Origin of the sequence: Clostridium sp. (genome assembly GCF_036660475.1) — a bacterium.
Lineage (GTDB): Bacteria > Bacillota > Clostridia > Clostridiales > Clostridiaceae > Clostridium_J.
Genome location: NZ_JAVXAO010000004.1, coordinates 1 through 115,343 on the forward strand (window position 1 = coordinate 1; position 115,343 = coordinate 115,343).

The following is a 115,343-nucleotide window of genomic DNA, read 5'->3' on the forward strand; positions in this document are numbered from 1 at the left end:
TAAGTGTTGCTTAACCCCTTTTTTTATTGTGTCCTTGACAAGGGGTCCATTTTACTTTATTTCATACCTTTTTATGTGCTATGCAATGGAAGTTATGAATTGTGAATTATGAATTATAAAAGTTGAATAATTAATTTTAAATTTTGAATTCTCAATTTAACTTATCTACTATACTTGAAAACTCTTTGACTACAGTTCCTAAAGATTTTAAATCTTCCGGTGATAGGGTAGATATCTTCTCTTGTAACAAACTCTTAGCTAAATGTTTTTTTAGTTCAAATAATTCTTGAGCTTTATATGTAACTTCTACTCGAAGTACTCTTCTGTCATTAGGATCTTCATATCTAATAACATAGCCTTCTTCAATGAGTTTATCAATTATAGGAGTCATGTTTGGTTTCGAAATTGATAAATCTTTAGCTATTTGAGAAACAGACGATGAACCTGCATGAGATAAATAAAAGATAACTTTAACATGAGAGGGTGGGATGGGTAAACTTTTAATAAACTCCTCAGGTTTAATCATTTTTTTATGAAATTGTATGATTAGGGTAAATAAATCATCAGATATTTTAGTTAGATTTCCATTATCCATTTTGACCTCCTGATTTTAAATTTTAAATTATAAATTATGAATTATGAATTATGAATTGAAAATTACAAATTGTTGATGAAACTACTTTGGAATTTCTTTATAGTATTTGATTTAAAACTCGATAGTATTTTATATTGATTTTTAATTTTACATTTTACATTTTAAATTCCTTGACTTATAATGGTTATAAATTTATAATCATTATATAATGATAATTAATATATTAATAAAACTAATATAAATTCATAAATTATTCTTATAATGCTATTATAATTAATTAAGAGAAGAATTGCAAATATAATGAAAAATTGCACATACTATTATTAGTTATAATTAGGATTTGTATAATGAAAATTATTATTGGAGTTATTTTTAGAACTACAAATTTTTTTATTAAAGGGAGTGAGAGAAAATGTTTAAGTTAATCAAATACTTAAAAAAGTCAATAGTGCCGATTATAATAATAATTGGACTTTTAGTTATTCAGGCGGTCTGTGATCTTTCGTTACCAGATTACACATCTAGAATAGTAAATGTAGGTATTCAACAGGGGGGTGTTGAAATTGTAGCACCAGAGGTAATTAGAGAAAGTCAGCTTGAAAATCTAGAACTATTTATCAGTGATGAAGATAAACTTAAGATTAGAAGTAATTATACATTACTTTCTGAGGAGAGTCTTAGTGGAGAAGAGTTTGATAAAAATGTGAAAAAATATCCAGCTCTTAAAACTGAAAATATTTATAAGCTGACGGCTAAGAAAAAGGATAAAGAAATTATATCAGAACTAAATGATATATTTAGTAGACCAATGATAATAGTAGAATCTTTTGAAGCAACTAGTGAATCAGCAAAAACAATGAGAAAGGCAATGGTGGCACAGTTTCCACCTAATATGGGGATAACTGAAGACACAAATCTTTTAGAAGTTTTTGCAAAAATGACAAAGGAGCAACTACAGACTATTACGGATAAATTTCAAGAAAGCTTCGAAAACTTACCGAACACTATGATAAATCAAGCTGCAGTGTCATATGTAAGAGGAGAGTATAAAGAAATTGGTATAAATACAGATAAAATGCAGGGTAGATATATTCTAGCTGCAGGTGGAACTATGGTGCTTATAGCCCTTGTAAGTATGGCAGCAACCGTTATGGTAGGGTATTTAGGAGCAAGGGTTGCAGCATCCCTTGGAAGAAACCTTAGAAATCAGGTATTTACAAAGGTTATTGGATTTTCAAATACAGAACTTGATAAATTTTCAACAGCATCTTTAATAACTCGTAGCACAAATGATATACAACAAATTCAAATGCTAATGGTAATGCTACTTAGGGTAGTATTCTATGCACCAATACTAGGAATTGGTGGAGTTATAAAGGTTCTAAATACAGAGACATCAATGGCCTGGATTATAGGACTTGCCGTTGTAATTATTTTAAGTATTGTAATTTCATTATTTTCAATAGTAATTCCAAAGTTTAAAATGGTTCAAAAACTTGTAGATAAAGTGAATCTAGTAACACGTGAAATACTTACTGGAATGATGGTAATTCGTGCTTTTGGAACAGAAAAACATGAAGAAAAAAGGTTTGATAAAGCTAATAAAGATTTAACTAAAACTAATCTTTTTGTAAATCGTACTATGTCATTAATGATGCCAACTATGATGTTGGTAATGAATGGAATTACCATATTAATAGTATGGCGAGGAGCACATAGCATTGATGCAGGAACTATGCAAGTTGGAGATATGATGGCATTCATACAATATGCTATGCAAATTATAATGTCATTCTTAATGATTTCAATGGTATCTATAATGCTTCCTAGAGCAGCAGTGTCAGCAGCTCGTATAGATGAAGTTCTAAATACAGAATTTATGGTTAAAGATCCAAAGGAGCCTATGAAATTTAAGGAAAGCAAAAAAGGTGTACTTCAGTTTAAAAATGTTGCGTTTAGGTATCCTAATGCAGAGGAAGATGTGCTTAGCAATATTACATTTACTGCAAGGCCAGGAGAGACAACAGCATTTATTGGAAGTACAGGAAGTGGAAAATCTACGTTAATTAATTTAATTCCAAGGTTTTATGATGTAACTCAAGGTGAAATCATATTTGACGGAGTAAATATAAAAGATGTAAGTCAACATGATCTTAGAGGGAAAATAGGATATGTGCCACAAAAGGGAGTATTATTCTCAGGAACAATTGGGACCAACTTAAAGTATGGAAAAACTGATCTTTCACCGGAAGAGATGGAAAGAGCGTCAGAGATTGCGCAGGCTAAGGAATTTATATCTTCAAGTGTGGAAGGATTTAATACATCTATATCACAAGGGGGAACAAATGTATCAGGAGGACAAAAACAAAGACTTTCTATTGCAAGAGCAATAGCTAAGGATCCTGAGCTTTATATTTTTGATGATAGTTTCTCGGCTCTAGATTTTAAAACAGATGCCACACTTCGTAAGGCTTTAAAACGTGAAATATTAGATAGTACAGTTATAATTGTAGCTCAAAGAATAAGTACAATTTTACATGCAGAACAAATTATTGTTCTTGAAGAGGGGAAGATTGCGGGCAGTGGAACTCACAATGAGCTAATGAAAAATTGCGAGGTATATAAACAAATAGCTCTATCACAACTTTCAAAGGAGGAGTTAGCTCATGAATAAAGAAGATAAAATGAAAAAAGGGTCTGGAAGAGGTCCTATGGGCGGTGGACACTCTATGATGGGTGGTGGAGAAAAGGCTAAGAATTTTAAGGGGACGATGAAGAAACTCGGTAATTATTTAAAACCATTTACCTTTAAAATAATAATTGTAGTTGTATTTGCAATTGGAAGTGCAGCATTCTCCATAGTTGGACCTAAGATTTTAGGTAAAGTAACTACAAATATATTTGAAGGACTAGTTAGTAAAATTACGGGTGAAGGCGCAGGTATAGATTTTACTTATATCAGTGAAATTTTGATATTCCTTTTAGTTTTATATGGAATTAGTGCTATATTCTCAGTTGTACAAGGATTTATAATGTCGGGGGTTTCACAAAAGGTTTCTTATAATCTTAGAAAAGAAATTTCAGAAAAAATTAATCGTATGCCACTTAAGTACTTTGATAGCAAAACTCATGGGGAAGTATTATCTAGGGTAACTAATGATGTAGATACTGTAAGTCAAAACTTAAACCAAAGTATGACACAAGTTATTACTGCAATTACAACCTTAATTGGGGTACTTATAATGATGATATCCATAAGTTTATACATGACCTTGGCTGCATTATTAATATTGCCAATATCAGGACTTATGATATCTATAGTTGTGAAAAAATCCCAAAAATATTTTAAGTCTCAACAAGAATATTTAGGTAATGTTAACGGTGAAGTTGAGGAGATTTATGGTGGTCATAATATAGTAAAGGCATTTAATGGAGAAGCTGATGCTATAGCGAAGTTTAATAATTTAAATGATAAACTATATGATTCTGCTTGGAGATCACAATTTTTATCAGGTATGATGATGCCGATTATGACATTCATAGGAAACTTAGGTTATGTTATGGTATCAATACTAGGAGGCTGGCTTGCTATTAAAGGGAAAATTCAGGTTGGAGATATTCAATCATTTATCCAATATGTAAGATCATTCTCTCAACCAATTGCACAAACAGCTCAGGTTGCAAATCTAATGCAATCAACTGCAGCGGCTGCAGAGAGGGTGTTTGAATTCTTAGCAGAGGCAGAAGAAGTACAGTTTGCTGAAAATCCTGTAAATATAAAAAGAGATTTCATCCAATCAGAAGATCCAGCTGTTAGAGCAGCAATAAGTGAAGATGGTGAAGAAATTCAAGGCGAAGTTTCTTTTGAAAATGTTCACTTTGGGTATAGTGAAGACAAAATCATTATAAATGACTTTACAGCAAATGTTAAACCAGGACAAAAGGTTGCCATAGTTGGACCAACTGGAGCAGGGAAGACAACAATGGTTAAGCTTTTAATGAGATTCTATGATATAAATAGTGGAGAAATTTTAATTGATGGTCATAATGTAGAAGACTTTAATCGTGAAGATCTTCGTAGTATTTTTGGCATGGTACTTCAAGATACCTGGTTATTTAATGGTTCAATTAAAGAAAATATAAGATATGCTAAACTAGGTGCTACAGATGAAGAAGTTATTAATGCAGCAAAGGCAGCCCATGTAGATCATTTTGTTAAAACTCTTCCAGATGGATATAACATGGTTCTTAATGAGGAAGCTAACAACGTATCAGCAGGTCAAAAGCAATTATTGACTATAGCGCGTGCAATTCTTGCAGATCCGAAGATTCTAATTCTAGATGAGGCTACTAGCTCAGTTGATACTCGTACAGAGGTATTGATTCAAAAGGCTATGGAAAACCTTATGAAGGGCAGAACTAGCTTTGTAATAGCTCATAGATTATCTACAATAAGAGATGCTGATTTAATTCTTGTAATGAAGGATGGAGATATTGTAGAACAAGGAAACCATATAGAATTATTAAAAGCTAATGGATTCTATGCTTCACTATATAACAGTCAGTTTGAAAATCAAGAAGTGGGCTAGGTATGAATTATGAATTATGAATTATGAATTAAAGATTTTAAATTTAGAATTTAAAGTTAAGTATAAAATCCTTACGGATTTTCAAATGTAAGATGTATCGATTTAGTTAGACACTATATATTAAATATCAAAATTCATAATGTGAAAGATGAGTGATTAATCGCTCATCTTTTTTCATCTTAAATCCATATAAAGTGAATTTAATTTTAATATATTTAATAGGGGGAGAGTTTTATAAAGATAATTCATAGTTATGAATACTAACATTGAAAAATCTAATTGTAAATTCATTCATATATATATATAATTCCCAAAAGATGATATTATTAAATTAATACATATACATAAGTAACTTTTAAAATAGGTAACGGGTATTAAGGGGGACACCATGGAAGCTAAAAAAGTATTAGAGATAGCTCTTTCAGCAGGGGAGCTGCTTATAAGTAGTGGATCTGAATCTTACAGAGTAGAGGAAACTATTGAAAGGATATGTGGGGCATATAATTATAAATGTGAGTGTATCACCACGGCAAAGGGGATTTTTATATCAATACTAGGTGAGGAACAGGAACGGGTAACGTCTTTAAAAAAGATTAGAACAAAGAGAGTTGATTTATACATTATTGAGATGGTAAATGGATTTTCAAGGAATCTTCAAGATGAAATTCTTACATATGAACAGGCTACAAAAAGGTTAACAGAAATAAGAGAAGTGCCAGAGTTTAAGTTGCCACTTAGAGTATTTGCTGGAGGAATGACATCATTTATATATTCACTATTCTTTAATGGAACAATTTATGATGCAATAATATCAGCGATTATAGGAATGATAATTTACTATATGGTGGACAAGGTATCGAATATAGGATTTTTTCAGTTTTTTGTATTTTTCTTTTCAGGATTCGTAATAGGAAGTGTAAGTTTAGTATTTGACAGAATTATACATGTTGTGAGTAAGGATAATATTATTTTAGGTGCTATAATGGTACTGCTACCTGGAGTTGCACTTACAAATGGAATTAAGGATGTTATTTATGGAGATTTTACTTCAGGCATTGCTAAGTTTGGGGAAGCAATGTTAATTATAACCGCTATTGGGGCAGGAATTGGGACAGCGTTAGCGTTAGGAATAGGAGCTTAAATATATGATGAAACAAATTATATTAGCATTCTTTGGAAGTATATTCCCGGCAATTTTATTTAATATAGATAGAAAAAAGTTATTTTGGGCGGGGATATCAGGAGCACTTGGATGGGGAATATATCTTATTGTATTTAGATATGGAGAAAGCCCAATTATGGCAAGTTTTCTAGGGGCATTTGCTGTTGGAATGTATAGTGAGGTTATGTCGAGACGACTTAAGACTCCAAATATGCAATTTTCAATACCAGGAATATTTCCATTAGTACCAGGAGTAATGGCATATAATACAATAATTAATATAGTAGATCAAGATTATCAATTAGCATCATCAACTTCAATTATGACTATAATTATAGGTGGAGCAATTGCTTTTGGGATAATGTTATCATCTACAACATTTAAATTCTTTGTGAGACTTCATAGGGAAGTTAAAACTAGGAAAAAAGTTATAAAGTGATTCGTATATCCAAGTGGAGTTTTTACAAGCCTAAATATAAAAAAGCATCTTTTTAACCATATAATCCTTTTGTAGTAGATAGTTTTAACAATAAAAACTTTTTATTACAATGGTGAGCATATGTAAGTAGAGATGCTTTTTTTATAAAATTATTTTAACAGAGCAGCTACTTGGTCATATTGAACCTTAGTAATTACATTGGCTTTTAGCAATGCATCTAACAATCCAATATCTGTAGTAGGAATTGATTCAGGGTCTGAAGTTTGCAATTTGTTATAATAAGTATGTACTTTTTCGATATCGGCTGTAGAAAAAACTTTCTTCTCTACAAGACTCATCATAGCACTTACAAGTTTAGCATAACCTTTATGACATTTAGGATCTTTGCATATTGTTTCAGCCTCATTCATAGTAGGTGCATTAAAGCTATCAGGGGTTTTTGCAAAGGCAGTAATAGAAACCATACTAAGACCTATAATTGCAGTTAAAATTCCACATATTATTTTACTTTTCATTAAATATCCTCCTTTAGAGTAAGTAGAGTAAGGTCCCATTAATATAAATTTTCTTTGTGAATTATTCTAAGTATTTTAAAAGATTTTGGGACCCTAAATTACACCTAATAGTATTAGCAATATAACGATAATATATTTATGTAATTTGAAAATAGTATATAGGTTGAGAATATGGTAGATATATTGAGAATATGATAGCTATATTAAAAATATAGAATATGATCATTGGAAATAAGATTTAATTAAAAGTACTAGATAGAAAGATTCCTTTATATTTCCACATGTAGTTTTAGAATTTTTCGTAAAGATATAATACTTTTTAAGATTCAAAAAACAAAACTATAATATAACTAGTCTATAGTATAGAGAAAATAAAATTAGGATTTGGTAGGAATTTCAAAATAAAATTCGCTACCATTTCCAATTGTACTTTCAGCATTATAATTAAAGCCATGTGCTTTTAAAATCTCTGAGCAAATAGGTAGCCCAAGACCCATTCCACCACTATCTTTGCCTTTATAATACCTAGTCCATACATCAGTTAGATGTTCTTTGGATATGCCTTCACCATAGTCTATAACTGAAATTTTAATACTAGAATTCGTTGAAATAGCTTTTAGGATTATATCGGTATCAGGAGTACTGTGAGATATTGAATTTGTAAGGAAGTTATAAAGAACTCTACTTATTTCCTCGGGATCAAAAGTTACAATCACAGCATTAATGGAGTCGTCAATCATTAGGTGAAAATTTTCGTGGATATTCTTATGACCTAGGGTAAATCTGTTCCATATATCATTTAAATATTCATCAAGAGGCACTGATTGTAGATTTAGATTTTTTTTACCTTCACGATATTTTGATACTTCAAGGATACCTAGAACTAAAGCATTTAGTCTATCAACTTCAGTAATAATATCATTACTATATTCTTTTGCATCGTTTTCAGTTACTAAGCCATCTTTAATAGCTTCACTATACCCCCTGATGATGGCAAGGGGAGTTTTAAAATCATGACTTACATTAGCTATAAATTCCTTTTGAAGAGTATTTTTATGATTAAGTTCCTCACTCATGGCTTTTAAACTTTGCGAGAGGTCTTGAATTTCATCCTTAGTATTTACATCTAAGTCTACATTGAAGTTTTCATTAGAAATTTCAAGGGCAGCTTTTTTTAGTTTAAGTATAGGGGTAGTAAATCTCTTTCCAAGAAATAATCCTATTAGTATTGAAAATATAAGTGAAACTAAAAAAACTATACATAGGATTAGATTAATGTATTTAATATACTGTGAGGTATCGTCATAGCTTTTAAATGCAATTATGTCCCCAATATCAGTAGAGCTTTTGAAGGATATAAATTTTTCACCAACGTGATTTTCAAATATGTCATTGGTATTCGTATCAATGATTTTTTTTGAAATTCCATACATTTTTCCACAAATGTTTTGAATATTACCATCTTTAACAAGGACAGCACTAATATTATCCAAATTATAGTTTTGATAATTAACAGTAGAGTTACCATCACTTATAAGCTCGTAGATTTTATTGGTAGCAATCTCAAGCTCGTTATATTGAATGTTAATATAGATTTTTGAAAGAAAAAAACTTATTATAATTGATGAAATAATAACTACGATTGCAGTAACTAAAACAAAGTAGGAAATGAGTTTTTTTGTGATTTTATCCATAATCTACTCCAATTTATAGCCTACGCCCCACACAGTTTTTAAGTGGGTGTTGAAGTAGGATATTTTTTCTCTTAAATTTTTCACATGGGTATCAACAGTACGACCATCACCCTCAAAGTTTATGTCCCAAACATTTTGTAGAAGTTGAAGTCTAGTAAATACAATGTTTGGGTTATTTGAAAAGTGAAACACTAAATCAAACTCTTTAGGGGTAAGAGGAATTTCTATATTATCCTCAATGACAGTTCTTCGCTTTTCTTCTATAATCATATTATCTAGAATAAGAGGTTTATTGTCGTTAAGGGATTTTATTCTTAATTTAACTCTAAGGACTAGCTCCTTCATACTAATTGGCTTAACCATATAGTCCTCTGCTCCAAGTTCAAGGCCAAAAATTCTATCATCTTCTTCACCTCTAGCAGTAGTTAGAATCACAGGGGTATTAGTTTCTTTTTTTATTTTTCTAAGGAGTGACCAACCATCTTTTTTGGGCATCATCACATCTAGTATAATGAGATCAAAATCTTGGTATAAAGCATCTTCACCTTCTTCACCATCAAAGGCAAGAGTTATGTCATAACCCTCTTTTTCTAGGTATAGCTTCATAACTTGACTAAGCTTTTTTTCATCTTCAACTATTAAAATACGTTTATTCATATATAATATTCACTCCAAACACTGAGATAAATTTTTATTTTAGGATATGGTTTAATAGAATGTTAAAATTGGACTTTAATGTTGTCCCGGAATTATCTCATCATAATACCATTTGAAAGAGTCTGAAAGGGGTTAGATTATATAATATAATGAAGTCCTTATTAATACTGATTTAAAACATAGCCTTATGTTAATTATATAAAAATATAAAGCTACTTACCATAGTAAATAGCTTTACAAGGATATTATTATTTACATCCCTTATTACTTTTATGGCCCATACCTTTTCCAAGCCCTTCACCGTTGCCATTGCCAGGAGTAGCACAGTTTTCGCTACCAGGTGTAACGCATTTACCTTTGCCGATTTTAAAACCATTGCAATCACCCGATTTTTCACCATTGCCACTACCAGGGTTAACACAGTTATCAATTTTTTCACCTATGGTTGATTTAAGTTCTTCACCTTTTTCAGCAGTTATACGTCCATCTTTAATTAAATTATCAATTTTCTCAAATTTTGCAGCTTTCATATTTGCTTTAAGCTCTTCAGTTGAAAGATTTGTGGAAACGGAAGTTTCATTAGTTGGTGGAACTGAAGTAGCACCATCAGCTGCAGATGCAATCATTGAAGTACCGATAGCCAAAGAAGCAACAAGTGTAAGGGCAAGTAAAGTTTTTTTCATAAATAAACACCATCCTCTTAATATATTATATTTTAATATTAAGGGATAATTATAATGAGTTAATGGGGAATTTGTGATGAATCTGTGAAAATAGGAGAAGGGACTGTCTCAAGAATATTGATTTATGTTTAAGTCAGCTTTCAAAATGACTTGATAACATATTCAAGTTGAGATAGTCCCTTAGGCAAATTTACTTTACATTATGAATAAGATTTTAAGTGGAAAAGATACTAATACTTTTAAGAGATGACGATTACTTCTTAAACATACGAAGTAGAGGATGTAAATAAAATATTACATCCTCTATCCTTAAATTAAAATATTTTTCACAGAAACTTTATTTTTACCAGAATTTTTACAATTATAGAGTTCATAATCAGCCATATCTATCATGTTACGGGTAGATGCAAAAGCTTCAACTGTACCATATGATCCACCAACACTAATAGTAACATTGGGGCCATCTAGATCAGAGCTATATTTTATATTAAGATTAAAAATACTTTCTCTGATTAGCTCACCAAGATCAGTTGCTTCGGTATAAGTTAAACCTTTAGCTATGTAAACAAATTCCTCACCACCATATCTACCGCAAAAATCATCATGAGTATTTTGTATATCATTAATACATTTTGCAACGGTTTCAAGGCAAGAGTCTCCTTTTAAATGTCCCCAAAAATCATTATATATTTTAAAATTATCAATATCAATCATAAAAAATACAAGATAATCGTTGCTATTACTTGATGAATCCCAAATACTGTTTAGATGGGAATTGATGGCATATCTATTTGGAATGTTAGTGAGAGAATCCTTTAAAGCTTTATATTTAAGATTTATATTTTCTTTTTCTATGTATTCTAATTTTTTATTTTGAGATAAAATCTCTAGTTCAAGACGTCTATTTAGGTGCTTGATATGATCGATTTTTTCAACGTCTACAGTAGATTCACATTGTATTTTCAAAATTTCAAGTTTATTTGCAATTATAGAGGAAGATATATTAACTTGAATTTCATGGTATTTTTTATGATAGTAAAGGGAATTTTTGTAGTCAGAAATTTTTTCAAAATGATTTGAAAGTAAAAGATATACTTTACTAAGTTTGGGTTTAATATTTAAATCGATAGCAAGATTAATAGCTTTATCAAAATATTTAAGGGCACATTCAGTATTAATATTTAAATTTAAACTTCCCATACCTATAAGTAAATCTATAGAGTAATACTTGTTTTCAACACTTTTCAAGTGATTTAGAGCATTAGTATAATAATACATTGCTTTAGTGTAATTATTAAGCTTACTGTAGTAATCTCCTAATATAGTTTCTACCTCACCTATAAGAACAACATCATTTAAACTGATTGATATGTCATAACTAAGTTGTAATTTAATCAATGCATTAGCATGATCAGAAGCATTTAATAAAACTTGTCCAACATTAAGTAAAATAGCTGATACCGCATTAGGGTAATAGTAGCTTTCAGAAATTGTTAGCCCTTGGTTATAGTACTCTAGAGCTTTAGAATATTGGGATGTAGTTCTATATATTTCTCCAATGTTGTTAAGAACACAAATGTATATATAGCTAAAGTTTTCTAATGAACATAAATCTAAGCATTTTAGATAGTAGAATAGAGAATCTTCATATAAATTGACATGAAAATATGCAGAACCAAGAAGGTTTAAAGAACTAATAATACCAGATTTTTCATCTAAATCTTGAAAAATATCAAGGGCCTTATGGGCGCAGCTTATCCAATCAGTTATATTTGAAATAGATCTATGAGTGAGTGCAATATTAATAAGACAATATCCTTCTTCAGATTTTAAATTGTTTTTTAGCGATAAGTTATAAGCCTTTTCTAAAATTGCATAAGCTTTATTAGGAGTATTGTATATAAAAGGCTTTGCATCACTAATAAGTCTTGATATTTCTAATGCAATATTACTATTATTCATTGTATAACCTACCTTTACTAAAATATATTATAAGTGCATTATAATAATGCAATAAATAGACGATATAATATTATATCATATTGTGTAATTTTATAACATATTATAAAATATATTGTTTTATGGATATATATGATTTTACTTAGTTTAAGTAGGAAATAATGAGTGTAAAATTAAATATTTTCAAAGGCAGCAGCGAAATAAATTGTATTTGAATATAATTTATTCAGAAAGATTTTTAAGTCTTTCTAAATCTAAAATTTTAAATTCTTTATGTGAAGTATCAATTATGCCTAATTTTCTAAGGTCATTAAGAACTCTAGTAACTGTAACTCTAGAGCAGCCAATAAGATTAGCTATGACTTCATGGGTTAGTGGGATGATTATTTCACCTATATTTTTAGTGTTAGAGTCAGTGGATTCAATACTTTGTATAGCCATTCTGCTAAGGGCTGAGCAAATTTGGGTTTGAGGTGAATGTTTTAGTAAGTCGCCCATTTGAAATAAAGATATTTGATATTTCCTTAAAATGCTCTGAAAGAAATAGCTATAGCACATAGAGTTAGAAGCCATATATTCTTCAAGAACATCGTTATCAATGAAGGAAATTGTTGTATCCTCAAGAGGAACAGGAGTTATATCTATATGCGGATAAAATAAGCTTTCTTCTCCATAGATTTCTCCAGGAAGTAGAAAAAATAAAATTTTCTCAAGTCCACTTTTAGTATAGATACAAATTTTCAATTTACCCTTAACTACAATAGAAAGTTTTGAATTAGAGTAATAATCTACTTGATCATTTTTTTTATAGTGTTTTAACAAGCCTTGGGAAGCCAGTTCCCTTAGGAAAAATGTTCTCATTTTTTCTTGAGGAGTATAGTTAAAGTATTCTTCGTACATAAATTAAACCATCCTTTACAACTATGTTTTTTATAATATATAGTATATGGTGCGCTAACTGATTAAAAATAAACAGATTTTAATTAAAAATATAAGTTCTAAATGTATATAATTAAAAATCTTTAAGTTGTAAGCATAACATATTTATAGTAAAAATAGCTAAATACTTATTCTAATACTACCGTTTTAGTAATAGAATAAGTATTCATATGAGTAAGTATTATTAGTTTTTACAAGTGGACATATTTTCATATCAACAACGATCTTCAGTATCATTGGATTTGTTTTCAGTATCTTGAATAGCGCAACTAGAAGAAAGGGTTAAAAGATTTGCGCCTATAAGTGTAAAAATATTACCTATTAAATCTATTTGGTCACAAGATTTATCTTTTGAAATATAAATTGAAATAATTGTTGCAACTAAAACTAATTGACTAGAATCTAAACCATAAGGCATAAAATCACCTAAATATTACTATGATATTATACTATGAGATTTTATATTGAGTGTTACATAGCAAGAAAATATATAAATTTTAATTAATTATGTGCAATTTAGAATCTAGAATTTAAAATTAGTATAAAATCCTTAATGGAGTTCTAAAAAGTCAAATGTTTAAATTTAATTAAAACATATATATATAAAATCACAGCACTAGAACTATAAATTTTGTCTAGACTGTGATTTTTTCAAATTTAAAATTTAAGTTAGCATATAGTACCGCCAACAGTTTTAATGTCTACATCATTTTCAACAATTGCTTCAATACAAAGTTCAAGAGATTTTGAAATGTCTTGAAGATTCATATAAGGTGTGTTTGGTTTTGCAATTATTTGATTTGGAACATATGGAACATGGATAAATCCACCCTTCATACCAGGGTACTTCTTATCTGCAAGGTATAAAAGTCCATACATTATGTGGTTGCATACGAAGGTTCCAGCAGTGTTTGAAACAGCGCCAGGAAGTCCATTGTCAACCATATTTTTAACCATAGCTTTTATAGGAAGAGTAGTAAAGTATGCATTCTCACCATCTTCTTTAATTTTTATGTCAATAGGTTGATTTCCTTCATTATCCTTAATTCTAGCATCATCTACGTTTATGGCCACTCTTTCAGGCATAACAGCAAATCTACCACCAGCTTGTCCAACACAGATGACTGCTGAAGGTCTATGCTCTTCGATAAACTTTTCTAATGCATCGACAGACTTGTTAAATACAGTAGGGATTTCTACTTTTATAACATCTGCACCAGCGATTGTATCTGGAAGTAATTTAACTGCCTCTAAGGCAGGATTCAATTTTTCTCCACCAAATGGGTCAAAACCAGTTATTAGAACTTTCATATATTTCTTTAATGAAGGCGGAATACCTTCATTAAAGTTCACCTCCTTTTATTTTGTAATATTTTAATATAAGGTATTTAAAAGTACTCTTACATACATATCTAAAAGTTAAATTAACAATCGAAGCTGCAAATAAGAGTACTAAGTTTTAATAATTATTTATTATTAAAGTTGTATAGTTTGAAATTTATCTAACACATAAAATATAGGTGCAATATCTAATTTAAATGCGAAATATTAATTTCAAAATGTATATGAAATTTTACATTGTCTAGAAAGCTAGGAAGTACATAAGTCCAATATGGATTACTAGTAATATCATAGCTATCGGGAATTGTCTTTTAATAATTGCATTCTTATCATCTATTTCTAGAAGAGCAGCAGGCATTATGTTAAAATTAGCTCCCATTGGTGACATTAAAGTTCCACAGTAACCAGCAGTTAAAGCTAAGGCTCCAGCGATTGCAGGGTTAGCTCCATGAACAAATACAAAAGGTACGCCTATACCAGCAGTTATAACTGCGAAAGCAGCATATGCATTGCCCATTATCATTGTAAATACAGCCATACCTAAACAGTATGCAGTTACTCCAATAAATATATTACCATCTGGTATAAAGCTTGATATCATACCAGCGATAACAGGTCCAACTCCAGCAGCCGTGAATAGAGCTCCAAGTGCAGTAAGAAGTTGAGGTAGTATACTTACAGGTCCAACTGAGTCAACCATTCTAGCGCCATCTTCTACAATAAATTTAGGATGAGCTTTTACTATAATTAATGTTGATACAATAGCCACAAGAGCAGCAATACCTATAGCAGCAGTACCACTAATTTCAGTGAACTGAGTAACTCCTAAAGCTACAATAGCAATTACTAGAGGTGGTAAGAATACTTTATTCTTAAGCTTTTCAGCCTGAGTTTTAGCAAATTCTGAATCCAGAGGTTTTGATGGCAACATTTTAACTTGCTTGGAAACCGTTAAACATCCAAGTATTATGATTAAAATACCAACAAGATCAGGTCTTATATATTTACCAGCTGCAAATACAATACCTAGTATAGACCAGAATAGAGTTGTTCCTATTCTTGCTTTATGCTCTTTATTTAAAGCAGTATAAACTGCAAGGGAAATCATTAGGAATCCAACTAGTGCATAAAATATTTCAAGTAAAAAATTTGATAATGCTTTTATATCCATAAATGAATCCTCCTTTACTTATCTTTCTTAGAATATTTTTTTATTAGAGATTTATCTAGCATATAGTTTTGTACAAGTACCATTAAGAATATTATTATAGCCACAGGTATTGAAGCTTTAGCTACATCAATTCCTTCTACTATATATCCTTGTTCTTGTAGAGTACTAGCAATTAGAAGTACACCAGAACTAGCTAGAAATAAGTTTTGTCCAAAGAAATTTCCGAAGTTTTCCATGGCAGCGGCAGAAGCTTTAATTTTGTCTTCATCTTTTTTATCAATTTGTCCAAAATTACTTGTAGCAGCACCCTGTGCCATAGGATTTACTAAAGGTCTAACAAATTGAGGATGTCCACTCATTCTAATTGAAAGAGCAGCAGCAAGTTGTCTTATAACTGCATAAAGACTAAGAAGTTTTCCAACTGAAAGAGATTTAGCATTGCCTATAAGGGTTGCGGCTCTTTCTTTAAGTCCATATCTTTCACACATACCTATTACTGGTAAAGTTAATATGAATAATGTAATAGCTCTTTGAGCTACAAATGTTGTACCTAGAGTAGTTAATATTTCACTAATGCTTAGATTAGCAACAAGTCCTGTTAAAACTCCTGCAGTTAATACTACAGCAATAGTATCTAATTTTAGTGAAAAACCTATAATAACAATTACAATACCGATTAATTTAATCATCTTAAACCATCCTTCCATCAAAGTATACTTTTGTCCTTTAAATTCTATACTGAATGTGAAATTAAATCTGTATACGTAGATACAGACAAAACAAGTTTAACAAATCAAGGTAATGGAACTATGAATTTAGTATGGTGGTGATAAAGTAGATGTTTAGGGGCGTTAAACTATGTTCCATACAAATTAATTTGGACTAAAAGAAAAATGAAAAAAAACTATTGAAAAAAATAAGAAAAGTGAGAAAAATGTAATACTATTGTCATTCGATAATTACTTCAATATTTGTAACAACAAAGAAATAAAGACTATGTAAAAAAAGTTATTAATCTAAGGTTAAAAATAGAATTTAGCTTATAATTTTATGATAAAAGCACATACTTCTCTATATAGAGACTCGTATATAAAGTGAAGATTAGTGTGTAGGGATATTAATTCCTATATACACCTAGATGGAGGATGGTATGATGAAAAAGTGTGGAGTTAGATTAGCTTGTGCTATGTTAATACCTATAATGGGATTTGGTTTTTCAGGATGTAGAAGTAAAGGGGTAAGTGAAGAGGTAGCTAATGTATCAAGTGGCCTTATAGAAGAGAATCCTATAAATGGAGAGAAGGGAGATACTTCTAATAAAAAAGAAATACCAAATCATCCAATAAAATATCCATCAGAATCAGGTACTGAACTTTCATTTGAAGCAAGCTATGTTAGAACGGGAAAATATAGCATTGAAAAGAAATATCCCATTATAACAATCTGTAAAACCTTACAGGACTTAGAATCACATGGGTTAAAGGTTTCGGAATTACAGTTACGTAGTGAGCCAACATCTATGTTAAGTAGTATTCAAAGTGATGTAAAAAAACATGATGAAGAGTTTTTCAAGAGAAAATCTTTGATTGCTATTACTATTAGTGAAACTAGTGGATCAATTAGAGATAAAGTTGAGAAAGTTGTGAAAGATGGAAATAAAATTTACGTTTATATCGGAAGAAAGGTTCCGGAAATTGGAACTATGGATATGACAGAGTGGACTATTTATGTTGAATTAGATGCAGATGCTGTAAAGGGTGAAGAAGAAGTATACTTAATATTTCGTGATATATAAGGCTGTAGTAAATAACGGATTTGACATGGATTTATGAAGCAAATATTAAGCATGATCACCATAGATTAGAGATGGTTAAATTATTAGATTAAATATGATTGAAAAATTATAGTTATTAAAAAAAAGCTACGTTAAGTAGTTTTTTTGTTGTGTTAAAGAAATAAGTTAACTATAAAGTGGGAAAAAGGTATATAATATAGGATAGTGCAAAATTAAAATGGATTCCAGTTCACTAAGTCGGTGAAAAAATATAGGAATCCTATGTTTGAAAGACACAAAATAGTATTAGGAGACATGAAATTATGGGTTTTGATATGACATTAGGTGAAATTAGAGATGTATGTGGAAGTGTAATATACAATAGAGCTATGGATATGTACCTTAGAAATAAGGTTACAAATATAAAGATAAATGAAGACACAATAAATACACTATCTGTTACAGGTGTAGTTCAGTCTGCATATGATGTAAATAATTACAAGGTGGATTTGCTTATTAACAACAAAAATTACAAATTATATCCCAATTGTACCTGTCAAGGATTTCAGCAGTATCATATGTGTAAACATCTTGGAGCAGTTCTTATAAAATTGAATAAAGAAGGGGTAAAGGGCAGGGGTATAAATGTTCCTAAATCTAGTGAAGAGGAACTGTTAGAAGCTTGTAAAAGCAGCTTTGAGAATGAGGGGAAAAATTCTGAAAGAGAATTATTGAACATGGATTTGGCGCTAATTGTTGGAGTAGAACATTATGGGCAGAAGACAAAGAGTTTTCATTTGGAGATTAAGGTTGGAACTAGTAGATTATACGTGGTGAAGAATATTAGGGAATTTATAGAATGCATTTATAAAGGTGGAGGAACCATAAGTTTTGGTAAGGAGCTTCAGTATACAAATAATAGATATAAATTTAGGGAAGAGGATAAAGAAATCCTAGAAATCGTAAAGGAAGTCTATGATTTAAATCTAGAAGTTATGAATAGAACATATACAAGTAGGTCTGTATTTTTTAGTGGGAAGAGAGTTTTTCTTACCGAAGGGCAGTTAAAAAAGCTTTTCAATATAAAAAATGGTAAAACTATTAATCTAGATTATACTGGAGAAGTGGTCAAAAATGTGACAATTTCAAAGGGTAATATGCCAATGAGTTTTTATATGTTTATGAATGGAGAGAATCTTAGTATAGACATGAATGGAGATACACCAAAAGGTGTATGTGAGGAAGTAGGGCTTTATTACCTAAATAATGTGTTATACCTTTTATCTGAAAAACAGAGAGAAGATTTTAATCCTTTATACAAAGCTTTTTCAAAGGGTCAAGAGAGCACTATATCATTTAGAAAGCAAAGCATTAGTGATGTAGCGAATTTTTTATTGCCAAAGCTAAAAAATCTAACACCAATTGTCATGAAGGATGAAAAAATTAAGGAAATTATAAAAGAAGAAACCCTTGAAACAGCATTCTACCTAGATAAAGATAATAATAGAACCATCTGTGATGTGAAATTTAATTATGGGGATGAAAGCTTCTATTATTTTAAGTCGAAGGAATCTGCAGAAAGTAAATCTACTGAGAATACTAAGTCACTTTTAGATGGAAATTCAACAGATAAAAAAGAAATTCAAATAGGTGATAAGGATAATAATATAATCATTAGAGATTTGCCTAGGGAAAGAGAGATTATATCAAGTATAACAAACCTTGGATTTAAAGGAAGTGATAAGAATTTCTATATAGAAGATGAGGATGATTTAGTTGAATTCTTAACCTATGGGGTAGAGGAATTAACGAAATTAGGGGAAGTATATTACTCAGATAGCTTTAAGGATATAAAGGTTTTAAGTGCAAAGATATTTAAATCAGGAATTAAATTAAATGATATGGACCTTCTAGAGTTCAACTTTAATATAGAGGGAGTTTCAAAGGATGAGCTAAAGGATACTTTAAATTCCATCAAACAAAGAAGAAAATATCATAAACTTAAAAATGGTTCAATAATCCCACTAAAGGGAAGTGCAATTAATGATATTCAATCAATAATCGAGAACTTTGATATATCAACTACAAAACTAGCAAATGGAGATGTGGTCTTACCAAAGTATGCAGCCTTATATATAGATGACAAGATTAATAATGGAAATCTTGGGTTTATGTCAAGAAATAAAAGCTTTAAAAGTCTTATAGATACTATAAAAGATATAAATAGTAATGAATATATAGTTCCAACGGAAATGGAAAAGGTGCTAAGATCCTATCAAGAGACTGGATATAAGTGGTTCAAAACCCAAGCAGCTTGCGGGTTTGGAGGAATACTAGGGGATGAGATGGGACTTGGAAAAACCCTTCAAGCAATAACCTATATAACTTCAGAAAAGGAAGAAGGTAGACTTAAGGACAAAGCTCTTATAATATGTCCAACGTCACTTGTATATAACTGGGTTATGGAGTTTGAAAAATTCTCTAAGGATTTAAAAGTAGTGGCAATAAGTGGGACTAAAGGTGAGCGAGAAGCTCTCATGGAAAGTGTTGATGACTATGATGTAATAGTAACATCTTATGCTTTAATAAGAAGAGATATAGAATACTATGAAAAGAAAAACTTTGATATTTGTATAATTGATGAAGCTCAATACATTAAGAATCCAACTTCAATAAATGCACAATCTGTAAAAGAACTTAAATGTAAGGTTAAATTTGCAATGACGGGAACGCCTATAGAAAACTCACTGACAGAGTTATGGTCTATATTTGACTTTGTAATGCCAGGATATTTAAAAACTCATGGCAAGTTTAATAAAACCTTTGAGGTACCAATTGTGAAGGATAAAAATCAGGATGCTCTTAAAGAGCTTTTAAAGCTTATAAGACCATTTATATTAAGACGGTTTAAAAAAGATGTAGCCCTTGAATTACCACCAAAGATTGAACATAAAATAATCGTGGACATGACGAAGGAGCAGAAAAAACTTTACTACTCCTATGTAGATTCTTATAAAGAGGAAATGAGAAAAGAAATTAAAGAGAATGGATTTAATAAGAGTAGGATGAAAATTCTATCTTTAATTACAAGGTTGAGACAAATTTGTTGCGATCCAGCTTCATTTATAGAAAACTATGAGGGTGACAGTGGGAAATATATAGCTCTATATGATATTTTAGAGGAATCACTAGAAAATAATCATAAGGTGCTGTTATTCTCTCAATTTACAACAATCCTTGGAAGTATTAGAGAAAAATTAAAGAAAAAAGGTATAAACACTATGTATTTAGATGGATCAGTTCCATCTAAAGATAGAATGAATTTAGTAAATGAATTTAATAGTGGAGAACCAGCAGTATTTCTAATTTCTTTAAAAGCAGGAGGAACAGGATTAAATCTAACCTCCGCAGACATGGTAATTCACTTTGATCCATGGTGGAATCCAGCTGTTGAAGAGCAAGCTGTAGATAGAGCACATAGAATTGGACAGAAGAATACAGTGGAAGTAATTAAGCTTATAGCAAAGGGAACTATAGAAGAAAAAATATATAATATTCAGGAAAAGAAAAAAGAAATTATAGAGCAAGTCTTAGATGGAGAAGAACATACAGATTTAACGCTATCCTCAATGAATGAGAAGGAACTAGAAGATTTGTTTAACTAAAATAATCACTATGAAAAGTGTTAAAAGTAGACTTATATTATTGCCGCAAAGCCAGAAATGGATTTGCGGCAATAATGCTTTGGGGGATTAAAAATTAAAAATTAAAAATTAAAAATTAAAAATTAAAAATTTAAAGTTAGAAATTAGTAATAATTTAATGTTAAAATATACATAGATACATATATTATAGGGTGATTTATTCATGGAGGGGGAAAAAATATGAAACCAACAATAGGGATTTTTACAAGTATATTTACTATAAGCAGCGGGGATTTTGCAGGAGTAGATAGAGTATATGTGAATTTTGACTATGTAAATGCAGTAAAGGAAGCTGGTGGTACACCATTACTAATTCCGCCAACAGTTGATGATGAAGATATTGATAGATTTAGTGAAGTTTGTGATGGATTCATACTATCAGGTGGAGTAGACATAAATCCGATTTTTTATAATGAGGAACCACATATAAAATTAGGTGTTGTTAATAATGAATTAGATAACTATCAAATAAAGCTAACGAAGAAATTAATAGATATGGATAAACCTATATTAGGTATATGCAGAGGGCTACAACTTTTAAATGTAGTTTTAGGTGGTACCTTATATCAAGATTTACCATCTCAAGATAAGGATGCAATAAAGCATGCACAAGATGGAAAAAGATATGATTATTGTCATAGCGTAAAAATTGATAAGAATTCTAAGCTTTATAAATTGATTGGTGAAAATGTCCTTGTTAATAGTTATCATCATCAATCTATAAAGACAATAGGAAAAGGGTTAAGGGTTGTAGCTAATTCCGCAGATAATGGAGTTGAAGCTGTAGAAATGGAAGGTAAGAGATTTGTAGTGGGTACACAATGGCATCCAGAGATGATGCTAGTAGGTAGCAAAGAGATGCTTCCAATATTTAAGGCATTAGTGGAAGTAAGTAAGTAAGTAAGTAAGTAATCGAAGACTAGGTAAGAATAAATTTAATTAAAGGCTATGTTTTAAATCAGACTTGATAATGACTTCATAGTATCTAGGATAACACCTTCAGACTCTAATTTACCAGAGGTTCTGGTAATGGTGTGAACTTTGATAATATTGATGTCCAAATTCAACAGTCTAATAAAACATAGCCATCTATATTTTATAGGAATATAAAATATAGAACTTAGGATGTGAAAGCGGGGATAAGAGACCTAAGAGATTTTAAAAGGATAAAACATAGCCTAACGTATATTAAATTGTTAGGGAGTCGAAATATATAATTGAAGAGTTGTAAAATAAGGTGTATAATTAAGTAAAGTTAATAAAAAAGAGATTATCTAATGTCTAATCCCTGTAACGCTCATATATTTTGTGGTGATGTTAGAGTTGACACGACCATAGATAAATTCTTCTAATATTCAATTGGAGTGGGGAATTCCTCTTACGTAGACTCTGTGTGGATATAAGGATTACTTAGTGAGCAAGGTTGATGATATTAACCTTGTATTATTATGAATAAGGCATCTTTAAAAAATAAACAAGTCAGTATGTAGGACTATTTTGAGTTATACTGCGTCAGCAGACCCGTAGATGGTCTACCATCTGTAGAATCTGCTTACTTGTCTAACTAAAAGTATTATTCACATCTTTGACTTGTCATTTATTTTAAGATGCCCAAATAATTTAAATTGGAAAGGGGAAACAACATGGCAAGACAAAATCAATTAGGAGAAGAGAAAATAACCAAATTATTGATTAAATTTTCAATACCAGCAATTATAGGAATGCTAGTTAATGCTTTTTATAATATTATAGATAGAATGTTCATAGGGCATATACCTGAAGTAGGAAAGTTAGCTATAACAGGTATTGGAGTAGCTATGCCAATATCAACAATTATACTAGGATTTGGTATGCTTATTGGAATAGGTACAGCAACAACTATATCTATAAAACTGGGACAGCAAAAGAAGGATGAAGCTGAGAAAATTTTGGGAAATGCATTTACGCTAATAATAATCATAAGTGTGGCTATAACAGTTATAGGCTTAATTTGGGGTAAAGATATATTAAGCTTATTTGGAGCGAGTGAAAGTACTATTGGATATGCAGAAGATTACATGCAAATCATATTTATTGGTACCATATTTAACATGCTAAGCTTTGGACTTACTCATACAATAAGAGCTAGTGGAAGCCCTAACATTGCAATGGCATCAATGCTTATAGGAGCTATAGTAAATATAATATTAGATCCAATATTTATATTCACCCTTGGAATGGGAGTTAGAGGTGGAGCCATTGCCACAGTAATTGCTCAAATTTGTTCAGCAATTTGGGGTGTTAGTTTCTTCTTAAGAGGAAATGCAAATTTAAAGGTAAAATTCAAAAACTTTAAACTGAAAAAGGAATATATATTAAGCATATTTGCCATTGGTATATCTCCATTTAGTATGCAAATTGCGGCAAGTTTAGTTCAAGTTATATCAAATAATTCATTGAGCATATATGGTGGAGACTTAGCAATAGGCGCAATGACTATAGTTAATAGTATAGCAATGATATTCTTAATGCCGATATTTGGGCTTAATCAGGGTATGCAACCAATTGTTGGATATAACTATGGAGCAAAGAAATTTCATAGGGTTAAAGAAGCAATTAGATATCCGCAGATTGCAGCTACAATAATTGCTCTCGTAGGATTCTTAGTTATAGAGTTAATACCGGGTATTTTGATACAAGCATTTAACTCAGATCCACAGTTGTTAGAAATCACAAAACATGGAATGAGGGTATATCTTTGCATGATTATGGTTGTAGGACCACAGGTAATAAGAAGTAATTACTTCTCATGTATAGGTAAAGCTAAAAAATCTATGTTCCTAAGTTTATTAAGACAGGTATTATTACTAATACCATGTATTATAATTTTACCAAGAATACCACTTCCAGGAGGCGGTATACTTGGACTTACAGGCGTGTGGATGGCAGGACCAGTTAGTGATGGTCTATCATTTATAATAACAAGCCTAATGTTTAAGGGTGAAATGAAAAAATTAGATAAGGCTATGCTTGAAATGGACAATGAAGTAGAAACTGCGGTGTAGTTTGTAAGTGGCAACATATGTAGATAATATACAAGAATAAGAATAAGAATAAGAATAAGAATAAGAATAAGAATAAGAAGACCCACAGCTAAAATGAAGCTGTGGGTTTTTCTGCTATCTAACACTATCTAACACAATGACAAGAGGAGTGTTAGATAGACACTAAATTATAATTTTATCTATTGAAAAAACACAACTATAGTTTCACATATCTTATAGAGCTACCTGAACCAATAGATTTTAATAAGTCTTTATCTACCATAGACTTCAGCATTCTACCAGCCATTGTTTGACCAAGATTAAAAAGTTTTTCGAGTTCTTTTCTAGAAATGCTTTGATGAGAAGTTAAGTGCTCCATTATATTTTCTTCATAGTTTTCACTACCAATTAAATCAGAACTAAAGTTGAAATTTGGTAGTGAAATAACAAAGGCATTATCAGACACTTTTAATTCGGGTTCTCTTAGGAAGTCTTTGTAAGCATTCATAATTTTAGAAATACCTGTTCCATAAGCTTCAATTAACCTTAATCGGTAGAAGATAGCAGCAAGTTTTTCATTCCTAGCTTGGGATATACCAAGCAAAATATCATTTATAGAGATGCCTTTTACAAGACCTCCAATTGAAATAAATTCAATTCTATCAACATATATATTTATAAGAGTACTGCCACTAAAAGAATATTCTCTGTGAACAACTGAGTTTAGTAATGCTTCACGAAGGGTTTCACTTGAATAGTCTCTAGTATCCATACGTTGAAGTCCTAAAAATTCAGCCTTTATTTTATTAAATATATCTATATATTCATATACATCATTTAATTGCTTAAGTAAGGAACCGGAAAATTCTCGTCTATCTTTAAACTTACTTTTATCAATACCGTCAAATACGGCTACTTTAATAGTATGGGAACATTGATCTGAAAGTAGTAAACCTAAATTTGTATATAAATTATCTTCATTAATTATACCTAAGGTCTTCATTTGGGTATCACTTAGATCTATACTTCTATTTTTAAATTCATTCAAAGTAGAGCAAAAGCTTAAATCCTGATTCATAGAACGAAGATTTTCAAATTTATCACCATCAGTCTCTTTAATCATTTGTCTGATTGCATTTTCAGATGCTGGAACTGATGATGAACCTTGGCGTACATAGACACCAGAAGGTTTTAATCCCTTTTCACCGATATAATAAGGTCTATCAGTACCACGTTCGATTAAAATTACTATTATATTTTTATCTTCAATGTTTTTAAATTCATAGTTTATAAACATGGTTATATCTGGTTTGATTGAATCACGAACCATACTTGATATTTGTAAAGAAACTTTATCTATATTATCAATGCCAACAACATCGCCATTATCATCTACACCAATATAAATCCTTCCTCCGGAGCTATTAGCGAAGGCTATAATTTCTTTTTTTAAGTCAGCAGTAAATTCACGCTTTAATTCTAGTGATTGACTTTCCGTAAGTTTCATGAGGTAACCTCCTTAAATGTTTAATAATATTCTAACACTCTCTAACACACGTGACAAGAGGAGTGTTAGAGGAAGTGTTAGACAATAATCCCATGTATTCTACAGGAATAAGTTTTAATTATCACCTTTAGACATTTTTTCAGATATTACATCTAAGATTTTATCTAAATCAGCTTTACCATAATATTGAACATACATTACTTTGTTGCCACGAGCTACAAAAATTGTGTGATGTGCTTCATTGGAATAGTTATTATTTTCTTCATTTACAAGGAGATAGTCAAAGTTAGGATTATTCATCTCAGTGAAAAAGTCTCTGTAACTATATTCTTTAACTAAATCTGAAAGTAAGTTATCTGCCATTGAAGGAAAGGTTAATTTATAAAACTTAGTTGAAAGAGTTAAATCACAACCATTTTTAGTTGAGTGTTCGCTACTATTATATTCGCTAGCAAAGATGTTTGTGGTAAGTGTATAATTATTTGCCTCTTTTATTGTAGAGTAAGTAGTACCAGTTCTGATTAAATTTGTAGTGTCTTCTATTTCACAGAGTGTTACTACTGGTAAGCCAACTAATTCATTAGTAATATTGTGTTTTCTACCTGTATATAGCTGTGAAAAGAGATAGAGCAACATAATAGAAAATAGAAAGATAGAAAGTCGTTGGAATATATAAGAATTATCCTTCCAAGGCATCTTATGGTTAATTGGTTCACCCTCGGATATAGATTTTATAAGTCGGTTAATAGAAGAAGTATTTTGGATTAGGACACCACCTACATAAAAACATTCAAGAATAAGAATTAGACACATGTGAAATTGTGCACTGACTAGAGTTAGATACAGTGGTTTATCCAGAATGAATAATAATAAGCACATAAGTAAAATATATACCACTAGAAATACAGCAAAAAATGAAGAAGATGTAATTAAATCCCCTTTTAAATCTTTCAAAGTGCGGATTTGAGCAATAGGATCACAGGGTAATTCAGATCCATTTAAGTCCTCGGGTGAGGAAAATATCTGAAATTTATGATTTCTAGTAATTCCACTAGAGGAATTATAGCTATTGACATAAGTCCATCCATTATCTTCGCAAAGTTTAATTTTATCCTCAGCTACATGATTTTCTTTATAGGAAATATCAATCCTATATTTCATGTTTTTAGGTTCATCCTTTTCAAACTTAGTAAAGAATTTACCTACACTGACAATGTGTAACCCTTCCTTTGACATATCAGAAAACCAACTTTCATATTTGCCAATTTGCCAACAATTGTTCGGGCTTAACTTATAAACAAATTTACTCATCATTAGCACCTACCTTTTAAATTAATCTTCTAGCATAGACATTTTTTCTGATAATACATCCAAAACTTTTTCAATATCAACATCACCGAAGTAGTTAATAAAGACAACACATTTGCCTTTGGCAGCAAATATTTTATAGCCGTAGTCATGGTTAGCAACCTTTAAAATATCGAAATCATCATTAGAAGTATCAATAATATCTTCTGCGGATAATGGTTTAAAGTTAGTGGCACCTTCTAAATAAAGATACTCTTTTTCAGAAACGGTAAGGCTAGAAATTTCTTGTTTTACTAGGTCATTAAGTAGATTATCTGCCATGAAAGAAAATCTTACTTTATAAACTTTGGTATTGAGGAGTGAATCAGAACTAAGAGTATTACTTAGTGAATCATTAGTAAAGATTCTGAATTTCTCATAGGTTCTATAAGTAACGGGTGAAAACATTGTGGTAGAATAGTTACAAGAACTGCCTAGGTCATACTTCATTGTGTAGTCTTCAATTTCACTTAATCTGATAATTGGCAAAATCTCATTAGCTTCATCTATGGATAATTCTAAGGTTGTAGAGTTTGAAGTAAGGTAACTTAAAACTATTATAAGTGATATATGGATAGTAATGATTAATAGAGATATTAACTTATAAGGTTTCCAGTTAGCATTATGATTAATAGGAATTCCTTCTTTAAGGGATTTTTTAAGACTAAGAATAGATAAAAAACCCACAATTGACTTAATAAGAAAATATAATTCAGCTATTGAAACAAATAAGGTTAAATAATTCGTGAAATTCATAAGTGAAAGGTAAGGATAATTACTTATGATAAAAGGTAAAAACACTAGTACAAAGAAAAGAACAACCCATAATAAAGCTAGAAGTGCATTGAAAAGCAATTGTTTATTTAGATATTTAAGTGTATAGGATTGCTCCACAGGGTCAGTGTGTATCTCATGAGCATTTAACTCTTCAGGTGAAGAGAACACATAAAATTTGTTGGGAATGAGGGTGTTGTTTCCATCATAGCAAGTAACATATTCCCAGCCATATTCTCTATAGAAACATATCTGTTCTCCTGAAATATCATCATTATTCATAGCAACTTCAATTCTATATTTCATTTTCTTAGGTCCATGCTTTTCAAACTTTGCAGAGTAATATCCTACGCTTTGAAGGTGAAGACCTTTAGCAGCCATATCAGTAAACCAGCTTTCGGTCTCGCCAATTCTCCAGAAATCACAAGGGTTTAGTTTCGTTACAAGTTTTTTCATATTAACAAACTCTCCTTTAAATTATTCTTCTATTATAGCTAGTTTTTCAGGGAGCAATTTTATAAGAGTCTCAGCAGGTAATTCACCAACATATTCAAGGTAAATAACAGCTTTTCCACTACGAGCAAATATACTGCAACCAGTTTTGCTTTCTTGCAAAAATATTTCGTCAACACCGTTCAGCGTTAACTCAGAAAAGTTTGTGCCAAAGCCGTATTCTCTCTTTAAGTCTGTAAGTAAGCCCATGGCAATAAAGTCAAAGGAGGGTTTGTAAACTTGACTAGTTATACTTGGTTCATAGGTTTTACGTTTAGTATTAGCCCATACTTTGGAGGTAGATTCTGCACGTTCATAGGTATCATATTTTATAGGACATAGTGGGTTCCAAGTATAGGTATATTGCTTGTTATGATTAATACCATCTGAAATATTAGCAGAAGAGTATTTAAGAGAAGCATCTTCAGGTTCTGTTTCACTTAGCAGTATTATTGGCAAAGTGTTAGTTTTATCTGGAAGAGTAGATGTCTTAGTTGAACAAATTTCTGGTATTATACAAAGAAGTGGTGATATATATATAGCGATTATCAAGATATAATATATTCGGGAGGAAATACTATGGTTTTTCCAATTTGCCTTATGGTCTATAGGCTTACCGTCATTAAGGAATCGTTTAAATTTATGAGTAGATATATTACTTTGGATTGACTTTAACGCATAGGATATTATGCAAACAGCCAATAAAGGCCCAGAAAAAGAGATGTTATTAATTAAAGTTAGATAGGGTGTTGCATCTCTTAACAAGCACAAAACTGGTATAATAAAAATTGATATAATGACTATTGATAATACCATATTACTCATAGTAAGTTTGCGATAAAGGGCTTCTAAGGCATAGCTTTGCTCTGCTGGATCAGTATGAATTTCAGTTGCATTTCGCTCTGTAGGAGATGAAAATATATGAAAACAACTATTTTTAGTTACATAATCCCAGCCAGATTCCCTATAAAGTTGACGTTGGTCCATGGAAATTTCACCTTTATCTGTGGCAATTTCAATCCTATATTCTATATCTAAAGGTTCACCTTTTTCAAATTTAGTAAACCAAGTACCTATAGAATTAAGATGGAAACCCTTCTTTGACATATCAGAATACCAGCTTTCATGTTCACCTATTCTCCAGAAATCATCAGGTTTTAGTTTCTTTACAAACTTTTTCATATTAATCACCTCTCTTTCAAATTATTTTCTAACAAAGCTAATTTTTCGGGGATAAGTTTTATTATAGTTTCAGGGTCACTTTCACCAACATATTCAAGATAAATCACAGCTTTTCCACTACGAGTTAGTATATTGTAGCCCTCTTTAGTTTCTTGAAAAAGCAGTTTGTCAATTCCTTCATAAGTAATTTCTTGAAGCTTTGAACCTGAAAAATATTTGTTCTTTAAGTCTGTGAATAAACCATTAGTAATAAAATCAAAGGAAGCCCTGTAAACCTGACTATTTATACGTACATCATTTACATTCATTTTATTATCCAGAGTTTCAGAGAATGATCTTGCACTTTCATAGGTATTATAATTTATAGGACATATTGGATGCCAGGTATTAGTGTAGTGCTTATTGTGATTAATACCATTTGAATAATTAGCAGAAGGGTATACAAAGGTGGCGCCTTCAGGTTCTGTTTCCATTAAGCGTACTATGGGTAATGCACTAGTTATGTCTGGAAGAGAAAATGCCTTAGTTGAAAAACCCGGCAGAAATATAGAAAAACAAATTGATGTATACATATAAATTACAAAAACGTAAGATATACGAGCGGAAAATCTATGCTTTTTCCAATTTGATTTATGATTAATGGGCGTACCTTGGCTAAGAGATTTTCTAAGTTTATGAATAGATATATTACTTTGGATTGAAATTACTATATAGACTATTATAGAAATAGCAATTAGAGGTTCAACAATAGATGGATTATTAATTAAAGTTAGATATGGTGTGTAATCTTTTAGTAAATAAAAATATAGTATAATAAAAGCAGATATAAAGCCTATTGATGATATTATAGTATCCATGGCAAGTTTTCTACTAAAGGTTTTTAAGGCATAGCTTTGCTCTACTGGATCAGTATGAATTTCAGTGGCATTTTGACCTTTAGGAGCTGAAAATATATGAAAGGAACCATTGGTAGTTACATAATTCCAACCAGATTCTTTATAAAGTTGATATTGCTCTCTAGAAATCTCTCCTTTATCTGTTGAAATTTCAATTCTGTATTCCAGATCTAAAGGTTCATCTTTTTTAAACTTAGTAACCCATTTGCCTATGGAATAAAGATGTAGTCCTTTCTTTGACATATCGGAATACCAACTTTCATGTTCACCGATTCTCCACCAATCACCACGGTTTAGTTTTTTTACAAGATTCATCATATTAAATGCCACCCTTTAAAATATTTCCATCTTCAACTAAAGATAGAAGGCGATTATATTCTTGTATCAGAGCATTTTTGCCATCCTCTGTGATTTTATAGGTTTTTCTTCTGCTATCATCATCAAGTAAAATTATAAGTTCATCCTTTTGCATGCGAGAAAGAACGCCATAAAGGGTACCAGGCCCCATGTTAACTCGACCTTTGGATACTTCTGAAATTGTATTCATAAGACCGTAACCATGGTTTGGATTCATAATGGCAAGAAGCACATAATACATTGCTTCTGTCATAGGTCCGCCACTATAAGGCATTTAAAAACCTCCTTTTATTTATTTGTTAGATTATATTTTAAATACTTAGAGATTCATATTAATATGAATTCTTAATATAACCAATTACTAATATACTATTATGTTATGCGATATTATGTGACACGATATATCGTATAACATAAGAATAACATATATAGGAATATATGTAAATAAAATTTAATGCTTTTTATGATTTTATATATTGTTGAAATTGGACTTCAATATTGTCAAGGCATAACACTATTTGGGGTATTACAAAGGATTTAGTGAAGATAATATAAAATCCTAATTTATGAATAGTAATCTAAAAATTATTAAGAAGAAAAGTTATAATTTTCCTTTCATAAGGGGTAAGGTTTTGAAAAAAAGCTTCGATAATAATATGACTTAAAGATTATCAGGGGGGATATTATGAACTCAGAAATTATACAGATTAAAACAAATAAACGATTTATGAAGCTTATGTGGGTATTATTAATTGTATACATAGCGGGGTTATTATCAATGGTCAAGAGTGGAACTATTGATATGATACCAGCTATTGTTACTATTTCAATTATGGTAGTTTCAATTATCATAGCAACAATTTTTCATAAAAAACATGAGAGTAGTATTTTTATACGACGTATATGTGCTACGCCTTTTTCAATTGCTTATTGCATAGTATTATTTTCTTCAACTACAATTGTTTCGCCTTTCATTGTATGTCCATTATTAGTCATTTCTAGTTCTTACCTAGATTTGAAGTTTCAAAGAAGAATATCAATAGGGGCATTAATTATGATTGCTATTTGGGGAGCAACAATTATGAATAGAGATAATTTCAGTGTGGTGGCTATGACACTAGTTGTAATTTTAGTAGTTATATACACATTATATGAAGTTACTAAATTCTCAGAGAGCCTTAGGAAAGGCGCAGATGAAGAGTCAGAGAAGGTAAAAATGGCAAGTATTGAGAGAGAAGAAACTTTCATTGAAATAAAAAGAGCCGTTGAACTATTAAACAATAATACTAAGTCATTAGGAGATTGTATTAATTCTATTGAAACTAGTTCAAATACAATACACATGGCTATTAATGAAATTTCTAGTGGGTGTGAATCGACTACTGAAAATGTTGAGAATCAGCGAAAATCTACAAGTTCAATACAAAATCAAATTAACGAAACAGCTTCATTGTCAAAGGATATTGAAGGATATTCAGTAGAAAGTAAAGAAATATTTAATAGTGCATTAGAAACTATTACAATACTGGGTAAAAAATCTAATGAAGTTAATGAGAAAAATAATTCTTTAACCACTGTTTTTGAAGGATTGAAGTCTAAATCAGAAGAAGTGCTAGGAATTATATCTATGATTTCGGCTATTTCAGAGAAAACTAACCTATTATCTTTAAATGCGGCTATTGAGGCTGCAAGAGCAGGTGAAGCAGGGAGAGGATTTTCAGTTGTGGCATCTGAAGTAAGGAATTTGGCAGAGCAAAGTAAGGAATCTACAACAAGCATCAGTAACATTCTAGTTCAACTAAATAAGGAAGTAGACTTTGTATTTAATGAAATAACTGCATTATCAAAGACTAATACCGAAACAGTAGAACTTATAGGAACCACAGAAGGTAAGATAAACAAATTATCATCAACATTAGGTAGCCTAAATGAAAATATAAAGGTGATAAGTAATAAGATTAATATGACATTGGAATCCAATGAGGAAATCAGTGAATCTATCAGTAATCTATCTGCAGTTTCTGAGGAAACATTAGCAAATTCAGAGGAAACCTATGCAACAATAGAAAATTACTTAGGTGAAACTAAGAATGCAAAGAAATTCATAGATGAATTATCGGTGTTGACAAAGGATTTAAATTCATTAATACAAGAATAAGTTTTAATATAAAACAAGTGGTTAGCCTAAATTTGGGCTAACCACTTGTTTTCGTTAAGGAAGCTATTTTTCAATCATAGAAAGTTTTTTACAAGCCTCAGCTATAACTTTTTCAGCGTCAGCCTGTCCGTAATACTCAAGACGAATAATACCTTTTCCACGGCGTGCAAAAACAGTACAGCCATTTTTAACTTTATGAACCATCAGAAGGTCAAAATCTTTGTGATCCAAAACCTCGTAGTCTATTTCATAACCTTTAACTTTGTTATAACTATCTACTAATTCATCCATTAATTTATCTACGCCAAGAGAAAACCGTAATTTGTAAACATCGCTATTTAAGCTAGGTTTATATGGAGAATTAGTATTTGGCAGGTATTCACCAGGAATAGAGCCGCTTTCATGGGTTTTGTACATCTCGGGAGCAAAGAGAGTCTCTGAATAGTTATAGTAATTTTGCCAGTCAACTTCACTAGGCAGGGCATATGTTTCTTTAATATAATTTGGATTATGCTCTATGTCGATTAGTCTAACTATTGGCAGATTAGGAGTTGAAGCTGTTAGAGTAATAGGGTTATCCCTAGTTGGATTGGAAAAGGAGATATAAAGGAGACCTAAGGATAAAATTAGAAAGGCACCTTTACTTATTAAAGAACAGAAATAACTTAATTTCCAATTAGTGTGGTGGTTTATGGGGGTACCTTGTAGCAGGGATTTTCGAAGTCTACCCATTGAAATAGTCTGACCTATTATACCAAGAGTTGCATATATGATAATAAATATTGACAATAGATTTGTACCTGATATAGTTAAAGGATTTGTGAGAAAGTCTTTGATGAAAAATGATGGAATTGCTATGCAGCCTAATAATATTATACCTAGGCTTCTTATGATTTCAAGAAACAATTTCTTATGGAGAGGCTTCAGCATAGTTGCATGAACATCTGTAAGGAGATGTGATTCAGAGGTGTTAAACTCATAGGGAGAGGAAAACACATAAAACTTATCAAAGTTAGTAACTTCAGACCATCCACAATGTTTATAGGTTTCCCGTTGATCAATAGATAATTCATTTTTATTAAAGGCAACTTCCATTCTATAGGATGTTGTCATTGGTTCACCTTTCTTAAACTTAACAAAATTTGTGCCAAGCTTTTCAAGATGAAGTCCTTTTGATGCCATATCACCTAGCCAACTTTCCATTACCCCTATTTTAAAATAGTTTCCTGGTTTTAATCGATAAGTAGTTTTAAACATAGAGCACCTACCTTTAAAATGTATTGTATACATATTATTACATAGAATTGAAGGTAAAGATATATATATAAATAAGTTCGAATGACTAAATATATGATTTAGTTTTTCGAACTTATTCAAATGGTGTGGTGCTCAGATAATATTGAAGTCTAATTTCAATAATCTATTAAAACATAACATTAAGTTTTCTAATGATTAATTTGCTTAATTTCCAGTAATCACCTTAAATCCTATTGGATAAACTATATTTATGGAGCCACTGCCAGAGCCACTCATGGAGCCCATATGCTCTTTAAATAATCCTTTGTCCTCAAATATATGAAATTGGGACATAAATCCATAGGCATTTAGAAATAGAACCTTTTGGTTTTCGTTGTAGGAGTAGTTAATATATAGCTTATTTCCTTCAAGGCTAGCAGTTACAACAGGGTTTTTATAATCATTAAGATTCACCCAATTTTTTTTATTACTTGGAATGCTATAATTTATATAAAGATGATTATTAACAACTTCATTTGATGCAAATCTCATATCTTCAATTGGAAGGGAGTCATTGTTAGACTTATGAGTATTTATAACTTCGATAGTGTCACCTGGCTTAAGGGTAGATAAATCAACCTTTATGGCACCAAAATCTTCAACACCAGCAAAATCATGAAAAAAGTTAGATTCATCTGAAACTTTATTTTCACTTTCTTCAGTAATGGTGACACGAGAATCATATTTATAAGCTGGTGTAAGCACTGAAAAACTAATAAAAACTATAAATAATAGCGATGCTGTAATTACTGTTAGAGTGGTTGAAGATTTAGTCTTTGTTCTATAGTAAACAGTGTTATTATTTACTATCCAGGAAAGACCCAGCGTGAAAACTAGTAGTACAATAGACTTTAGAATAAATAGTAAAAGTGAAGATTCAGCCGTTAAGAATTTAGAGAGTTCTACTACATACATAAATATTAATCCATTTTTAATAAAGCCTAATAGGAAAATACCAATAGCCGTAATTTTGAAGTATAAGTTCAACTTTCTGTCTAGGGCTCCTAGTAATATGATGATGGCAATAAAAAGTGAACCATAGAGAAGATTAACTATAAAGCCTGATATTAAAAAAACTAGATTTATAGGATAGGCAAAGTGGACATTAGGGTTAAAGGTGCCAATGATAGAAAATAAACCATATTGAAATAGATATAAACAAAGGGATAATACTAATAGTTTCAATAGGTAGCTATAGTTAAACATAACATAGGATAAAAATCTTGTTTTATTATCCTGAGGGAACATTTCATGCTGAGAGTTAAAAGTTTTATACCAAAATAATGATCCCAAGGTTATACTTATTAAAACTATCCATGAAAGTTGAGAATAGGTTTGAAATAATGAGGCTGTCACATTATTTGAGAAGGTAAAAACCTCTATAAGTCCATTTATCATATCCGCACAAAATAGAAATAATAGAATCCCACAAGCTACTAATAAGGATTTATTATGCTCCTTTGAATGAATTTTATATAAACCAAGGGCATTGCTTAATTGTCGTTTGTCCATAATGAATCTAAACCTCCTTCATAATTGTTGCCAGTAAGATACACATAAAGTTCCTCAGGTCTAATTCTTGAAATCTTTAAATTATTTGCTTTAGCCTCAGCTTCCGTGGACGCAGTAATGGCGTCTTCAATTATTCCAAAGGCTGAAAAGTCACTTGAATTTTCATGTAACACATTTTTATCCTTGAAAAACTCTTTAAGGTCAGTTGAATTTCCATCTACTCTGTAGGCGCTTTCCTTTATAGAATCCATATCCTTATATAAAACTAAAGCTCCATTATTAATTATTAAAAGTTCAGATAGTAGGTTTTCTAGTTCGGAAAGAATATGGCTAGAGATAATTATAGTTCTTGGGTGTTCTAGGTAATCTCGAAGAAGAATGTCATAAACAGACTTACGAACCTTAACATCCATTCCAAGTATTGGCTCATCAAACATAGTTAATGGGGCCCTAGTTGAAATGCCACAGATAAAGTTAAATAAGCTCTTCATACCTTGAGAAAGGCTATCATATTTAGATTTAGGATTAAATCCAAAATGGTTTAATAGCTTTGAACCAAATTGAAAATCAAAGGTGAGATACATGATTTTATAGTACTCCATAATTTTTAATAAGGATAAATTTCTATCGTGGGGCATATTAGGATAGCAATAGACAATGTTCTCTAAAACATTTAAATTATCCATGGGAGCTCCACCTAGAACTGTTAATTCACCCTGAGTTTTCTCAAGGAGTCCTGCACATAGCTTCATGAAAGTAGTTTTACCAGAGCCATTGCTACCGATTAAACCTATAAGTTCATTTGAATTAAGTTTCACTGAAATACCACTTAAAGCAATTTTAGATTTATAACTTTTTGTAAGGTTATTAGCTTCAATACAATAATCCATATTATTTTCCCTCCTCATAGAATTTTGTTATAGTTTTTAATACATAGTCCTGGGATAAATCTAATTTTTTAGCTGCAATTACTAATTCTTCTGCTAACTTCCCAAAAACTTCATCTCTTCGTCTGTCCATAATTTTTTTCTTTGAATCAGCAGCCACCGTCATTGCTTGGCCACGTTGTTTTTCAAGAATTCCTCTTCCAACAAGGAGATTAATCCCCTTAGCCGCAGTAGCCGGGTTAACGGTAAGTTCCTTAGAAATCACCACTTGAGAGTAACAGTTACCCCCTTCAGGCAGTGTTCCACTTAAAATATCATCCTCGATAGCATCTGCTATTTGTATATATATTGGACTTAGGCTATTTGCATCTATTTTCAAGGGTAAGCCTCCTTTGCAAGCTATACCACATTAGTTATGTAATGTGGTGTTGTACTCTCAGTATATGATGACTGGATAAAGATGTCAATATATTTCGGGGAATATATAAATATATTTATTGTTATGTGGTTATTGTATATAATGTTTTTAATAAGTCCTAAGGCATTAGAAGGGTTGATGTTTTATATGAATAAAGAAAGACTTATAAGAATAATAGAGGACTTGAAAGAATGTAGTAGTGATATAAATGAGTCAGTATTCTTCACATCTTTGACTTATTATTTGTTTTCAGATGTCTAAAAACAAATAAAGTAGCTATCAAAATAAAATTTTGATAGCTACTTTTTAATCGAATTCAATTATTTATTCCACATAACCTGGTTAATTTCTTTTAAGGTTTTAGTAAAATTTCTACCAGTTACGCAGTTTTCAATTTGATATTCCATAGGTAATTTATTTACATTAAACATTTTTTTGAAGGTACGGGAAATGCTTATTTTCTTCTCATCAACTTTTTCTTCAGGTATAGACATAGGTTTTTGATTCACAAGCAAAGCCTTCCTAGTTTTTTCAGGATGGCTATCCCAAAAGATTTTATATTCTGGATTTAATTTATATGCACCTTCATGAATTTCCTTAATTAAAGTGAATTTCACATAAATATTATTTAAAGTATTTTCTAAGGTTGCTTTTATTTCCTCTACGGATTGTTGTTTTTTTGCCATTTAGAAATCCCCTCCCCTAAAACGATTTGATTTTCATTTAATCAAGGGATCTTCAAAAAATAAACAAGTCAGTATGTTCTACTATTTTGTGTTATCTGATATCTAGTCGCTGTAACCCCATACTTTTCAAGTTGGGCTAACACCGACACAATCCTAGATAAGTTCTTCTAACACTTAGCAGTCGGAGTTTAATATTAATTTTTAGGAAAGCGATTGCAAAGTGTAAGAATCACTTGATACTACGTCAGCAGAACTCTTAGATGGATCTACCATCTGCGGAACCTGATTCTTTGTCTAACTAAAAATATTCTTCACATCTTTGACTTGTTATTTGTTTTCAGATACCTAAATATATTATATAAAGAATATTATAAAAACGCAAACTTTTATAGATATAATTTTTCATTTAGCTTGGTGTTATAGGATAAATTTTTGATTTGATTAAACTTTTGTAAGATTATATATGAAATTCAAGTGAAATTACATGTAGAATTCACAAGTAAATAATTATTTTGTAGAAATATAACCTTTGACTTTGAAGTGTGGTAATTTTATAATTAAAGTGAAGATATGAATGATTATATTCATAAAAATGAAACTATGATGAGTTTGGTGAATTGTTATTTATAAATTGAAAATTATAAATTATAAAATGTAAATTGCAGATAAAATTCTTGTAGAATTTTTCAATTTAACTTTCATGGTGGGAATTCTTCATTTTGAATTTTTAATTCTAAATTGAAAGAGTTTTATCACCTAATTTTACATTTTAAATTTTAAATTTAAAAAGGCTGGTGATATTTTGAATTTACCAAAAGTTTTAAATATTCAAAAGTATTCTATCCATGACGGAGATGGGATAAGAACTACAATATTTTTTAAGGGATGTTTGCTTTCTTGTCTGTGGTGTCATAACCCTGAGAGTCAAAATTACAGTGAAGAGTTAATGTATAATGAGGAAAAATGTGCTGGATGTCTAGCGTGCGCAGAAATTTGTCCACAAAGAGCTATTGAAAAGGATGGACAACATGTATGTACTAATAGAGGGAAATGTGATTTGTGCAAAACTTGTATTGATCATTGTGTGAATAATGCTCGTGAAATTGTAGGTAAAGAATATACAGTAGCAGAGCTTGTTAAGGAAGCTGAAAAAGATAAGATGTTTTATGAGGAGTCTTATGGTGGTATTACTTTATCAGGTGGGGAAATTATGACCCAGAACATGGATTACATAGAGGAATTATTAAAAAAACTAAAAAGAAAAGGCTACAATGTTGCAATAGATACTTGTGGATATGCACCCTATGAAAATTATGAGAGAATAATGAAATATGTAGATGTATTTTTATATGATATAAAGCTTATGGATACTATTATTCATGAGAAATTTATGGGTAAGGGAAATGAATTAATACTTAGTAATCTTAAAAGACTAAGTGATGCAGGTGCAAATATAAATATAAGGATACCTACAATAGAAGGGGTTAATGCAGATAAGGATTCAATGGAGGAAATCATAACTTTCTTAAAGGATAATATAATTGTTAAGAAGGTGAATTTGCTTCCGTATCATAATACTGGTAGAAGTAAATATGACAGACTTCAAAGAGAGTATAAAGGATATGAACTTTCTACACCTAGTGAGGAAAGAATGAAAGAGATAAAAGAAAGCTTTGAAAAGCAAGGCTTTATAAATGTGAAAATTGGGGGATAGGGGTAAATTAGAAATTAGAAATTAAGAATTATAGATTAGAAATTAAAAATTAAAAATTGGAGAAGGATTAAATTTTACATCTTAAATTTTAAATTTTACAATTTTAATTTTGAATTGAAAGGAGTTTTTGGATTATGGAAAGAGGAATGAATGAGAGAATCAAGAGGTTAAGAGCAGAGAGCGTGAATGCAACTCCACATATCTATATGGAGAGGGCTACCTTAATGACAGATGCCTATGAGAAATATGATGGAAGTGTTTCTATACCAGAGATGAGAGCTTTGGCTTTTAAATATTTTATGGAGAATAAAACTCTTTGTATTAATGAAGGGGAGCTTATTGTAGGAGAAAAAGGGGATAGTCCTCAAGCTGCTCCGACTTTCCCAGAGTTGTGCTGTCATACACTTGATGATATGAATGTTATGAATGAGAGAGAGCTTATTGGATTTAAGGTGGATGAAGAAGGCTTCAAAATCCAAGAGGAAAGAATTATTCCTTATTGGGAAAAGCGGTCTGTTAGAAATAAGATTATAAATGCAATGACTCCGGAGTGGAAGATATGCTATGAAACTGGTATATTTACTGAGTTTATGGAGCAAAGAGGACCTGGACATACTGTTGGTTCAGAGTATATTTATAAAAAAGGTTTCTTAGATTATAAGGTTGAAATTAAAGAAGCTATAGATAAATTAGATTTTTTAAAGGACCCAGAAGCGTTAGCAAAGAAAGAGCAATTAACTGCTATGGATATCAGCTGTGATGCTATCATGATTTTAGGAGAAAGATATGCAAAATATGCAAGGGAACTTGCGGAGAAGGAAACTGACTCATCAAGAAAAGGAGAGTTGCTTCAAATTGCAGAAAACTGTGAAGTAGTACCTGCTCATGCTCCTAAAACTTATTGGCAAGCTATTCAAATGTACTGGTTTGTTCATCTTGGAGTAACTACAGAGTTAAATCCATGGGATGCATATAGCCCAGGAAGACTTGATCAGCATTTAAATCCTTTTTATGAAAGAGACTCAGAGGCAGGTATATTGAATGAAGATAGTGCTAAGGAACTTTTAGAATGTCTATGGATAAAATTTAATAACCAGCCAGCACCTCCAAAGGTTGGAATTACACTAAAAGAAAGTAGTACTTATACGGATTTTGCAAATATAAATACTGGTGGTATTACTGCAGAAGGTCATGATGGAGTTAATGAAGTAAGTTATTTAATTCTTGATTGTATGGATGAAATGAAGTTATTACAACCAAGTTCTAACGTGCAGATAAGTAAGAAAACACCAAGAAGATTCTTAAAAAGAGCCTGTGAAATATCAAGAGAAGGTTGGGGGCAACCGGCTTTTTATAATACAGAAGCAATTGTACAAGAGTTACTTAATGCAGGCAAGACAATTCAAGATGCTAGACGTGGAGGAACCAGTGGTTGCGTTGAAACTGGAGCCTTTGGAAATGAAGCATATATTTTAACAGGATACTTTAATCTTCCTAAAATATTAGAATTAACATTATTTAATGGCTATGATAAAGTAAGTGGCAAGCAACTTGGATTAAAGCTTGGAAATGCAGAGAGTTTTAAAAATTACGAAGAATTATTTGAGGCTTTTAAAAAGCAAGTAGAGTACTTCTTAGATATTAAGGTTCAAGGTAGCAATGTAATTGAGAGGATTTATGCTCAGTACATGCCAGCACCATTCTTGTCAATTATAACGAATGACTGTATAAGCCGTGGTAAGGATTATAATGCAGGGGGTGCCCGATACAATACAAATTACATCCAAGGAGTTGGAATAGGGACAATAACAGATTCCCTTGCAGCTATTAAATATAATGTTTATGATGAAAAGAAATTTACAATGGAGAAGTTAGTAGAAGCTTTAGAAAATAATTTCCAAGGAAATGAAATCATAGCAAACATGGTGAGAAATAAAACACCTAAGTATGGCAATGATGATGATTATGCAGATGAAATTATGCAGGACGTATTTAATCTTTATAATGAAGCGGTAACTGGTAGACCAAACATGAAGGGTGGTTGCTATAGAATTAATATGCTACCTACAACTTGTCATGTATACTTTGGAGAAGTGATGATTGCAAGTCCAAACGGTCGTCTTGCCCATAAGCCTGTATCAGAAGGAATTTCTCCAGAGAAGGGTGCAGACACTAATGGTCCTACAGCAGTTATAAAATCTGCATCAAAAATGGATCATTTAAGAACTGGGGGAACTCTTTTAAATCAAAAATTTACACCAAGTGTAGTAGCGGGAGAAGATGGTCTCGACCATATGGCCAACCTAGTTAGAACTTACTTTAACATGGATGGTCACCATATTCAGTTTAATGTAATTGATAAGAGCACACTTATAAAAGCACAAGAAAATCCAGAAGACTACAAGGATTTAATAGTAAGGGTTGCAGGATATAGCGATCACTTTAGGAATCTAAGTAAAGAACTTCAGGACGAAATCATAAACAGAACAGAGCAAAACTTTAATTAGAGAAGGAGATAACTAATATGAAGATGAAATTAGGATTTATAGGTTGTGGAAATATGGCTAAGGCTATGATTGGGGGAATTATAGGATCTGGTATTATTCCAGCAGAAGAGATTATTGCTTCAGATGCATATGCTGTAGGTCTTCAAAACACTAAAGGTGAATTGGGAATCAATATTACTTCGGATAATAGTGAAGTTGCTGTAGTTAGTCAGGTTGTAGTTTTAGCTGTGAAGCCTCAATACTATGGTGACGTTATTAAAGAAATAACTGATGCAATTAAACCAGATACAATCATAGTGACTATTGCTCCAGGACAGAGTCTTGAAAAGTTGCAAGGTCAGTTTGGTAAGGTAGTAAAAATAGTGAGAACTATGCCTAACACACCTGCTTTAGTTGGGGAAGGTATTACAGGAGTTTGTAAAAATGATTTAGTTACTGAGAAAGAGTTAAATTATGTGTGTAAAATTTTAAGTGGATTCGGTAAGGTTGAGGTTGTGGCCGAGAACTTGATGGATACTGTAGTTGGGGTAAGTGGAAGTTCACCTGCTTATGTATTTATGTTTATTGAAGCTATGGCAGATGCAGCTGTAATGGATGGAATGCCAAGGGATAAGGCTTATAAATTTGCAGCGCAAGCTGTACTTGGTTCTGCAAAAATGGTTCTTGAAACAGGAAAACACCCAGGCGAATTAAAGGATATGGTTTGCTCACCAGGTGGAACAACTATAGAGGCTGTAAGAGTTCTAGAAGAAAAAGGTTTCCGTAGCAGTGTAATGGAAGCAATGAAGGCTTGCGTAAGAAAAGCAAAAGGGATGTAATAACATCCAAGTATAAAATTTGAAATGTAAAATTTTAAATTAAGGACAAAGTGGTTGATAGATTTTTAAATAATGAAATGTATAGATTTGGTTATAAAATATATAATATGAAAGAGAAGAGGAATTTAAAATGGAATTTACAAAGGTTAAGATAGTTAAAAAGGCGAATGTGTACTTTGATGGAAGAGTAACTAGTAGAACAGTTTACTTTGAAGATGGAGAGAGAAAGACTTTAGGATTTATGCTTGCTGGAGATTATGAATTTAGCACTGGAGCTGAGGAATTAATGGAAGTCCTTGGTGGAGAGATGGATATAATGCAAAAAGGTGAGGATAAATATACAACTTATAAGGAAGGCGAAAGCTTTATAGTACCAGCTAACTCAAGCTTTAAAATAACAGTAAACACAATAGCAGACTACTGCTGCTCATATAAGTAACACTCCAAATTTTACATTTGGCTAAGTGTTACTTACTCCACCGAATGTATATGAGGCGGAGTTTCCTTAAAATTGATATATTCATATTTAGCTAGCTATATCCCCACAGGTAAACTGAAGTAGCTCGTTAGATATTAACTATAAAAATTGTATAGTTAATTAAAGCACCCAGAAGTAAGATATGGGTGCTTTTACTATTTAAAAATTGTGGAATTAAAGAAAATGACTATTTCAAAAATTGATATTTTGAAATAGCCATTTTCTATTTGTAGGGGATATAGGAAAATACTATAGATATAAGTATATTTATACAAAAAATGAATATTAAATGAAATTTACCATAGAAATTGATATGATAATTCAGGAATGATCATTGGGAGGAGGTATAAAAATGTATAATTTTGATGAATTTGTAGAAAGAAAGAATACTCACTCCTTAAAATACGATGGCATAAAGGATAGGTTTTCTATTGATGCTGAGAATCTTCTACCACTTTGGGTTGCAGATATGGATTTCAAGACTCCAGAGCCGATTAGAAGCGCATTGAAGGATAAGATTGATGAAGGAATATTGGGTTATAGTGGCGGGTATGAAGATGTCTATGAGTCAATAATTAGTTGGTATGAAAGAAGACATGATTTAACTTTGAAAAGAGAGTGGATTGAATTTAGTGGCACAGTAGTTAGTTCATTGGCAAGAATCATAAAAACATTTACAAATGAAGGGGACAAAATCATAGTTCAGCCACCTGTGTTTTCAAACTTCTATGATTTAATTAAGATGAATAATAGACAGGTTATTGAAAATCCATTGATACTTAAAGATGGAAAATACACTATGGATTTAGAGGGGCTTAAGAATATTATTGATGGAAAAGTGAAGATGATAATATTATGCAATCCACATAATCCAGTTGGAAGAGCTTGGACAAAGAATGAATTAGGGGAGTTAACAAAGATATTAGTTGATAATAATATCCTAATAGTATCAGATGAAGCTCATTGTGAACTTGTACATAAAGAATATAATCATAATTTTATTCTTCAGCAGCAGGAGAATGTTATAGAAAATTCTATAACTTGTATAGCTAGCCATAAAACTTTCAACATAGCAGGCTTGGAGATATCGAATGTAATTATACCTAATGAATCTTTAAGAAAAAGATATAAACAAGTGCTATTAAGTGAAGGTATTAATAAACCAAATTTATTAGGGTTAACGGCATTGAAGGCTGGATTTGATCATTGTGAGATATGGTTAGATGAGATGTTAGATTATGTGGAGAGTAACTTTTTATATATGGAGGAGTTTTTCAGAGAATATATTCCGTGTATAAAAACAATTAAATCAGAAGCTATGTTTTTAGCTTGGCTTGATTTTAGAGAATTTAACTTAACACCAAAGGAATTAGAAAAGCTATTGATTAATGAAGGAAAAGTCTTGGTTAATCAGGGATATGCCTTTGGGCAGGGTGGAGAAGGATTTATAAGAATAAATCTAGCTTGCCCTAAATCAACGTTGAAGGATGCTTTAGAGCGGATTCAAAAAGCTGTATTATCATTGTAATAGTATAAGTGAATTTAAAAAATACAAATGATATTACACTAAGACAATATTGAAGCCTAATATGAATAATTAATTAAATGTAATCAATTGATTAACTAAACATAGTTGAGTAATTAACTAAAGGGTAGCAAAGCAATTAATAGAAAATAGCAAAACAATTAATAGAAGATAGCAAAACAATTAATAGAAGATAGCAAAACAATTAATAAAGAATTAATACGAGGGGGATTTGAAATGAAAATTAACAGTAAAAAGATAATATCAATAATAGCTACATTAACAATAGGTTTAACTATTTTTAGTGGATGCGGTAACAAGGCGGCTGGAGATAAAGCGGCTGATAATGGTTCAAAGGATGCAAAGAAAACTCTTATAGTAGGGGTTTCTACAGAGTATTATCCATGGTGCTTTAAAGAAAATGATCAATCAAAGGGTTTCGAGATTGATGTTTGGAATGAAATAGGGAAAAGGGCTGGTTATGAGATAGAGTATCAAACAGCAAAATTCAGTGGACTTGTAGGAATGCTTGATGCAGGTAAAATAGATACAGTGGCACACCAAATGTCTACTACAGAGGAAAGAAAAGCTAAATATGATTTTAGTGATACATATGCTTATAGCAAATATAAATTTGTTGTGCCAAGTGACAACGCTAGTACAAAGATAGAAGATTTCAAGGGAAAAAAAGTTGGTTGTGTACTAGGTGGTAATGGAGAGAAAACTCTTAAAGACTTAAATGAGAAGTATAACTTAGGATTAGATATAGTAACCTTTGATGGAGTTCCTATGGAAAAGGATGTAGAGATAGGAAGAATAGATGCAGCATGGCTTTCAGAAGTAAAAGCAAAAACAACTATTGAGCAGGGAAAATTAAACTTAAAGATTGCAGATATTGATACTGGTGTTTATGAAATAAACCAATATCCATTTAGAAAAGAAGAAGCAAGTAAAGAAATTATTGAAACTGTAAATAAAACTATAAAAGAAATGCATGCAGATGGAACTTTCACAAAAATATCAAACCAATGGTTCCAGTTAGATACTACTAAAGAAACTAATTAGGTGGTGTCCATGCCTATATTTGATTTTCAGTTTGTTATAAATTTAATACCATTAATGCTTAAGTATTTAAAGGTAACACTTACATTATCCTTAGTATCCCTAGTGTTTGCATTACTAATAGGAATGGTAATAGCCTTAATTGTAGATGCAAAGGTACCAGTGCTAAAGCAGATGTCTAGTGTTTATGTATCCTTTTTTAGAGGAACACCACTGGTTGCACAGATGTTTTTTATATACTTTGGATTAATACAGATTATACCTGGATTAAAGGGTTTGGATGCCATGACATCAGCTATAATTGTACTAAGTCTTAATGCTTCGGCATACTGCTCAGAAAGCTTAAGGGCAGCCCTAGCAGCTGTGGATAAAGGTCAAAGGGAAGCGGCTTATGCAATTGGTATGACTTATACCCAGGCAATGGTAAGGGTGATTTTACCTCAGGCTATAAAAATTGCAATTCCAACTTTGGTTAACACTTTTGCAGATATAGTAAAGGGTTCATCATTAGCATTTACTATAGGGGTAACAGAAATCATGGCAACAGCGCAATCAGAAGCAGCAGCGAAGTATAAATTTTTAGAGGCATTTACCTGTGTAATTCTTATTTATTGGATGATTAGTATTGTTATAGGATTTATACAAGGAAAACTTGAAAAAGCCTTTAATAAAGAATAAGGCATCTTCTTTGATTTATTATTTATTTTCAGATGCCTAATGAGGAGTAAAACATGTTAGAGTTAAATAATTTAACGAAGAGTTTTGGAGACAATTTAGTATTAAAGAGTATAGACCTAAAGGTAAAAAAGGGTGAGGTTATAGCAATAGTTGGACCATCGGGTACAGGAAAATCAACATTGTTAAGATGTATTAATTTCTTAGAGCGAGCTGATAGTGGAACGCTTAAGTTTGGAAATTTGAAAGTTGATTTGTGCCTTGCACATAAAAGACATATATTAGAGGTTAGAAGAAGAACTGCCATGGTTTTTCAAAGCTATAATTTATTTAAAAATAAAACGGTTTTAGAAAATGTCATGGAACCACTTACCACGGTAAAGAAAATGAATAAAGAAAAAGCTAGAGAAATAGCAAGTGAGCATCTTAAAATGGTAGGGTTAGAGGAAAAAGCTAATGAGTATTCTTCAAAATTATCTGGAGGACAACAGCAAAGAGTGGCAATAGCAAGAGCTTTGGCTGCAGATCCAGAGATAATATTAATGGATGAACCAACCTCTGCTTTAGACCCTGAACTTATAGGTGAGGTTTTAGAAGTAATCAAAGGTTTAGCAAAAGCTCATATGACTATGCTTATAGTAACCCATGAAATGAAATTCGCAAGGGAAGTAGCGGATAGGATAATATTTATGGAGGATGGAAACATAGTTGAAGATGGACATCCAGATGAATTATTCAGCGAAAAAAGTGACACACGATTAAAAAGATTTGCAGGTAAAATAAGTAGTTAAAAAAGAAAACAGCTCAAAATAAAAAAATATATTCTAATTAACGTTATAGAATTCATGGTTAAAATCTTTAATAGATTTTAGTCATGAATTTTTTATGTTGAACCATAACTTTATAATTTTATATGCTGAATCATAAAATTAAAATCATAAAATTTTAATTTTAAATTTTGAATTATGAATGTTAAATTCTAAGTTTAAAATCTTAAGTGTTAAATTTAGAAATATGAATTTTAATTTAAAATATTCAACTAATTCTGACAATAATAGATATGATTTCATGTATGAAAATGTTATAATATAGAGGAATTAGTAAAAATAAGGGGTGGTTACAGCGTGGAAGAAACGTGTGTCATGGAGAAAAAAGCTTTAAGAAAAAAAATCTATTCAATGATAATACCTATAACCGTGGAGAGTATGCTTCAAATGACAGCAGGCTTTGTTTCGGCGGCCTTTATTGGAAGATTAGATGCTATGGCGATTTCAGCCTTGGGGATTAGTACAAGGATTACACAGATTATATGGTCTCTATTTAAGGGGATAACTACAGGGGGCACAGTCCTCGTGGCTCAGGCTTATGGAGCGAATAATGAAAAAAAGGTTCGTGATACTATTATGCAGACCTTGATTTCTTGCGTTTTACTTGTAATTATTCTAGCTGGTTTTATGCAGATCAATGGGAAAGTGTTTTTGAAGGTTTTTAATCCTTCCGTAGATTTGATTTCTCAGGCGGAGAGTTATTTGAAAATTGTGGCATTTGGACTTCCTTTTGTTGTAATTATGCTGGTGGTGGCGGGTTCTCTTCAAGGAATGGGTAATGGAAAAACCCCTATGAAGATTGCGGCGGTAATGAATGGAGCAAATATATTAATAAGTCCTGTATTAATATTCGGAAAGTTTGGACTTCCGGCTATGGGTATTCAGGGTGCAGCTTTAGGTCTCGTAATAGCTCAATTCATAGGAGCATCATTAGGAATATATACACTGTTTAATAAAAATGGAATTCTATATAAGTGTAGAAATAAGAATTCCTTTAAACTAGATAAAAGTATCATAACAAAGGTATATAAAGTTGGATTCCCATCCTCTTTAGAATCTATGTTTTGGCAATTTGCATCAATAATATTAACTACATTGATTTTAGCTTTTGGTGAGATTGCTATGGCATCATATCAGCTTGGACTTCAGGCAGAATCTATATCATATATGCCAGCGGTAGGCTTCAGTGTTGCAGCTACAGCGTTTACAGGCCAAGCCTTAGGAGCTAGAAACAAAGATCTAGGTAAGGCATACTTAAAAGAAATTTTAAAGGGGTCAACAATAATAACAATTATATCCTCAGCTTTATTACTTTTTGTACCTAACCTTATAATGATGCTACTCACAGATAATGTAGATATTATAAATCTAGGATCAAAATATCTAATATTAATGGGATTAGTTCAGATTCCACAGAATATTTCAGCTTGTATAAATGGATCATTAAGAGGTGCAGGTTTTACAAAGGTACCAATGTACTGTGCGGGTATAGGAATATGGGTTATAAGAATACCATTAGCACTTATATTTACCAAGGTACTACACTTAGGCGTTATAGCAATTTGGGTAGCGATGTGCGTAGACTTAGTTGTAAGATTAATGGTCAGTGTTATATTCTATAAGAAATATAAAATCTTTTCAGAAAATAGCAAAGTAGAAGTTTGTTAGAAATTTCAAATTTAAAAGGTACTATCTCTATTGGTTTATGTTGCAAACTGGTGTTTAAACATAAGCCCATAATTAAGAGATAGTACCTTTTAGTTTTACTGTTATTGATATCGTGGATTCTTAACACTTGAGTAAGTAATAAAATCAACTTTAATATGTTAGAATTACTCTACTATTTTTAAAATAGTATCTGCAAATTTGCGTCTTGGCATTGATACTTCCTCGTCGTAGTATCCAATGGGTATAACGGCAACAATTTCCTCGGTATGAGATACCCTTGTAATTGCAGATACTTTTTCTTCGTCAAAGAGACCAAGGATAACACTGCCAAGGCCAAGCTCATTAGCTTTTAAGGAGAAAACCATATTAGATAAGCCACAGTCATACATCTGCCAACCAGTGCCCTTAGGTGAATCAAAGCTACCCTCACGAGTATAACCAGATCTATTTTTAACTACACTTGTAACAATAACCACAGGAGCATTGGCTACAATGTCACGATTAAAAGATGGCATTGCAAGTGAAATTTCCTTTATCTTATCAGGGTTTTTAATCGCATAATATCTAGTTACCTGAGAATTTTTCCAGGATGGTGCATAAGCCGCAGTGTTTACAAGGTCTGTTATAACCTCATTGCTAACTTCTTTTGAATTGAATTTACGAATACTTCTTCTTGTTTCTACACAATTTTGAAATTCCATATATGTACCTCACTTAATCTTAAATTTTAGAGTTGTTTTAAATCAATACTGATAAGTAACTATGATTAAAGTAGACAATAATCTGTGGTTACTTATGCTTAAATTTATATCTTTTTAAATTTGTTAGTAAAATAATATATTACGTAAGACAATATTATTGGAACAAATAAAGATATAAAACTCACTGTAATACCATTATTAGTATTAAACACAATGAATTTTAGTTCTGCAATATTCAAAGTGTATCCAATGATATTATATGTTAAAAATATAATTATAAAAGTAATTAATGTGAATTTTTCCATGTGTTTCATTTAAATCATCCCTTTCAAGTCATTGTGTGATGAATAACAAATACGTCTATGTACGATATATGTTCCATTATACAGAATATACAACTTATTCGTCCAGTAGATAATAACTCTATAAACTGTGAATTATGAATTATGAATTATGAATTATAAATTATAAATTATAAATTGTGAATTGTGAATTTAAAATTGTGAATTGTGAATTAAAAATTATAAATTCATAATTATAAATTTTAAATTTTAAATTTAAACCTACTATGGTATAATGAACTGAATAAAATTTATTGTAAAACTTATCGTTGGAATTAAAATGTAGGTTAATTTTGTATTGGAATTAAAGAATAGCTAAATTGTTCGTATCTTTAAACTTTTAATTAAGGAGAGATTGTATATGAAAGAATTTAGTATTAACACAAAGATCTATTTTGGAGAAGGTTCTTTAAATAGGCTAAGTGAAATAAAAAGTAAAAGAGTATTAGTTGTATGCGACAAATTCATGGAAACTTCTGGTATGGCTGGGAAGGTTATAGAAAAGCTGGTTGATTGTCAGACAGCGATATATAGCGATGTAGTTCCTGACCCTTCTGTGGAAGTTATTGCAGCTGGTATTCAAATTTTAGAAGCTTGTAATGCAGAGGTTGTATTAGCTCTTGGTGGAGGTTCATCTATTGATGCAGCTAAAGCTATAATAGAGTATTATAAGAAATTGCAAGGTGAAGCGTCTAAAATAGAAGATTTTTATGCTATTCCAACTACGAGTGGTACAGGCTCTGAGGTAACTGAATATGCCGTAATAACAAATAAGCAAGAGGGGTTAAAATATGCTTTAGCAGATAAATCGCTTCTTCCTAATGTGGCAATATTAGATCCAGAGTTAGTTGTTTCTGTACCGAAGGCTATAACAGCAGATACTGGAATGGATGTAATTACACATGCTATAGAGGCTTATGTTGCAAAGGGAGCAACTGATTTTTCAGATGCTTTAGCAGAAAAAGCTGTTACTTTAGCATTTAGATTCTTACCTGAGGCTTATGCTGATGGAAATAACCTAGTAGCAAGAGAAAAACTTCATAATGCATCTTGTCTTGCTGGAATGGCATTTAATGCGGCAGGACTTGGAATTACTCATAGCTTAGCTCATGCTGTAGGTGGAAAATTGCATATATCCCATGGGAGAAGTAATGCAATAATCCTTCCACATGTAGTAGAATATAATGCAAGTTTAAATAGTGGTAGTTATACTAAAGAGTATGAAATAGCGGCTAAAAAATATCAAAGATTAGCAAAAATATTAAAATTACATGCACCTAATGTAAATATTGGGGTAAATAATTTAATTAAAAGTATTGTTGAACTTCAGAAGAAACTTATGATTCCTACTACATTTAAGGAACAAGGTACAGACCTTAATTTAGCTTGCCAAGTTAAAGAAGAAATAATAAATGCAGCTCTTAAGGATATTTGCACCAAAGCAAACCCTAAAGATGTAGCAAGTGAAGACTTGTCTAAGATCCTAGACAAGGTTATAGGAATATAACAATATATATAGCCACCCAGTAATGGGTGGTTTTATTCATTGACAAAAAAATAACCTATGTGTAGTATTATAAAGTTGAGGAGTGTTTTGTTGTATCCTCGATTAATTTGCCAAACTAAGGGGGAATTTTGAATATGGAAAATGAATTATACTCTATAGGAAAAGTTGAGGAAATATGCAAAATAACTAAGAAAGCATTGAGATACTATGACAAAATGGGGATATTATCTCCAGATAAAATAGCTGATGACAGTGGCTATAGATACTATAGTAAAAATAATTTATTATCTGTACCCATGATAAAATATTATAAGCAAAGTGGCTTTAAACTTGAGGAGATGAAGAATTTTCTTGATGGGGCGTCTTATTCTATGTTTGAAAAGAACTTTAGAAATAAAATTGATGAGTTAAAAAAAATGGAGAGAGAAGTTAATTTGAAGCTAAAATCTATAGAAGATTGGTATGATCTTATAGTTGAAGCGGATATGGTTATAGAAAATAATGCCTGTGATGTGGCTGCAAAATATATAGATAAATGTTCCATGACTTTTTTAGATCAGGAATTTAATTATGATTATATGGATTCTATAATAAATATAGAGTTTACTAATTATATAGAAAGTATAGAAAATGCAATAACAGGTCCTGTAATAATAAAATTTTCATCCTTTGAAGATAAAATGAATGCGTGTTGTAAAAAAATGAGGATAATGCAGGAAACAATTTTAAAGTGTGACGAAGACAAGCTTGTTGAATTTGGGGGCTATATGGTAGCATCCTGTTATCATATAGGAGCTCATGAAACTATTGATGAAACCTATAAAAAAATAAAGGATTGGGCAGATGGACGTAGCTATATCTGTGATGAAGAGTCTTATGAAAGATATGTTACAGATTACTGGACGACTAAGAATACTGATAAATTTGTAACAGAGATAATGATTAAAATTAACAGGAAAAAATAATTTAGACGAGTGAATATAAATAACAAGTCAAGATGTGAATAATATTTTGTGTTAAACAAGGAACAGATTTTGCAGGATAACACAAAATAATGGAACATATTGACTTATTTTTTTTGAGGATGGCTTAATGAATAGATTAAACTGTTGCCCATAGGGTAAGGTATAAATAGAAAATAAAAACTCAGATTATTAAGATGTTGTAACATTATTACAAAAAAAACATATTTAAAATTTTAAGGAAAATAAATTTTTGTTGGTTGTTTTGAAAAGGAAATTAAAAATTTTTAGAAAAATCATGATTTTATAAGGGTTTACACTATATGAAATTGTTTGTAAATTTTGAAATGATGCTATAATTATAAAATTTACAATGTTTCATAAGATTTGTAGGTAAATGTATTGACTTTCCCCCAAGGGGAAAGGCCTATAATTAAATTAAGACGAAAATACCTATAAAGATAAAATAATGAAAAGTTATTCTAAGATTTCACAACGAACAAAATATTTATACAATGATAAGTTTTATTTAATTAAGTTTTATTATGTTATGTTAAACGTTTAAATGAAAGGGGTTTTATTTTTTATGAAAGAAATGGCAGGAGCTTCTTTAACTGCAGTTGCAGCTAAAGAAAAATTATCCTCTAATTTCCTTAAAAAAGGTATTTCAATTGCTCTATTCTCGGGTCTTATGTATGGATTTTATTCAGCATTTTTAACACTAGGTATGACAAAAGGTGTTTGGGGTGATTGGTTTGGCATTAACACAGCCGGATTATCAGCTCTAGTAATTACATATTTACTTGGTGCACTTGGTAGCGCTGTAAACGATACGTGTAGTGCAGTATGGGCCATAGGATATGCAATAGTTAAAGGCAAAATAGGAGATTTCTTCAGATGTCTTAAAACGAAACCAGGTGCAGTAATGATTTTAGCTGCTCTTATTGGAGGTCCTATTTCAAGCACAGCTTATGTTGTAGCTCTTCAAATGGCTGGTTCAATTGTTATACCGATTACGGCGCTTTGTCCTGCCATAGGTGCGATACTAGGAAGAATTTTATTTAAGCAAAAACTAAACAAGCGTATGATGGGCGGTATTGGTATTTGTGTCCTATCGAGTTTCATGATTGGTAGTACAAGCATTGGTGGAGATGCACCAGAAGGTATGTTCCTTGGTCTTTGTATTGCTTTAATTGCGGCTCTTGGATGGGGATTTGAAGGCTGTGTAGCTGGATATGGTACATCTATGATTGACTCAGAGATTGGTATTACAATTCGTCAAGTAACATCAGGACTTTCAAACTTAATAATCTTAGTACCTGTTTTTGGTATGATTTTTGGGGATGGAGTAGGATTCTCAACTAGTTTAGTTGTTGAAGCATTTACAAGTGGTCCCGCAATGATTTGGTTTGCATTAAGTGGACTTTGTGCCTTTGTTTCATACATGTGCTGGTATAACGGAAACAGTATGTGTGGTGCAGCACTTGGTATGGCTTGTAACGGTACGTTCTCATTTTGGGGTCCATTCTGTTGCTGGATAGTTCTTGGAGTATTTGGTGGCATGGAAGGATGGTCATTACCTCCAATCGTTTGGATTTCAGCTGTATTAATGATGTTTGGTATCTTAGTTATAGCTATGAATCCATTGGATTTATTTAGAAAGAAGGAGGTAGAACAGAATGAAGCCGCTTAATTATGCAATTTTAAAATATTTTACAACTGTTGAGGAAGCTTGTGCAGATGATGTAATAAAAGCTTTAGAAGGCCAATATGGTAGCTTTAAAGCTCTAAAAAAGAAGGCTGTAATTACAGCTTTAATGACAGCAGAAGCAAATGGGCTCCTTGAAGAAACACGATTTGAACTAGATAAAAATGGTGAGTTAAAGGTTTATTACCATGCACACGAAGATGGTGCAGCTACGATTAACAAATATATTAGAGATTAAGGCATTTTCAAAAGGTAAATGAATCAGTAAGCTGGATTATTTTCACTTATTATTTATTTTCACAGGCCTAATACATATTTAAATCTTAGATTACTTTAGTTAATGAGGCTTATTTCTGACAACTTATGATTATCAGAAATAAGCCATAACTTATGGATTAATTTTCATTTATTTTTCTATGACATTTATTTAACAGAAGAAGGGAGTTTTATTTTATGAAAGAAGTATCAGGAACAGTTAATTTGAAAGCAGCTGCGGCTAAAGAAAAATTAGCAAGTAATTTTTTTAAGAGGGGTGTGTCACTAGCCCTATTCTCAGGAATTTCTTATGGATTGTACACAGCGTTATTAACAATGGGTATGACAAAAGGTGTTTGGGGTGATTGGTATGGTGCTAATACAGCGGGGTTATCAACTTTCGTTATAGTATACTTACTTGCTGCCCTAGGTAATGCAATAAATGATACATGTAGTGCGGGATGGGCACTAATGAATGCAGTAGCAAAAGGTAAATTTAAAGACTTTGTAAGATGTATTAATACAAAGCCAGGAAAAATAATGATATTGGCAGCGCTTGTAGGGGGACCTATTGCAGGTACAGCTTATGTTATTGCAATTCAAATGGCTGGACCAATAGTTGTTCCAATTTCAGCTCTTTGTCCTGCTATAGCTGCAATTTTAGGAAAAATACTTTATAAGCAAGAATTAAACAAACGTATGGCTGGTGGTATTGCAATTTGTGTATTCGCAAGCTTTTTAATAGGTAGTACAGGTTTTGGAGGAGATGCTTCAGGAACTTTAGTACTAGGAATATGTATAGCTATAATAGCTGCTCTTGCATGGGGATTTGAAGGCTGTGTTGCAGGATATGGTACAGCTATGATCGATCCAGAAATCGGTATATGTATCCGTCAGGTAACTTCAGGTATTGCAAACTTATTTATTATAGTTCCAGTTATGGGAATGATGGCTGGTGGCCTTAACATTTCTGTTGATCTTGTAGTAAAAGCATTCACAAGTGGTCCAGCTATGATCTGGTTTGTTGTAAGTGGACTTTTAACATTCATAACATTCATGAGTTGGTATGCTGGTAACAGTATGTGTGGAGCTGGACTTGGTACAGCTTGCAATGGTACTTATTCATTCTTTGGACCATTATTCTGCTTCTTATTACTTGGAGTATTTGGTGGTATAGAAGGATGGTCATTACATCCGATTGCTTGGGTTGGTGCTGTAATAATGATGGTTGGTATATTAACAATAGCTATGAACCCATTAGATTTATTCAAGAAAAAGAATAAGGAGGTTCAAATCAATGAAGCCGCTTAATTATGCAATTTTAAAACACTTTACAAAGGTTAACGAAGCCTGTGCTGATGATGTAATAGAAGCTTTAAAAGGACAGTATGGTAGCTTTAAGGCACTAAAAAAGAAAGCTGTTATTACAGCTTTAATGACAGCAGAAGCAAATGGACTTATTGAAGAAACAAGATTTGAATTAGATAAAGCTGGTGAACTAAATGTTTACTATCATGCACACGAAGAAGGTGCAGCAACAATCAATAAGTATATTGCTAATTAGGAATTGAGAATTAAAAAATAAAAGTTAAAAGTTAAAAATTAAGGAATTAAGAAATGAAAATATTTCTTAATTCCTATCCACAATTTATAATTTATAATTCAAAATTCACAATTTAAACATTCCCCATAGGGTAATGCTTAAATAGTCTTTAAATAAAAAAAATTTCAATAATATAGTTGAAAGCAAGTAGAAATTTACAGGAATTCCATTGTAAACATGGGGTTAGACTACTGTTAGCCCATTGTGTGTAAGGATTTCATAGGTTTCTAAATATATAAACTTTGTAACAATAATTTGAAAATTTTTGTTATAAAAAATATATTGACTTTCCCCAATAGGGAAGGGGCTATAATTGGGTTATAGAAGAAAAGCATCAATGATGGACAGAAGATAACATAATCAAAATACAATTATAGATAAATTATTTACATAGTTAAGAAAAGAAGTTAAGAGCGATAAAAGGGAGGAGGAAATATTAATGAGATATTATGGTGATGAGGCTTTAGGACTTGTAGAAACAGTAGGATTAGTTCCAGCACTTGAAGCGGCAGATAAAATGCTTAAGGCGGCAAATGTGGAATTAGTTTCATATGAAAACGTTGGTTCAACGCTTGTTACAATTATGGTTAAGGGTGATGTAGGAGCAGTTAGAGCAGCGGTTGAAGCGGGGGCTGAAGCAGCAGCGGCAGCGGGTACGTTAACAGCGCATAATGTTATGCCAAGACCTATTAGAGAAGTTGGAGATATTGTTTCAGTACACGATATTGATTCATAAGATATTGATTCATAACATATAGAAAGGAAATGATGTACATATGGCAAGATATGAAGCTTTAGGATTAGTAGAAACCTTTGGTTTAGTTTTCGCACTGGAGGCAGCAGACGCTATGTGCAAATCAGCAGACGTTGAACTTTTAGGATACGCAAACGTTGCTTCTGGTTATATTTCGGTAATAGTTCGTGGAGACGTTGGAGCTTGTAAAACAGCAGTAGAAACAGGTTCAAAAGCAGTTCAAGATATGGAAGGCGGCAATCTTTATAGTTCAATAGTTATTGCAAGACCTCACCAAGATCTTGAAAAAATAATTCAACGTTATTCAATAAAAAACCTTATATAAGAATCTTTAAGAAGTAAATAAGTCAGCATATTTGACTTAGTATTTATTTAAGGTAATTAATAAGAAAATATAGTATTAACCTTTCGAAAGAAAAGGAGAGAGAAAAATGAATATAATTGATAACGATTTACTCTCCATGCAAGAAGCTCGAATTCTTGTTGAAAATGCTCGTGAAGCACAAAAGAAATTAGCAACATTTCCACAAGAAAAGCTTGATGAGATAGTAGAACGCATGACAGAAGAGATTGAAAAGCATGTTACTGAACTTGCAAAATTGTCTAGTGATGAAACAGAGTATGGAAAGTGGGAAGATAAAAGTATAAAAAACCGCTTTGTATGTTCTTATCTAAAAACTAGACTTAAAGGGATGAATTGTGTGGGTACTATCAATGAAGATAGACAGAACAGAACTGTAGATGTAGGGGTACCAATGGGGGTTATCGTTGCATTCGTTCCATCAACCAGTCCAGTTTCAACCACGATTTACAAAGCTTTAATTGCAATAAAATCAGGAAATGCCATAATATTTTCACCTCATCCAAGGGCAAAGAAAACTATCAGTAAAACACTTGATATTTTAATTCGAGCTGCAGAGGGGTATGGACTTCCCGAGGGTGCCCTTGCATATTTGCACACGGTAACACCTAGTGGTTCATCAGAGTTGATGAAACATAGTGACACATCATTGATAATGAACACAGGAGTTCCAGAAATGATGAAAGCAGCCTATAAATCTAGAAAACCTATAATTTATGGTGGTACAGGCAATGGGCCAGCCTTCATTGAACGTACTGCTGATATAAAGCAGGCGGTAAAGGATATTATAGATAGTAAAAACTTTGATTATGGAGTTGTTTCAGCGGCAGAGCAGTCAATTGTTGTAGACAGTTGCATTGCATCTGAAGTAAAACAAGAGATTGAAAAAAATGGTGGATACTTCATGACTGAAGAACAGGCTGAAAGGCTTGGTTCACTTTTTTATAAAAGTGATGGAAGTTTTGAAGCAGAAATCATTGGTAAATCTCCACAAACTTTAGCTAAGAGAGCAGGCTTTAATGTTCCACAGAGCGTAAGGGTTTTGATTTCTCAGCAAAAATATGTTTCACAAAGTAATCCTTATTCAAAGGAAAAACTTAGTCCAGTATTAGCCTTCTATATAGAAGATGACTGGATGCATGCATGTGAAAAATGCATTGAGTTATTACTTAGTGAGAGACATGGACATACACTTATTATACATTCAAATGATGAAGATGTAATTCGTCAGTTTGCCTTAAAGAAACCAGTTGGTAGAGTGCTTGTTAACACACCAGGTGTGTTTGGAAGTATGGGAGCTACAACTAACTTATTTCCTTCAATGACTTTAGGAAGTGGATCAGCGGGACAAGGGATGACTTCAGATAATGTTTCACCTATGAACCTGATATATGTTCGTAAAGTTGGTTATGGAGTACGTAAGACTGAAGATATCTTTAAGACGGAAAAGGCTGAGGAGATTTCATCAGTGAATGCTATGGAAAGCCCAAAAGTTAATGATATGGATAATGTAGAATTTCTACAGGGAATCTTAAAAAAGCTTATTGAAAATATAAACAAATAAATAGTCAGACTGAGAGTCTGAAATTAAAATAAAGAATGTGAGGTATTATTTTGGATATTCGTGAATTATCAAATAAATTTATGGAAGCAACTCAAAACATGTCTGATGAAGAACGTGAAGCTATAATGAAAATGTTTGAGAGTGTTTCAAAGGAAGTAATAAAAGAAGAGGCAGTTTCAAGCAATGAAAATAATGGGGGTCAGATTCCAGATGGAATTACACCTCGTTTAGTAAAGTTAAAAGAGAGCTATTTAAAGCATGTACCATCAATTACAACACACCGTGCTAGAGCAATAACAGAAATAGCTAAGCAAAACCCAGGTGTACCTAAGTCAATATTACGTGGAAAATGTTTCAAGCATTGCTGTGAAACTGCACCATTAGTAATTCAAGACAATGAGCTTATCGTTGGTGCTCCAAATGGTGCTCCTCGTGCAGGTGCTTTCTCTCCTGATATAGCATGGAGATGGATGGTTGATGAAATAGATACTATCGGTACACGTGCACAAGACCCATTCTATATCTCAGAAGAAGATAAGAAATTCATGAGAGAAGAATTGTTCCCATTCTGGAAGGGTAAATCAGTTGACGAGTACTGTGAAGACCAGTATCGTGAAGCAGGTGTTTGGGAGCTTTCTGGAGAATCTTTCGTTTCTGACTGTTCTTACCATGCTATAAATGGTGGAGGAGATTCAAACCCAGGATATGACGTAATCTTAATGAAGAAAGGTATGATTGACGTTAAGAGAGAAGCAGAGGAAAAATTAACTCACCTTAGCTACGAGAGACCAGAAGATATAGAAAAAATATACTTCTATAAATCATTAATTGATACTGCTGAAGGTGTTATGATTTACGCTAAGCGTCTTTCTAACTATGCTGCAGAACTTGCTGCAAAGGAAACAAACCCTAAGCGTAAAGCAGAATTAGAGAAAATATCTGAAGTAAATGCTAGAGTACCAGCTAATAAACCAAGCACATACTGGGAAGCTATACAATCAGTTTGGACTATAGAGTCTCTTCTAGTAGTTGAAGAAAATCAAACTGGTATGTCTATAGGACGTGTTGACCAATATATGTACCCATTCTACAAGGCTGATATTGAAGCTGGAAGAATGAATGATTATGAAGCATTTGAATTATCAGGATGTATGTTAGTTAAAATGTCAGAAATGATGTGGATAACAAGTGAAGGCGGATCTAAGTTCTTTGCTGGTTACCAACCATTCGTTAACATGTGCCTAGGTGGAGTTACAAGATCAGGTAGAGATGCTACAAATGAATTAACTTATCTATTAATGGATACAGTTAGACACGTTAAAATATACCAGCCAACAATATCATGCCGTATTCATAAAAGCTCACCTCAAAAGTACCTTAGAAAAATAGTTGACGTTATTCGTGCAGGAATGGGATTCCCAGCTTGTCACTTTGATGATGTTCACATAAAAATGATGTTAGCTAAAGGTGTTTCTTTAGAGGATGCAAGAGATTACTGCTTAATGGGATGCGTTGAGCCTCAAAAGTCAGGAAGATTATATCAATGGACTTCTACAGGATACACTCAATGGCCAATATGTATAGAGCTTGCACTTAACAATGGTGCTCCACTTTGGTATGGTAAGCAAGTATGTCCTAATCCAGGAGATATAAGCAATTTCAAGACTTATGAAGAATTTGAAGATGCTGTTAAAGAGCAGATAAAATATATTACTAAATGGACAAGTGTTGCTACAGTAATTTCACAACGTGTTCATAGAGAACTTGCACCAAAACCACTTATGTCTATGATGTATGAAGGATGTATGGAAGATGGAAAAGGTGTTGAAGCCGGCGGAGCTATGTATAACTTCGGACCAGGAGTAGTATGGAGTGGTCTTGCAACTTATACAGATTCTATGGCAGCTATTAAGAAATTAGTATTTGAAGATAAGAAATATACATTACAAGAAATGAATGAAGCATTAAAAGCAGACTTCGTTGGATTTGAAAAGCTTAGAAAAGACTGTTTAGATGCACCTAAGTATGGTAACGATGATGATTATGCAGATTACATTGCTGCAGAGTTAATTGACTTTACTGAATTAGAACACCGTAAATATAAAACATTATACTCAGTACTTAGTCATGGTACGTTATCAATTTCTAATAACACACCATTTGGACAAATTACTGGTGCAACAGCGAACGGAAGAAGAGCATGGATGCCATTATCAGATGGTATAAGCCCAACTCAAGGAGCTGACTTTAAAGGACCTACAGCTATAATAAAAACTATATCAAAAATGTCTTGTGAAAGCATGAACATCGGTATGGTTCACAACTTCAAGCTTATGTCTGGTCTGCTTGATACAAGAGAAGGCGAGGAAGGTATTATTACATTGCTACGTAGTGCATGTGCTCTTCAACTTGGAGAAGTTCAGTTTAACTACTTAGACAATAATACTTTAATAGAAGCACAAAAACACCCAGAAGAGTATAGAGACTTAATCGTTCGTGTTGCTGGATACAGTGCATACTTCGTTGAATTATGCAAAGATGTTCAAGATGAAATCATCAGCAGAACTATGCTAACACACTTCTAAATTTAAAATTGAGAATTAAGAATTAAGAATTTAAAATTCAAAGATGTGTTTTAAATCAGTGTTGATAAGGACTTAATATTATCTTCGCTAAACCGTTTCGGAACCTTGATTTACTAGGGGCTCTGGTAATGCCAAAATCTAAAATACAACAACTCGCATAAGCTCAAACAAGTTGTATTTCTTAACGATTTAGTCCTTCCCATAGCCTAAGTAAATTCAAGAACCCTGCAAATGGTGTTACGCTCAGATAATATTGAAGTCCAATTTCAACAATCTATTAAAACATAAACAAAAGATAAAGAATATATAAAGTCAAGGAAATAGGACTGGAGAATTAAGAATATGAGTAATATGAATTTAGGTATAATTGAACGAAAAGCAACGATTTTTAATATACAGAAATATAATATGTATGATGGACCAGGAGTGAGAACTTTAATATTTTTTCAAGGATGTCCACTACGTTGTAAATGGTGTGCGAACCCTGAGGGACTTATAAAAAAGAATAGAGTTATGCTGAAAAGAAGCTCATGTATTAACTGTGGAGCTTGTGTTTCAGTTTGTCCAGTTGGGATACATAGTATTTCAAATGAAACAATGAACCATGAAGTGAATAGAGACATTGACTGCATTGGATGTGGGAAATGTACTGACGCTTGCCTTAATTCTGCTATAACAATAGTTGGAGAGGTTAAAACTATCTCTGAACTTTTGAAAATTGTAGAGGAGGACAGAACATTTTATGATGTTTCTGGAGGTGGAGTAACACTTGGTGGTGGTGAAGTTTTAATGCAGCCAGAGGCAGCTTGTAGTTTACTTATGGCATGTAAGCAAGAGGGTATAAACACAGCAATTGAGACTTGTGGTTATGCAAAACTTGAATCAGTACTTAAGGTTGCGGAGTTCACAGATTTATTCCTATTTGATATTAAACATATTAATTCTGACAAACACTTTGAGTTTACAGGTGTGAGAAATGAACAGATATTAGAAAATCTACAAGCGCTTCTACATGGTAAATACAATGTTCAAATCCGTATGCCGTTACTTAAGGGTGTTAATGATTGTCAGGAAGACATTGAAAAGGTTATGGAATTTTTAATGCCTTTCAGTGATTATAAGAATTTTAAAGGTATTGATTTATTACCATATCATAAAATGGGAGTAAATAAATATAATCAGCTTGGAATGGAGTATCCTATAGAGGGTGATCCAAGCTTGGATGATGTAGACTTAGATAAAATTGAAAGCTGGATTAAGAAGTATGATTTACCTGTTAAAGTAATTCGTCACTAAATAATTTTCAAATAGATAATAAAGCATCTAAAAATAAATAATAACTCAAAATAGACGAGATACTGATTTATTTTTGAAGATGCCTAAGATGGAAGGGAATGTTTATGGGAGATTTTCATGAGAAAAATATACAGCGTGTTATACAAGAATCAGTGCCAGGGAAGCAGATTACAATAGCTCATGTCATAGCATCACCTATGCCTGGTATATACGAACGTTTAGGAATTGATGAAAAAGGAGCTATAGGGATATTAACTCTTTCTCCTTATGAAAGTGCTATTATAGCAGCGGACATTGCAACAAAGGTTGCCGATGTTGAGATTGGATTCCTAGACCGTTTTACAGGTTCAGTAGTAATAAATGGGGATGTGCAGAGCGTTGAAACTGCCCTTAATGCAGTGAATGACACCTTGAAGAATATGCTTGGGTTTACAACCTCTCCCATTACACGAACTTGAGAAGGAAGCGCATAATGGTCATTGGTCCTTCTAAATGTGGAAAGACTACATTAGTTAATGCACTAAACGATTATCAGGGACCACTAAGAAGAACACCGGATATGATTTATGGTAAAAACACTATAGATGTTCCCGGTGCATATTTAGAAAATACATGGATGTATAAGCATGTAATTGCAGCATCACAAGATGCTTCTAAGGTTTTGATTTTAATAGATCAATCTAATTGTACAGAATTATACTCCCATGGATTTGCAAAATTATTTAGATGTCCTGTAATCGGTGTAATAGCAAAGTGTGACCTAATGCCTGAAAATGAAGAGATGTGTTTACGACAACTAAAGAAAATAGGCGTTCCGGAGCCATATTTTCGTATTAGCTTTACAGATGGAACAGGTATTGATGCTTTATTTGAAAAGGTTAAGGAGTAAAGAGGACTATGATGAAATTTATTACTGAAGAGTATTTAAGAGATCTATATAAAAGAGAACCTTTTAGTACCTACAAATTAAATCAGGGACAGCGCCTTACACCTGGGGGAAGAGAATATCTATCAGATAGAGGAATAAGAATGGAAGATAATGTTTTTCAAGTAAATAAAAAAGTTCCTGAAGTAAAGGTATTAAATGCATTGGCAGAGGGAAATAAAAAAATTCCCGAAGTAAAGGTATCAAATGTGTCTACGGAGGGAAATATAAAGTTGAAAAAGAAGCTTTGTCGCAAATTAAAATCTATGGAAGCGATATTTCTTGTTACCAGTAGTGAAATTTTAAAAGAAGATATTATTTTAGCACAAAACGTTATAAACCTAGGTAAAAAGATTTCAAATATGAGAAATACTATTGAAGGAAAAAGTACATTAGAAAGTATTGTTTGCAAACCATGCACACAAATGACTTTAGAAAATTTCCATGAGGATATAGATGATTGTTTTGAAATTACAGAGTTTCATATGCAGCTTGAAGGAAGTGACGCAATTCTAAGAATCCACTCACTTCGCTGTGCTCTACGAGAAATAGGGGATGAGATTATGGAGGCCTACGAAGATAATGATGACGATTTTGGAGATAAAATTATAGGAAATGTTAATTCAATTATTAATTCACTATCTCAAATGATTTGTTCAACAGTAGGAGGAATAAAATGTCAAAGAAAAAGTTAACTTTTGAATATTGTGATAACCTTGTTCAAGAGTTTGAAAAAGTTATAGAAAGACCTATTGTAGGCCAATCTTCTACATATTACACAGGGGTGGATTTAGGAACAGCCTGCGTAGTATTAGCAGTTTTAGATGAGAATTATAAACCAGTTGCTGGTGCTTACAGATATGCAGATGTAGTTCGTGACGGAATGGTTGTAGATTACATTGGAGCAATAAAAATTGTTAGAGAATTAAAGCAAGAAATCGAGGAAAAATTGAATACTGAACTGCTTTATGCAGCAGCAGCAATTCCACCTGGAACAGATTCTTTAGATTCTGGAGCAATTAAAAATGTAGTGCAAGCAGCAGGGTTTGAATTAACATGTTTACTTGATGAACCAACCGCTGCCAATGAAGTTCTTAAAATCCAAAATGGTGCAGTAGTAGATATTGGTGGTGGAACAACAGGAATATCCATATTAAAAGATGGTAAAGTTGTTTACGTTGCTGATGAACCTACTGGAGGAACTCATTTTTCACTAGTTGTTTCAGGGGCATATGGTATGCCGATTAAAGATGCAGATAAATTTAAAAGAGATGATAAGAACCATAAAGAGCTACTTCCTGTTTTAAAGCCAGTAGTTGAAAAGGTAGCATCTATTATAAATCAACATATAAAATCACACCATGTTGAGGAGCTATATCTAGTAGGTGGTACATGCTGCTTAGCTGGTATAGAAGAAATTATCGAAAAGCAAACTGGAATATATACTCATAAGCCAAAGAATCCTATGTTCGTAACCCCTCTTGGCATAGCGTTAAGCTGTACACAAGAAATCATGGAATAAGGTTCTTTAAAAAATAAATAAGTCACTTCAATGACCTTTGACTTGTTATTTATTTACAGATACCTAAGGAGGTTGTAATACGTGGATTTTAGAATAATAAAATCACCGTCTGAGAGTACTAAAGATATTCTTAGAAGACGCATGGGTACAAGCTGCAAGACTGATATAAACAGTATTGATGCAGTTGGTCTTGTCCAAGGTAAACTTATAGATATGATTTATGCTGCGGATATTGCTGAAAAGGCAGTTGGAGTTACAGTAGAGGATATTAAAGGTAGTTGCCCGCAACATATGATCTTAATTGCAATCTTTGGAGATACATCGTCAGTTGAATCTGCAATAGATGAAATTAAATTCAAAATGAAAGAGGGAAAAGCTTTATGATAACAGCAAAACTCATTGATAATGTATGGGCTACTAGAAAAGCAGAATCACTTAACGGATTAAAATTCATGCTGGCTGAGGAAATCGGTGGTAAGGATGCAGGCCGCAGACTTGTGGTGGTTGATATAATCAGCGCAGGTATAGGAGACAGGGTCATTATAAGTACAGGCTCCTCAGCCAGAAGAATGTTAGGTGATGATAATATTCCTGTAGATGCAGTTGTTATAGGCATTATTGATAATGGCTGTGACTTTGAGTAAGGCATCTTCAAAAATGCCAGAGCATCTTCAAAAAAATAAATAAGTCAGTAGCCGCGACTTATTATTTATTTAAAGATGCTTAAATACCAGTTATTTAATTTAAGGATGTGAATAAATGAAAAAATTAATATGTGCAAAAGATATGGAAGACTTTATAACAGAAGGTAAAACTAAATTCTATGTATGTAGTGATATGATCATTACTCCTTCAGCACAGGATATTGCAAAGAACAATGGAATTGAGTTCACTACAGAAGCACCTGTATGTGAAGTAGCGACTCCTGTAGCACCAAAACTTTCACCAGAAGGTTTTGATAGTGAAATGATCTTCAAGGTTTTTAAAACCATGATGGAAAAAGGGATGTTAGAAGAAATGCTTCAATGTCTTAAGGGACAAAAGAAGCTTCCATTTGAAGCAGAATGTGATCCTAGCGGACTTAAAGTAGTTAGAGGAAATTCAGTTAAGATGGATGTGTTTGAGACAGGAAATCCAGAAGCAAAAGCTTACTATCAAGAATTAGTTAGTAAGGAAGAATCAAAAATGAGTGCTGGATTCCTAACAATCGAAAATTCAAGATTTGAGTGGGAGCTTACCTATGAAGAAATTGATTATGTTATTGAAGGAACTTTAACAATAGAAATCAATGGAAAAACCTATACTGCTTATCCTGGAGATGTACTATTTGTACCATCAGGTTCTAATGTAGTTTGGGGTTCACCTGACAAAGCTAGGGTATTCTACACTACATATCCAGCAAACTGGGCGGATCTCATGTAGTATAACGAGGGGGATTAAGCGATGCAGGCACTTGGATTATTAGAAACAAGAGGATTACTGGCAGCTGTTGAAGGTGCGGATGCAATGGTTAAATCAGCGGATGTTAGTATCTTAGAAAAAACCTATGTAGGCGGAGGACTTGTTACAATTATGGTTACTGGAGATGTAGGAGCTGTTAAAGCTGCTATAGACGCTGGGGCTGCAGCTGTAAAAAGTTTAGCTCATGAACTTTTAGTTTCAGAGCATGTAATACCACGCCCACATTATGAATTAGAAAGCATAATTGGACAAAAAACTTCTGAAGATGAAGTAAACACATCATCTGAGGAAGAAGAAAATGAAGAAAAGATTTACTCACTAGAGAAAGAGATTATTAAACCTATTTTAGAAGTTAATGAAATATTGTCAGATAGCTTAGAAGAAGCAGAAGCTGTGGAGGAATTAGTAGAAGCAGTAGAAGTTGAAACAGCTGAAATAGCTGAAATAGCTGAAATAGCTGAAAAAATAGTACAAGCAGAAGATGATAATGTTTCAAAAGAGCAAAAGAATGAGACTTTGGAAATAGATGTAGATAATCTAAATAAATTATATGTAGATAATTTAATAAATGTTGATGGAATTGAAAAAACCATTAATGTTTTAAATAAACTTAAAGTAGTAAAGCTTAGAAATTTAGCTCGTGAATACAAAGATTTTGGAATCACAGGCAGAACAATTTCAAAGGCAAGTAAAAGTTTATTAATGATAAAGTTTAAATTATACTATGAGAAACTTTAGTAAGTAGAGACTACCCATAAGGAGGAAAAGAAATGGAAAATTTAGATAAAGATTTACTTTCAATACAAGAGGCTAGAAATTTAGCTAAACTTGGAAAAGTAGCAGCAGATAAAATTGCTGATTACACTGAAGAGCAAATAGATAAAATTTTATGTAACATGGTTAGAGTAGCAGAGGAAAATGCAGTATGCCTAGCGCAGATGGCAGTAGAGGAAACTGGTTTTGGAAAGGTAGAAGATAAAACTTTCAAAAACCATTTAGCAGCTACAGTTCTATATAACTCAATCAAAGACATGAATACTATCGGTATTATGAAAGAAGATGAAATTAACAAGTTAATAGAAATTGCTGAACCAGTTGGATTAGTAATGGGTATAGTACCTTCAACAAACCCAACATCAACTGCAATATTCAAGGCTATGATTTCAATAAAATCTCGTAATGCAATAATATTCTCACCACACCCATCAGCTGCAAAATGTACAACAATGGCAACAAAGTTAATGCATGATGCTGCAGTAGAAGCAGGTGCACCTGAGAATATAATAAGCACACTTAAAACTCTTACAATCGGAGCTACAAACGAGTTAATGAAATGTAAGGAAGTTGCTATAATCATAGCAACAGGCGGACCAGGAATGGTTAAAGCTGCTTACAGTTCAGGTAAACCAGCTCTTGGAGTTGGTGCTGGAAACTCTCCTGCATACATAGAGAAAACTGCAAAAATTGAAGAAGCAGTAAGAAATATTATTGCAAGTAAAACTTTTGATAATGGTACAATATGTGCTTCAGAGCAATCTATTATATGTGAAGAATGTAACCATAATCAAGTAGTTTCAGAATTTAAAAAGCAAGGTGGATATTTCATGACAGCAGAAGAAACAGACAAGGTTTGTGGTCTGTTATTCAAGAATGGTCATGTTATGAATGCTAAATTTGTTGGAAGATCTCCACAAGTTATTGCAAGCGCTGCTGGAATCACAATTCCTGAGGGAACAAAAGTACTTATCGGAGAACAAAAAGGTGTAGGAATGGGATATCCATTATCTTTCGAGAAACTTACTACAGTTCTTGGATTCTACACAGTAAAGAACTCTCATGAGGCTTGTGAATTAAGTATACAATTACTTCAAAATGGAATAGGTCATACAATGAGCATCCATACAGAAGATAGAAATATAGTGATGATGTTTTCTAAAAAACCAGCATCACGTATATTAGTTAACACTGGAGGAAGCCAAGGTGGAACAGGTGCTAGTACAGGACTTATGCCATCATTTACTCTAGGTTGTGGTACTTGGGGTGGAAGTTCAGTTTCTGAAAATGTTACACCAATGCACCTTATAAACATTAAAAGAGTTGCTTATGGATTAAAAGATTGTGCAACACTTGCATCTAATGATCCAACTTTCAACACTATAAAAACTGCTGAGAACTGTCATGGAACTCAAAGCCAAGGTTTCAATATGAGCCCAGCTGAAATTGCTGCTGCAGCTGCAAAGTGTATTAACACGAGTAATGCCGCTGGTAATACAGTAGATAGCACTAACAACGAAGATCTTTTAAAATTAGTTAATCAAATTGTTGCTGCTATGAAGGGGTCAAATTAATATGGATAAATATGAAGAGGTATTAAAACTTTTACTGGAAACTGTACAAGGAACTAAAGCTGCTACAGAGATGGAAAACAATTCATCTGAAATTCCAGTAGGTATTTCAAATAGACATGTGCATCTTTCACAAAAGGATTTAGAAGTTCTATTTGGTCATGGATATGAATTGACTAAAATGAAAGACTTATCCCAGCCTGGACAATATGCATGTAAAGAAGTTATAACAATCTGTGGACCAAAGGGTGCAATCGAAAAGGTTAGAATCCTAGGACCTACAAGAAGCAAAACTCAAGTTGAAGTATTAACTGGGGATTGCATTAAGCTTGGAGCAGTAGCACAGGCAAGATTATCTGGAGATTTGAGCAAAACACCTGGAATCACATTAATCGGACAAAAGGGTTCTGTTCAATTAGAAGAAGGTTTAATCGTTGCACAAAGACATATCCACATGACACCAAAAGATGCTGAATGTTTAGGGGTTTGTGATGGAGAAATGGTTTCTATAAAGTTTGAAGGCTTAAGAGGCGGAATCTACAGCAATGTAGCTATAAGAGCCAATGACGCTTCAAAACTTGAATGTCATTTAGACATAGAAGAAGCAAACGCTATGAGCATGAATTCAAGCTCAAAAGTGAAAATAGTAAAGTAATAAAAGCTTATATCTAATTAAGGATGTACAACTTAAAATGTACAGATCTAATTAGAACATATAAATAAAAATCGGATATGTTTTAAATCGGTGTTGATAAGGCCTTCATATTATCTTCGCTAAACCGTTTCGGAACCTTGATTTACTAGCGGCCCTGGTAGTGTTAAAATCTAAAATACAACAACTCGCATACGCTCAAACAAGTTGTATTTCTTAACGATTTTAACACTCCCATAGCCTAAGTAAATTCAAGAGCCCTGCAAATGGTGTTACGCTCAGATAATATTGAAGTCCAATTTCAACAATCTTTTAAAACATAACCAAATAATAAAATAAAAATAAAAAAAATAAAAATATTAGGAGGATTTCAATATGAAACACGATGCATTAGGAATGATAGAAACAAAAGGATTAATAGGTTCAATAGAGGCAGCAGACGCTATGGTTAAAGCTGCAAATGTTTATTTAGTAGGAAAAGAATATGTAGGTGGAGGACTTGTAACTGTTATGGTTAGAGGTGATGTAGGAGCTGTTAAAGCTGCTACTGATGCTGGAGCTGCTGCTGCACAAAGAGTTGGAGAATTAGTTTCAGTTCACGTTATCCCAAGACCACACTCTGAGGTTGAAGTAATTCTTCCTGTAACTAAAGAAGCTGTAAAATAATAAGCTAGTTAGTTAAATTAAAAAATATAGAGTTGTCTCAAAATGAAAATTTTGAGGCAGCTCTTTTTAAATTGAGCTGTGTATAATATTATGACAAAAGGTTGAAGACTACTAATCTTCAACCTTTTGTTATATTTTATAAAGTATTAAATTATTACACACCTGGTCCGGGTTGGTTATCATTTTGTTGGATTTCTGATAAGGTGTTATTTACGTTTTTATCAAATGAGTTTACTTTTCTTGTACTAAGCTTGTTGAGAAAGTAAGTGCCTAGTATTAACACACCTAACATGGCTAAAAGTCCCCAAAGAAGTTCCATATAATTACCTCCTTTTAAAAATAATATTGAAAATAAAATTTTAAGGTAAGGCATCTGAAAATAAAATTTCAAGGTAAGTGTTAAATCTCTATAATTATTCATCCCTAATTATATTGCTATATGATGATTATAACATAATTACAATAAAATGTATGATTTTGTATCTATAATTGTTGCTTATATTATAACTGATTCTGATAATTGCACTGAAGTTTTAATACTAACTTAAAATACTTTAGATTAAAAATATTATTCGTAAATTCACTCATAGTACTAGTTATATATTTATATATTTAAAGTAATAGCATTTATATGAGGGAGGCTACATTACCTATATATTTATATAAATTAAGTAGGTGTGCAGGTAGGTAAAGAAGTTGAAGGAGGATAATGTATGTTAGAAGGGAAATGTCCAATGACAGGAAGAACAAGCAGAGCGCCAGCAGGTGGGGGAACAACTAATGAGTATTGGTGGCCGAATCAGCTTAAGCTTAATGTTCTTCGCCAAAACTCAGAACTAAGCAATCCTATGTCTAAAGGGTTTAACTATGCCGAAGAATTTGAAAAATTAGCTTATTATGAACTAAAGAATGATTTATATAGGTTGATGACAGATTCTAAGGAGTGGTGGCCTGCTGATTATGGTCATTACGGACCATTCTTTATTCGTATGGCTTGGCATAGTGCTGGAACTTATAGAATTGGTGATGGTAGAGGCGGGGCAGGACAAGGATTGCAACGTTTTCCACCAGTTAATAGCTGGCCAGACAATATAAATTTAGATAAAGCACGTCGTTTACTTTGGCCAATTAAAAAGAAATATGGAAATAAAATATCTTGGGCTGATCTTATGATATTGACAGGTAACTGCGCATTAGAATCTATGGGATTAAAGACAATTGGTTTTGGTGGTGGCAGAGCGGATGTTTGGGAACCACAGGATATTTACTGGGGTAGTGAAAAGAAGTGGCTTGGAGCTGAACGCGATAAAGATGGTAAAGAACTTGAAAATCCTCTTGCTGCCACTCAAATGGGCTTAATTTATGTAAATCCAGAAGGACCAAATGGAAACCCTGATCCGAAGGCATCAGCAATTGATGTAAGGGAAACATTCTCTCGTATGGCAATGAATGATGAGGAAACCGTTGCGCTTATAGCGGGAGGACATACTTTTGGTAAATGTCATGGCGCTGCATCGCCAACATATGTTGGACCAGCTCCAGAAGCTGCACCAATTGAGCAGCAAGGACTGGGATGGCAAAATAGCTATAAAACTGGGAATGGTCCAGATACCATAAGTAGTGGGCTTGAAGGTGCATGGAAAGCAGAACCTATAAAGTGGACAATGGGTTATTTAAAAACGCTATTTAAATATGAATGGGAATTAGTTAAAAGTCCAGCAGGAGCATATCAATGGCTAGCTAAAGATGTAGATGAAGAGGATATGGTAGTTGATGCCTATGATCCACTTAAGAAGCATAGACCTATGATGACCACAGCAGATTTATCACTTATTTATGATCCTATTTACAAATCAATAGCAAAGGATTATCTAGAAAACCCAGAAAAATTTACTGAGGATTTTGCCAAAGCTTGGTTTAAATTAACCCATAGAGATATGGGACCAATATCAAGATATCTCGGCCCAGAGGTTCCAGCAGAAATATTTATTTGGCAAGACCCAGTGCCAGAAGCTAACTATAAATTGATTAATAAAAAGAATATTTCAGAGCTTAAGAGAAGGATTCTAGATTCAGGCTTGTCAATATCAGAACTTGTTATAACAGCTTGGGAATCTGCATCAACATTTCGTGGTTCAGATAAGCGTGGAGGGGCAAATGGGGCAAGAATACGCCTAAAGCCGCAAAGACAATGGCAGATAAATGAGCCTGAAAACCTCAGGAAGGTTTTAAATACCCTAGAAAGAATTCAAATGAGGTTTAATAGTTCCCATTCAAAGGATAAGAAGGTTTCTTTAGCTGATATTATTGTATTAGGAGGATGTGTTGGCATTGAACAAGCTGCCCAAAATGCAGGTTATAGCATTACGGTTCCTTTTACGCCAGGACGAACTGATGCAACACAAGAGGAAACAGATATAAAATCATTTAGTGTTCTTGAACCTAAGGCAGATGGATTTAGAAACTATGTAAAAGATAAATATGCAGTAACATCAGATGAAATGTTAATTGATAGAGCACAATTGTTAACATTAACTATTCCAGAAATGACAGTATTAATTGGTGGTATGCGTGTGTTAAACACTAATTATAAAGAATCAAAGGATGGAGTGTTTACAAAACGGGAAGAATGCCTTACAAATGATTTCTTTGTAAATCTTCTTGATATTGATACCGAGTGGAAGGTATTGTCCGAAGATAAGGAAAAATATATAGGTTTTGATAGAGAAACAGGGATGGAAAAATGGACAGCAACAAGGGTTGATCTTATATTTGGAGCAAATTCACAACTTCGCGCGATTGCTGAGGTATATGCATCTAATGGCAATGAGAAAAAATTTGTACAAGATTTTGTAGATGCATGGAATAAGGTAATGAATGCAGATCGTTTTGATGTTGAAGAATATGATTAAATATATTTACATCTATAAACTAAATTAATAAAGATAAAGAACTAATAAACTTAACCCCTTGAAGCATAATATCAAGGGGTTAAGTGTTTTTATGTTTTTATGTTTTTATGTTCTTAGGGTATTCAAGCCTTAGAGCCAACAGGGTTTGAGGCCTCTAGGGAAACTGCTAATTTTGGTGCTGTTTTTAATTTAAAATAGCACCAAAATTATTTTGTTTATCTTTAAAATTAGAAGCTCATAAAAACTTCAACAATGAAATAAAACATAAGGCATCTTCAAAAAATAAACAAATCAGTTTACTGGGATAGTTGACTTATTATTTATTTTCAGATGCCACTTCTATTAGAAAATTTATAAGGTAGAAGAAAATTTAAAAATTATTTTGAAAGAGGTGTAAATAAATTTCAAAATTGCATATATACTATTTGAATGGGTTTTGAAGGGATAAATACATAGGTTAAGGGGAGATTGTTATGAAATATACAATTATGGGTTTTAGACAAGAGAAGTTAGTTAAGTTGGGGCTTGATACTTTGGATGCTACTATTCTTAGATATTTTATTGATTTTAAAGAGTCTAAGGGAATGAAGGTTAAGATTGTAGATGGACAAGCATACTATTGGATTCGCTATGATGGAGTTTTGAGGGAGTTGCCTATATTAAATATGAAAAAATGCACTGTTCAATCTAGATTTTTTAAATTAAGAGATGCAGGAGTACTTACTCACCAAGTTATAAGAGAAGGTGGGACGTATTCCTATTTTGGCATAGGTGAAAAATATATAGAGTTAATAACTAGTGGTGTAAATATAGAAGAGGAAAATGCAGAAGATGAAAGAGTGGAAGATGAAAATATAAATCATGAAAGTAGTAATAAAGTAACAATGGTTTCTGAAAATATAAATCATGGAAGCAGTAATAAAGTAACAGTGGCTTCAGAAAATTTAAATTATGAAAGCAGTAATAAAATAAAAGTGACTTCTGAGAATTTAAAGCCACATAATAAGCTAAACAGTGTAGATGAAAACAAGGATAGTGTGGATCATAAGTTTTATAGTGGAGATGAAAACCCTCAGGGTATAGATGGAAATCTTAAGGGGTATCAGTGTGAGTCCACAACAAATAATTCCTCTACTAAAGATTCCTCTATTAAATATAATAATAACCTTGCCTTTCTAAGGAAAGGGGCATTTGAGATAATAGATTATTTGAACTTGCAAACAGGAAAGAAGTTTAAAAGTGACACCAAGGTAACCATTAGTCTAATTAAGTCAAAGCTTCAAGATGGGTTCACAGTGGAGGATTTTAGAACTGTTATAGACAATATGAAAGCCAGGTGGACAGGCACTAAGTTCCAGGAATATTTAGCTCCAACAACCCTCTTTGGCAGTAAGTTTGAAACCTATTTAAACCAAGGGAAAGAAGTAGGGTGGAATGGGCTTAAACGTGGAAATGTTAGCATGGACAATGAAGAAGATAGGGAAGTGTTGAAGGAGAAGTTGATGAAGGCGATTTTGCTTGATGATATGTGATTTTTGAATTAAAAATTAAAAATTTAGAATTAAGAATTGAGAATTAAGAATTGGGAGGCAACGAGAGTTATTGAGGAGTTTTAGAAAATAATAAATAATTGACTAGGAACGTGTGTTCGCGCACATAATGTAAATATAGTGTATTTAACTTAATATTAATATATACTATAATTAAGTTACGAAAGACGGTGGAACATTGGAAAATTCAAAAGAGAAGGTGAAGTTGGATCAGATTTTAAAGTTTTTGTTTACTACTTCAGACAAGGTTTTGGTAAAATTGCTTAATGGAGTTTTTGAAGAAAATTTTAAAGAGGATGAGGTAGTCATTAAGGTAACCAACAATGAGTTTATCGAGGACACTTTGGGTATACTAAGAGGTGACATGTTCTTTGAGCCTGTGGAAAAAAACTTGGGAATTAATTCCTCAAAAGTTAACTATCATCTTGAGTTCCAAACTAAGAATGACAGCTCCATGGTAATTAGAATGTTTGAGTATGGGTTTCAAAAGGCTAAGGAAAACTCTGAGAAGAGTGATGGAATCAGAACTATGTATTTTCCAAAGCAAAGAGTTATTTTCTTTGAGGAAAACAAAAATATCAATGGAGATTTGGTATTAAATCTGATTTTCCCAGATGGAAATAAGATTGAATATGTTGTTCCAATAATGAGATATTGGGACTATACAGATGAAGATTTGATTAAAAAGAAAATGTATCCGTTAATACCTCTTCAGTTATTTAGATTAAAGAAAGAATTGGAGAAGGCTGCAAAGCAAAATGATATAAAAACTATTAAAGAATTATCACATAAAGCTAGGGACTTAGCATCAAAGCTAGCTGGAGAATCAAAAGAGTTATTGGATAAAAATGAAATTGTAGGTGAGGACTTTCATAAGATGCTTCTAGCTATACAAAATCTTATTGAATATCTAAGCAGAAATTACATGAATGATGATGAAGAATTAGAAGAAGAGGTGATTAAAATGACAAAGACATTATATGATCCAGAGGTTGAAAAAAGAGGAATACAAAAAGGTGAACAAATTGCCTTGGTTAAAAGTACAGTTAAGCTTTTAAAGAAAAAGTTTGGAGAAGTTCCTGAGGAACTGATACAGATAATAAGGAACTTGCCTATTGATAAGGTTGAAAACATAAATGATGATATTTTAGATATTCAAAGTTTGGAAGAGATAAATAGTTATTTATCTGATGTCTAGCCGCTGTAACACCACCAACTAAGTTGGGGATCAGTGTACACGAAATTAGATAAGAGAGCTTCTAACATTTAGGTGGAGTGAGATATTCCTATTAAGGCGTATCCACCTTAATATAAGAATCACTTGATAAATGCTAGATTCTGGTTCTAGATATTAACATGGACCCCGCTTGATGGTTGAATCACTGTTGAGCGGGGTTTTAAAATTGGAAGTTTAGAGTTTAGAGTGTTAAAATTAACATTTTGCAAACAAGTTTAAAAATACCGTAGTTAAAAGATGATTAAGATGCTTAAATTTAGTGAGTTTAATCATGGTGAGGTAATATATGTCTAAAAAATGAATATATGAGCGAATATACTTAAATTATATGTAGTGAAAAAAAATGGACGATTTGTCTGAAAATGTGACAAATTTTGACAAAGTTCAACAGACGAAGTATACTACTTGTTGGGACAACTAGTAGCAAAATTATAAGACGGAGGTATTATTATTATGAGTAAATTAGTTAAGTGTAAATCCTGTGGAAAGGAAATTTCAAAAGGTGCTAAATGCCCTGAGTGTGGGAAAGATAATAAAAATTTCTTTATGAAACACAAAGTATTAACCGTGATATTAGCAATTGTAATTATCGGTGCTGTTGGAGGAGCTGCAGGTTCATCAGGAGATGACAGTGTATCTAAAGTAGACGGAGACAAGCCTGCAACTTCAACTGAACAACAAGAATCAAGAAATTTTGAAGTTGGACAAACAGCAGAAAAAGCTGATAATTACAAAGTTTCTGTTAACAGTCTTTCAGAATATACATCTACTAACCAGTTTATGAAAGCTCCAGAAGGTAAAAAATATGTAGTAGCTAACGTAACAGTAGAGAATTTAACAGCTGATAAAGATATAGCGGTATCATCTTTAATGTGCTTTACTTTATTAAGTGTAGATGGTGTTAAGTACAATATAGCTATAACTGATGCTGAAGGTCAATTAGATGGAACTGTTGCTCCAGGTAGAAAGTTAACAGGAAATGTATCATATGAAGTTCCAGCTGAGTTAACTGAAGCTGAATTAGAAGTTAAACTAGATGTATTTACAGGAAAGCCAATTTATTTTAAAGGTGCTATAAAATAATATAAATTGATGTAAATTAATATATACGAAGTAAAAGGATGTTCCATAGTGGGACATCCTTTTACTTCGTATATATATATGTTGCCTTTAAAAAGTATGGATTATTTTAATTAGATTATAAATATTTTTGATATTAAACTGAATTTGACTTTATATTTTATATGGGTAATAAAGTTGAGAGAAAAATAGGGATTAAATTGGTTCAAATGGTATAGATTGGTTGAGGGATTTGGGGTGAGATGATACAATGGAGGTAGATTTTAAAATGGAATTATGTTGAAAAAGTAATTCTAAAGGGGGAAATCATGGCTATTAAGGGAAAGATGGATGAAATTAAGTTAGCTAGTGGAGCTGAGGATAAGTTCATTGAATTATTTAGTGAGCAGTTTGGTCCAGAGAAGACAAGTAGTTTGTCAATTCAGTATGGATTAAGTGATATATATGGAAGAAGTAGATACATAGATTTTGCTATTGTTACGGATAGGGAGAAGATAGCAATTGAGATAGATGGAGAAGGTGTTCATGAGCCGGGGAAGGTTTCTCATGAGAAGTATTATGATGACCTTTTAAAGCAGAATAGTATTATTTATAAGGATTGGAAACTTTATAGATGGACAGATGGACAATTAAAAAGATATCCTGATTTAGTTAAGGATCAGATGGCTACATTTTTAGGTGAGGCTTTAGAGGGAAATATGGAGGATTACTTACCACAGCCAAAGGGAGCAGTGCTTGAACTTATGGAGCATCAAGAGGATGCACTTAAAAGTTTGAAGGATATGAGAGCAGAAGGGGATACTATAGCTCTTTTATATCATGCAACGGGAACGGGTAAAACAGTTACAGCTGTAGAGGATGCAAAGGTTATCGGTGGAAGAACTCTATATATAGGACATACTAAGGAACTAATTGAGCAGTCTAAAGAAACCTTTGAAATGTTATGGAAAGAGGCAAACTGTGGCACTTATATGGGAGATATAAAAGAGAAGGAAGCTGATGTTGTATGTGGCTCTGTTCAAAGCGTCAGTGGTCATATCGAGGAATTTAAAGCTGATGACTTTGATTATATAATTATAGATGAAGCACATCATGGTGCGGCGGAGAGTTATAAGAAGATATTATCTCATTTCACACCAAAGTTTACAATAGGATTAAGTGCTACACCAGAGAGGGCAGATGGAGAAGATATCCTAGATTTATTTAAAAATGTGGCTCATAAGATTGATATAGAAACAGCTATAAAACAAGGAATACTTGCAGAGATTAGATGTATAAGAGTTAAAACTAATGTGGATATATCAGATGTTAGAATCAGAGGAATAAAGTATGATTCTAAGGATTTAGAAAGTAAACTCTTTGTCCCGGAGAGAAATAATATACTAATCGATACTTATATTAATTATGTTAAAGGTAAAAGAACTGTGGTATTTTGTGCATCAGTAAATAATGCAGAGGAAGTTGCTAGGTTATTTAAGGAAAGAGGAATAAAAGCGGAAGCAGTTTCAGGTAGCTTAAATAAATCAAAGAGAGATAGAATCTTAAAGGACTATGAAGACGGAAACATTCAGGTTTTATGTGCCTGTGATTTATTAAATGAAGGCTGGGATAGTCCAAGGACAGAGGTACTCTTCATGGCAAGACCTACAATGTCTAGGACAATATATATGCAGCAGTTAGGTAGAGGGACAAGAAAGGCTGAAGGAAAGAATTATCTATTAGTATTTGATTTTATAGATAACTCAAGTCTTTTTAATACATCACTATCAACACATAGACTATTTAACTTAGAAAATTATATACCAGGAGCTTTAGTTTTTGGTCATGGAAATAGAAAATTTAAAGAAGCAGACTTTTTAAGAAGAGGAGAAAAGCCTGTGGAGTTAATAGACCTACCAGTGGATATCATGGATCTTCAACATATAGACCTCTTTAACTGGCAGACAGATGTAAAAGGAATGATATCTCAAATAGAGTTTGTAAGACGGGTAGATGTACAAGCAGAAACCATTGGGAGATATATAAGAGAAGATAAAATAAAAGCAGACATGGAAGTACCCTTTGGAAGTAGTACCTTTAAATACTTCACAGAAGAAACCGTGAAAAAGTACGCTGAGGAATTTGGCTGGGACTTGATAAATGACTCAAATATTTGTGAGAAGTTCATAGGATATGTGGATAAAATGACTATGTCAGCATCCTACAAACCAGTGTTACTACAGGCTATGCTAGCTGAGGCAGATAACAAAGGCCGAGTTCTTGTTGAAGATTTAGTAGATTACTTCATAGACTTCTACGAAGACCGAAAAGCAAGAGGACTTGTAGCAGAGAAAAAGAAATCTATTTATAATGATGACGTTATAGATAGAGGAGCTGCAAAGAAAAATATATTTTCAAATCCATTCAAAAGATTTGAAGACATGAGATTTATGGAAAAATGCAAGGACATAGAATATGTACAGTTTAATGGGAAAGTTTGGGATAGGCTCAGTTTTGATGAAAAGGTTAGGATAGATGGAGTATGTGGGGATAGGTTGAAGGGGTATTATGGGGAGTAGGTAAATAAAAGTAATACAATTTATGAATGGGGTGAATTGAAAATGAATATAGAGAAAATAGAAAATACATTGATAGAAGTAACAGATATATTAAATAGTAAAATTGACACTAGAAAGTTTCAAGTTATTGATAGAGGGTTACCACATAGTTGCAAGAGCTTACTAAAAGGAAAAATGGGCATATATATTTTCAAATATAAGGATACATATTTGAAAATTGGTAAGGTTGGTGCTAAGAGTAATGCAAGATTTACAAGTCAACATTATAATCCAAATAGCTCAAATAGTAATTTAGCTAAATCTATTTTATCAGATGATGAAATGATTAAATTAGGATTGGATGAAAGTAATATCGAAAAATGGATAAAAAACAATACAAGTAGGATTGATATTCTTCTTGATGAGGATTTAGGTATTTTTACTTTAAATTTATTTGAAGCATGTTTGCATTATAAATTTAGACCAAAGTATGAGGGCTTTAAAAATCAAAACCAATAGTGAGTCAAGAATTTTGGTGATTGTTGGAAATTAAAATTATACATCATGATTAAATTATTAGTCAGCGGTTAATTATGAAAAAACAGAATAAATTAGTTAGAGATAAAATACCAGCAATTATAGAAACTTATGGAAAAGTATTATTCTTATATGGAAGATAATAAGGATAAAGAAATAAAATTTGAGGATACATTTAAGTATATTTATAAAGAGCTGGGGCGTGTAGAGGCGTCATTTAGTAGTAAACTAGTAGCTACTATTAATCCTAATTTGCCAATATTAGATTCAATGGTTTTAGGGAATATAGGTATAAGTATGCCTGGAGCTTATAAGGATGATGATTATAGAATTGAAGAGATAATTAAAATATATTATATAGTAGTAGAATGGTATGAAGAAGTTTTAAAATCTAATAAGGCTAAAGATATGATTAAAATGTTTGATGAGAAATATCCTGATTCTAATATATCAGAAATAAAGAAGATAGATTTTATACTATGGCAGATTAGGTAAGATCGCGATTAATTGAGTTATGGTATTGAAGAAATATATAAATTTAAATTGTTAATTGAGGAGCTGTTTATATGGACATGGGTGGGAAGAAGATAGCATTAATATCATGTAGCAAGAGTAAAAAGGGTTATAAATGTAAGGCTAAGGAGCTGTATTCTGAGAGCCAATTATTTAAGTTGTCATATTTATATGCTAAGACAATTGCAGATGAAGTATATATTTTATCTGCAAAACATGGGGTTATTTCTGAGGAAGAGTTAATTGAACCATATGAAAAGGCACTTACAGTCTATGATTATAGTGAGAAAAAGTTATGGTCACAAGCGGTTCTTTACCAATTATCTAAAATTAGTGATTTGAAAAATGATAAGTTTTATATTTTAGCAGGGAAAGATTATTATGAGGATTTATTAGTTGATATAAAAAATTACGAGCTACCATTAGGTAAATTAAGATATGGAGATAGAATCAAATATCTTTCAGAGCTAGTTGGGAAATCAGAACATATTAATGAAACTAGGGATTTGAGTAAAGATGAAATTAATGGTGGTAGTTCATATGAGTTGCAAAAGTTAATAAATTCATTAAAAAGGTATAGATATGATGAGATTAATGATATTCCATTTGATAATGGTATATATTTTTTCTTTGAGAATGGTGAGAAATATCAAGGGTTAGATAGAATAGTAAGAGTTGGTACACATAGAAGTCAGGGAAGATTAAGAAATAGGCTTAAGGATCATTATAAACATAATAAAGATGGAAGTATTTTCAGAAAGAATATAGGAAGAGCTATATTAAATTATGATAAAGATAATTACTTAAAAGTTTGGAATATAAACTTTAGTGAGCAGAGTAATGTAAAAAAGTATGGTGATATTAGAGATATAGATAAGGAAAAAGTGTTGGAGGAAAGGATATCTAAGCATTTGAAGGACAAGCTTACGTTTACCTGTATAAGAGTTGATGATAATAGTGATAGGGCAAGATTAGAAGATGGGATTATTTCAACTTTAAACAATGATGAGACATTTTATCCGAGCAATGAATGGGTTGGAAGGTTTAGCACGGAGATTGAGATAAGAAATTCAGGAATGTGGTTAAAGCAAGGTTTAGATGCAGAGGTATTAAACGCGGAAGAATTAATTAAAGTAAGTAATTTAGTAAGGATTTCAAAGGGTAAAACATCATCATAAATATCTATGGATCACAGAAAGATAAAAGAAACAACTTTGGAGGGTGAAGAAACATGGGGTTATTTGATAAAATTAAGGAGCCAGTTTTCTTAAAGAGCGGTAATCAAGCAGAGAATCAGATAATGAAGCTTAAGGAAATTGAACTTTTATTAAATGAAGAGGGTAAAAAAATAATTAATCAAGATATAAAATACTTGGAATATGGCATTGCAGGTGAAAAAAGTATTGCCTATGAGTTAAAGAACAGCCATATGCCTATGTACATATTACAAGATATATATTTAGAGGATGGAGATTTAGGGGCACAAATAGATTTTTTAGTATTTACAAAGAAACTTTGCTTCATTATTGAATGTAAGAATCTATATGGTGATATTGAAATTAACAGTAAAGGGGATTTTATTAGAACTGTTGACTATGGTGGAGGTAAGAAAAAGGAAGGAATTTATTCTCCTATAACTCAAAATCAAAGACATCTAGAGCTAATGAAGAAGATAAGGGGAGATAAAAATAATAATTTCTTTACGAAATTTATTGTAGATAGATACTTTGAAAACATGTATAAATCTATAGTGGTATTAGCCAATGCAAAAACTGTTTTAAATGACAAATACGCTAAGAAAGAAGTTAAGGACAAGGTTATCCGTATAGATCAATTAGTTAAGTACATAAAAGAGATGTATAATACCTCCAAAGAAGCAGCTAGTTCTGAAGTAGATATGCTTAAATGGGCAAATACATATATTGGATTTCATAGTGATATGGAAAAGGATTATACCGCAAAATATGAGAAGTATAAAATCACCAGTGTAAAGGTAGCAGAAGAAGCAAAAGTAGAGAGTTCAATTATAACTAAAGATCAGGAAAAAAATATAATTGAAGCTAACGAGTTAACGGTGCCTATAGAAGAAACACAACTATTTAAAGAGTTAAAGGAATTTAGACTTTCTCAAAGCAGAAAAGAAAATATCAAACCATACTTCCTATTTAATGATAATCAGCTTAAGAATTTAATCAGCAAAATGCCATTTACCAATGAGGAATTATTAACAGTAGCTGGGTTTGGAGAAGTAAAGGTTAGGAAATATGGAGAAGAGATATTGGGGATAGTTAGAAGGCATAGATAAAGTGGAAGGGATGTTTAAAATGATGTCTTTAGTTGATATCGCAAAATATGTATGGGAGAATTCAAAAACAATAGAATTTGGAGATACGAAAAACTGGGAAGAAGATACTTTTACTTCGAAATGGATTAAGAGCAAAACAAATGGGAATATAACAAGGCAGGATAAAGCTAGTGGATTTTACTGGTTTTCTATAAACGGTATGAGTGAAAATGACTTTATTAAAATAACTACACCTAATGATTTTCCTAAGAATGGAATTAAGTTCACAGAGACAGCTAATAAAGTAATGTTAATATTCAAACATAATATATGCAAGCAAAAGGATAATGAACTTATATTTTATAATGGACAAGAAACTAATGAAAGTTTACGATAAATTAGTGAGAGATAAAATACCAGCAATAATAGAAGCAGATGGAAAGCAATGTGATGTTGTTATAGCTCCAAAGGAAGAAATGGGAGATTTATTAGAAAAGAAGCTTATGGAAGAGGTTGGAGAATATATAGCTGATAAGAACTTAGAGGAACTTGCAGATGTAATGGAAGTATTGTTTGGACTTGCAAAGAATTTGGGGTATAGCGAGGAAGAGCTTATTGAGAAGAGAAGGGTGAAGTTTGAGGAAAGAGGGGGATTTATGGAGGGGGTTGTGTTGAAGGGGGTTAGGTAGGAAATTTATTTAGTAAAACTACAAAGAAAATATAGACTTGTTAAATAAAATTAACTTGGTGGATTTTACAATAAAAGAAAGAGAGAGTGTGTTTGAAAATATATAACTTGTAATAAATGTGATTATGGTATTAAACATGTGATTTACACAATATATTAATGATAGATCATAAATGAAGAAAAATGGGTCTAATAAAATAATAATGTAATTATGGGGGATAAAATGAATATAAGTGAAGTTTACTCAAATAAACTAGATAGTTTAATGGCAAATTCTAAGAAAGATAAAAAAAAATTCCTGTTTTTTAAAGGATTTAATAAGGAGTTTTTTTTAGTTCTTTCTAAAAAGAATTGGGGAAGAGTGGGACTTAATACATATATAAATGACGACTACTCTATTGATATTGATGGATTAGAAGTTAATAAAGGGGCATTAATAGGGTATTTTTTTCAGATAATTAAAAGTGATATTTACTGGGGATTCTATGAGGAATTTATTTCACTAAGTAACTCAATTAACAACATAAGGCAAGTAGTTGATGCAGATTTTATAGTTGTAGAAAATAATTTATTTAATAAATATTACCCATTAAGTATGGATAGTAAGTCTTTAAAAAGCTTAGCATTTGTCATTGATAAAGAAGAAGAAGATGAAGGGATAGATTATATTTTAAATTATTATTCGGATATTATGTATTATTCATCGAATGTATATGGTATTCAATACAATGAAAAAGATAATAATTTAGAAACTATTAATTTTTATAGTAACACTGTAGATATATACACAATAGGAGAACCAACTAGTGGGAATTGTATAACGCTCTTAAATTTATTTGAATTTAAGAGCAAACTTCAAAATAAAAATAGTGTAGGTAATTTTAATATAGTACTGGACAACCATGATGACATTGAGAATTTAAAACCATTAGTAAACTTAGCGAAAGAATTAAATATTAAAGTAGATATTGTAGCTAAAGATAGATTTGTAGATTTATCAAATAAAGACGATGATAAATATTTATATATATTAAAGCAATATTGGGGACCGGATAAGACTTTTAGACAGATAGATTTTTATAAGAATCCTGAAGAATCTGCAGAGGTTATGTCAATTTCTCAAGGCAATATAATAAGTTATATTATAGATCAATGTAAAAAAGCATTAAATAAAAATATTGACTTTACAGATATATTTATAACGGCACCTACTGGCGCAGGAAAGTCTTTATTATTTCAAATACCAGCTATATATTTAGTAACAAAAAAGGCAGTAACAATTGTTATTACACCTTTAATTGCATTAATGAGAGATCAGGTAGAGCAGTTAACTTATGAAAGGGGCATTGATTTTGCCACTTTTTTGAATTCTGAGATTTCTTTTGAGGAAAGAGAAGCTAGAATTAAAAAGATAAAAGGTGGAGAAATATCTATAGTATATATGTCACCAGAGTTGTTTATATCATCATCACTTCAGAATATTATAGGTGATAGAGATATAGGATTATTAGTAGTAGATGAAGCACATATAGTAACAACTTGGGGAAGAGATTTCAGAGCAGACTACTGGTTTTTGGGAACATATGTTGAAAAATTAAGACGATTAAGCAGTCAGACAAAAACTTTTCCTATCGTGTGTTTAACTGCAACAGCAGTATATATGGGTACAGAAGACACCGTTAATGATACGATAAATACCTTAGCATTAAATACACCTAAATTGTTCTTGGGCAATGTGAGAAGAAAAAATATAAAATTTGATATTAAGGTAGTTGAAAAATCAAATATTGAAGGTGGATTTGAAGATTTTAAATTAAATAAGTGTTATGAAAGAATAAAGCAGTTTATATTAAATGGTAATAAATCATTAATATATTGTCCGTATACTACACAGATAGAAGAGGTAAGTTCTAAATTTGATGAGATCATAAAATCTTCGGTTGGTGTTTATTATGGAGGGTATGATAAAAATAAAAAAATTGAATCACAAATGAAATTTAAAAAGAATGAATATAAAGTAATGATATGTACTAAAGCTTTCGGTATGGGTGTTGATATTAGTGATATTGATACGGTATATCACTTTGCACCTACGGGGAATTTATCAGATTATATTCAAGAGATTGGCAGACTAGCTAGAAGAGCGGACATTGAAGGCGTAGCAATTTCGGATTTTACAAAGAGTGATATGAAATATGCTAGGATGTTAAGTTCATTATCATCAATTAGGCAATATCAATTAAAAGAAGTTTTAAGGAAAATTTATGACATATATAACAATAAAAAGAAAAGAAATTTATTGGTGTCTCCAGAAACATTTTTATATTTGTTTGGAGAAAAAAATATTGAAAATAAGGTTAAAACAAGTTTGTTATTACTGGAAAAAGATATAAATAAACAATTTAATGTAATAATAGTAAGACCTAAAAGTATGTATACAAAGAATTATATAAATGTTCCAGCTTCAATAGAAAAAGAATTTATTAAAATATATGGTCAATACTCGAGATTAGTAAATGATTATTCCAATAGGGTTATACCGGGATCATATAAAAATGGGGATATAATTATCAGCAATTCTGGAAATATATATGAGGTTAATATGGCTGCTATCTGGGAAAATAAGTTTTCTCAGATTACATTTCCAAGTTTTAAATGGAAATTCTTTAACGGAGAGTTATTTGAATTTGAAAACTCAGAGGAAAAATTAACAGCTAGAGTACATTTGAAGATAGCCTATAAAGGTGAATTTGAGAAGTGTAAATCTACATTGAAGGATAATTGTAATAAACTAAGTTCTTTATTTACAAAATTTAAGAATAGTAGTTCGTTTTTTACAAAATCAGAATTTAAAAAAGAATTTAAAAATATGTTTTGCGGAAATATTGTTTCGGAGGATATGTCGGATATAGTTTTGGATATGTTCGTTGCAGATTCTACTAATAATATAGGATTTAATCAAAATAGTGATAAATATAGATTTGTACAACAAAGAAAAACTAAGGGGTCAAATGAATTTGAATATAGGGTAATGAATTCTAATTATTCGACTTTCGGAAACTATATGGTAAGACAGATTAGTAAGTGTGTGCCCAATAATGGTTCAAATATACATTCAGCATATATCCCTATGAGTAGAGATAATGTTAAATCAGATATTATGGAGCTATCTATATTGCTTGAGGTGTTCGGAGTGGCAACCTATGAAATAATAGGTGGGAAGAATACTGAAATATTTATAAGGATAAATGATCCGATAAAAATCAAGATGTTATCAAGCGGCAAGTATAGAAATGAAATTTTGACAAGTATAGAAAAAAAGAGAAAAAACTCTCAAGAGGTGCTTCAAAAGTTTATGCTTTCTAATCTATCAAATGATGAGAGGTGGGATGTAATAGAAGATTATTTCTTAGGCAATGAAGATGTAGTTAAAGAAAAATTACACATAATTTAGAAGAAAAGAATTTGATAAAGAATTTTAATTAAAACCTTAAGAATGTATATTATACATTTGGAGTTTGAATGTAATGAATTAAATAAATTAGCTAATAGTCAAAATGTATACATTTATAAAAGTTACACTAGTTAATAAATATCTTTGATGAATATATTTAAGTAGGGTGTATAAAAAAATAAATACCATACGTTTAATAAGTCTAGGTGGGAAATATACTAGGCTTATTTCTATTCCTTGTAAGAATATTTTAAAAAATACAATTTATGTAGAATTGGGTGTTATAATTATACATAAAGAAATGCAATTTAATTGGTGTTTGATATTGGAGTTAGAGAAAATTATACTTTTATATAAAGACACTTTATAGGTATGGAGGATTTTATGGAATCAAATATATTAAAGGAACTTAATGCAGAGCAAAGAGAAGCTGTTACATCTACAGAAGGATATGTGCGAGTAATTGCGGGAGCAGGGAGTGGGAAAACAAAAGCATTAACGAGTAGATATGTATACATAGTAAAAGAATTAGGTATTTCTACTGCTAATATTTTATGTGTAACATTTACCAATAAAGCAGCTAGAGAAATGAAAAAGCGTATTAGAGCCATGATAGGAGATAATGATACAGCATTAATATGTACTTTTCATGGCTTCTGTAGGCAGTTATTAAGAGAAGATATACATACAGTACATTATCCAAATAATTTTATAGTGATGGACGGAGAAGACACAAGTTCTATATTGAAAATTGTTTATGAACAAGCAAATATTACATCAAGGCAATATACTCATAAGCAGGCTAAAGATATGATAAATTATAGAAAATCAATGATGGAGCATATTAAATATATGTTGCAGATGGATAGTAAGGAAATTAAAGATAAATTTTTAAATTCTCAAAAAGTAGAAGACAAGATTTTCTTTGGTTATTTATATCAGCAACGCAAGACCTTTAATTTAGATTTTATAGATTTAATAACCTTCGCTTTATACATTCTTGAGAATTTTGAAGAAAAAAAGAAAAAGTGGCAACAAAGAATGCAATATGTTATGGTTGATGAATTTCAAGATGTGAGCTCATCACAATATCAAATTGCTACAATACTTAGTAATTATCATAAGAATCTATTTGTTGTAGGTGATCCTGACCAAACAATTTATTCTTGGAGAGGAGCAAGAATAGAATTTATATTAAATTTTGATAAAGTATTTTCTAATGTCAAAACTATAGTTATGAATACTAATTATAGGTCAACAGAAAATATTTTGAAAGTTTCTAATTCTTTAATAGATAAAAATGAAAATAGAATAAAAAAAGAACTTAATGCAGTTAAGAAATCAAAAATACCGGCTATATATAATCATTCTAAAAATGTGTTTGATGAAGCAAGATGGATTAGTGAAAAAATTAAGGAGATAAAAAGCAAAGGTAATGGGTATGAAGATATATGCATTTTATATAGAGCTCATTATGTGTCAAGGAGTTTAGAAGAAATATTTATGAAAGAAAAAATTCCTTATGTAATATATAGTGGAGTAGCATTCTATGAAAGAAAAGAAATTAAAGATGTATTAAGTTACTTGAGGATGGTAGTATTTGAGGATGATTTATCATTTTTTAGAACAATTAATGAACCCAAGAGAAATTTTGGGAAAAAGAGAATGGAGATAATACAAGGTTATGCTGAAAAAAATAATTGTTCTTTATATAATGCATTAAAACTAAATATATCAGAAAAGCTTATCGTTAATAGCAAAGCAAGTGAATTTATTGAATTAATTGAACGATATCAAAAGATATATAATGAAATGTCCATATCAGATTTATTAAGTGAAATATTAAATAAGAGTGGATATGAGGCTATGCTTAGACAAAGTGGAGAAGAAGACCGTTTAGATAACATTGCAGAGCTTAAGAATTCAATATCTTTGTATGAAAATGGTGCTGGCGAGGAAACAAATATAGAAGATTATCTACAAGAAATAGCGTTATATACAAACACTGATCTAAAAGAAGATGATGATGAAAAAGTGAAAATGATGACTATACACTCAGCAAAAGGATTGGAATTTCCATACGTATTTATCAGTGGAATGAATGAAGGTATTTTTCCAAGTCAAAAGGCAAACACAAAAGAAAAATTAGAAGAAGAGCGAAGATTAGCATATGTTGCATATACAAGAGCAGAAAATGCTTTATTCTTAAGTGAATCTGAAGGATTTAATTATGATGGAAATTTCCGTTATCCATCAAGATTTATATTTAATATTAATAAGAAATATCTTCATTACAATGTAAAGTTAGATAAAAACTTAATAGATAGTGCAGAGGATTATATTAATATTTCAGAGAGTAAATTTAATATGAACAATAAAGTATCTTTTATTGTTGGAGATAGAATAAGTCATAATATTTTCGGAACTGGGAAAATTGAAGAAGTTAATGGTGAAGATGCAACGTATATAGTTAAATTTGATAAATCAAAAACAAGTAGAAGTATTAGTTTTTCAGCCAAATTATCTAAAGAAACAAACTCTGAAAAAAACAATATTGATTTAGAAGGTGAAAAAGAAAAGTTAAAACAGGGTATGGAAGCCCCAAAAACAGAAAAACTAAAGGCAGAGACACAAGCTAAAAGAATAGAGGAAGACAAATTAAAATCAGAGGTAGAATCAAAAATAATAGACGTTGAAAAGCTAAAGGTAGAGATTGAAGCTAAAAGAATAGAGGAAGAAAAGCTAAAGGTAGAGATTGAAGCTAAAAGAATAGAGGAAGAAAAGCTAAAGGCAGAGGTGGAAGCAAAAAGAATAGAAGCAGAAAAGCTAAGGGGAGAGGCTGAAACAAAGACGATAGAAGTAGAGAAGCTAAAAATAGAGGCAGAAGCAAGAAAAATAGTAGAAGAAAAGTTAAAAGCGGAGATAGAAGCAAGAAGAGTAGAAGAAAAGTTAAAAGGCCAGGCAGAAGCAAGAAGAATAGAGGAAGAAAAGCTAAAGGTAGAGATTGAAGCTAAAAGAATAGAGGAAGAAAAACTAAAAGTAGAGGTTGAAGTAAAAATAATAGAAGAACAAAAGAAGAAAATAATAAAAGAAATAGAAGAACAAGAAAAAATAATTGTACAAAATAAGTTTAAATTTTTTGGAAAGGGTTCAAGAATGAAGAAAAATGCAAAAGATAAAATAAGCAAACTTGCAAATGATCTAAATAGGTTAAATAAGCAACCTCATTAGTACCCGCATCCATCGGAAGTACCCCACGCGAACATAAAAATATGATTGTAGGATTAGAGTTTGTTGATGAAGGTAAAAAAGGAAGGATGAGTAGGAAATATTCTGTTTTAGAGGCAGATATAAGATATAAAGGAGCAACTTCGGTTGCAAGCTCTCTCAGTAGCACCTGAGGTCCAGAAAATTTCCAAGTAAGCCCTATGCAAAGCGTAGGGCTTTTATAATAACAAGGATTACCCCTAGGGAGTTAGCAGAAATAGTAGGGATTAGTGAAAATAATCATATATAAAGAGTAATTAAAAGCTGTAGGCACTAGACGTAACACTATTAGATATCAGATGTAACAAGCTATATTATGCATAAGAGCTAATACCAGGGTGGAATGATTCATCTAAAAATAAATCTTTGATATATTATCTAATAACTAAGTGTTAAAATAATCATATAAGATATTAAATGATAGGGGACATAAACTATGAAAAAAATAAGATCAAGTTCTTGGAGTAATAGTAGGGTTAAAGATAAAAGCTACATTGCAAGTAAAAGAGTCGATTCATCTACATTTGGGTCTGGGACAGTTATACCAAATGGTATACGTGAGGAATTTTTAAACAACTTATCAGTAGCACTTTTAAAGGGACAAAAACACAAAGTGAGTTTAGTTTGGAATGGTAAAACTTATGAAGCAAAAATTGATTGGGTTAATAATAATCCAGATAGACGGAAAGATGATGTTATAAGGATTATGTTTAATGACAAAAGATTTATTGCATTATTAATGGGTAAGTTAGACACATCATATAACTACATTAAAAAATATTTGAGTGAAAATAATAATAAACCACCTAGGAAATTTCCAGAAGAAACTCAAGAATTCATAGATTTCTATAAAGGAGATACCTTAGATACATTTATTGTTAAGTTAATTGATAGATCACAATTATCATCAGAGGATCAAGTTGAAGAAGATGATGACATAGATGAAGAATCATTAGAGGATATCATTGAAGAAATTCCTATAATTTCTGAGTTTAATTCCGTGGATGTAGTTACCCAAATACATAGCTACATATCTTCCAAGGGCTTTGATTATGATGAAAGCTTAATTAAGAACTTATACATATCATTAAAGGCTAAACCATTTGTTATTTTATCGGGTATTTCTGGTACTGGTAAGAGTAAAATTGTAGAATTATTTGCAGAGGCTATTGGTGCAACTAGTGATAATAAGAGATTTAATTTAGTGCCTGTTAAGCCTGATTGGTCTGATGCAACTGATTTATTAGGTTATAGAAATATTAAGGGAGAATTTACTCCTGAGGTTATTGTCTCTGTGGCTTATGAGGCTATGATGAATCCGGAGCTTCCTTATTTTATTTGTCTTGATGAGATGAATTTGGCTAGAGTTGAGTATTATTTTAGTGATGTTTTATCTATTATGGAGACAAGAAGACTTAATGAGGATGGTGTTATCATAACTAATCCATTAATAAGTAAAGAGCAGGTGGGAACGGATACTACTGCTTTTGATAAGTATGGAGATGTGTATTTACCTGAGAACCTATTTATTGTTGGGACTGTTAATATGGATGAAACAACCTTCCCTTTTAGTAAAAAGGTATTAGATAGAGCAAATACAATTGAGTTTAATAAGGTTGATTTATCATATTCATTTGAGGAGAGAGATACTGAAGATGTTGAAGCTAAAACTTATCATAATAATCTTTTGAAGTCTGAGTTTTTAAAGTTATCTCATTGTATAGAGCATAAGGAAACAGCGACTAAGGTTATAAATAAGTTGATAGAAATTAATGATGTTCTACAGGAGTATAATCAGCATTTTGGTTATAGAGTTAGGGATGAAATTGTATTTTATATGATATATGCGACTGAAAATGCCTTGCTAGAATTTGATGCAGCATTTGATATGGCTGTTATGCAAAAGATCCTTCCTAAGATAAGTGGAAGCAGTCAAGAGGTTCAGGATTTATTAATCTCTTTATTTGATAAGTTAAATGGTTGTAAAACTCAAAATTCAGCTTATTTAGAGGATGCAGATATTAAGAAGATGAAGGAAAACTCCATTGATAAATATAAGTTAACTAATGAGAAGATTATCTATATGATTAGGAGGTTTATCCGTGATGGATTCACAACCTTCTGGCAATAATCAAGAAATTATAAGTATAGAATCAGATAATTTATATTTTGTAATTAAGGGAAATGAGGATAGCATAGGAACTAGTGATGAGGATTCAGTTTTTATCACTAGTTTTTGTGAACATTTAAATACAAGCTTTAATCCGAAGGTTCATTTGAAGGAATATAAAAATTATGAGGTTATTATAATTAGCAAGCATGATGCTAAGTTAGAGTTTTATCATGATAATCAACATATTAGAAATAAGGTAACTCCAATGCTTAAGGGAAGCAATAATCTTAGTGGGATTATAAATTTCAGAGGAGATATTGGGTATACTGATTTTATTGTAAAAGCTAATGGCCATGATGAGTTTTGTTGTAGGACGGAAGTATATCCAAGTAAGATTAGTTATAAGAAGGATTATGAAGAAATTCTTAGGGATGTTAATGAGGAGATTTATAATCTTGCTTATGGATTTTTAGCAAGAACCTATTTAGGCGCTGAGATTAGTAATAAAACGAATAGTAGTAAAACTGAGTTTTATAGCATCTTAAATTATGTCTTTGAAAAGCTAAAAAAATCTATGGATGTAGTGATAAATAATCCACATCATAAGTTAGAAAAAGAAAATCTGATTGTAAAATATGATAAGCTTAAGAATGTTACAAATGACACTATAAAGTGGCTTGAAAAAAGACCTCACATGAATGGTATAGAGGCACTGCAAACTAAAAAAACGGTGACTACTAATACAAAAGAAAATAGATTTGTTAAGTTTATGCTAGTTAATATTATTAAGAAGATTGATGAATTTACCAAGGTGTATAAAAATAGTAACAGATATGGAACTATTGATGAAGTTGTGTTAGATAAATTAAATATCTTTAGAAGAACAATTAATACAAAGATTAATTCATCATTTTTAAAAGATATACCAGCAAAATATAATGAGGCATCAATGTCCTTAGTCTTTACCATGGGAAGTGGCTATAGAGAGATTTATAAATACTACCTAATGCTTCAAAAGGGATTAAATATTAATAGTAATGTTATGACTTTATCTATAAAAGAGCTTAGTGAACTATATGAGTATTGGTGTTTTATAAAGATAAATTCATTACTACAAAAGAAGTACAAGCTTATATCCGCAGATTTCTTAAAAATTCACAAGACGGGTATAAATGTATCTCTAATAAAGGGTGATAGTTCATGTTTAAAATACAAGAATCCTAGAACTGGAGAGACCTTCGAGGTGCTTTACAATAGAGGTCGCCTATCTAAAACAGTAGCGCAAAAGCCAGATAACATTTTATCTATAAACAAAGATGGTAGTGAAAAGGCTTATGAATTCATCTTTGATGCAAAGTATAAAATAGACACAACAGAAGATTATAAAGAAAAGTATCATGGAGTAGGACCTAAGACAGAGGATATAAATACGATGCATAGATATAGGGATGCCATAGTTTATGAGAATAAAAAAACTAAAGCAAATGAAAACTGCATCTTTGGAGCATTTGTTCTATTTCCATATAACAATGAAGAGGAATTTAGAAATCACGATTTCTATAAAAGCATAGAGGAAGTAAACATAGGAGCAATACCCTTTCTTCCATCAAGTACAAAGTTAATGGAAGAATTTTTAGAGGAATTAATAAATGAATCATCATACTCAACCTTTGAAAGAGCACTTGATCAGGTAGGAAAAGAGGAGCATCTAAAGGATGAATACTTCACAAAGAGGAATGTTTTAGTAGGGCCAGTAAAAGATTATAAGCAGTTAGAGGTAAGCCTACAAGAAAGGTTCTATCATGTGCCAAAATCAAGTGTAAACCTAATAAAGCATAACATTGAATATGTAGCATTAGCACAATCAATAAAAGCATTTAAAGAAGAAGCCGGAATAACATATTACGGTAAAGTAGAATCAATACAAGAAGTAAAAAGAAATGAGATAACGGAAATACCAAAGAGCTCAGATGAACTATACTATCTTATAAAGATATCAGAATGGATTAAACTACCTAAAAAAATAGAAGTTATGTCATATCCAGTTCGAAGATGCCTATATACCAGTTATTATTTAATAAAGGCTTCTAAATCAGTAGCAGAATTATTCATTAAAACAAAAGAGGAATATAGAGCATGGCATGAATTAAAAAGATTCGCTGAAGAAGTCAAATTACGAATTGAAGACAATGATAAGGATAATGAAACACTGCATATGGAATGTAGCAATGGCATGGATATTATAGCTAAAGGTAAGGACGTAAAGATATATTATAATGATGTAGTGAAGAAAATGGACATAGGGGAATTTGAGAAAGTGGCTAGGGGACTGATGAAAGGGAGAAATGGGTAGATAGGAGTATGGCTGAGAGTAATGCTGATTAAATAAAAGGATGGATGAAATGAATAGAGAAGAACTAAAGGTAAAAGTAGAAGCTGAATATAATGTATTTATTGAAGAATTAAGGGAAAAGGAAGCTAAGGTAATTATAGATAGTGCATATGAGATAATTACAAAAGAGGATATAGTAAGTATTATTACAAATCAAGATATAGAAGAAGAAACACTAAAGATATTAAGCAATGAAAAATATCCATTAAATTATATTTATAACTTGTGGATGAAATCAGATGAATCACAATATGAGCTTGTGAAGGAATTTATTGAATTAAATATTTGCTAAATTACAAAGTATAAGTCCTATATAAAGTATAGGGCTTTTTTATTTGTAGAAGTTTATAAAGCTGAATAAGAATATGTGTTCGTGTATATAATTTAGATGTAGATTAAACATAGGAGGAATTATAGTATGAACAAATTATTGGATCCAAAGAATGATGTTGTATTTCAAAAGTTATTTGGTGTGAAGGGTAATGAAAAATTATTGATAAGCTTTTTAAATTCCATACTTGAACCGAGTGGAAATGGAAAAATTAAAAGTTTGAACCTAGAGGAGAAGGAACTGAACACATCACTCATTGCCAGTGAGAAATTAAGTATTTTAGATATCAATGTTACCACTGAAACTAATGTTCATATCAATGTAGAAATACAGCTGATTAATCAGTATAATATGATTAAGCGGACAATATTTTATTTGTCGAAAATTATATTAAAACAACTGGTTAAGGGAGATAATTATACTAAGTTAAATAAAACAATTACAGTGAATATATTAGATTTTAATTATATAAAGGATAGTAAATTTCACAGTAGCTATCATTTTTATGAAGATATTACAAAGAAACTATTAAGTGATATCCTCGAAATACATTTTATCGAACTGGATAAATTCAAAAAGTGTGAAAAAGATTATAATAACAAGTTACATAGATGGTTAAGTTTTTTAATAAACCCAGAAGGAAAGGAGATTGATGGCTTGAAGAAGGAAGATGCAGAAATAAAGGAAGCTATGGATGTTTTATATGAGATAAGTGGTGATAAAGCTGTAATACAGTTGGCAGAGCTTAGAGATAAAGCAATAAGGGATGAGAAGAGTAGACTTGAAGGCGCTAGAGAAGAGGGGAGAGAAGAAGTCAGAGAAGAAGATGCAAAGAATTTCTTAAAATTAGGAGTGTCCGAAGAAATAGTTTCAAAGGGAACAGGACTTCCTATTTTGAAGATAAGAGAGCTAAAAGAAAAACTTCAGTAGAAATCTCATTCGTCTTCGCCTCCTTTGCAATTATCCCCGGGGGTTTAAATTTTAAGAAAGCTAAAGTCCAAAGGTCCTCTCGCAAGGATACCAGGGGTGTAAATTCTTACAGTGACAAGCTGTCAAAACAAAAAGAGATAAGAAGAGAATTATCAGAAATGGTGGTTCTCTTTTGAATTTAGATAAGGTGAAAGAAATATTTTAGTAGGGGCATTAAATTAAAAATTAAAAGCAAGGGTTTTGGATATTATAATGTGGTCCCTATGTCAAGGACATTATAAAAAAAGAGCATTAAATTTTCTAAGAAATTAGTGTATCCTCCAAACAAGGAGGAGATGCAGATAAAATGAGTCAACATTGAATCCATTGGATTGATGTTGACTCATTTTAATATTTCTCTGTATCTATATTAAATTATGATGAATTCAGATTTTATGAAAACCTTGGATAGCTTTAAAAGTTTTATGATTAGTGATTCAGTTCCCAATTATGTTGTTCATTATTGTGAGAACTTGAACGATATTAAGTGGCGCTGGTTATATGTCCAGATGATTGAACCAATGATTATTACTGCAAATATTGATTACCTGTTTTATGTATTAAGATGGATTTTGAAAAGCGATTTTCAAGATCTAACTTATGAACTATATTTCTACGATGTTATGAATCCAGAAAATCGGTCACAATCACTTATCAAAGATAAATATTGGCAAATATTCAATGAACAGTATTATCTACGTTTTATGGACGATTTGTCTATCATTTATTGAGTGGATAAATTCCCGTTAAAACATATTCTGCATACTGGTTTGGAGATAGCTTCGCCAGTTCCCACTGATATCGGTCATTATTATAGTAATCCATATAATCATCTATTTCAGTGCACAATTCCTTGAAATCAGAGCAGCCTTCGAGATGGATTTCATCTTTCATGTGACCAAAAAAAGACTCCTGCGGAGCATTATCCCAACAGTTACCACGTCTGGACATAGATTGCCTTAAATCCTTATCTTTTAGAAGTTGACGAAATGAAATGCTTGTATAATGACATCCTTGATCGGAATGTAATATAACATCAGTTTTAAGATGTCTTCCGTGTTTCTCAAGTAACGAAGTTACTGTTAAAAGCACAAAGTCAACTTCTAGTGATTCACTAAGCACATAAGATAACACTTGTTTTGTATAAGCATCTTTTATAACTGAAAGATATGCTTTACATCCAGAATTATAAAACAGATAGGTGATATCTGTAAGAAGTATCTTACCTGCACCGTGTTCTGTAAATTCACGGTTGACAAGATTATCTGATACAGCATCTGTTTTCAATACTTTTGCCATTCTACGGTAGGGGTTTGCTTTCCGTATGGGACAGAACAAATTATATTTATTCATTAATCGGCTGATTTTCTTTTGATTCATGCATATCCCCATATGAAGAAAACGCATATAGATACCACGTCGCCCTTTATCGTAACCACGAAACTGATATGCTTTAAGAATCAATTCAAAATCAGCTACATCTTTTATTTCTTTATTATTTCTTTTATCCTTTGATTTCAGCCAATTGTAGTAACCACTTCTGGATACTCCTGCCATTTCACATAACCAGCTTATATTAAGTTTATTGTTATCATTTAAAATCATTTTCTGGATAAGTTTAAACTTTTCTTCTGGCGTTGCTTCTGTTTTTCCTTCCAACTTGCTTGTCTGTCTAGAAATTCTATTTTTTTTAGAAACTCATTTTCCTGTTTTAAATACTGAACCCTATGCTCTAAGCGTTCAATGCGTTCAGCATCTGATAAATCTCTTGTTACTGGACGTCCTGAATTCTTCGCTCTTTTATCTTCGCATCCCTCTGGACGAAGTTCATGTTTATGCATTGCAGCAACAATAGCATCCTTTCTTCTTTTTCCAAGTAATTGTGGGTTAATTCCCATGTCTCTCAGAATAGTAGATGGTGGTTTACCATCATAATATTCGCTTGTAAAAAGTTCATGGAACTCCTGTTTATATGTAATTGCTTTTGCAGATACATTTTTTATGTATTTGTTTGCCCTCAGTTGTTCTTGCTGCTCCTCTGTAAAATGATTTTTTCCCATAAGCATTACTCCTCGTAATTTATAATCAAATCATAACAAAAATAGACCCTATAAGATAGCGTTAGTTAAAATTGAGTATTTAAGCTCTTTTTTTAACTGTCTATTCTATAGGGTCCATTTTATTATAAATATCCAAGGCCTTTTTAAATTAAAAGAAAGGGGAGAATTAGGATAATATATACATATATGATATAATAATACTGATAATCGGGGATTAGGGGGAAATGCAATGTCATTTTTAAAAAATTTACTAGGGATAAAAAATATTAATAGTCCTATCTACTACAAGGAGTTTACAGAGGAAAATAGTCAATTAAAGGATCTTAAAGAACTTAGCTATAGAGTTAAAAATGTAAACAAAAAAGCATTAATAGATAGAGATATAAAATTACTTAAGATTGGGTTAAGTGGAGAAAAAAATGTAGACTATGAGATAAGAAATAGTAAAGTTCCAATGATATGCCTTCATGATATTAGATTACAAGATGGTAATGAGGTAGCTCAACTAGATTTTGTAATTATAACTCATAGGTTTGTAATGGTGCTTGAAACAAAACAGCTTAATGGTGATATTTATATAAACGAGGTTGGTGAATTTACTAGAGCTATAAAGAATAAAGATGGTAGGGTTATTAAAAAGGAAGGTATGTATAGCCCGATAGCTCAAAACGATAGACATGTTAGGATTCTTAGGGAGATTTTAGTGAGAAATGGAATCATAAAGACATTTTCAATAATATCAAAAGTTGTAATCTCAAATCCTAAAAGCATTATAAATAGATCTAAGGCACCGGCAAAGATAAAGAAAGAAATTTTTAAGTATGATCAGATTACAGAAGTATTAAATAAAGAGTTAAAGAATTATGAAAAATCCGGAGAAGCTTTTGAAGATCTAATGGAGAATCTAGGAAAGTTTTTAGTTGAAAATAATAAAAATATTGATATTAATTATTATAAAAAATACTCATTGACAGAGGAGGATTTTTTAGCCCAAAGTGCAGATACTGGTACTAGAGTTGAGGGAATTAGTATTGAAGTCATAAATGAGTTAAATATTGAAACTGTTGAAGAGCCTAAAGAATTAGATGTAATAGATAGTGTAGATTTGCAAAATAAAGATCAGAAGGACGATGTTTCCGAGGAAATATATAATAAGCTTAAAGAATATAGGACAGCGATGGCTAAAATTGAGATGAGTAAACCATATTTTATTTATAATAATCAAACATTAGATGAAATAATTCAGGTAAAGCCTAGGACGAAAGAGGAGCTTTTAAAGGTTCGAGGGTTTGGGCCAGCTAAAGTAGAAAAATATGGGGATGAAATTTTAAGAATAATAAGTGGGGATATATAAAATATATTTAAGGAGAATAATCATTGAATATAAATAAAAATTTAATTCTTATCAAAAATGAAGATAAAACTAGAAGTATTGAGTTTTGCAAATATAATTCTGATACTAAGAAATATGATGTAACATTTAATGGCGGTAAAATATATAGCTATAACTTTAACAATTTAGAATGGTTTAGTAATCCAGAAATAATAGATGTTGAAAACAAAGTAATTTATGCAAAGGGAAAACCACTAATACTGGTAAATAAGGCGATCGGTTTTGAAAATCATATAAGGGTAATATATAAGAATGATTACAGCCAAGTTTATAGTAAAAGAGATATAAGTATGGAGGAGTCATGTCTTAAAAATCCTGAAGCAAATAATTGTTTTCAATATCTTAAAGATTTATCTCAGAGTATTGGGTTAATGTTGGATGGGTCGAAAACCTTACTTGGAAAACAGTATGAGAAGATTACACATATAAGTCCTAAAAGTGCATTATCATTTTATTTAAAACCAGACCATATAGTACAAAATAAAAGCGAAGATAATATAAATTTTCCTTTTGGATTTAATTTAAGTCAAAAGGAAGCTACTGAAAAAGCTTTTAAAAATAGTGTTAGTGTTATAGAAGGTCCACCAGGTACTGGTAAGACACAAACTATTTTAAATATCATAGCAAATGCAGTTATGATGGATAAGAGTGTTGCTGTAGTTTCTAACAATAATTCAGCAACTGATAATGTTTATGAAAAGCTTAAAAAATATGATTTAGACTTCTTTGCTGCAACGCTTGGTAGTAGATCAAATAAAGAAAGTTTTATAAAAAATCAAAGTGGTACATACGCTGATATGAGTAATTGGAAGTTAGAAGAAGAGGAAAAGCATAGGGGCTTAGAGGAACTAAATAAATCAAAAGACAGTATTATCAATATGCTAGAAAAACAAAATAAAATAGCTAGATTAGAACATGAATTATCAGAGATGGAGATTGAAAAAAAGCATTTTGAAAAAGAATACTTATCTAACAATGTAGCAAATTTGAAATATAACACTATTAGAAAACTTAAGGCTGATAAAATAATGAGATTTTTAGTAGAGTTAAAAATTAATAGTAGCATTGTAGAAAATATAACCTTTGGAATTAAAATAAAAAATCTGTTTCGCTATGGAATTTACAATTTTAAGTTTTATAATAATTCCATGGATGTAGTAATCGATTATTTATATAGTTTATATTATGAAAATAAAGTGAAAGAAATCACATTAGAACTTAATAGGTTAAAAGCTCAGTTAGATAGGTTTAACTTTGAAGAAGAAATGAAAGCATATAATGATAAGTCCTTAAAGTTATTTAAGGCTGCTCTACAAAAGAAGTATTTAAGAAATGTAAGGGCAATATTTACAGAAAAAGATCTATGGATAAAGTTTGATGAATTTATAAAGGAATATCCAGTTGTGTTAAGTACAACTCACTCTTTAAGAAATTGTATTTCAGAGAACTTTTTGTTTGATTATTTAATTATAGATGAGGCATCACAGGTAGATTTATTAACAGGTGCTTTATCTTTATCTTGCGCCAAAAATGTAGTTGTTGTAGGAGATTTAAAGCAATTAACTAATGTTGTTAGTAATGAGGATAAGGAAGTAAGTAAAAAGATTTTTGACTTATATAATCTAGATGAAGCTTATAATTTTTCAAGTAACAATCTATTATCTTCAATTACTAAATTAAATAAAGATGTTAAAAAAACATTGTTAAAGGAGCATTATAGATGTCATCCTAAAATAATAAACTTTTGTAATAAGGAATTTTACAATAATGAACTTATTATATTGACCAAGGAGAGTGAGGATGATAAACCATTATCACTTTATAAGACTAACGCAGGAAATCATGCTAGGGGCACGATAAATCAAAGACAGATAGATATTATCAAAGATGAAATTTTACCTACAATAGGAGGGGAAAAATCCATTGGGGTAATATCTCCATACAGATTACAGGCTGATGAAGTTTTAAATGCCGTAGGAATAGATAGTGGGATAGAAGCTGACACTGTACATAAGTTTCAAGGTAGGGAGAAGGATATAGTAATTTTAAGTACTGTTTCTAATGATATAAATGATTTTATTGATAATGCAAATTTGATAAATGTTGCTATTTCAAGAGCCGTAGATAAGCTAGTAGTAGTAACTACTGATTTTGAAGAGGGTAATAGTAATATAGGTGATTTAATAAAGTATGTTCAATACAATAATTTTGAAGTAGTAGAAAGTAAGGTATCATCTATATTTGATTTGCTTTATAAGTCTTATGAGGATAAATTAATGGACGCACTAAAAAGAACTAAGAAGATATCAGAATTCAATTCTGAAAACTTAATGTTCGAACTTATAAGAGATGTTTTAAAAAACAGTGAGTTTAGCAACTTAGATGTAGCAGTGCATATACCGTTAAAGATGATTATAAGAGATGCAAGTATACTTTCCAATGAAGAGAGAAAGTTTGCTTTAAATCCCTGGACTCATACAGACTTTTTAATATTTAATAAGCTAAATAAAATGCCAGTCTTAGCTGTAGAAGTTGATGGATATAAATTTCATGTCCAAAATGAAGAACAACTGCAGCGGGATAGAAAGAAGGATGGCATTTTAGCTAAGTATGAAGTTCCAGTAATAAGGTTTCCTACAAATGGAAGTGGTGAAGGGGAAAAGTTGAAGGAAAAGTTAAGAGATATATATAGTTAAAGCAGCCAGCTTAGCCCTAAGGTGCTTCACTACGACCAAAGAGGTGTAAATTTATCTAGTCTAAAGTTGTAAAATAAGTATTTTGATGGAAAATACTACATACAGCGCGTGTGTAGGGATTACATTGGCAATTCATTGCTACAGATTTGACAAATTATATCCAGCAATACGTCTCCATTGATGATTTATTTGTGTTTAGTGGTGAAGTGTTAGGAAATGGTAAGAATTACAGATAACAAATTTAGAAGAATGAAATGGAGATGTAAAAATGTCAATAATTAATTGGATGGATATTAAATGGGAAGATGTCATAAAAGCAATAGAGATTTTCAATAATGAAAATCCAGAGTATCCAAGCCCAAAGTCAACATTTCTTATATATAATGGCAAGAAACTGCCTGCCAAGCATATACGTGGAATGGCATATAAGGTGGCGTATGGAAAAGAAATCAGCAAGAATGATTTCGGCGGGGGGATGGAGACGGTTCGTTTTTTTGAAAGATTAGGATTTGAAGTGTTTTATACAGGTATATCGGAGCATATAGATACAAAATCAGCTATGAAGCAAAAGCAACAGAAACAGAAGGTTGAAAAGAAGATTGAAAAAGTACAATCGAAGTTACTTGAGTCTGGAAAACAGATATCAATCAGTACGATTAAAATTCCATCAAAAGCTGGAATAGAACAGAAAAATGCATTACAGCTGTTGCTTAATAGAATGTTTAATGGGGATATCGTATGTGAAAAAACATTCCCTTGGTTGAAGACACCAGATGCAATCGAAGGAGATTATGAAAATCTATATAAATCGATATCTGAATATAGAGGAGATAAAGCATTTGCAAAGAGGAATGTAAAATTACGGTGTGACTTCGTTTGTGAAAGTGAAAAATTGATTATTGAGTATGATGAAAGGCAGCATTTTTCGGGGGCAAGGAAAGTATCATTGTTGGCTTATCTGGATATTCTAGTATATTTTGATAGACAACTATGGATACAGGCATGTAATGATATAAATGCAAAAGATGGACAGCGGGTCAATCGGAATGAAGTAAGAGCTTATTATGATAGCACAAGAGATATTGAATCCAGCAAGTATGGATATAAGTTAGTTAGGATAATGCATGGACAGATAGATTTTGAAGCCGTTGGAGCAGAAGAAAGTTTGAGAAAACTATTAAATATAAGATCGGAAGTTAGGGGAAATTCTAACACACAGAGTAGCAAGCTCAAGTCCCAAAGCAATTGAACATAGGGAATCTACACCATTTTGGCGTACTAATGTATTTTACTGTGATGCGGATAGCCCTTATCAAAAATGAGCTATTGAAGTAAATCATGAATTAATACGAAGAGTACTTCCGAAAGGAACAAGTTTTAATAACCTTACCCAGGAAGATATGAATCTGATGATGAATCATATCAATTCATACAAAAGAAAAAAGCTGAATAATCGCAGTCCATACGAAACATTCAGCTTTTATCAAGGAGAAGAAGTTTTGCATAAACTTGGATGCGCACCGGTTTCCGCCAGTGACATCATGTTAAAACCTACTTTTCTAAAATAATAATGCGTGCCGCCAACCACTAATATATCTAAGGATTTGAGGGGTGGATTCTCCGATTACAAAAAAATCGAGAGGGAGTCAACCTCCATTTGGCATGCTTATTTTTAATATAATACTTCAATAAATGTGAAAAATCAAACTGCATTTTGATTACAAAAACTGCAGCTCATTTACAAAGCATGCATTTCGGATACAAAAGTGGCGTTTCATTTACAAATATTTAGTTGTCAGTTACAAAGATTGCTTTTCAATTTACAAAGTGGCATCTTGTGTTACTATTGAGTTGATAAAATTTTAAAAGAATGATATATAAAACTAAATGCAAGATATAATTGACAAAATGTTAATAAAAATATATATTTAAAAGGAGGAGGTATTATATGAAAAATAAAAAAATGAAAATAGCAAGGCTAGAAATGGATATGAATCAAGAAGACTTAGCAAATGCTGTTGGTGTTACTAGACAAACAATTGGAATGATAGAATCAGGGAAATACAATCCAACCCTAAATCTTTGTGTATCTATATGTAAAGTTTTAAATAAAACTTTAAATGATTTATTTTGGGAGGAGTAAATATGAAAAATAATCAAATTAATGATGAGAGAGTGATTAATCAGAAAAGAAAAATAAGTGGTGAAGCATATTTGTTAGTAATGATATTTTTATTAAGCTCTATATTAATAAAACAATTCATACTACATTCAGAGTTTAATGAATATGCAGTAGAATTTATTGCTTTCTTTGGTTCAAGTATATATATTGTTGTTCGTAATATTTTTGCTGGAAATGATTTATATGGTAAAGATAAGAAAAGATTACCTATTATAAATAGTATTATTGCAGGTGCTAGTGTAACTTTTACTTTAGCTTTGTTACGATACAAAGAATTTAATACTATAAATGATTTTATTTTAGAGTCAACTACAGTATTTATTTGCGCAGCTTTACCATCATTATTTCTGTTCTATATAGCTAATAAAATAACTCAAAAAAGAATTAAATATATAGAAAATAAATATGATGAAGAGTAATACATAACTTAAGATGCAAATATTGTTATTTATAGGTATTACCATAAAGGTTTCTTGTTCAAGGGAATGTGAAAATGTATAAATAGCAATCTCAAGTCCCAAAGTCCTCTCGCAATGATACCAGGGGTGTAAATTCTTCCAGCGACAAGCTGTCAAAACAAAAAGAGATAAGAAGAGAATTATCAGAAATGGTGGTTCTCTTTTGAATTTAGATAAGGTGAAAGAAATATTGTTTAGGATTTTATTTATTGTTTTATATTTTGTTGCTCCATTTTCATGTTTTCATGTTTTTATGTTTTTATGTTCTTAGGGGGTTCAACGCTTAGGGATAACTAGGTTTGAGGCCTCTAGAGAAAATGCTAATTTGGGTGTTGTTTCTAATTGAAAATTCTATTGAAATTATTTAAATGATGGAATATTAGAAGAAGAGATGAATAAAAATCTTATCTGTTTATTTTTTAAGATGCTTTAATCATTGGGGTGGTGTTTTAGTTTATAAAAGAGAACTTAATCAGGTATTGTAAGATAACTGGAGATTTGCTATGATAAAAATCGGTGATTTTAAAGGGGATTGAAATTATGGTAGCTGAGCATAGAGAGCTTTGTTAGATTGTTGTACAAGCACTTAAAGGATAAAGGCCTAAGAGAGACAGAAAGGTGGCATTTTAAGACATGTGGATTGGAGTACAAATTATTATATTTATTTCATTAGTAGCTATTTCAGTGGTTTTACCTGAAAAGGTGTATATGACGGTGGTAGGTATTGGTATTATATTTACTATATTTGCGGTTTTTGTAAATTGGCTACTGGTAGTTCAAATTATTAATATTTCAGTAGCAGGAGCAATTGGAATATCAATCATTGAAAAAAGAGGCAAGCTATTTAATTATATGTATAAGGGAATATTAAGAATTGATGATGAAGGGAATAAGCTTAAAGCTAATGAAGATTCCAAGGGCATTAGAATAACAGTAATATGTGCTTTAATTATTGTGGTTCTTTACTTTTGGAATTTTTATATTGTTAATGGTGAATTTGTTAGTTATTTTAATTCGCCCTTAGAGATCATTAGATATTATAATTTTTTTGATATTGTAAGATATATTGATTTATTTGGAGGTGTGATGCTTCTATATTATGCATGGACATATAGAAGTCATGGCATTGATGTATTTGTTAAACCCGCATTTATTAACGTTGGAATCATGATATTTTACACACTATATTATGGTTTTGCACAGGGAGATTTAGGTTATCTTATTAGGAATTGGTTTGTAGCATTTACATTTGCACTTATTCTAATAATTTTTATTTTAAGGGTGAATAATATTTTGAAATCAAAGGCAATTGCAGTGGCAGCTTGTTTTGTGCCTGTTGTTATTGCAATAATATTAACTTTTCAGCATAAACTTCCCTTTGCTGATGATAGTGGTTATGTGGCAGCTGGTTTTTTAGTTTCAATCATAGCTTACTGCACAGCCTACGGAGCATTAATGACTACCTTTGAAAGAAGGAAATAGGCTTGAAAAAATTATCATTATTTCTATAATGAAACAGATGAGATGAATAAAAATCTTGTCTGTTTATTTTTAATCAATAAGGTGGGTTTTTAACATGTAATGATCTATTACTAATCCCTACTACATATATAAGCAAATTCTGAAAGTAAGCTTCCAGAATAAGGTCCTCAAGGTCCAGTGATTTTTAGAAAAGCACTAGTTAAGGAGTGAAAACGTATGTTTGTGTCAAGGATTTAGATGATGATATTTCTTTTATATAAACATTGTTATATAATTATTGCAAGGATTATGTTTATGTATTGAAATGTCATAAATATTAAGCAAAAATGCAGATTCAGAGGATGTGCTAAAAAAGATGGTAGAGGAAAATAATTACATTGAAAAACTTTCGATATATTGATGACTATGAGCCAGTATAAGGAAGGTACCAGATATAAATAGATGGAACTGGCATCTTTTTTTCACCTATAAACATATATTTGAAAAATATTGTATTAATTTTCATAAAAGTGTAAAATTAGACTAAAATATATTTAAAAAATCAGGAAAATTTAAGGTTGGGAGAAAATTATGTATACTATATTAAGACGAGAGGAAAAGTATTTAGTTACTTTAAGTGAAGCTATGCATTTTAGTAAGATATTTGATCAAGTGTTGCATAGGGACAACTATTCTAAAAATGGAAGCTATACTGTGCGTTCCTTGTATTTTGATACAACGAACGATAGGGATTTCTTTGATAAAATTAATGAACAGGAGTTGAGAAGAAAAATTCGTTTGCGAATTTATAACCCAAAGGATAAAACAGCTAAGCTTGAGTTGAAGCAAAAGCAGAATGTTTTTCAAAAGAAGCGCTCATTGACTATTGACAGGGAAGATGCTAGAGAATTGATTAATGGGAATATATCAGTTTTATTAAAATACGGAAATGAATTTGCAGCTGAAATGTATAGCATTATGTCTATGGAATGCTATAGGCCTAAAACAATTGTTGAGTATCAGCGAAATGCATTTATGTCAAAGGAAAATAACATCAGAATTACTTTTGATACTAATATTCAGGCCACAGAGAGTAATTTTGATTTATTTGACGAAAATTTATTATTAAGCAATGTTTTAGATATAAATAGCACTATCATCGAGGTAAAGTATGACAAGTTTATGCTTGGATACATTTCTGAAATTATTAGTTGTATTAATCGTAGAAGTGTATCATCAAGCAAGTATTGTTTAGCTAGGTCTATAGGCTATCCATTATATTTATAAATTACTAGGGGGATCTTATGAACAAATATTTATATGACATAATTAATAGTTCCGGTAGCTTAAGCGTAGAGGATATTGCTTTACGTATTGGGTTTTCGGTAGCGATGGGAATGATGATTTTTTTATCATACAGGTTAACTCATAAAGGAACAATTTACAGCCATAAATTTAATATTACATTATTAACACTTACAGTTTTAACTACAACAGTTATGACTGTTATAGGAAATAATGTTGCCCTATCACTTGGGATGGTTGGTGCGTTATCAATTATACGTTTCCGTACATCGATTAAAGACAGCAGGGACACAATTTATATATTTTGGACAATCATTGTGGGGATTTGTTCAGGGGTAGGAGATTATGCAGTGGCATCAATTGGGAGTGGTGCAGTATTTTTAGTATTGCTACTATTTGGATGTGTAATAAATAATAATCGTATTTTATTAATTGTGAAGGGTTCAAGGTTTTTAGAACAAGATATTAGAAAGGCTATTTTCGAATATTTTCCAAAGGCACCAGTTTTAAAGGTTCAAAACAGTACACCAGAAAAGCTTGAACTGATTTACGAGATAGATAGAAAAATCATAGATAATGCGCAAAAGAGAGAAAATCAGTGTGCAATAGCAGAACAACGTCCAAATCGTACTATTTTAGAAATTTTATATGGTCTAGGTGATGTGGATTATGTAAATATCGTAGTTCAAAGTGATGAAATAACGTAGGTGGCTTATGAAGTATAAAGTCATATATATATTATCACTTATTTTTATGATAATAACTGCTATTTCCTTTGAAAGAGTGCCTTTTAAAAGTAACCGCTATCATCAGCATAAGGAAGCAGCGTCAAAGTCAGTATGCAATGTACATAATGATGATGTATTCTGTACTCATCTTCCACTTATGAATATTACAACAGAGGGGCCAATGCCGAGTCCATTTATAACAGATGAAAATGGAACTCCTTTAAAGGATACTAAGGGAAGCACTATTCAAAATGATGAAATGGTGGCTGCAAAGGTGGAGTATTTTGATAAAAGTACAGGAAACAATCATATCACAGACACTCCTGCAATTTTTGAAAAAGCATTAATTCGTCCAAGGGGAAGAAGCTCTCGTAGTCACGATAAAAAAGGGTATTATTTAAAATTTAAAGAGGAAAATTGTATTGATAATAAAAATGTTGCGATTTCAGGGATGACAGAGGATAGTGATTGGGTTTTACACGGACCATATCTTGATAAAACCTTAATTCGTAACTATTTGGCCTATAATCTGGCAGGAGAAATTATGGAATACAGCCCAAATGCTCGTTTCTTTGAAATGTTTATAAATGGAGAATACCAAGGGGTATATGTACTAATTGAAAAGAATCAATATAACGATGAGGGCAGAATAAAGGTTACAGAAACTGATATTAATATGACTAGTACATCTTACATTCTTGCCTTAGATACGGGAAGTAAGGATGAACTTCATAGATTAGAAACCTTTACTTATTATACAGGTAAAAATGGCAGGAGAAGTAGCTTAAGTGAACAGCTTGAAATAGTATATCCTTCAACAACATTAACTGAAGTACAAAAGGAGTATATTCAAAATGATATGTCAAAGTTTGAAAAGGCTCTTTCCTCCTTTGATTCAGGTGATAAAAAAACAGGATACCCAAGCTTTATTGATGTTCAATCCTTTATTGATTATTTTATTATTAATGAATTTACAATGAATTCTGATGCGGCAAGATTATCTACTTACTTTTACAAGGATATTAGAGGGAAAATGAAAATTGCAGTCTGGGATTTTAACTCTGCTTTTGATAATTATATTACATCAATGTCGGAGCCACACGGATTTTTAATGGCAGATAAATTTTGGTATGAATACTTATTGAAAGATAAAAACTTCGTAGATGCTATTGTTAAAAGGTATGGAGAGTTAAGGAAAACTTTCTTAAGTGATGAATATTTGCTGAATTATATTGATGAAACCATTGAATATTTAGGACCAGCTATTGATAGGAACTATGAAAAATGGGGATATACTTTTTCAGAGGAGCACAATATGTTAGAGCCAGATGAACGTAATCCGGAAAATTATGAAGAAGCAGTAAAGCAATTAAAAGATGCTATTGTAGAGCGAGGGGCATATTTAGATAAAAATATTGAAACACTGTATGCTTTAGCTCATGATTCAATAAATAAAAAATTCAAGCATAATACAGGGGAGGTTAAATAATGAAGAAATACTTGATTTTAGTTTTTACCTGTATTATCTGCTATGTGTTATATGATTACACCATTTATTACAATGGGAATTTCTACATAGCTTATCAAGGCGAAGTTCAAAGTCATTCTAAAGCAGAAGATGGGAAACTATGGATTGATGACGGTAATGGTTATGAAGTTTTTGACCTCCGTGGAGTAAATTTAGGTCTTGGAAAACCAGGTAAATTTGCAACGGAATATAGTATATCTAAAGAGGAATATTTGCGTTGGTTTGAGCAGATACAGGCAATGGGAGCCAATGCAATTCGTACCTATACATTAGCTCATGAAGAATTCTATGAAGCTTTTTATGAGTATAATGTGAATAATAATGACCCTCTGTATCTTATTCATGGGGTATGGGTTGATGATTATATGTTAAATTCCCATAGAGGTGCTTTTGATGATGAGTTTTACAAAGAGTTTCTAAATAGTTGTAAGGATATTGTAGATGTTACTCATGGGCGGCTTAAAAAATTAGGCTTTGGTAATAATGGATCTCAAAGTTATGACAAGGATATTTCACCCTGGGTATATGGTTATATAATCGGTGTTGAGTGGGAGGGTGACATAGTTGCTTTTACCAATGAGACAGGACCAGTGCTGCCACAATACAAAGGGGAGTATATGTACACTGAAAATGCAAGGAACTTTGAAATTTTTCTGGCAATGATTGGTGATGAGATGATAAGCTATGAAACCAAAAAGTATGGTACACAGAGTACTATCGCCTTTGCAAACTGGCCAACAACGGACCCTTTTGAATATCCAGAAAAGATTTTGATAGAGTCTGGTAAATATGCACAAATTGATGTTGATAACATAAAGGCAACGGATAAATTCTTAAGTGGTCAATATGCATCCTATCATATTTATCCTTACTATCCAGATTTCGAGTGGTATGTTGACCCAACTATAGAAAATACCTATTTAGAGTATTTGACAAAGATAAATGAACATCATGATGTACCTGTTGTGATTTCTGAATTTGGAGTTCCTTCAAGCCGTGGTATGGCATCCTATGAGGAGAATAGAAACCTTGCAAGAGATCAAGGAAGATTAAGCGAACATGAACAAGGCGAAGCAATTATATCCATGTATGAAGACATTAAAGCATCTGGTTCAGCTGGAGGAATTGTGTTTATATGGCAGGATGAATGGTTTAAAAGAACCTGGAATACTATGGAGGGCGTAGATTTAGAGAACGGAGCTTTTTGGAGTAACTATCAGACCAATGAGCAGTACTTTGGACTTCTTTCCTTTGACCCAGGAAAAGAGACTAGTATTTGTTATGTGGATGGAAATAAATCAGATTGGACAAATGAGAATATTGTATCAGAGGATGAGGACTATAGAACATCTATGAAATATGATGAGAAATTCCTTTACTTTTTAGTGGAGAAGGAAGGATTTAATATAAATACAGATAAGCTGTATATTCCTATTGATACCACACCTAAAACAGGAGCAGAAATTATTAGTACACCATATGAATTGAAGGCAGATAAAGGAACAGACTTTGTAATTGTAATTAATGGAGAAGAAGAAAGTAAAGTTTTAGTACAAGAACGATATGATTTTATAGAAATTATGTATGGAGATTTAAAAGGGGCTTTAGCTTATGAAGAACCACCTGAAAAGAATTCTCCTAATTTTTCACCAATTCAACTTCCCCTAAATGAATTAAATTATTTTAATGATGATGTAGAAATTTCTTTTAATGAATTTGATTTAAGTAACGAAAAACATAAAAAAAAGTCTGAAACCTATGAAACAGGAAAATTAACCTATGGCAACGCAAATCCAAGGTCAGAAGATTTTAACTCCTTAGCAGATTTCTGTGGTGGTGATGGTTTTGTGGAAATAAAGCTTCCTTGGCAACTTTTAAATTTCTCTGACCCATCTGAAATGAAGATTCATGATGATTATTATGAGTGTTTTGGTATTGAAGATATTAAAATTAATGAAATGAATGTTGGGGTAGGAGAAGGAACACAATTAATAAAAATGAAACCTTTTATACTGAAAAAAATAGGTAGAAATCCTGAGTATCATGAAAGACTAAAAGAATCTTACTATATACTGAAGAATTATTGGACAAGCAATTAATGTATCTTGTATTTTAGAAAAAATTAAAGAGAGGGGGGCTATAATGAATATTATTATTGAAAGTTATATATTTCTTTGTGTGATGCTATTGATTTTTGATATTGGATTTTTAGTAGTTAAGAATACTAGAAACCATAAATATTATCCACAAGACGATAAATTCAAAATAATCATACAAAATGAATTTGAAGGGTATAGCAAAGGAAATGGATTAAGTAATGCCTTTAAGGAACAGTTACCTAAAAAGATAAAGAAAACTAGAAATTTAGTTATCTTACAAAACCAATTAGAAGATGTAAAAAACTTTAGGGAAGAGATTTCCTTAGAACTACGTCCATTTATCTTTGATGAGCTTGAAAATTATAAAGAGAAATCAGATTATGAGCAGGCCTATTATACCTATGTTATTTCAAAACTTGATTATAGCAAATATAAAGCAGATTATACCTTCTGTTCAAAATTCATAACTTTTTTAGATAGTAAATCTCTTTATACATTTACAAACACGATGAATGCAATTTATAGATTTGGAGACCACAACCTTATGTCCTTAGGAATTGAAAAGGTTAATGACAGGAATGGATTCTATCATAAGAAGCTGTTTGTTGATGGATTATTGACTTTTAGTGGTAATTATGACCAGTTAAATGAATTGATTAAGTATAAATTTTACAAGTACTCTCCAAGTGTTCAAGAAAGCTTGCTGGATTATTTTAGATTGAAAAATGTTAATGCTTCAGAGATATGTATAGATATTTTGAAAAATAAGAAGGCAGATTCACAAGTTTTATATTCTGCAATGAGATATTTTGCAAAATATCCAGATATAAAATCAAAAGAAGTATTTATAGATATTTTACAAAGGAACAATGATGTGTGGATTGAGCATATGCTTGCAATACAAGGCTTAAAACATTATAGTGATTCACGGGTGAAATCCTTAGTTGGAGCCAAGATTATAAGTTCAAACTGGTATGTAAGAACAAATGCTGTGTCTTATCTTCATGACCAAAATATAAGTAAAGAGGATATTTGCAACATTTTATTCATTAAGGATAAGTATGCCAATGAAGCACTGTTGTATCAATATAAAGATGACCTGGAAATGTCAGCCTATATTATGAATACTGTGGAGATCCTTAATGGTGAAGAAATTGAAAGTAAAGAAATTGAAGGTGACTTTGTAGCGGTATGTAAATAAGGGGGAAAACTATGTTTAGTTTTTTACAAGAAATGTTTACTCTTGAAACGGTAAAAACAATCTTAATATATGTAGAAATATTTTTTGTTATCTACCTTTTGGGGTATTCCACATTTTTGTTTGTATCGGTTGTTTCAGGAGGAAATGAACTATTTGAAAATATAAAGAAGAAAAAGTTGAGAAATGAAATTAATCATGATTATTATGTACCAATAAGTGTTATTGTACCTGCATATAATGAAGAGTTAACTATTGTAGAAACCATTAAATCACTTTTAAATCTAGATTATAAAATTTATGAAATTATTGTTGTTAATGATGGTTCAAAGGATAAAACTTTAGATACTGTAATAAATACTTTTAACTTGCAGGCAGTTAAAAGACCAATAAGAAGACAGCTTCAGTGTAAAGATGCAATTGCGGTTTATGAGAATGTCGGAGGGAATAAAGTTCAGATTACCGTGATAAATAAGGTTAATGGAGGAAAGGCAGATTCTATAAACATGGGGATTAATGCATCAAAATATCCTTACTTTGTTTGTATGGATGCAGACTCTATTCTGCAGGAAGACTCCCTTAGGAAAATAGCTGTTCCTGTTCTTGAAAATCAAAATGTTGTTGCAGTAGGAAGTATGATCAGGATTTCAAATGACAGTGTTTTTAAGAATGGAAAATTAGTTCAATTACGTTTGCCTAAAAAGCTGATTCCTGCACTGCAAGTGTTAGAATATGAACGTTCGTTTTTGGCTTCTCGAATTTTATTAGATAAATTTAATGCAAACCTGATTATTTCAGGAGCTTTTGGTTTATTTAAAAAAGATGCGGTTATTTCTGTAGGTGGCTACAAGGTAACCTCCATGGGAGAAGATATGGAGCTTATTGTGAAGCTTCATTCTTACTATCGTTCAAATAAATTACCATATAAAATTAAATATGCTTACGATGCCGTATGTTGGACACAAGCACCGGAAAGGCTTCGTGATTTAATAAAGCAAAGAAAAAGATGGCACATTGGACTTTTGCAAAGCCTTACCCAGCATAAAAGCTTACTTACATCAGGAAGCTATTGGTACTATTTGATTTATGAGCTTTTATCTCCATTTGTAGAGTTAGTGGGCATGGCTGTAACACTTCTTGCAATGGCTTTTGGTTTATTAAATATAAAGTTTATGATAATGTTCTTCTTAGTATATGCTTTATTTGGTTCAATGCTTACGGTAATTTCCTTTCTTACAAGGAACTTCTTAAGTAATGAGAAAATAAAATTTATAGATGTTATTAAAGCATTTTTATTGTGTATTCCTGAAAATATAGTATTACGTTTTATTATGGCATGGACAAGAATATTTGCTATTTTATTCTATAGAGGAAAGAAAACTAAGTGGGGTTCTATTAAACGTGTAAAGATTAATTATAATACATAAAGTGGCAAGCTTAAGTCAAAGGTACTCTAGCGATGACACTAGGTGTGTAAATCCTTCTAGTCTAAATTTGCATATTAAATGAAACAGATGAGATGAATTAAAATCTTGTCTGTTTATTTTTTATGATAAAAAGCCATACACTCATATTTGTTATTAGAAGGGAGTTGATATACATGGTAGTATCTAGTATACAAAAACTTTTTTAAAAGTAACAAAGGGATTAAAGTGATGTTAAAGTAAGTCAAAATGATGCCAATTTCAGTTATGGGTTGTAAAAATAAAAAAAAAGAGTATAATAAGTAATAAATTATAGGACATGCAAGGAGAGGAAGTTTTGGAGAAGGAAATATTAAACATGCAAGAAGTTTGTGAGCTTTTAAATGTAAGTGAGAAGACTATGATAAAGGTTTTGCAGGAAGAAAACATACCGGCTAGAAAGATTGGTAGAGAGTGGAGGTTTAGTAAAACGGCAGTAATAGAGTGGATAGGAAGTGGAAACTCTGTTGAGTACAAAAATCAAGAAGATGGGGCAGCAATAGATAGATATGAAAAAGAGACAAGTAAGTTATTAGAACTTTTAGATAGAGTTCACGAAAAAATTAATGTAATTAAGAAAAATACAATGTAGAGTTAACGAAATTAAAAAAACGTAAGAAAAAATAAGTTTTAATTTATGAAAGGCGCAGTAAGATGAAGAATGTATTC

99 protein-coding genes and 1 pseudogene (1 of these 100 running past the window's edge) are annotated in these 115,343 nt (G+C 31.5%); 74 read left to right on the plus strand and 26 right to left on the minus strand.

Annotated features, from left to right (window positions below; translation table 11 throughout):
* Positions 1–151 precede the first annotated feature (151 nt).
* Positions 152–595, minus strand: coding sequence for a MarR family transcriptional regulator (locus tag RSA29_RS07050; RefSeq protein WP_346933422.1), 444 nt, complete (start codon positions 593–595; stop codon positions 152–154).
* A gap of 412 nt (positions 596–1,007) precedes the next feature.
* On the opposite strand from RSA29_RS07050, the gene RSA29_RS07055 reads away from it, so the two are divergent.
* The 4 genes from RSA29_RS07055 to RSA29_RS07070 all read left to right on the plus strand — a co-directional run bounded on the left by RSA29_RS07055 (position 1,008) and on the right by RSA29_RS07070 (position 6,785).
* Positions 1,008–3,269: an ABC transporter ATP-binding protein gene (locus RSA29_RS07055; protein WP_346943818.1), complete on the plus strand. Its 2,262-nt coding sequence runs from the start codon at positions 1,008–1,010 to the stop codon at positions 3,267–3,269.
* Between the two features lie 10 nt (positions 3,270–3,279).
* Positions 3,280–5,184, plus strand: coding sequence for an ABC transporter ATP-binding protein (locus RSA29_RS07060; protein WP_346943819.1), 1,905 nt, complete (start codon positions 3,280–3,282; stop codon positions 5,182–5,184).
* A gap of 388 nt (positions 5,185–5,572) precedes the next feature.
* Complete coding sequence (locus tag RSA29_RS07065; protein WP_346933424.1) at positions 5,573–6,325, plus strand: threonine/serine exporter family protein; 753 nt, start codon at positions 5,573–5,575, stop codon at positions 6,323–6,325.
* Positions 6,326–6,329: 4 nt separating this feature from the next.
* Complete coding sequence (locus tag RSA29_RS07070; protein ID WP_346943817.1) at positions 6,330–6,785, plus strand: threonine/serine exporter family protein; 456 nt, start codon at positions 6,330–6,332, stop codon at positions 6,783–6,785.
* 149 nt (positions 6,786–6,934) lie between these two features.
* On the opposite strand, the gene RSA29_RS07075 is transcribed toward RSA29_RS07070, so the two are convergent.
* The 10 genes from RSA29_RS07075 to RSA29_RS07120 form a co-directional block, all read right to left on the minus strand.
* A complete protein-coding gene (locus RSA29_RS07075) occupies positions 6,935–7,300 on the minus strand; it encodes a hypothetical protein (protein ID WP_346943816.1) in 366 nt (121 codons plus the stop codon).
* Positions 7,301–7,677: 377 nt separating this feature from the next.
* Complete coding sequence (locus tag RSA29_RS07080; RefSeq protein ID WP_346943815.1) at positions 7,678–8,994, minus strand: HAMP domain-containing sensor histidine kinase; 1,317 nt, start codon at positions 8,992–8,994, stop codon at positions 7,678–7,680.
* A gap of 3 nt (positions 8,995–8,997) precedes the next feature.
* Positions 8,998–9,651 carry a response regulator transcription factor gene (locus RSA29_RS07085; RefSeq protein WP_346943814.1) on the minus strand — a complete coding sequence of 218 codons (654 nt, stop codon included), beginning with the start codon at positions 9,649–9,651 and terminating at the stop codon, positions 8,998–9,000.
* 248 nt (positions 9,652–9,899) lie between these two features.
* Complete coding sequence (locus tag RSA29_RS07090; protein WP_346943813.1) at positions 9,900–10,334, minus strand: hypothetical protein; 435 nt, start codon at positions 10,332–10,334, stop codon at positions 9,900–9,902.
* A gap of 309 nt (positions 10,335–10,643) precedes the next feature.
* On the minus strand, positions 10,644–12,296 hold the full coding sequence (locus RSA29_RS07095; RefSeq protein WP_346943812.1) for a tetratricopeptide repeat-containing diguanylate cyclase: 1,653 nt from the start codon (positions 12,294–12,296) through the stop codon (positions 10,644–10,646).
* A 219-nt stretch (positions 12,297–12,515) separates the two neighbouring features.
* On the minus strand, positions 12,516–13,193 hold the full coding sequence (locus RSA29_RS07100) for a Crp/Fnr family transcriptional regulator (RefSeq protein WP_346943811.1): 678 nt from the start codon (positions 13,191–13,193) through the stop codon (positions 12,516–12,518).
* Between the two features lie 253 nt (positions 13,194–13,446).
* A complete protein-coding gene (locus RSA29_RS07105; protein ID WP_346943810.1) occupies positions 13,447–13,650 on the minus strand; it encodes a hypothetical protein in 204 nt (67 codons plus the stop codon).
* A 251-nt stretch (positions 13,651–13,901) separates the two neighbouring features.
* Positions 13,902–14,543 carry a pyroglutamyl-peptidase I gene (pcp, locus tag RSA29_RS07110; RefSeq protein WP_346943809.1) on the minus strand — a complete coding sequence of 214 codons (642 nt, stop codon included), beginning with the start codon at positions 14,541–14,543 and terminating at the stop codon, positions 13,902–13,904.
* Between the two features lie 271 nt (positions 14,544–14,814).
* Positions 14,815–15,744 carry a DUF979 domain-containing protein gene (locus RSA29_RS07115; RefSeq protein WP_346943808.1) on the minus strand — a complete coding sequence of 310 codons (930 nt, stop codon included), beginning with the start codon at positions 15,742–15,744 and terminating at the stop codon, positions 14,815–14,817.
* Between the two features lie 14 nt (positions 15,745–15,758).
* A complete protein-coding gene (locus tag RSA29_RS07120) occupies positions 15,759–16,430 on the minus strand; it encodes a DUF969 domain-containing protein (protein ID WP_346934495.1) in 672 nt (223 codons plus the stop codon).
* A gap of 464 nt (positions 16,431–16,894) precedes the next feature.
* Here RSA29_RS07120 and RSA29_RS07125 point away from each other — a divergent pair, with 464 nt between their 5' ends.
* The 4 genes from RSA29_RS07125 to RSA29_RS07140 all read left to right on the plus strand — a co-directional run bounded on the left by RSA29_RS07125 (position 16,895) and on the right by RSA29_RS07140 (position 24,266).
* Positions 16,895–17,539: a hypothetical protein gene (locus tag RSA29_RS07125; RefSeq protein ID WP_346943807.1), complete on the plus strand. Its 645-nt coding sequence runs from the start codon at positions 16,895–16,897 to the stop codon at positions 17,537–17,539.
* A gap of 302 nt (positions 17,540–17,841) precedes the next feature.
* A complete protein-coding gene (locus RSA29_RS07130) occupies positions 17,842–21,183 on the plus strand; it encodes a DEAD/DEAH box helicase (RefSeq protein WP_346943806.1) in 3,342 nt (1,113 codons plus the stop codon).
* A gap of 219 nt (positions 21,184–21,402) precedes the next feature.
* A complete protein-coding gene (locus RSA29_RS07135) occupies positions 21,403–22,122 on the plus strand; it encodes a gamma-glutamyl-gamma-aminobutyrate hydrolase family protein (protein ID WP_346943805.1) in 720 nt (239 codons plus the stop codon).
* Positions 22,123–22,865: 743 nt separating this feature from the next.
* Positions 22,866–24,266 carry an MATE family efflux transporter gene (locus RSA29_RS07140; protein WP_346933895.1) on the plus strand — a complete coding sequence of 467 codons (1,401 nt, stop codon included), beginning with the start codon at positions 22,866–22,868 and terminating at the stop codon, positions 24,264–24,266.
* Positions 24,267–24,462: 196 nt separating this feature from the next.
* Here RSA29_RS07140 and RSA29_RS07145 read toward each other — a convergent pair whose 3' ends face one another.
* The 6 genes from RSA29_RS07145 to RSA29_RS07170 all read right to left on the minus strand — a co-directional run bounded on the left by RSA29_RS07145 (position 24,463) and on the right by RSA29_RS07170 (position 31,074).
* The gene (locus RSA29_RS07145) at positions 24,463–25,752 is read right to left on the minus strand and encodes an RNA-binding domain-containing protein (protein WP_346943804.1); all 1,290 of its coding nucleotides are present in this window, start codon (positions 25,750–25,752) and stop codon (positions 24,463–24,465) included.
* A gap of 114 nt (positions 25,753–25,866) precedes the next feature.
* Complete coding sequence (locus RSA29_RS07150; protein WP_346943803.1) at positions 25,867–27,066, minus strand: DUF2812 domain-containing protein; 1,200 nt, start codon at positions 27,064–27,066, stop codon at positions 25,867–25,869.
* A gap of 18 nt (positions 27,067–27,084) precedes the next feature.
* Entirely contained in the window at positions 27,085–28,329 is a 1,245-nt protein-coding gene (locus RSA29_RS07155) for a DUF2812 domain-containing protein (protein WP_346943802.1), read from the minus strand.
* 21 nt (positions 28,330–28,350) lie between these two features.
* Positions 28,351–29,547 (minus strand): DUF2812 domain-containing protein, encoded by a 1,197-nt coding sequence (locus tag RSA29_RS07160; protein WP_346943801.1) that lies wholly within the window; start codon positions 29,545–29,547, stop codon positions 28,351–28,353.
* 5 nt (positions 29,548–29,552) lie between these two features.
* Entirely contained in the window at positions 29,553–30,761 is a 1,209-nt protein-coding gene (locus RSA29_RS07165; RefSeq protein ID WP_346943800.1) for a DUF2812 domain-containing protein, read from the minus strand.
* Between the two features lies 1 nt (position 30,762).
* Entirely contained in the window at positions 30,763–31,074 is a 312-nt protein-coding gene (locus RSA29_RS07170; protein ID WP_346943799.1) for a PadR family transcriptional regulator, read from the minus strand.
* A 411-nt stretch (positions 31,075–31,485) separates the two neighbouring features.
* On the opposite strand from RSA29_RS07170, the gene RSA29_RS07175 reads away from it, so the two are divergent.
* Positions 31,486–32,958, plus strand: coding sequence for a methyl-accepting chemotaxis protein (locus tag RSA29_RS07175; RefSeq protein WP_346943798.1), 1,473 nt, complete (start codon positions 31,486–31,488; stop codon positions 32,956–32,958).
* Positions 32,959–33,021: 63 nt separating this feature from the next.
* Here RSA29_RS07175 and RSA29_RS07180 read toward each other — a convergent pair whose 3' ends face one another.
* From RSA29_RS07180 to RSA29_RS07195, 4 genes are all read right to left on the minus strand, one after another.
* Positions 33,022–34,215, minus strand: coding sequence for a DUF2812 domain-containing protein (locus RSA29_RS07180; RefSeq protein WP_346943797.1), 1,194 nt, complete (start codon positions 34,213–34,215; stop codon positions 33,022–33,024).
* A 204-nt stretch (positions 34,216–34,419) separates the two neighbouring features.
* Positions 34,420–35,766: a hypothetical protein gene (locus tag RSA29_RS07185; RefSeq protein ID WP_346943796.1), complete on the minus strand. Its 1,347-nt coding sequence runs from the start codon at positions 35,764–35,766 to the stop codon at positions 34,420–34,422.
* The gene (locus RSA29_RS07190; protein ID WP_346943795.1) at positions 35,748–36,656 is read right to left on the minus strand and encodes an ABC transporter ATP-binding protein; all 909 of its coding nucleotides are present in this window, start codon (positions 36,654–36,656) and stop codon (positions 35,748–35,750) included. The genes RSA29_RS07185 and RSA29_RS07190 overlap by 19 nt, the downstream gene beginning before the upstream one ends.
* Before the next feature lies 1 nt (position 36,657).
* Entirely contained in the window at positions 36,658–37,032 is a 375-nt protein-coding gene (locus RSA29_RS07195; RefSeq protein ID WP_346943794.1) for a GntR family transcriptional regulator, read from the minus strand.
* 123 nt (positions 37,033–37,155) lie between these two features.
* On the opposite strand from RSA29_RS07195, the gene RSA29_RS07200 reads away from it, so the two are divergent.
* Complete coding sequence (locus RSA29_RS07200; protein WP_346944390.1) at positions 37,156–37,332, plus strand: hypothetical protein; 177 nt, start codon at positions 37,156–37,158, stop codon at positions 37,330–37,332.
* Positions 37,333–37,391: 59 nt separating this feature from the next.
* Here the strand turns inward: RSA29_RS07200 and RSA29_RS07205 are convergent, their stop codons facing one another.
* Positions 37,392–37,757 carry a hypothetical protein gene (locus tag RSA29_RS07205; RefSeq protein ID WP_346943792.1) on the minus strand — a complete coding sequence of 122 codons (366 nt, stop codon included), beginning with the start codon at positions 37,755–37,757 and terminating at the stop codon, positions 37,392–37,394.
* A gap of 802 nt (positions 37,758–38,559) precedes the next feature.
* Here RSA29_RS07205 and RSA29_RS07210 point away from each other — a divergent pair.
* The 9 genes from RSA29_RS07210 (at position 38,560) to RSA29_RS07250 (ending at position 49,031) form a co-directional block, all read left to right on the plus strand.
* Positions 38,560–39,471 carry a trans-4-hydroxy-L-proline dehydratase activase gene (locus RSA29_RS07210; protein WP_346943791.1) on the plus strand — a complete coding sequence of 304 codons (912 nt, stop codon included), beginning with the start codon at positions 38,560–38,562 and terminating at the stop codon, positions 39,469–39,471.
* A 134-nt stretch (positions 39,472–39,605) separates the two neighbouring features.
* Positions 39,606–41,978: a trans-4-hydroxy-L-proline dehydratase gene (gene hypD, locus RSA29_RS07215; protein WP_346943790.1), complete on the plus strand. Its 2,373-nt coding sequence runs from the start codon at positions 39,606–39,608 to the stop codon at positions 41,976–41,978.
* A gap of 17 nt (positions 41,979–41,995) precedes the next feature.
* The gene (gene proC, locus RSA29_RS07220) at positions 41,996–42,796 is read left to right on the plus strand and encodes a pyrroline-5-carboxylate reductase (protein ID WP_346943789.1); all 801 of its coding nucleotides are present in this window, start codon (positions 41,996–41,998) and stop codon (positions 42,794–42,796) included.
* Positions 42,797–42,926: 130 nt separating this feature from the next.
* The gene (locus RSA29_RS07225; protein ID WP_346933912.1) at positions 42,927–43,235 is read left to right on the plus strand and encodes a pyrimidine/purine nucleoside phosphorylase; all 309 of its coding nucleotides are present in this window, start codon (positions 42,927–42,929) and stop codon (positions 43,233–43,235) included.
* A gap of 391 nt (positions 43,236–43,626) precedes the next feature.
* Positions 43,627–44,802, plus strand: a complete 1,176-nt coding sequence (locus RSA29_RS07230; RefSeq protein WP_346943788.1) for a MalY/PatB family protein — start codon at positions 43,627–43,629, stop codon at positions 44,800–44,802.
* A 234-nt stretch (positions 44,803–45,036) separates the two neighbouring features.
* Positions 45,037–45,864, plus strand: a complete 828-nt coding sequence (locus RSA29_RS07235; protein WP_346943787.1) for a transporter substrate-binding domain-containing protein — start codon at positions 45,037–45,039, stop codon at positions 45,862–45,864.
* A 9-nt stretch (positions 45,865–45,873) separates the two neighbouring features.
* Positions 45,874–46,539 (plus strand): amino acid ABC transporter permease, encoded by a 666-nt coding sequence (locus tag RSA29_RS07240; RefSeq protein ID WP_346933915.1) that lies wholly within the window; start codon positions 45,874–45,876, stop codon positions 46,537–46,539.
* 53 nt (positions 46,540–46,592) lie between these two features.
* Positions 46,593–47,327, plus strand: coding sequence for an amino acid ABC transporter ATP-binding protein (locus RSA29_RS07245; protein ID WP_346943786.1), 735 nt, complete (start codon positions 46,593–46,595; stop codon positions 47,325–47,327).
* 333 nt (positions 47,328–47,660) lie between these two features.
* Positions 47,661–49,031 (plus strand): MATE family efflux transporter, encoded by a 1,371-nt coding sequence (locus tag RSA29_RS07250; RefSeq protein ID WP_346943785.1) that lies wholly within the window; start codon positions 47,661–47,663, stop codon positions 49,029–49,031.
* A 164-nt stretch (positions 49,032–49,195) separates the two neighbouring features.
* Here the strand turns inward: RSA29_RS07250 and RSA29_RS07255 are convergent, their stop codons facing one another.
* Entirely contained in the window at positions 49,196–49,732 is a 537-nt protein-coding gene (locus RSA29_RS07255; protein ID WP_346943784.1) for a nitroreductase family protein, read from the minus strand.
* A gap of 702 nt (positions 49,733–50,434) precedes the next feature.
* Here RSA29_RS07255 and RSA29_RS07260 point away from each other — a divergent pair.
* From RSA29_RS07260 to eutM, 22 genes are all read left to right on the plus strand, one after another.
* The gene (locus tag RSA29_RS07260; RefSeq protein WP_346943783.1) at positions 50,435–51,580 is read left to right on the plus strand and encodes a 1-propanol dehydrogenase PduQ; all 1,146 of its coding nucleotides are present in this window, start codon (positions 50,435–50,437) and stop codon (positions 51,578–51,580) included.
* A gap of 134 nt (positions 51,581–51,714) precedes the next feature.
* Positions 51,715–52,545 carry a MerR family transcriptional regulator gene (locus tag RSA29_RS07265; RefSeq protein ID WP_346943782.1) on the plus strand — a complete coding sequence of 277 codons (831 nt, stop codon included), beginning with the start codon at positions 51,715–51,717 and terminating at the stop codon, positions 52,543–52,545.
* 583 nt (positions 52,546–53,128) lie between these two features.
* Positions 53,129–54,235 (plus strand): hypothetical protein, encoded by a 1,107-nt coding sequence (locus RSA29_RS07270; protein WP_346943781.1) that lies wholly within the window; start codon positions 53,129–53,131, stop codon positions 54,233–54,235.
* Positions 54,222–54,488 carry a hypothetical protein gene (locus tag RSA29_RS07275; RefSeq protein WP_346943780.1) on the plus strand — a complete coding sequence of 89 codons (267 nt, stop codon included), beginning with the start codon at positions 54,222–54,224 and terminating at the stop codon, positions 54,486–54,488. The genes RSA29_RS07270 and RSA29_RS07275 overlap by 14 nt, the downstream gene beginning before the upstream one ends.
* A gap of 215 nt (positions 54,489–54,703) precedes the next feature.
* A complete protein-coding gene (locus RSA29_RS07280; protein ID WP_346943779.1) occupies positions 54,704–55,816 on the plus strand; it encodes a hypothetical protein in 1,113 nt (370 codons plus the stop codon).
* Positions 55,803–56,069, plus strand: a complete 267-nt coding sequence (locus tag RSA29_RS07285; protein WP_346943778.1) for a hypothetical protein — start codon at positions 55,803–55,805, stop codon at positions 56,067–56,069. Before RSA29_RS07280 ends, RSA29_RS07285 begins: the two co-directional genes overlap by 14 nt.
* 478 nt (positions 56,070–56,547) lie before the next feature.
* A complete protein-coding gene (locus RSA29_RS07290) occupies positions 56,548–56,844 on the plus strand; it encodes a BMC domain-containing protein (protein WP_346933925.1) in 297 nt (98 codons plus the stop codon).
* A gap of 40 nt (positions 56,845–56,884) precedes the next feature.
* Positions 56,885–57,187 carry a BMC domain-containing protein gene (locus RSA29_RS07295; RefSeq protein WP_346943777.1) on the plus strand — a complete coding sequence of 101 codons (303 nt, stop codon included), beginning with the start codon at positions 56,885–56,887 and terminating at the stop codon, positions 57,185–57,187.
* A gap of 106 nt (positions 57,188–57,293) precedes the next feature.
* On the plus strand, positions 57,294–58,787 hold the full coding sequence (locus RSA29_RS07300; RefSeq protein WP_346943776.1) for an aldehyde dehydrogenase family protein: 1,494 nt from the start codon (positions 57,294–57,296) through the stop codon (positions 58,785–58,787).
* Between the two features lie 50 nt (positions 58,788–58,837).
* The gene (gene cutC, locus RSA29_RS07305) at positions 58,838–61,372 is read left to right on the plus strand and encodes a choline trimethylamine-lyase (RefSeq protein WP_346943775.1); all 2,535 of its coding nucleotides are present in this window, start codon (positions 58,838–58,840) and stop codon (positions 61,370–61,372) included.
* Between the two features lie 342 nt (positions 61,373–61,714).
* Positions 61,715–62,668 carry a choline TMA-lyase-activating enzyme gene (gene cutD, locus RSA29_RS07310; protein WP_346943774.1) on the plus strand — a complete coding sequence of 318 codons (954 nt, stop codon included), beginning with the start codon at positions 61,715–61,717 and terminating at the stop codon, positions 62,666–62,668.
* Between the two features lie 104 nt (positions 62,669–62,772).
* Positions 62,773–63,126, plus strand: coding sequence for a BMC domain-containing protein (locus tag RSA29_RS07315; protein ID WP_346943773.1), 354 nt, complete (start codon positions 62,773–62,775; stop codon positions 63,124–63,126).
* Entirely contained in the window at positions 63,123–63,557 is a 435-nt protein-coding gene (locus tag RSA29_RS07320; RefSeq protein WP_346943772.1) for a EutP/PduV family microcompartment system protein, read from the plus strand. Before RSA29_RS07315 ends, RSA29_RS07320 begins: the two co-directional genes overlap by 4 nt.
* An 8-nt stretch (positions 63,558–63,565) precedes the next feature.
* Entirely contained in the window at positions 63,566–64,288 is a 723-nt protein-coding gene (locus tag RSA29_RS07325; RefSeq protein ID WP_346943771.1) for a cobalamin adenosyltransferase, read from the plus strand.
* The gene (gene eutJ, locus RSA29_RS07330; protein WP_346933933.1) at positions 64,270–65,115 is read left to right on the plus strand and encodes an ethanolamine utilization protein EutJ; all 846 of its coding nucleotides are present in this window, start codon (positions 64,270–64,272) and stop codon (positions 65,113–65,115) included. Before RSA29_RS07325 ends, eutJ begins: the two co-directional genes overlap by 19 nt.
* 81 nt (positions 65,116–65,196) lie before the next feature.
* Positions 65,197–65,499: a BMC domain-containing protein gene (locus RSA29_RS07335; protein ID WP_346943770.1), complete on the plus strand. Its 303-nt coding sequence runs from the start codon at positions 65,197–65,199 to the stop codon at positions 65,497–65,499.
* Positions 65,496–65,759, plus strand: a complete 264-nt coding sequence (locus RSA29_RS07340) for a EutN/CcmL family microcompartment protein (RefSeq protein ID WP_346933935.1) — start codon at positions 65,496–65,498, stop codon at positions 65,757–65,759. Before RSA29_RS07335 ends, RSA29_RS07340 begins: the two co-directional genes overlap by 4 nt.
* Before the next feature lie 115 nt (positions 65,760–65,874).
* Complete coding sequence (locus RSA29_RS07345) at positions 65,875–66,537, plus strand: cupin domain-containing protein (protein ID WP_346943769.1); 663 nt, start codon at positions 65,875–65,877, stop codon at positions 66,535–66,537.
* Between the two features lie 21 nt (positions 66,538–66,558).
* Positions 66,559–67,314 (plus strand): BMC domain-containing protein, encoded by a 756-nt coding sequence (locus tag RSA29_RS07350; RefSeq protein ID WP_346943768.1) that lies wholly within the window; start codon positions 66,559–66,561, stop codon positions 67,312–67,314.
* A 32-nt stretch (positions 67,315–67,346) separates the two neighbouring features.
* Positions 67,347–68,924 carry an acetaldehyde dehydrogenase (acetylating) gene (locus tag RSA29_RS07355; RefSeq protein WP_346943767.1) on the plus strand — a complete coding sequence of 526 codons (1,578 nt, stop codon included), beginning with the start codon at positions 67,347–67,349 and terminating at the stop codon, positions 68,922–68,924.
* 1 nt (position 68,925) lies between these two features.
* Positions 68,926–69,576, plus strand: a complete 651-nt coding sequence (locus tag RSA29_RS07360) for a phosphate propanoyltransferase (protein WP_346943766.1) — start codon at positions 68,926–68,928, stop codon at positions 69,574–69,576.
* A gap of 372 nt (positions 69,577–69,948) precedes the next feature.
* Positions 69,949–70,239 carry an ethanolamine utilization microcompartment protein EutM gene (gene eutM / locus RSA29_RS07365; RefSeq protein WP_346943765.1) on the plus strand — a complete coding sequence of 97 codons (291 nt, stop codon included), beginning with the start codon at positions 69,949–69,951 and terminating at the stop codon, positions 70,237–70,239.
* A gap of 154 nt (positions 70,240–70,393) precedes the next feature.
* On the opposite strand, the gene RSA29_RS07370 is transcribed toward eutM, so the two are convergent.
* Positions 70,394–70,558, minus strand: a complete 165-nt coding sequence (locus tag RSA29_RS07370) for a hypothetical protein (protein ID WP_346934574.1) — start codon at positions 70,556–70,558, stop codon at positions 70,394–70,396.
* Between the two features lie 394 nt (positions 70,559–70,952).
* On the opposite strand from RSA29_RS07370, the gene katG reads away from it, so the two are divergent.
* The 18 genes from katG to RSA29_RS07460 all read left to right on the plus strand — a co-directional run bounded on the left by katG (position 70,953) and on the right by RSA29_RS07460 (position 96,064).
* On the plus strand, positions 70,953–73,151 hold the full coding sequence (katG, locus tag RSA29_RS07375) for a catalase/peroxidase HPI (protein WP_346943764.1): 2,199 nt from the start codon (positions 70,953–70,955) through the stop codon (positions 73,149–73,151).
* A gap of 473 nt (positions 73,152–73,624) precedes the next feature.
* Positions 73,625–74,683, plus strand: a complete 1,059-nt coding sequence (locus RSA29_RS07380; protein ID WP_346944391.1) for a conserved phage C-terminal domain-containing protein — start codon at positions 73,625–73,627, stop codon at positions 74,681–74,683.
* 196 nt (positions 74,684–74,879) lie between these two features.
* Complete coding sequence (locus RSA29_RS07385; protein WP_346944274.1) at positions 74,880–75,899, plus strand: DUF4351 domain-containing protein; 1,020 nt, start codon at positions 74,880–74,882, stop codon at positions 75,897–75,899.
* A 492-nt stretch (positions 75,900–76,391) separates the two neighbouring features.
* A complete protein-coding gene (locus tag RSA29_RS07390; protein ID WP_346944275.1) occupies positions 76,392–77,021 on the plus strand; it encodes a DUF4352 domain-containing protein in 630 nt (209 codons plus the stop codon).
* Positions 77,022–77,326: 305 nt separating this feature from the next.
* Positions 77,327–79,576, plus strand: coding sequence for a DEAD/DEAH box helicase (locus tag RSA29_RS07395; protein WP_346944276.1), 2,250 nt, complete (start codon positions 77,327–77,329; stop codon positions 79,574–79,576).
* Positions 79,577–79,618: 42 nt separating this feature from the next.
* The gene (locus RSA29_RS07400) at positions 79,619–80,074 is read left to right on the plus strand and encodes a hypothetical protein (protein WP_346944277.1); all 456 of its coding nucleotides are present in this window, start codon (positions 79,619–79,621) and stop codon (positions 80,072–80,074) included.
* 129 nt (positions 80,075–80,203) lie between these two features.
* Entirely contained in the window at positions 80,204–80,587 is a 384-nt protein-coding gene (locus RSA29_RS07405) for a hypothetical protein (RefSeq protein WP_346944392.1), read from the plus strand.
* 71 nt (positions 80,588–80,658) lie between these two features.
* Positions 80,659–81,783 (plus strand): DUF6884 domain-containing protein, encoded by a 1,125-nt coding sequence (locus tag RSA29_RS07410; RefSeq protein ID WP_346944279.1) that lies wholly within the window; start codon positions 80,659–80,661, stop codon positions 81,781–81,783.
* 53 nt (positions 81,784–81,836) lie between these two features.
* The gene (locus RSA29_RS07415) at positions 81,837–82,910 is read left to right on the plus strand and encodes an HRDC domain-containing protein (protein ID WP_346944280.1); all 1,074 of its coding nucleotides are present in this window, start codon (positions 81,837–81,839) and stop codon (positions 82,908–82,910) included.
* A 10-nt stretch (positions 82,911–82,920) separates the two neighbouring features.
* A complete protein-coding gene (locus RSA29_RS07420) occupies positions 82,921–83,286 on the plus strand; it encodes a hypothetical protein (RefSeq protein WP_346944393.1) in 366 nt (121 codons plus the stop codon).
* Positions 83,270–83,578 (plus strand): nucleoside triphosphate pyrophosphohydrolase, encoded by a 309-nt coding sequence (locus tag RSA29_RS07425; protein WP_346944287.1) that lies wholly within the window; start codon positions 83,270–83,272, stop codon positions 83,576–83,578. The genes RSA29_RS07420 and RSA29_RS07425 overlap by 17 nt, the downstream gene beginning before the upstream one ends.
* Before the next feature lie 222 nt (positions 83,579–83,800).
* Positions 83,801–87,031: a DEAD/DEAH box helicase gene (locus RSA29_RS07430; RefSeq protein WP_346944282.1), complete on the plus strand. Its 3,231-nt coding sequence runs from the start codon at positions 83,801–83,803 to the stop codon at positions 87,029–87,031.
* A 384-nt stretch (positions 87,032–87,415) separates the two neighbouring features.
* A complete protein-coding gene (locus RSA29_RS07435) occupies positions 87,416–90,262 on the plus strand; it encodes a UvrD-helicase domain-containing protein (protein ID WP_346944394.1) in 2,847 nt (948 codons plus the stop codon).
* Positions 90,263–90,303: 41 nt separating this feature from the next.
* The gene (locus RSA29_RS07440; RefSeq protein ID WP_346944284.1) at positions 90,304–90,432 is read left to right on the plus strand and encodes a hypothetical protein; all 129 of its coding nucleotides are present in this window, start codon (positions 90,304–90,306) and stop codon (positions 90,430–90,432) included.
* Positions 90,433–90,734: 302 nt separating this feature from the next.
* A complete protein-coding gene (locus RSA29_RS07445) occupies positions 90,735–92,429 on the plus strand; it encodes an AAA family ATPase (protein ID WP_346944285.1) in 1,695 nt (564 codons plus the stop codon).
* The gene (locus RSA29_RS07450; RefSeq protein ID WP_346944395.1) at positions 92,404–94,764 is read left to right on the plus strand and encodes a DUF2357 domain-containing protein; all 2,361 of its coding nucleotides are present in this window, start codon (positions 92,404–92,406) and stop codon (positions 94,762–94,764) included. The genes RSA29_RS07445 and RSA29_RS07450 overlap by 26 nt, the downstream gene beginning before the upstream one ends.
* A 49-nt stretch (positions 94,765–94,813) precedes the next feature.
* Positions 94,814–95,095: a DUF3848 domain-containing protein gene (locus RSA29_RS07455; RefSeq protein ID WP_346943407.1), complete on the plus strand. Its 282-nt coding sequence runs from the start codon at positions 94,814–94,816 to the stop codon at positions 95,093–95,095.
* A gap of 126 nt (positions 95,096–95,221) precedes the next feature.
* A complete protein-coding gene (locus tag RSA29_RS07460; RefSeq protein ID WP_346943408.1) occupies positions 95,222–96,064 on the plus strand; it encodes an Rpn family recombination-promoting nuclease/putative transposase in 843 nt (280 codons plus the stop codon).
* A 759-nt stretch (positions 96,065–96,823) separates the two neighbouring features.
* Here the strand turns inward: RSA29_RS07460 and RSA29_RS07465 are convergent.
* Both RSA29_RS07465 and RSA29_RS07470 read right to left on the minus strand, forming a co-directional pair.
* Positions 96,824–97,762 (minus strand): IS3 family transposase, encoded by a 939-nt coding sequence (locus RSA29_RS07465; RefSeq protein ID WP_346943409.1) that lies wholly within the window; start codon positions 97,760–97,762, stop codon positions 96,824–96,826.
* On the minus strand, positions 97,705–98,169 hold the full coding sequence (locus RSA29_RS07470; protein WP_346943410.1) for an HTH domain-containing protein: 465 nt from the start codon (positions 98,167–98,169) through the stop codon (positions 97,705–97,707). The genes RSA29_RS07465 and RSA29_RS07470 overlap by 58 nt, the downstream gene beginning before the upstream one ends.
* A 223-nt stretch (positions 98,170–98,392) precedes the next feature.
* Here RSA29_RS07470 and RSA29_RS07475 point away from each other — a divergent pair, with 223 nt between their 5' ends.
* The 15 genes and pseudogenes from RSA29_RS07475 to RSA29_RS07545 form a co-directional block, all read left to right on the plus strand.
* A complete protein-coding gene (locus RSA29_RS07475) occupies positions 98,393–99,517 on the plus strand; it encodes an HRDC domain-containing protein (protein ID WP_346943411.1) in 1,125 nt (374 codons plus the stop codon).
* Between the two features lie 23 nt (positions 99,518–99,540).
* Positions 99,541–102,252, plus strand: coding sequence for an AAA domain-containing protein (locus RSA29_RS07480; protein ID WP_346943412.1), 2,712 nt, complete (start codon positions 99,541–99,543; stop codon positions 102,250–102,252).
* A gap of 268 nt (positions 102,253–102,520) precedes the next feature.
* Positions 102,521–103,501: a hypothetical protein gene (locus tag RSA29_RS07485; RefSeq protein ID WP_346943413.1), complete on the plus strand. Its 981-nt coding sequence runs from the start codon at positions 102,521–102,523 to the stop codon at positions 103,499–103,501.
* Positions 103,482–103,820, plus strand: a pseudogene (locus RSA29_RS07490) (IS30 family transposase); the annotation flags it as partial. The gene RSA29_RS07485 and the pseudogene RSA29_RS07490, both read left to right, overlap by 20 nt.
* Positions 103,821–104,200: 380 nt before the next feature.
* Positions 104,201–104,395: a helix-turn-helix transcriptional regulator gene (locus RSA29_RS07495; protein WP_346943414.1), complete on the plus strand. Its 195-nt coding sequence runs from the start codon at positions 104,201–104,203 to the stop codon at positions 104,393–104,395.
* 2 nt (positions 104,396–104,397) lie between these two features.
* On the plus strand, positions 104,398–104,853 hold the full coding sequence (locus RSA29_RS07500; RefSeq protein WP_346943415.1) for a DUF6773 family protein: 456 nt from the start codon (positions 104,398–104,400) through the stop codon (positions 104,851–104,853).
* 672 nt (positions 104,854–105,525) lie between these two features.
* A complete protein-coding gene (locus RSA29_RS07505) occupies positions 105,526–106,374 on the plus strand; it encodes a hypothetical protein (RefSeq protein WP_346943416.1) in 849 nt (282 codons plus the stop codon).
* A 570-nt stretch (positions 106,375–106,944) separates the two neighbouring features.
* A complete protein-coding gene (locus tag RSA29_RS07510) occupies positions 106,945–107,640 on the plus strand; it encodes a polyphosphate polymerase domain-containing protein (RefSeq protein ID WP_346943417.1) in 696 nt (231 codons plus the stop codon).
* Positions 107,641–107,657: 17 nt separating this feature from the next.
* Positions 107,658–108,365, plus strand: a complete 708-nt coding sequence (locus tag RSA29_RS07515; RefSeq protein WP_346943418.1) for a DUF4956 domain-containing protein — start codon at positions 107,658–107,660, stop codon at positions 108,363–108,365.
* A 7-nt stretch (positions 108,366–108,372) separates the two neighbouring features.
* A complete protein-coding gene (locus RSA29_RS07520; RefSeq protein ID WP_346943419.1) occupies positions 108,373–109,875 on the plus strand; it encodes a CotH kinase family protein in 1,503 nt (500 codons plus the stop codon).
* A complete protein-coding gene (locus RSA29_RS07525) occupies positions 109,875–112,013 on the plus strand; it encodes a family 2 glycosyl transferase (protein ID WP_346943420.1) in 2,139 nt (712 codons plus the stop codon). The genes RSA29_RS07520 and RSA29_RS07525 overlap by 1 nt, the downstream gene beginning before the upstream one ends.
* A gap of 43 nt (positions 112,014–112,056) precedes the next feature.
* On the plus strand, positions 112,057–113,214 hold the full coding sequence (locus RSA29_RS07530; RefSeq protein WP_346943421.1) for a hypothetical protein: 1,158 nt from the start codon (positions 112,057–112,059) through the stop codon (positions 113,212–113,214).
* A gap of 11 nt (positions 113,215–113,225) precedes the next feature.
* On the plus strand, positions 113,226–114,638 hold the full coding sequence (locus RSA29_RS07535; RefSeq protein WP_346943422.1) for a glycosyltransferase: 1,413 nt from the start codon (positions 113,226–113,228) through the stop codon (positions 114,636–114,638).
* Between the two features lie 334 nt (positions 114,639–114,972).
* Positions 114,973–115,266 carry a helix-turn-helix domain-containing protein gene (locus tag RSA29_RS07540; protein ID WP_346943423.1) on the plus strand — a complete coding sequence of 98 codons (294 nt, stop codon included), beginning with the start codon at positions 114,973–114,975 and terminating at the stop codon, positions 115,264–115,266.
* Positions 115,267–115,328: 62 nt separating this feature from the next.
* Positions 115,329–115,343 carry the 5' portion of a YhgE/Pip domain-containing protein gene (locus tag RSA29_RS07545; RefSeq protein ID WP_346943424.1) on the plus strand. 2,139 nt of this gene lie beyond the right edge of the window, so the window shows 15 of its 2,154 coding nt (coding positions 1–15); it begins with the start codon at positions 115,329–115,331; the stop codon falls past the right edge of the window.

Excerpts from the sequence above, each read along its gene's own strand:
- RSA29_RS07515 (WP_346943418.1), top strand. The coding sequence starts at position 107,658 with ATGAACAAATATTTATATGACATAATTAATAGTTCCGGTAGCTTAAGC.
- RSA29_RS07190 (WP_346943795.1), bottom strand. The coding sequence starts at position 36,656 with ATGGATTATTGTATTGAAGCTAATAACCTTACAAAAAGTTATAAATCT.
- RSA29_RS07160 (WP_346943801.1), bottom strand. The coding sequence starts at position 29,547 with ATGAAAAAGTTTGTAAAGAAACTAAAACCTGATGATTTCTGGAGAATA.
- RSA29_RS07080 (WP_346943815.1), bottom strand. The coding sequence starts at position 8,994 with ATGGATAAAATCACAAAAAAACTCATTTCCTACTTTGTTTTAGTTACT.
- RSA29_RS07070 (WP_346943817.1), top strand. The coding sequence starts at position 6,330 with ATGATGAAACAAATTATATTAGCATTCTTTGGAAGTATATTCCCGGCA.
- RSA29_RS07445 (WP_346944285.1), top strand. The coding sequence starts at position 90,735 with ATGAAAAAAATAAGATCAAGTTCTTGGAGTAATAGTAGGGTTAAAGAT.
- RSA29_RS07300 (WP_346943776.1), top strand. The coding sequence starts at position 57,294 with ATGAATATAATTGATAACGATTTACTCTCCATGCAAGAAGCTCGAATT.
- RSA29_RS07345 (WP_346943769.1), top strand. The coding sequence starts at position 65,875 with ATGAAAAAATTAATATGTGCAAAAGATATGGAAGACTTTATAACAGAA.
- RSA29_RS07265 (WP_346943782.1), top strand. The coding sequence starts at position 51,715 with ATGGAAAATGAATTATACTCTATAGGAAAAGTTGAGGAAATATGCAAA.
- pcp (WP_346943809.1), bottom strand. The coding sequence starts at position 14,543 with ATGAAAGTTCTAATAACTGGTTTTGACCCATTTGGTGGAGAAAAATTG.
- hypD (WP_346943790.1), top strand. The coding sequence starts at position 39,606 with ATGGAAAGAGGAATGAATGAGAGAATCAAGAGGTTAAGAGCAGAGAGC.
- RSA29_RS07395 (WP_346944276.1), top strand. The coding sequence starts at position 77,327 with ATGGCTATTAAGGGAAAGATGGATGAAATTAAGTTAGCTAGTGGAGCT.
- RSA29_RS07380 (WP_346944391.1), top strand. The coding sequence starts at position 73,625 with ATGAAATATACAATTATGGGTTTTAGACAAGAGAAGTTAGTTAAGTTG.
- RSA29_RS07440 (WP_346944284.1), top strand. The coding sequence starts at position 90,304 with ATGATTGTAGGATTAGAGTTTGTTGATGAAGGTAAAAAAGGAAGGATG.
- RSA29_RS07200 (WP_346944390.1), top strand. The coding sequence starts at position 37,156 with ATGTGGTTATTGTATATAATGTTTTTAATAAGTCCTAAGGCATTAGAA.
- RSA29_RS07495 (WP_346943414.1), top strand. The coding sequence starts at position 104,201 with ATGAAAAATAAAAAAATGAAAATAGCAAGGCTAGAAATGGATATGAAT.
- RSA29_RS07130 (WP_346943806.1), top strand. The coding sequence starts at position 17,842 with ATGGGTTTTGATATGACATTAGGTGAAATTAGAGATGTATGTGGAAGT.
- RSA29_RS07270 (WP_346943781.1), top strand. The coding sequence starts at position 53,129 with ATGAAAGAAATGGCAGGAGCTTCTTTAACTGCAGTTGCAGCTAAAGAA.
- RSA29_RS07140 (WP_346933895.1), top strand. The coding sequence starts at position 22,866 with ATGGCAAGACAAAATCAATTAGGAGAAGAGAAAATAACCAAATTATTG.
- RSA29_RS07260 (WP_346943783.1), top strand. The coding sequence starts at position 50,435 with ATGAAAGAATTTAGTATTAACACAAAGATCTATTTTGGAGAAGGTTCT.
- RSA29_RS07435 (WP_346944394.1), top strand. The coding sequence starts at position 87,416 with ATGGAATCAAATATATTAAAGGAACTTAATGCAGAGCAAAGAGAAGCT.
- RSA29_RS07430 (WP_346944282.1), top strand. The coding sequence starts at position 83,801 with ATGAATATAAGTGAAGTTTACTCAAATAAACTAGATAGTTTAATGGCA.
- RSA29_RS07525 (WP_346943420.1), top strand. The coding sequence starts at position 109,875 with ATGAAGAAATACTTGATTTTAGTTTTTACCTGTATTATCTGCTATGTG.
- RSA29_RS07275 (WP_346943780.1), top strand. The coding sequence starts at position 54,222 with ATGAAGCCGCTTAATTATGCAATTTTAAAATATTTTACAACTGTTGAG.
- RSA29_RS07240 (WP_346933915.1), top strand. The coding sequence starts at position 45,874 with ATGCCTATATTTGATTTTCAGTTTGTTATAAATTTAATACCATTAATG.
- RSA29_RS07065 (WP_346933424.1), top strand. The coding sequence starts at position 5,573 with ATGGAAGCTAAAAAAGTATTAGAGATAGCTCTTTCAGCAGGGGAGCTG.
- eutJ (WP_346933933.1), top strand. The coding sequence starts at position 64,270 with ATGTCAAAGAAAAAGTTAACTTTTGAATATTGTGATAACCTTGTTCAA.
- RSA29_RS07185 (WP_346943796.1), bottom strand. The coding sequence starts at position 35,766 with ATGGACAAACGACAATTAAGCAATGCCCTTGGTTTATATAAAATTCAT.
- RSA29_RS07235 (WP_346943787.1), top strand. The coding sequence starts at position 45,037 with ATGAAAATTAACAGTAAAAAGATAATATCAATAATAGCTACATTAACA.
- RSA29_RS07285 (WP_346943778.1), top strand. The coding sequence starts at position 55,803 with ATGAAGCCGCTTAATTATGCAATTTTAAAACACTTTACAAAGGTTAAC.
- RSA29_RS07055 (WP_346943818.1), top strand. The coding sequence starts at position 1,008 with ATGTTTAAGTTAATCAAATACTTAAAAAAGTCAATAGTGCCGATTATA.
- RSA29_RS07420 (WP_346944393.1), top strand. The coding sequence starts at position 82,921 with ATGTTTAAAATGATGTCTTTAGTTGATATCGCAAAATATGTATGGGAG.
- RSA29_RS07425 (WP_346944287.1), top strand. The coding sequence starts at position 83,270 with ATGAAAGTTTACGATAAATTAGTGAGAGATAAAATACCAGCAATAATA.
- RSA29_RS07230 (WP_346943788.1), top strand. The coding sequence starts at position 43,627 with ATGTATAATTTTGATGAATTTGTAGAAAGAAAGAATACTCACTCCTTA.
- RSA29_RS07450 (WP_346944395.1), top strand. The coding sequence starts at position 92,404 with ATGGATTCACAACCTTCTGGCAATAATCAAGAAATTATAAGTATAGAA.
- RSA29_RS07400 (WP_346944277.1), top strand. The coding sequence starts at position 79,619 with ATGAATATAGAGAAAATAGAAAATACATTGATAGAAGTAACAGATATA.
- RSA29_RS07280 (WP_346943779.1), top strand. The coding sequence starts at position 54,704 with ATGAAAGAAGTATCAGGAACAGTTAATTTGAAAGCAGCTGCGGCTAAA.
- RSA29_RS07455 (WP_346943407.1), top strand. The coding sequence starts at position 94,814 with ATGAATAGAGAAGAACTAAAGGTAAAAGTAGAAGCTGAATATAATGTA.
- RSA29_RS07415 (WP_346944280.1), top strand. The coding sequence starts at position 81,837 with ATGGGGTTATTTGATAAAATTAAGGAGCCAGTTTTCTTAAAGAGCGGT.
- RSA29_RS07255 (WP_346943784.1), bottom strand. The coding sequence starts at position 49,732 with ATGGAATTTCAAAATTGTGTAGAAACAAGAAGAAGTATTCGTAAATTC.
- RSA29_RS07475 (WP_346943411.1), top strand. The coding sequence starts at position 98,393 with ATGTCATTTTTAAAAAATTTACTAGGGATAAAAAATATTAATAGTCCT.
- eutM (WP_346943765.1), top strand. The coding sequence starts at position 69,949 with ATGAAACACGATGCATTAGGAATGATAGAAACAAAAGGATTAATAGGT.
- RSA29_RS07105 (WP_346943810.1), bottom strand. The coding sequence starts at position 13,650 with ATGCCTTATGGTTTAGATTCTAGTCAATTAGTTTTAGTTGCAACAATT.
- RSA29_RS07290 (WP_346933925.1), top strand. The coding sequence starts at position 56,548 with ATGAGATATTATGGTGATGAGGCTTTAGGACTTGTAGAAACAGTAGGA.
- RSA29_RS07075 (WP_346943816.1), bottom strand. The coding sequence starts at position 7,300 with ATGAAAAGTAAAATAATATGTGGAATTTTAACTGCAATTATAGGTCTT.
- RSA29_RS07460 (WP_346943408.1), top strand. The coding sequence starts at position 95,222 with ATGAACAAATTATTGGATCCAAAGAATGATGTTGTATTTCAAAAGTTA.
- RSA29_RS07225 (WP_346933912.1), top strand. The coding sequence starts at position 42,927 with ATGGAATTTACAAAGGTTAAGATAGTTAAAAAGGCGAATGTGTACTTT.
- RSA29_RS07205 (WP_346943792.1), bottom strand. The coding sequence starts at position 37,757 with ATGGCAAAAAAACAACAATCCGTAGAGGAAATAAAAGCAACCTTAGAA.
- RSA29_RS07360 (WP_346943766.1), top strand. The coding sequence starts at position 68,926 with ATGGATAAATATGAAGAGGTATTAAAACTTTTACTGGAAACTGTACAA.
- cutD (WP_346943774.1), top strand. The coding sequence starts at position 61,715 with ATGAGTAATATGAATTTAGGTATAATTGAACGAAAAGCAACGATTTTT.
- RSA29_RS07245 (WP_346943786.1), top strand. The coding sequence starts at position 46,593 with ATGTTAGAGTTAAATAATTTAACGAAGAGTTTTGGAGACAATTTAGTA.
- RSA29_RS07090 (WP_346943813.1), bottom strand. The coding sequence starts at position 10,334 with ATGAAAAAAACTTTACTTGCCCTTACACTTGTTGCTTCTTTGGCTATC.
- RSA29_RS07145 (WP_346943804.1), bottom strand. The coding sequence starts at position 25,752 with ATGAAACTTACGGAAAGTCAATCACTAGAATTAAAGCGTGAATTTACT.
- RSA29_RS07390 (WP_346944275.1), top strand. The coding sequence starts at position 76,392 with ATGAGTAAATTAGTTAAGTGTAAATCCTGTGGAAAGGAAATTTCAAAA.
- RSA29_RS07315 (WP_346943773.1), top strand. The coding sequence starts at position 62,773 with ATGGGAGATTTTCATGAGAAAAATATACAGCGTGTTATACAAGAATCA.
- RSA29_RS07410 (WP_346944279.1), top strand. The coding sequence starts at position 80,659 with ATGGACATGGGTGGGAAGAAGATAGCATTAATATCATGTAGCAAGAGT.
- RSA29_RS07405 (WP_346944392.1), top strand. The coding sequence starts at position 80,204 with ATGGAAAAGTATTATTCTTATATGGAAGATAATAAGGATAAAGAAATA.
- RSA29_RS07170 (WP_346943799.1), bottom strand. The coding sequence starts at position 31,074 with ATGCCTTATAGTGGCGGACCTATGACAGAAGCAATGTATTATGTGCTT.
- RSA29_RS07085 (WP_346943814.1), bottom strand. The coding sequence starts at position 9,651 with ATGAATAAACGTATTTTAATAGTTGAAGATGAAAAAAAGCTTAGTCAA.
- RSA29_RS07155 (WP_346943802.1), bottom strand. The coding sequence starts at position 28,329 with ATGAAAAAACTTGTAACGAAACTAAACCCTTGTGATTTCTGGAGAATT.
- RSA29_RS07485 (WP_346943413.1), top strand. The coding sequence starts at position 102,521 with ATGTCAATAATTAATTGGATGGATATTAAATGGGAAGATGTCATAAAA.
- RSA29_RS07050 (WP_346933422.1), bottom strand. The coding sequence starts at position 595 with ATGGATAATGGAAATCTAACTAAAATATCTGATGATTTATTTACCCTA.
- RSA29_RS07175 (WP_346943798.1), top strand. The coding sequence starts at position 31,486 with ATGAACTCAGAAATTATACAGATTAAAACAAATAAACGATTTATGAAG.
- RSA29_RS07060 (WP_346943819.1), top strand. The coding sequence starts at position 3,280 with ATGAAAAAAGGGTCTGGAAGAGGTCCTATGGGCGGTGGACACTCTATG.
- RSA29_RS07510 (WP_346943417.1), top strand. The coding sequence starts at position 106,945 with ATGTATACTATATTAAGACGAGAGGAAAAGTATTTAGTTACTTTAAGT.
- RSA29_RS07500 (WP_346943415.1), top strand. The coding sequence starts at position 104,398 with ATGAAAAATAATCAAATTAATGATGAGAGAGTGATTAATCAGAAAAGA.
- RSA29_RS07100 (WP_346943811.1), bottom strand. The coding sequence starts at position 13,193 with ATGTACGAAGAATACTTTAACTATACTCCTCAAGAAAAAATGAGAACA.
- RSA29_RS07370 (WP_346934574.1), bottom strand. The coding sequence starts at position 70,558 with ATGGAACTTCTTTGGGGACTTTTAGCCATGTTAGGTGTGTTAATACTA.
- RSA29_RS07505 (WP_346943416.1), top strand. The coding sequence starts at position 105,526 with ATGTGGATTGGAGTACAAATTATTATATTTATTTCATTAGTAGCTATT.
- RSA29_RS07340 (WP_346933935.1), top strand. The coding sequence starts at position 65,496 with ATGATAACAGCAAAACTCATTGATAATGTATGGGCTACTAGAAAAGCA.
- RSA29_RS07350 (WP_346943768.1), top strand. The coding sequence starts at position 66,559 with ATGCAGGCACTTGGATTATTAGAAACAAGAGGATTACTGGCAGCTGTT.
- RSA29_RS07295 (WP_346943777.1), top strand. The coding sequence starts at position 56,885 with ATGGCAAGATATGAAGCTTTAGGATTAGTAGAAACCTTTGGTTTAGTT.
- RSA29_RS07125 (WP_346943807.1), top strand. The coding sequence starts at position 16,895 with ATGATGAAAAAGTGTGGAGTTAGATTAGCTTGTGCTATGTTAATACCT.
- proC (WP_346943789.1), top strand. The coding sequence starts at position 41,996 with ATGAAGATGAAATTAGGATTTATAGGTTGTGGAAATATGGCTAAGGCT.
- RSA29_RS07180 (WP_346943797.1), bottom strand. The coding sequence starts at position 34,215 with ATGTTTAAAACTACTTATCGATTAAAACCAGGAAACTATTTTAAAATA.
- RSA29_RS07520 (WP_346943419.1), top strand. The coding sequence starts at position 108,373 with ATGAAGTATAAAGTCATATATATATTATCACTTATTTTTATGATAATA.
- RSA29_RS07115 (WP_346943808.1), bottom strand. The coding sequence starts at position 15,744 with ATGGATATAAAAGCATTATCAAATTTTTTACTTGAAATATTTTATGCA.
- RSA29_RS07530 (WP_346943421.1), top strand. The coding sequence starts at position 112,057 with ATGAATATTATTATTGAAAGTTATATATTTCTTTGTGTGATGCTATTG.
- RSA29_RS07470 (WP_346943410.1), bottom strand. The coding sequence starts at position 98,169 with ATGCTTATGGGAAAAAATCATTTTACAGAGGAGCAGCAAGAACAACTG.
- RSA29_RS07135 (WP_346943805.1), top strand. The coding sequence starts at position 21,403 with ATGAAACCAACAATAGGGATTTTTACAAGTATATTTACTATAAGCAGC.
- RSA29_RS07535 (WP_346943422.1), top strand. The coding sequence starts at position 113,226 with ATGTTTAGTTTTTTACAAGAAATGTTTACTCTTGAAACGGTAAAAACA.
- katG (WP_346943764.1), top strand. The coding sequence starts at position 70,953 with ATGTTAGAAGGGAAATGTCCAATGACAGGAAGAACAAGCAGAGCGCCA.
- RSA29_RS07150 (WP_346943803.1), bottom strand. The coding sequence starts at position 27,066 with ATGATGAGTAAATTTGTTTATAAGTTAAGCCCGAACAATTGTTGGCAA.
- RSA29_RS07355 (WP_346943767.1), top strand. The coding sequence starts at position 67,347 with ATGGAAAATTTAGATAAAGATTTACTTTCAATACAAGAGGCTAGAAAT.
- RSA29_RS07095 (WP_346943812.1), bottom strand. The coding sequence starts at position 12,296 with ATGAATAATAGTAATATTGCATTAGAAATATCAAGACTTATTAGTGAT.
- RSA29_RS07325 (WP_346943771.1), top strand. The coding sequence starts at position 63,566 with ATGATGAAATTTATTACTGAAGAGTATTTAAGAGATCTATATAAAAGA.
- RSA29_RS07165 (WP_346943800.1), bottom strand. The coding sequence starts at position 30,761 with ATGATGAATCTTGTAAAAAAACTAAACCGTGGTGATTGGTGGAGAATC.